Origin of the sequence: Pantoea endophytica (assembly GCF_002858935.1) — a bacterium.
Lineage (GTDB): Bacteria > Pseudomonadota > Gammaproteobacteria > Enterobacterales > Enterobacteriaceae > Pantoea > Pantoea leporis.
The window spans coordinates 1-115,343 of the sequence record NZ_PJRT01000027.1; the positions used below are offsets into that span (position 1 = coordinate 1).

At 52.9% G+C, this 115,343-nt stretch carries 97 protein-coding genes, 1 tRNA gene, 1 riboswitch and 1 other annotated feature (1 of these 100 running past the window's edge); of the genes, 43 read left to right on the forward strand and 55 right to left on the reverse strand.

Annotation, left to right across the window (positions count from 1 at the left end; all coding sequences use genetic code 11):
- Window positions 1-181: 181 nt before the first annotated feature.
- The 6 genes from sanA to metG form a co-directional block, all read right to left on the reverse strand.
- Window positions 182-901, reverse strand: coding sequence for an outer membrane permeability protein SanA (gene sanA / locus PZBJ_RS16180; protein WP_008104952.1), 720 nt, complete (start codon window positions 899-901; stop codon window positions 182-184).
- A gap of 134 nt (window positions 902-1,035) precedes the next feature.
- On the reverse strand, window positions 1,036-2,733 hold the full coding sequence (locus tag PZBJ_RS16185) for an NAD-dependent malic enzyme (RefSeq protein WP_101763321.1): 1,698 nt from the start codon (window positions 2,731-2,733) through the stop codon (window positions 1,036-1,038).
- Between the two features lie 160 nt (window positions 2,734-2,893).
- Window positions 2,894-3,790 carry a cytidine deaminase gene (gene cdd / locus PZBJ_RS16190; protein WP_101763322.1) on the reverse strand — a complete coding sequence of 299 codons (897 nt, stop codon included), beginning with the start codon at window positions 3,788-3,790 and terminating at the stop codon, window positions 2,894-2,896.
- 124 nt (window positions 3,791-3,914) lie between these two features.
- The gene (locus PZBJ_RS16195) at window positions 3,915-4,607 is read right to left on the reverse strand and encodes a CidB/LrgB family autolysis modulator (RefSeq protein ID WP_101763323.1); all 693 of its coding nucleotides are present in this window, start codon (window positions 4,605-4,607) and stop codon (window positions 3,915-3,917) included.
- A complete protein-coding gene (locus PZBJ_RS16200; protein ID WP_101763324.1) occupies window positions 4,600-4,983 on the reverse strand; it encodes a CidA/LrgA family protein in 384 nt (127 codons plus the stop codon). The genes PZBJ_RS16195 and PZBJ_RS16200 overlap by 8 nt, the downstream gene beginning before the upstream one ends.
- 170 nt (window positions 4,984-5,153) lie before the next feature.
- Window positions 5,154-7,187 carry a methionine--tRNA ligase gene (gene metG, locus PZBJ_RS16205; protein WP_101763325.1) on the reverse strand — a complete coding sequence of 678 codons (2,034 nt, stop codon included), beginning with the start codon at window positions 7,185-7,187 and terminating at the stop codon, window positions 5,154-5,156.
- Window positions 7,188-7,348: 161 nt separating this feature from the next.
- On the opposite strand from metG, the gene apbC reads away from it, so the two are divergent.
- On the forward strand, window positions 7,349-8,461 hold the full coding sequence (gene apbC / locus PZBJ_RS16210) for an iron-sulfur cluster carrier protein ApbC (protein ID WP_101763326.1): 1,113 nt from the start codon (window positions 7,349-7,351) through the stop codon (window positions 8,459-8,461).
- Here apbC and PZBJ_RS16215 read toward each other — a convergent pair.
- Window positions 8,458-8,910 (reverse strand): GNAT family N-acetyltransferase, encoded by a 453-nt coding sequence (locus PZBJ_RS16215; protein WP_101763327.1) that lies wholly within the window; start codon window positions 8,908-8,910, stop codon window positions 8,458-8,460. The two genes, apbC and PZBJ_RS16215, sit on opposite strands and share 4 nt — an antisense overlap.
- 226 nt (window positions 8,911-9,136) lie before the next feature.
- Here PZBJ_RS16215 and ahpC point away from each other — a divergent pair, with 226 nt between their 5' ends.
- On the forward strand, window positions 9,137-9,700 hold the full coding sequence (gene ahpC, locus PZBJ_RS16220) for an alkyl hydroperoxide reductase subunit C (RefSeq protein ID WP_101763328.1): 564 nt from the start codon (window positions 9,137-9,139) through the stop codon (window positions 9,698-9,700).
- Window positions 9,701-9,767: 67 nt separating this feature from the next.
- Window positions 9,768-11,336 (forward strand): alkyl hydroperoxide reductase subunit F, encoded by a 1,569-nt coding sequence (gene ahpF, locus PZBJ_RS16225; RefSeq protein WP_101763329.1) that lies wholly within the window; start codon window positions 9,768-9,770, stop codon window positions 11,334-11,336.
- Between the two features lie 70 nt (window positions 11,337-11,406).
- Here the strand turns inward: ahpF and PZBJ_RS16230 are convergent, their stop codons facing one another.
- The 6 genes from PZBJ_RS16230 to chiP all read right to left on the reverse strand — a co-directional run bounded on the left by PZBJ_RS16230 (window position 11,407) and on the right by chiP (window position 20,039).
- Entirely contained in the window at window positions 11,407-11,610 is a 204-nt protein-coding gene (locus tag PZBJ_RS16230) for a hypothetical protein (protein WP_101763330.1), read from the reverse strand.
- Between the two features lie 185 nt (window positions 11,611-11,795).
- Window positions 11,796-13,661: a GNAT family N-acetyltransferase gene (locus PZBJ_RS16235; RefSeq protein WP_101763331.1), complete on the reverse strand. Its 1,866-nt coding sequence runs from the start codon at window positions 13,659-13,661 to the stop codon at window positions 11,796-11,798.
- Window positions 13,661-14,692 carry a UDP-glucose 4-epimerase GalE gene (gene galE / locus PZBJ_RS16240; protein ID WP_101763332.1) on the reverse strand — a complete coding sequence of 344 codons (1,032 nt, stop codon included), beginning with the start codon at window positions 14,690-14,692 and terminating at the stop codon, window positions 13,661-13,663. Before galE (PZBJ_RS16240) ends, PZBJ_RS16235 begins: the two co-directional genes overlap by 1 nt.
- Window positions 14,693-14,748: 56 nt before the next feature.
- Entirely contained in the window at window positions 14,749-15,873 is a 1,125-nt protein-coding gene (locus PZBJ_RS16245; protein ID WP_101763333.1) for a sugar efflux transporter, read from the reverse strand.
- A gap of 53 nt (window positions 15,874-15,926) precedes the next feature.
- Window positions 15,927-18,590 carry a beta-N-acetylhexosaminidase gene (locus tag PZBJ_RS16250; RefSeq protein ID WP_101763334.1) on the reverse strand — a complete coding sequence of 888 codons (2,664 nt, stop codon included), beginning with the start codon at window positions 18,588-18,590 and terminating at the stop codon, window positions 15,927-15,929.
- Between the two features lie 51 nt (window positions 18,591-18,641).
- A complete protein-coding gene (gene chiP / locus PZBJ_RS16255) occupies window positions 18,642-20,039 on the reverse strand; it encodes a chitoporin ChiP (RefSeq protein WP_101763335.1) in 1,398 nt (465 codons plus the stop codon).
- 266 nt (window positions 20,040-20,305) lie between these two features.
- Window positions 20,306-20,401, forward strand: a riboswitch (TPP riboswitch).
- Window positions 20,402-20,434: 33 nt separating this feature from the next.
- Here chiP and thiM point away from each other — a divergent pair.
- From thiM to fbaB, 3 genes are all read left to right on the forward strand, one after another.
- A complete protein-coding gene (thiM, locus tag PZBJ_RS16260; protein ID WP_101763336.1) occupies window positions 20,435-21,220 on the forward strand; it encodes a hydroxyethylthiazole kinase in 786 nt (261 codons plus the stop codon).
- Entirely contained in the window at window positions 21,217-22,017 is an 801-nt protein-coding gene (gene thiD / locus PZBJ_RS16265) for a bifunctional hydroxymethylpyrimidine kinase/phosphomethylpyrimidine kinase (protein ID WP_101763337.1), read from the forward strand. Before thiM ends, thiD begins: the two co-directional genes overlap by 4 nt.
- 147 nt (window positions 22,018-22,164) lie before the next feature.
- On the forward strand, window positions 22,165-23,217 hold the full coding sequence (gene fbaB, locus PZBJ_RS16270) for a class I fructose-bisphosphate aldolase (protein WP_101763338.1): 1,053 nt from the start codon (window positions 22,165-22,167) through the stop codon (window positions 23,215-23,217).
- Between the two features lie 191 nt (window positions 23,218-23,408).
- Here the strand turns inward: fbaB and PZBJ_RS16280 are convergent, their stop codons facing one another.
- From PZBJ_RS16280 to PZBJ_RS16300, 5 genes are all read right to left on the reverse strand, one after another.
- Window positions 23,409-24,095 (reverse strand): GntR family transcriptional regulator, encoded by a 687-nt coding sequence (locus PZBJ_RS16280; protein WP_101763339.1) that lies wholly within the window; start codon window positions 24,093-24,095, stop codon window positions 23,409-23,411.
- Window positions 24,096-24,193: 98 nt separating this feature from the next.
- A complete protein-coding gene (locus PZBJ_RS16285; RefSeq protein ID WP_101763340.1) occupies window positions 24,194-25,654 on the reverse strand; it encodes a mannitol dehydrogenase family protein in 1,461 nt (486 codons plus the stop codon).
- 44 nt (window positions 25,655-25,698) lie between these two features.
- Entirely contained in the window at window positions 25,699-26,982 is a 1,284-nt protein-coding gene (locus PZBJ_RS16290; protein ID WP_101763341.1) for an MFS transporter, read from the reverse strand.
- Between the two features lie 84 nt (window positions 26,983-27,066).
- Window positions 27,067-28,077 (reverse strand): Zn-dependent oxidoreductase, encoded by a 1,011-nt coding sequence (locus PZBJ_RS16295; protein WP_101763342.1) that lies wholly within the window; start codon window positions 28,075-28,077, stop codon window positions 27,067-27,069.
- 208 nt (window positions 28,078-28,285) lie between these two features.
- Window positions 28,286-28,361 (reverse strand) — tRNA-Asn (locus PZBJ_RS16300).
- 306 nt (window positions 28,362-28,667) lie between these two features.
- Here PZBJ_RS16300 and PZBJ_RS16305 point away from each other — a divergent pair.
- Window positions 28,668-29,789 (forward strand): Gfo/Idh/MocA family protein, encoded by a 1,122-nt coding sequence (locus PZBJ_RS16305; RefSeq protein ID WP_101763343.1) that lies wholly within the window; start codon window positions 28,668-28,670, stop codon window positions 29,787-29,789.
- 77 nt (window positions 29,790-29,866) lie between these two features.
- On the opposite strand, the gene yegS is transcribed toward PZBJ_RS16305, so the two are convergent.
- From yegS to PZBJ_RS16355, 10 genes are all read right to left on the reverse strand, one after another.
- Window positions 29,867-30,766, reverse strand: a complete 900-nt coding sequence (yegS, locus tag PZBJ_RS16310) for a lipid kinase YegS (RefSeq protein WP_101763344.1) — start codon at window positions 30,764-30,766, stop codon at window positions 29,867-29,869.
- Between the two features lie 249 nt (window positions 30,767-31,015).
- Window positions 31,016-32,383 (reverse strand): prephenate-dependent tRNA uridine(34) hydroxylase TrhP, encoded by a 1,368-nt coding sequence (trhP, locus tag PZBJ_RS16315; RefSeq protein WP_101763345.1) that lies wholly within the window; start codon window positions 32,381-32,383, stop codon window positions 31,016-31,018.
- Window positions 32,384-32,528: 145 nt separating this feature from the next.
- On the reverse strand, window positions 32,529-33,236 hold the full coding sequence (gene baeR, locus PZBJ_RS16320; RefSeq protein ID WP_101763346.1) for an envelope stress response regulator BaeR: 708 nt from the start codon (window positions 33,234-33,236) through the stop codon (window positions 32,529-32,531).
- A gap of 9 nt (window positions 33,237-33,245) precedes the next feature.
- Window positions 33,246-34,631 (reverse strand): envelope stress sensor histidine kinase BaeS, encoded by a 1,386-nt coding sequence (baeS, locus tag PZBJ_RS16325; protein WP_101763347.1) that lies wholly within the window; start codon window positions 34,629-34,631, stop codon window positions 33,246-33,248.
- A complete protein-coding gene (gene mdtD, locus PZBJ_RS16330; protein WP_101763348.1) occupies window positions 34,628-36,034 on the reverse strand; it encodes a multidrug transporter subunit MdtD in 1,407 nt (468 codons plus the stop codon). The genes baeS and mdtD overlap by 4 nt, the downstream gene beginning before the upstream one ends.
- A 16-nt stretch (window positions 36,035-36,050) precedes the next feature.
- A complete protein-coding gene (vapC, locus tag PZBJ_RS16335; protein ID WP_101763349.1) occupies window positions 36,051-36,449 on the reverse strand; it encodes a type II toxin-antitoxin system tRNA(fMet)-specific endonuclease VapC in 399 nt (132 codons plus the stop codon).
- Window positions 36,449-36,682, reverse strand: a complete 234-nt coding sequence (gene vapB / locus PZBJ_RS16340; RefSeq protein WP_101763423.1) for a type II toxin-antitoxin system VapB family antitoxin — start codon at window positions 36,680-36,682, stop codon at window positions 36,449-36,451. Before vapB ends, vapC begins: the two co-directional genes overlap by 1 nt.
- Before the next feature lie 71 nt (window positions 36,683-36,753).
- Window positions 36,754-39,825, reverse strand: coding sequence for a multidrug efflux RND transporter permease subunit MdtC (gene mdtC / locus PZBJ_RS16345; RefSeq protein WP_101763350.1), 3,072 nt, complete (start codon window positions 39,823-39,825; stop codon window positions 36,754-36,756).
- Complete coding sequence (locus PZBJ_RS16350) at window positions 39,822-42,944, reverse strand: MdtB/MuxB family multidrug efflux RND transporter permease subunit (protein ID WP_101763351.1); 3,123 nt, start codon at window positions 42,942-42,944, stop codon at window positions 39,822-39,824. Before PZBJ_RS16350 ends, mdtC begins: the two co-directional genes overlap by 4 nt.
- Window positions 42,944-44,164 (reverse strand): MdtA/MuxA family multidrug efflux RND transporter periplasmic adaptor subunit, encoded by a 1,221-nt coding sequence (locus tag PZBJ_RS16355; RefSeq protein ID WP_101763352.1) that lies wholly within the window; start codon window positions 44,162-44,164, stop codon window positions 42,944-42,946. The genes PZBJ_RS16350 and PZBJ_RS16355 overlap by 1 nt, the downstream gene beginning before the upstream one ends.
- A 240-nt stretch (window positions 44,165-44,404) precedes the next feature.
- Between PZBJ_RS16355 and PZBJ_RS16360 the strand changes: the two genes are divergently transcribed.
- Window positions 44,405-45,367: an aldo/keto reductase gene (locus tag PZBJ_RS16360; RefSeq protein WP_101763353.1), complete on the forward strand. Its 963-nt coding sequence runs from the start codon at window positions 44,405-44,407 to the stop codon at window positions 45,365-45,367.
- Between the two features lie 218 nt (window positions 45,368-45,585).
- On the forward strand, window positions 45,586-46,920 hold the full coding sequence (locus PZBJ_RS16365; RefSeq protein ID WP_167391199.1) for a carbohydrate porin: 1,335 nt from the start codon (window positions 45,586-45,588) through the stop codon (window positions 46,918-46,920).
- 56 nt (window positions 46,921-46,976) lie between these two features.
- Here the strand turns inward: PZBJ_RS16365 and yegD are convergent, their stop codons facing one another.
- From yegD to PZBJ_RS16380, 3 genes are all read right to left on the reverse strand, one after another.
- Entirely contained in the window at window positions 46,977-48,329 is a 1,353-nt protein-coding gene (yegD, locus tag PZBJ_RS16370) for a molecular chaperone (protein ID WP_101763355.1), read from the reverse strand.
- 77 nt (window positions 48,330-48,406) lie between these two features.
- Window positions 48,407-50,971: a diguanylate cyclase gene (locus PZBJ_RS16375; protein ID WP_101763356.1), complete on the reverse strand. Its 2,565-nt coding sequence runs from the start codon at window positions 50,969-50,971 to the stop codon at window positions 48,407-48,409.
- A 161-nt stretch (window positions 50,972-51,132) separates the two neighbouring features.
- Window positions 51,133-51,744 carry a phosphatase PAP2 family protein gene (locus tag PZBJ_RS16380; RefSeq protein ID WP_101763357.1) on the reverse strand — a complete coding sequence of 204 codons (612 nt, stop codon included), beginning with the start codon at window positions 51,742-51,744 and terminating at the stop codon, window positions 51,133-51,135.
- Between the two features lie 230 nt (window positions 51,745-51,974).
- On the opposite strand from PZBJ_RS16380, the gene udk reads away from it, so the two are divergent.
- From udk to asmA, 3 genes are all read left to right on the forward strand, one after another.
- On the forward strand, window positions 51,975-52,613 hold the full coding sequence (gene udk / locus PZBJ_RS16385; RefSeq protein ID WP_008104883.1) for a uridine kinase: 639 nt from the start codon (window positions 51,975-51,977) through the stop codon (window positions 52,611-52,613).
- Window positions 52,614-52,685: 72 nt separating this feature from the next.
- Window positions 52,686-53,267, forward strand: coding sequence for a dCTP deaminase (gene dcd / locus PZBJ_RS16390; RefSeq protein WP_007888946.1), 582 nt, complete (start codon window positions 52,686-52,688; stop codon window positions 53,265-53,267).
- A gap of 76 nt (window positions 53,268-53,343) precedes the next feature.
- Complete coding sequence (gene asmA / locus PZBJ_RS16395; RefSeq protein ID WP_101763358.1) at window positions 53,344-55,143, forward strand: outer membrane assembly protein AsmA; 1,800 nt, start codon at window positions 53,344-53,346, stop codon at window positions 55,141-55,143.
- A 103-nt stretch (window positions 55,144-55,246) separates the two neighbouring features.
- Here the strand turns inward: asmA and PZBJ_RS16400 are convergent, their stop codons facing one another.
- Complete coding sequence (locus PZBJ_RS16400; RefSeq protein ID WP_101763359.1) at window positions 55,247-56,803, reverse strand: TerC family protein; 1,557 nt, start codon at window positions 56,801-56,803, stop codon at window positions 55,247-55,249.
- A 786-nt stretch (window positions 56,804-57,589) separates the two neighbouring features.
- Between PZBJ_RS16400 and wbaP the strand changes: the two genes are divergently transcribed.
- The 25 genes from wbaP (at window position 57,590) to gndA (ending at window position 87,109) form a co-directional block, all read left to right on the forward strand.
- Window positions 57,590-59,023, forward strand: a complete 1,434-nt coding sequence (gene wbaP, locus PZBJ_RS16405; RefSeq protein ID WP_101763360.1) for an undecaprenyl-phosphate galactose phosphotransferase WbaP — start codon at window positions 57,590-57,592, stop codon at window positions 59,021-59,023.
- 273 nt (window positions 59,024-59,296) lie between these two features.
- The gene (locus PZBJ_RS16410; RefSeq protein WP_101763361.1) at window positions 59,297-60,427 is read left to right on the forward strand and encodes a polysaccharide export protein; all 1,131 of its coding nucleotides are present in this window, start codon (window positions 59,297-59,299) and stop codon (window positions 60,425-60,427) included.
- Window positions 60,428-60,436: 9 nt separating this feature from the next.
- Entirely contained in the window at window positions 60,437-60,871 is a 435-nt protein-coding gene (locus PZBJ_RS16415; RefSeq protein ID WP_101763362.1) for an arsenate reductase/protein-tyrosine-phosphatase family protein, read from the forward strand.
- Window positions 60,872-60,883: 12 nt separating this feature from the next.
- A complete protein-coding gene (gene wzc / locus PZBJ_RS16420; protein WP_101763363.1) occupies window positions 60,884-63,061 on the forward strand; it encodes a tyrosine-protein kinase Wzc in 2,178 nt (725 codons plus the stop codon).
- Window positions 63,062-63,242: 181 nt separating this feature from the next.
- Window positions 63,243-64,379 (forward strand): EpsG family protein, encoded by a 1,137-nt coding sequence (locus tag PZBJ_RS16425; RefSeq protein WP_101763364.1) that lies wholly within the window; start codon window positions 63,243-63,245, stop codon window positions 64,377-64,379.
- Window positions 64,380-64,394: 15 nt separating this feature from the next.
- Entirely contained in the window at window positions 64,395-65,117 is a 723-nt protein-coding gene (locus PZBJ_RS16430) for an SGNH/GDSL hydrolase family protein (protein WP_101763365.1), read from the forward strand.
- A 24-nt stretch (window positions 65,118-65,141) separates the two neighbouring features.
- Window positions 65,142-66,320, forward strand: coding sequence for an acyltransferase family protein (locus PZBJ_RS16435; protein WP_101763366.1), 1,179 nt, complete (start codon window positions 65,142-65,144; stop codon window positions 66,318-66,320).
- 74 nt (window positions 66,321-66,394) lie between these two features.
- A complete protein-coding gene (locus PZBJ_RS16440; protein ID WP_101763367.1) occupies window positions 66,395-67,312 on the forward strand; it encodes a glycosyltransferase family 2 protein in 918 nt (305 codons plus the stop codon).
- Window positions 67,313-67,385: 73 nt separating this feature from the next.
- Window positions 67,386-68,138 (forward strand): glycosyltransferase family 2 protein, encoded by a 753-nt coding sequence (locus PZBJ_RS16445; protein ID WP_101763368.1) that lies wholly within the window; start codon window positions 67,386-67,388, stop codon window positions 68,136-68,138.
- A 50-nt stretch (window positions 68,139-68,188) separates the two neighbouring features.
- Window positions 68,189-69,223: a glycosyltransferase gene (locus PZBJ_RS16450; RefSeq protein ID WP_101763369.1), complete on the forward strand. Its 1,035-nt coding sequence runs from the start codon at window positions 68,189-68,191 to the stop codon at window positions 69,221-69,223.
- A gap of 57 nt (window positions 69,224-69,280) precedes the next feature.
- The gene (locus PZBJ_RS16455) at window positions 69,281-71,491 is read left to right on the forward strand and encodes a phage tailspike protein (protein WP_101763370.1); all 2,211 of its coding nucleotides are present in this window, start codon (window positions 69,281-69,283) and stop codon (window positions 71,489-71,491) included.
- Window positions 71,492-71,723: 232 nt separating this feature from the next.
- Complete coding sequence (gene wcaK, locus PZBJ_RS16460; protein ID WP_101763371.1) at window positions 71,724-72,986, forward strand: colanic acid biosynthesis pyruvyl transferase WcaK; 1,263 nt, start codon at window positions 71,724-71,726, stop codon at window positions 72,984-72,986.
- 4 nt (window positions 72,987-72,990) lie between these two features.
- The gene (locus PZBJ_RS16465) at window positions 72,991-74,214 is read left to right on the forward strand and encodes a glycosyltransferase (RefSeq protein WP_101763424.1); all 1,224 of its coding nucleotides are present in this window, start codon (window positions 72,991-72,993) and stop codon (window positions 74,212-74,214) included.
- Window positions 74,211-75,551 (forward strand): MOP flippase family protein, encoded by a 1,341-nt coding sequence (locus PZBJ_RS16470; RefSeq protein WP_008104858.1) that lies wholly within the window; start codon window positions 74,211-74,213, stop codon window positions 75,549-75,551. Before PZBJ_RS16465 ends, PZBJ_RS16470 begins: the two co-directional genes overlap by 4 nt.
- Window positions 75,552-75,877: 326 nt before the next feature.
- A complete protein-coding gene (galF, locus tag PZBJ_RS16475) occupies window positions 75,878-76,771 on the forward strand; it encodes a UTP--glucose-1-phosphate uridylyltransferase GalF (protein WP_101763372.1) in 894 nt (297 codons plus the stop codon).
- Window positions 76,772-76,819: 48 nt separating this feature from the next.
- Window positions 76,820-77,833 (forward strand): UDP-glucose 4-epimerase GalE, encoded by a 1,014-nt coding sequence (galE, locus tag PZBJ_RS16480; RefSeq protein ID WP_101763373.1) that lies wholly within the window; start codon window positions 76,820-76,822, stop codon window positions 77,831-77,833.
- A 418-nt stretch (window positions 77,834-78,251) separates the two neighbouring features.
- Window positions 78,252-79,331, forward strand: a complete 1,080-nt coding sequence (gene rfbB / locus PZBJ_RS16485) for a dTDP-glucose 4,6-dehydratase (protein WP_101763374.1) — start codon at window positions 78,252-78,254, stop codon at window positions 79,329-79,331.
- Window positions 79,331-80,218: a dTDP-4-dehydrorhamnose reductase gene (rfbD, locus tag PZBJ_RS16490; protein ID WP_101763375.1), complete on the forward strand. Its 888-nt coding sequence runs from the start codon at window positions 79,331-79,333 to the stop codon at window positions 80,216-80,218. The genes rfbB and rfbD overlap by 1 nt, the downstream gene beginning before the upstream one ends.
- 39 nt (window positions 80,219-80,257) lie before the next feature.
- Window positions 80,258-81,139: a glucose-1-phosphate thymidylyltransferase RfbA gene (gene rfbA / locus PZBJ_RS16495; RefSeq protein WP_101763425.1), complete on the forward strand. Its 882-nt coding sequence runs from the start codon at window positions 80,258-80,260 to the stop codon at window positions 81,137-81,139.
- Entirely contained in the window at window positions 81,139-81,687 is a 549-nt protein-coding gene (rfbC, locus tag PZBJ_RS16500; RefSeq protein WP_101763376.1) for a dTDP-4-dehydrorhamnose 3,5-epimerase, read from the forward strand. The genes rfbA and rfbC overlap by 1 nt, the downstream gene beginning before the upstream one ends.
- Before the next feature lie 85 nt (window positions 81,688-81,772).
- Complete coding sequence (locus tag PZBJ_RS16505; RefSeq protein ID WP_158238611.1) at window positions 81,773-82,678, forward strand: glycosyltransferase family 2 protein; 906 nt, start codon at window positions 81,773-81,775, stop codon at window positions 82,676-82,678.
- A 17-nt stretch (window positions 82,679-82,695) separates the two neighbouring features.
- Window positions 82,696-83,991 carry a rhamnan synthesis F family protein gene (locus PZBJ_RS16510; protein ID WP_101763378.1) on the forward strand — a complete coding sequence of 432 codons (1,296 nt, stop codon included), beginning with the start codon at window positions 82,696-82,698 and terminating at the stop codon, window positions 83,989-83,991.
- On the forward strand, window positions 83,991-84,791 hold the full coding sequence (locus PZBJ_RS16515) for an ABC transporter permease (RefSeq protein WP_101763379.1): 801 nt from the start codon (window positions 83,991-83,993) through the stop codon (window positions 84,789-84,791). The genes PZBJ_RS16510 and PZBJ_RS16515 overlap by 1 nt, the downstream gene beginning before the upstream one ends.
- A 4-nt stretch (window positions 84,792-84,795) precedes the next feature.
- On the forward strand, window positions 84,796-85,569 hold the full coding sequence (locus PZBJ_RS16520; RefSeq protein WP_101763380.1) for an ABC transporter ATP-binding protein: 774 nt from the start codon (window positions 84,796-84,798) through the stop codon (window positions 85,567-85,569).
- Window positions 85,570-85,699: 130 nt separating this feature from the next.
- Window positions 85,700-87,109, forward strand: coding sequence for an NADP-dependent phosphogluconate dehydrogenase (gene gndA, locus PZBJ_RS16525; protein ID WP_101763381.1), 1,410 nt, complete (start codon window positions 85,700-85,702; stop codon window positions 87,107-87,109).
- A gap of 36 nt (window positions 87,110-87,145) precedes the next feature.
- On the opposite strand, the gene PZBJ_RS24045 is transcribed toward gndA, so the two are convergent.
- Window positions 87,146-88,255 carry a hypothetical protein gene (locus PZBJ_RS24045; RefSeq protein ID WP_146001300.1) on the reverse strand — a complete coding sequence of 370 codons (1,110 nt, stop codon included), beginning with the start codon at window positions 88,253-88,255 and terminating at the stop codon, window positions 87,146-87,148.
- Window positions 88,252-89,490, reverse strand: coding sequence for a glycosyltransferase (locus PZBJ_RS16530; RefSeq protein ID WP_158238612.1), 1,239 nt, complete (start codon window positions 89,488-89,490; stop codon window positions 88,252-88,254). The genes PZBJ_RS24045 and PZBJ_RS16530 overlap by 4 nt, the downstream gene beginning before the upstream one ends.
- A 280-nt stretch (window positions 89,491-89,770) precedes the next feature.
- On the opposite strand from PZBJ_RS16530, the gene PZBJ_RS16535 reads away from it, so the two are divergent.
- Window positions 89,771-90,916, forward strand: a complete 1,146-nt coding sequence (locus PZBJ_RS16535) for a class I SAM-dependent methyltransferase (protein ID WP_146001301.1) — start codon at window positions 89,771-89,773, stop codon at window positions 90,914-90,916.
- Window positions 90,917-91,001: 85 nt separating this feature from the next.
- Here the strand turns inward: PZBJ_RS16535 and PZBJ_RS16540 are convergent, their stop codons facing one another.
- The 12 genes from PZBJ_RS16540 to hisL form a co-directional block, all read right to left on the reverse strand.
- Window positions 91,002-92,117, reverse strand: coding sequence for a succinylglutamate desuccinylase/aspartoacylase family protein (locus PZBJ_RS16540; RefSeq protein ID WP_101763384.1), 1,116 nt, complete (start codon window positions 92,115-92,117; stop codon window positions 91,002-91,004).
- 112 nt (window positions 92,118-92,229) lie between these two features.
- A complete protein-coding gene (locus PZBJ_RS16545) occupies window positions 92,230-93,027 on the reverse strand; it encodes an ABC transporter substrate-binding protein (RefSeq protein ID WP_101763385.1) in 798 nt (265 codons plus the stop codon).
- Window positions 93,028-93,093: 66 nt separating this feature from the next.
- Window positions 93,094-93,570 carry a YbaK/prolyl-tRNA synthetase associated domain-containing protein gene (locus PZBJ_RS16550; RefSeq protein WP_101763426.1) on the reverse strand — a complete coding sequence of 159 codons (477 nt, stop codon included), beginning with the start codon at window positions 93,568-93,570 and terminating at the stop codon, window positions 93,094-93,096.
- An 88-nt stretch (window positions 93,571-93,658) separates the two neighbouring features.
- Window positions 93,659-94,270 (reverse strand): bifunctional phosphoribosyl-AMP cyclohydrolase/phosphoribosyl-ATP diphosphatase HisIE, encoded by a 612-nt coding sequence (hisIE, locus tag PZBJ_RS16555; protein WP_101763386.1) that lies wholly within the window; start codon window positions 94,268-94,270, stop codon window positions 93,659-93,661.
- Window positions 94,264-95,040, reverse strand: a complete 777-nt coding sequence (hisF, locus tag PZBJ_RS16560; protein WP_101763387.1) for an imidazole glycerol phosphate synthase subunit HisF — start codon at window positions 95,038-95,040, stop codon at window positions 94,264-94,266. Before hisF ends, hisIE begins: the two co-directional genes overlap by 7 nt.
- On the reverse strand, window positions 95,022-95,759 hold the full coding sequence (gene hisA / locus PZBJ_RS16565) for a 1-(5-phosphoribosyl)-5-[(5-phosphoribosylamino)methylideneamino]imidazole-4-carboxamide isomerase (RefSeq protein ID WP_101763388.1): 738 nt from the start codon (window positions 95,757-95,759) through the stop codon (window positions 95,022-95,024). The genes hisF and hisA overlap by 19 nt, the downstream gene beginning before the upstream one ends.
- A complete protein-coding gene (gene hisH / locus PZBJ_RS16570; protein ID WP_101763389.1) occupies window positions 95,759-96,349 on the reverse strand; it encodes an imidazole glycerol phosphate synthase subunit HisH in 591 nt (196 codons plus the stop codon). Before hisH ends, hisA begins: the two co-directional genes overlap by 1 nt.
- Window positions 96,349-97,416: a bifunctional histidinol-phosphatase/imidazoleglycerol-phosphate dehydratase HisB gene (hisB, locus tag PZBJ_RS16575; protein WP_101763390.1), complete on the reverse strand. Its 1,068-nt coding sequence runs from the start codon at window positions 97,414-97,416 to the stop codon at window positions 96,349-96,351. The genes hisH and hisB overlap by 1 nt, the downstream gene beginning before the upstream one ends.
- Window positions 97,413-98,489 (reverse strand): histidinol-phosphate transaminase, encoded by a 1,077-nt coding sequence (gene hisC, locus PZBJ_RS16580; RefSeq protein ID WP_061717707.1) that lies wholly within the window; start codon window positions 98,487-98,489, stop codon window positions 97,413-97,415. Before hisC ends, hisB begins: the two co-directional genes overlap by 4 nt.
- Window positions 98,486-99,793 (reverse strand): histidinol dehydrogenase, encoded by a 1,308-nt coding sequence (hisD, locus tag PZBJ_RS16585; protein ID WP_101763391.1) that lies wholly within the window; start codon window positions 99,791-99,793, stop codon window positions 98,486-98,488. The genes hisC and hisD overlap by 4 nt, the downstream gene beginning before the upstream one ends.
- Window positions 99,794-99,797: 4 nt before the next feature.
- The gene (gene hisG, locus PZBJ_RS16590; protein WP_008104821.1) at window positions 99,798-100,697 is read right to left on the reverse strand and encodes an ATP phosphoribosyltransferase; all 900 of its coding nucleotides are present in this window, start codon (window positions 100,695-100,697) and stop codon (window positions 99,798-99,800) included.
- Window positions 100,698-100,750: 53 nt separating this feature from the next.
- Window positions 100,751-100,872 (reverse strand) — a sequence feature (His leader region).
- Entirely contained in the window at window positions 100,848-100,895 is a 48-nt protein-coding gene (hisL, locus tag PZBJ_RS16595) for a his operon leader peptide (RefSeq protein WP_100396937.1), read from the reverse strand. It overlaps the preceding feature by 25 nt.
- A gap of 176 nt (window positions 100,896-101,071) precedes the next feature.
- On the opposite strand from hisL, the gene PZBJ_RS16600 reads away from it, so the two are divergent.
- Window positions 101,072-101,899, forward strand: a complete 828-nt coding sequence (locus PZBJ_RS16600; protein ID WP_101763392.1) for an SDR family oxidoreductase — start codon at window positions 101,072-101,074, stop codon at window positions 101,897-101,899.
- Between the two features lie 46 nt (window positions 101,900-101,945).
- On the opposite strand, the gene PZBJ_RS16605 is transcribed toward PZBJ_RS16600, so the two are convergent.
- From PZBJ_RS16605 to puuD, 8 genes are all read right to left on the reverse strand, one after another.
- Entirely contained in the window at window positions 101,946-103,106 is a 1,161-nt protein-coding gene (locus tag PZBJ_RS16605) for a glucosyltransferase domain-containing protein (RefSeq protein ID WP_101763393.1), read from the reverse strand.
- The gene (locus tag PZBJ_RS24050; protein ID WP_146001302.1) at window positions 103,093-103,401 is read right to left on the reverse strand and encodes a hypothetical protein; all 309 of its coding nucleotides are present in this window, start codon (window positions 103,399-103,401) and stop codon (window positions 103,093-103,095) included. Before PZBJ_RS24050 ends, PZBJ_RS16605 begins: the two co-directional genes overlap by 14 nt.
- 283 nt (window positions 103,402-103,684) lie before the next feature.
- Complete coding sequence (locus tag PZBJ_RS16610; RefSeq protein ID WP_101763394.1) at window positions 103,685-105,151, reverse strand: glucosyltransferase domain-containing protein; 1,467 nt, start codon at window positions 105,149-105,151, stop codon at window positions 103,685-103,687.
- 46 nt (window positions 105,152-105,197) lie between these two features.
- Window positions 105,198-106,160 (reverse strand): glycosyltransferase family 2 protein, encoded by a 963-nt coding sequence (locus PZBJ_RS16615; RefSeq protein ID WP_101763395.1) that lies wholly within the window; start codon window positions 106,158-106,160, stop codon window positions 105,198-105,200.
- Complete coding sequence (locus PZBJ_RS16620) at window positions 106,157-106,516, reverse strand: GtrA family protein (protein WP_101763396.1); 360 nt, start codon at window positions 106,514-106,516, stop codon at window positions 106,157-106,159. The genes PZBJ_RS16615 and PZBJ_RS16620 overlap by 4 nt, the downstream gene beginning before the upstream one ends.
- A gap of 95 nt (window positions 106,517-106,611) precedes the next feature.
- Window positions 106,612-107,889 (reverse strand): NAD(P)/FAD-dependent oxidoreductase, encoded by a 1,278-nt coding sequence (locus PZBJ_RS16625; RefSeq protein WP_101763397.1) that lies wholly within the window; start codon window positions 107,887-107,889, stop codon window positions 106,612-106,614.
- 24 nt (window positions 107,890-107,913) lie between these two features.
- Window positions 107,914-108,471 carry an HTH-type transcriptional regulator PuuR gene (gene puuR / locus PZBJ_RS16630; protein WP_008104818.1) on the reverse strand — a complete coding sequence of 186 codons (558 nt, stop codon included), beginning with the start codon at window positions 108,469-108,471 and terminating at the stop codon, window positions 107,914-107,916.
- Window positions 108,468-109,232: a gamma-glutamyl-gamma-aminobutyrate hydrolase gene (puuD, locus tag PZBJ_RS16635; RefSeq protein WP_101763398.1), complete on the reverse strand. Its 765-nt coding sequence runs from the start codon at window positions 109,230-109,232 to the stop codon at window positions 108,468-108,470. The genes puuR and puuD overlap by 4 nt, the downstream gene beginning before the upstream one ends.
- Window positions 109,233-109,445: 213 nt before the next feature.
- Here puuD and PZBJ_RS16640 point away from each other — a divergent pair, with 213 nt between their 5' ends.
- Complete coding sequence (locus tag PZBJ_RS16640; protein ID WP_101763399.1) at window positions 109,446-110,861, forward strand: glutamine synthetase family protein; 1,416 nt, start codon at window positions 109,446-109,448, stop codon at window positions 110,859-110,861.
- 371 nt (window positions 110,862-111,232) lie between these two features.
- Window positions 111,233-112,591: an APC family permease gene (locus PZBJ_RS16645; protein ID WP_101763400.1), complete on the forward strand. Its 1,359-nt coding sequence runs from the start codon at window positions 111,233-111,235 to the stop codon at window positions 112,589-112,591.
- Between the two features lie 194 nt (window positions 112,592-112,785).
- On the opposite strand, the gene ygbI is transcribed toward PZBJ_RS16645, so the two are convergent.
- Window positions 112,786-113,547, reverse strand: coding sequence for a DNA-binding transcriptional repressor YgbI (gene ygbI / locus PZBJ_RS16650; RefSeq protein WP_101763401.1), 762 nt, complete (start codon window positions 113,545-113,547; stop codon window positions 112,786-112,788).
- A gap of 259 nt (window positions 113,548-113,806) precedes the next feature.
- On the opposite strand from ygbI, the gene ltnD reads away from it, so the two are divergent.
- Complete coding sequence (ltnD, locus tag PZBJ_RS16655; RefSeq protein WP_101763402.1) at window positions 113,807-114,715, forward strand: L-threonate dehydrogenase; 909 nt, start codon at window positions 113,807-113,809, stop codon at window positions 114,713-114,715.
- Window positions 114,716-114,717: 2 nt separating this feature from the next.
- Window positions 114,718-115,343, forward strand: partial view of a 3-oxo-tetronate kinase gene (gene otnK, locus PZBJ_RS16660; RefSeq protein WP_101763403.1) — the beginning only. 634 nt of this gene lie beyond the right edge of the window; 626 of the gene's 1,260 nt are visible here — the first part of the coding sequence; the start codon lies at window positions 114,718-114,720; the stop codon falls past the right edge of the window.

A 115,343-nucleotide genomic window follows, 5' to 3' on the forward strand; every position in this document is an offset into this window, starting at 1 on the left:
AGACGGGTGCTACGAGGTATGGTGGTACAGCACAAAAGTGGGGGTGATCGACCTGAAGAAAAAGTCGATCACCATGGGTAAAGGATGTTAAAAAGTGTTCACCATGTCCCCGAACACCTGTCTACCATGTCCCCGGACTGTACACCCGCTCGCGGGAGAGGCCAAAGTGAGGGAGCAAACGTCACTTCTGCAGTTTCTCTTCTAACTCCAAAAGCTGCTCCGGCGTCACCGCCGGATAACTCTGCGCATCTTCCGGCACTTCATGCACCGCAGGAATCGGCACTAATGGGCCAAGGAAGCGCGGCTCGCGCTTCATCAAATACAAATCCGCCAGCGCACCCAAACGCGCACCCACTTCGCGGAAACGCACCGACAACATATTCTTCGGCGACGGCACCGCATAGCACTGCGCCTGAATGCCCAAATGCTGCGCGATATACAGCGCTCGCTCGCAGTGGAAGCGCTGAGTAATGATGATGAAATCGTTGGTATCGAACACTTTACGCGTGCGCACAATCGAATCCAGCGTGCGGAAGCCAGCGTAATCCAGCACGATGTCCGACGGCGCGACGCCCGCTTTGATCAAATCGCGGCGCATAGTCATCGGTTCGTTATAGCTTTGCTGCGCATTATCACCGCTCAGCAGCAGGTAATTGACCTTGCCGCTGTTATAGGCGTTCAACGCGCCCTGGATGCGATAGAGGTAATACTGATTGATCACGCCGGTGCGGTAGTACTTCGCCGTGCCCAAGACCACGCCGACCTGACGATGTGGCAACGAGGTGACATCTTCGTATATAAAGGGCGCGGTTTTCCAGCTGATCCAGCGATCCAGGCCGAGCGCGGTCGCCACCATCAGTAAGATGATGAAAAACAGACCAAAGAAAACGCGTTTAATCATGCGCGCGGGCACTCGGTTGGCAGAATTCAGAATGGATAAAGGCTACTTGAGGCGGGCGGGGGAAGCAAGTAAACGCCCGTTGGCTGACGTTTTTTTAAACGTTGCCGGATCTAAATGATCCGGCAACGAATTTATCAGATCGAAGTACGGCGATAGTTACGATACTGCGGCAGCCAGAAGTTGTTGCTGACGGCTTTCGACAATACATCTTCCGACGTCACCACCGCCACGCCCGCCAGCTGCGCGGCTTTACCCACCTCAATGGCAATCAGCTTGGAAACGCCCTGAATGTCTTTGATCTCCGGCAGAACCGGACCTTCGCCATCGTTAACCAGCGGCGAGCAGTCGGCCAATGCGCGACTGGCGGTCATCAGCATCGAATCCGTCACGCGACTGGCGCCCGCGGCGATAACCCCCAAACCGATGCCAGGGAAGATATAGGAGTTATTGCACTGGGCGATGGGATAGGTTTTCCCCTTCCAGGTGACCGGCGAGAACGGGCTGCCGGTGGCAACCAGCGCGGCGCCGTCAGTCCAGGCGATGATGTCGGCTGGCGTCGCTTCAACGCGTGAAGTCGGGTTCGACAGCGGCATAACAATCGGACGCTTGGTGTGCTTGTGCATCTCGCGAATGATCTCTTCGGTGAACAGGCCTGGTTGGCCAGACACGCCGATCAGAATATCCGGCTTGGCGTTGCGTACCACGTCGAGCAGAGAAATGGAGTCGCTGCTGGTGTCCCAATCTTTCAGGCTGTCACTCTTCTGCACCAGCTTGCTCTGGAAATTGAGCAGGTTCGGCAGCTTGTCGGTGAGCAAACCGAAGCGATCGACCATCATCACGCGGCCACGCGCTTCATCATCGCTCAATCCTTCCGACTTCATCTGCGCGATGATCTGCTCGGCAATACCGCAACCGGCAGAACCGGCACCGAGGAACACCACTTTCTGCTCGCACAGGCGGCTGCCCGCAGCGCGGCTGGCGGCGATCAGGGTGCCGACGGTAACTGCGGCGGTGCCCTGAATATCGTCGTTGAAGCAGCAGATCTCATCGCGATAGCGCTCCAGCAGCGGCATGGCGTTTTTCTGCGCGAAGTCTTCGAACTGCAACAGCACGTTCGGCCAGCGACGATTCACCGCCTGAATAAACTCATTGACGAACTCTTCGTACTCTTCGCCGGTAATACGCGGATGACGCCAGCCCATATAGAGCGGATCGTTCAGCAGCTGCTGGTTGTTGGTTCCGACATCCAGCACCACCGGCAAGGTATAAGCCGGACTGATGCCGCCACACGCGGTATACAGCGACAGTTTACCGATTGGGATGCCCATGCCGCCGATACCCAAATCGCCGAGGCCGAGAATACGTTCGCCATCAGTCACCACGATCACTTTGACATTCTGCTTGGTGGCGTTCTGCAGCATGTCTTCAATGCGGTCGCGATTGTTATAAGAGATGAATACGCCACGCGCGCGACGGTAGATTTCAGAGAAGTGTTCACAGGCGGCGCCGACCGTTGGGGTGTAGATAATCGGCATCATCTCTTCGAGATGATTGTCGAGCAGGCGGTAGAACAGGGTTTCGTTGGTGTCCTGGATATTGCGCAGATAGACATGCTTGTCGTTGTTGTTTTTAAAATCCAGGAACTGGCGCCAGGCACGTTCCGCCTGCTCTTCGATGGTTTCTACCGCTTCGGGTAGCAGACCGTTGAGGTTAAATTCGTTACGTTCTTCGAGGGTGAAGGCGCTGCCTTTATTCAACAGCGGAAATTCCAGCAGGATCGGACCCGCATAAGGAATATACAGCGGGCGTTTACTTTCGTAGTCGAGTTCCATGCAGTGCTTGCTCCGGTTGCAGTGTTTTCTGACGTATCGCCGGGAAAAGGTAACGCCAGTCCATCTTGAAGTGAAGAGGTTCTGGCGCCCGATCCTATGAAAATTCCTGCAGATGTACAGCTTTTGTTAACAGGAGGTCACAAAAGCGGTAAAAGGATCACTAAACTGATGTTTTCGAAACTAAAGTAAGTGAGAAATCCTCACATCCTAACGCCTTAAGCGTCGCGCGGGTCGCATCAAGCTGACTCAGCGTGCTGTCCTGACATTCCGCCAAAACCGCTTGCTGAATTGTCTCCAGCGCTTCGTTGCTCATGTTCATCAAAATCAGTGCAGCCTGCAGCGGCGGCAAGCTGGGGTTGAAGGCGGCGTTTTCCGCATAGCGACCGGTAAAGACCTTGCCGCTCTGGCTGCGCAGCGCCACGCCGCTGTAGCTTTTGCTATAAGGCGCGTGACTGTGATTGGCGGCGGTAATGGCAGCCTGTTGCAATGCATCGCCTGCAACCGCAAAACCATGATCGACCGGCGTTAGAAGACGTTCGGTGATATTCAGATCGGCAGGGCCAAACGCATCCGGCAGATAGTCGCCCAGCGTGCTAACCGCGCGTCCCGGCAGGCTGATGCGAATCGCCGTGCCGCTGTTCAGCTCGTTCATAAACTGACGGCAATGTCCGCACGGCGTGTAGTTGACGGTAATCGCCGCCAGCTTCTCTTCACCGCGCAGCCAGGCGTGCGTAATCGCGCTCTGCTCGGCGTGCACCGTCTGCTGCAGCGGGGTATGCAGGAACTCCATGTTGGCGCCGAAGTACCAATGGCCGCTGACGCCGCGGGAAATCGCGCCGACATTAAAATGAGACACAGTTGCCACGGCGCAGCTCGCCGCCAGCGGCAGCAGTTCCAGCGCCAGCGCATCATCATCCAGACCGGTAAGCTGTTTCAGTTGCGCGACATCCTGCGGACGTAATACGCCATGGAAATCCGGCGCACCCAGCAGCGGCTGAATCGCAGCTTGCAGCGCAGTGGGCAGGGCAGAAAAAGCAGTTAGGAATCGTGAATGCATGATGGGATGACCTCAGTTACGCGTTAGCGGCGATGCGCCGCCTGACGTTTTATATGTGATCCAAGTCGCTCTGACAATGCAAGCTGATTGGGTTGTTTCAACTTTGCGAGATCTCTCGCAAGTTTTAGCCCCACCAATGCATTAATAGCGGAAAAAGCAGCGGCGCCAGTAACGAAGTGATGATGCCGCAAATCACCAGCGCAAGGGAGCTGAACGCGCCTTCCTGATAATCGATCTCGGCTGCGCGCGCGGTACCTAACGCGTGCGATGCGTTACCAATTGCTAACCCGCGCGAGGATTTGTTTTTCACCTTAAACAGATTGAGCAGCATATGGCCAAACACCGCACCCAGCACGCCGGCGATAAGCACGCAGATGGCGCTGATGGCAGGAATACCGTGCAGCGATGCGGAGACCGCCATCGCAATTGGCGTGGTGACAGATTTCGGCATGATGGTGGCGGCGATTTCCGGCGTTGCGCCCATCCACAGCGCAATCGCGGTGCCCGATACCATTGCCGTGATGCTGCCGATGAAGCAGACGCTGATGATGGTTTTCCAGCGCGCGCGAATCTGATGCATCTGCTCATACAGCGGCAACGCCAGCGCTACGACTGCCGGTTGCAGCAACTGATTGAGCAGGCTGCTGCCGGCAAAATAGCGCGTGTATGGCAGGTGAGTCAGCAGCAGAATCGGGATGACAATCGCCATCGCCACTAACAATGGATTGACGATGGAGATATTGATTTTCGCCGCCAGTTTACGCGCCAGGAAATAGGCGATCACCGTCAGCGGCAGCGACCACCATGCATCACTCATTCGGCTTCTCCTGCGGGCGCTGCAGGCGCTCTGCGCTGAGCCCGACAATCAGCAGCACTATAAAAGTACTGACAATGCATGACACCACAATCGGCCCAAACTGCGCGGTGAGGATATCGGTATAGCCCATTACACCAACGCTAATCGGCACAAACAGCAGTGCCATATAGCGAATCAGTAAATGGCATCCGGGTTTCACCCACTCAACCGGCATGATTTGCAGACCCAGCAGCAGGAATAGCAGCAGCATGCCGATGATGCTGCCGGGAATGGTTATTGGGAGCAGGGCAGAAATCCCCATTCCAGCGTAAAGCGCCGCATAGATGATGACGAAGGCGCGCACATAGCGCCAACAAGCAGTGAGAACGGCAGGCATGTCAGGCTCCTGTTTTCGTAGCGCTTTATCATACGCATTAAGCGATTAGCGTGCTAGCGATCACAGTACTGTCTGACCTGGTCGCCATAAATGGCGACCCTACAAAAAACGCGTCAATCCTTTGTAGGATCAACAGGTACAAAAAAGCCGCCCTGAGGCGGCTTGTTAGCTTACTTAACCGGCATGCCCGGTACTGCGCCGCTATCAACCGACAGCACAAACAGGTCTTTGCCGCCTGGACCCGCTGACAGCACCATACCTTCGGAAATACCGAAGCGCATTTTACGCGGCGCGAGGTTGGCGACGATGATGGTCATCTTGCCGACCAGCACCGACGGATCCGGATACGCAGCGCGAATGCCAGAGAAAATCTGACGCTTCTCGCCCCCCAAATCCAGCTCCAGACGCAGCAGCTTGTCAGAACCCTCAACCAGCTCCGCTTTCTCTATCAGCGCCACGCGCATATCGACCTTGGCAAAATCATCAATGGTGATGGTGTCGCCAATCGGCGCATCAGCCAGCGGACCGGTTGCTGCAGGCTTATTCGCCGCCGCCGCATCTTCTTTCGAGGCCTCAATCAGCGCGTCGACTTTGGTCATTTCGATACGGCCATACAGCGCTTTGAACGGCGCCACTTCATGATCCAGCAACGGTTGGGCAATTGCATCCCAGCTCAGTTCGCTCTGCAGGAAGGCTTCGGCACGCTCGCTCAAAGATGGCAGCACTGGCTTCAGCCAGGTCATCAAGACGCGGAACAGGTTTATGCCCATGGAGCAAATCGCCTGCAGGTCGGCATCGCGGCCTTCTTGCTTTGCTACCACCCAAGGTGCCTGCTCATCGACATAGCGGTTGGCCAGATCGGCCAGCGCCATGATTTCACGGATCGCGCGGTTATATTCGCGGCTGGCCCAGGCTTCGCCAATCTTCTCTGAGGCCGCCACAAAGGTCTGATACAGCGCGGGATCGGCCAGTTCACTCGCCAGCTTGCCGCCAAAGCGTTTGGTCAGGAAGCCGGCATTACGTGACGCCAGGTTCACCACTTTGTTCACCACGTCTGCGTTCACGCGCTGCACGAAATCTTCCAAATTCAGGTCGATGTCGTCGATGCGTGAAGAGAGCTTGGCTGCGTAGTAATAGCGCAGGCTATCGGCATCCAGATGCTGCAACCAGGTGCTGGCTTTAATAAAGGTGCCGCGCGATTTAGACATCTTCGCGCCGTTCACCGTCACATAACCGTGTACGAACAGGTTGGTTGGCTTGCGGAAGTTGCTGCCTTCCAGCATCGCTGGCCAGAACAGGCTGTGGAAATAGACGATGTCTTTACCGATGAAGTGATACAGCTCAGTAGCGGAATCTTTCTTCCAGAACTCGTCGAAATCGATATCGCCGCGTTTGTCGCACAGGTTTTTGAATGAACCCATGTAACCGATTGGCGCATCCAGCCAGACGTAGAAGTATTTGCCCGGCGCGCCAGGGATTTCGAAGCCGAAGTAAGGTGCATCGCGGGAGATATCCCACTGCTGCAAGCCAGACTCGAACCACTCTTGCATCTTGTTAGCCACCTGCTCTTGCAGTGCGCCTGAACGCGTCCACGCCTGCAGCATCGCGCTGAAAGAGGGCAGATCAAAGAAGAAGTGCTCGGAATCGCGCAGCACCGGCGTCGCGCCAGAGACCACTGATTTCGGGTCGATCAGCTCGGTTGGGCTGTAGGTCGCGCTACACACTTCGCAGTTGTCGCCATATTGATCCGGTGACTTACATTTCGGGCAGGTGCCTTTGACGAAACGGTCCGGCAGGAACATGCCTTTCTCAGGATCGTACAGCTGCGAAATGGTGCGGTTCTTGATGAAGCCGTTCTCTTTCAGACGACCATAAATCAGCTCGGACAGCTGACGGTTTTCGTCACCGTGCGTCGAGTGATAGTTGTCGTAGCTAATATTGAAGCCAGCAAAATCCGTTTCGTGCTCCTGCTTCATCTCCGCGATCATCTGCTCCGGCGCGATGCCAAGCTGCTGAGCTTTCAGCATGATCGGCGTGCCGTGAGCGTCGTCTGCACAGATGAAGTGAACCTGGTTGCCACGCATTCGCTGGTAACGGACCCAAATGTCAGCCTGAATGTGTTCAAGCATGTGACCGAGATGGATTGAACCGTTTGCGTACGGCAGTGCGCACGTTACCAGAATTTTTTTAGCGACTTGAGTCATGTTTGCGTAGCGTTCCGTTGAAGAAAAATCGGTGTTAGATGTTAACCGAAGCACCCTCTGGCGTAAACACAGCTGGACATCCACGTCACTTTTAGCGCCTATCTGATATTATTGAACAGACACCGCCGCAATCTGGCGTGATGAATAAACAAGGAGAGGGGATGACTTCACAATCCCAGCAACATCATTCACCTGAGGCGCTGCGAGCATTGGTTATCGGCGTGCTAAGTGACTTTGAACATCCGACGCTGCAACATAACCTGACCACGCTGAAAGCCCTGCGCCATGTCGCGCTGCTGGATGACAAGCTGCATATCGAGCTGGTGATGCCGTTCGCGTGGGCCAGCGCTTTTGAAGAGCTGAAAGCGCAAACCAGCGCCGAACTGCTGCGCCTGACGGACGCCAGCGCCATTGACTGGCGACTGCGCCACGACATCGCTACGCTGAAGCGGGTGAAAAACCATCCGGGCGCAACCGGTGTGAAGAACATCATCGCCGTGAGTTCTGGCAAAGGTGGCGTGGGCAAATCCAGCACCGCTGTGAACATGGCGCTGGCGCTGATCGCTGAAGGGGCGCGCGTGGGGATTCTCGATGCGGATATTTACGGTCCGTCGATCCCTAACATGCTCGGCACCGAAAATCAGCGTCCCACCTCGCCGGATGGCACGCACATGGCACCGATTATGGCGCACGGCCTGGCAACCAATTCGATTGGTTATCTGGTCACCGACGACAACGCCATGGTGTGGCGCGGTCCAATGGCCAGCAAAGCCCTGATGCAGTTGCTCAACGAAACCCTGTGGCCGGATCTCGATTATCTGATCCTCGATATGCCGCCAGGTACCGGCGATATTCAGCTGACGCTGGCGCAAAACGTGCCGGTGACCGGCGCGCTGGTGGTCACCACGCCGCAGGACATCGCCTTGATTGACGCGCGTAAAGGGATGGTGATGTTTGAGAAAGTCAGCGTGCCGGTGTTGGGCGTGATCGAGAATATGAGTATGCACATCTGTAGCCAATGCGGACATCACGAGCCGATTTTCGGCACCGGCGGTGCGCAGAAGCTGGTGGAAGATTACAGCACCCGTTTGCTGGCCCAGTTGCCGCTGCACATTACGCTGCGTGAAGATCTGGATGATGGCGAACCGACCGTGGTGCGCCGTCCGGAAAGTGATTTCACCGCGCTCTACCGCCAGCTGGCGGGTCGCGTTGCGGCGCAGCTCTATTGGCAGGGAGAAATTATCCCTGGCGATATCGCGTTCCGCGCCGTTTAACGGCGTCCATTTCCGCTGGTGCGCGTCGCCAGCGGAAAATGCATCAGCACATATTTTCCCTGCTCGCTCTCGCCAACCGCTTCGCGCCGCCAGCCGTGTTTGAGATAGAAATCCATCGCCGCCTGATTCTGTTGCAGGCATTTCAAGGCGCCCGTCGAGCTAAATCGCGATTGCACTTTTTCTAACAGCGCGCTGCCCACGCCTTTTCCCTGCGCATCGGGGTCGACATACAGGCTATGCAGGAAGTTGTCATTATCCAGCACCGCCGCAAACCCTACGCGATGCCCATTCAGTTCAGCGACCAGCACGGTTTCGCCCAAAATCACCGCATCGAAATCTTCTAACTGCCAATCATCGCCATCCAGCCACGTCCAGTTATGGCGTCGCGCGGCAAGATACAGCGTGCGCAGAAAAGGCCGATCGGCTTCGTCAAAAAAACGTATATGCACCCATTTGCTCCGTCAGTTAGGTATTTGAATAAAAGTAGCAGTTTCACCGCAAAAAGATAAAGCCTGACAGAACCGCGCCCTTTTTGTGTAGAATGCCTCCGCGAGCCGCATGAAATCAGGTGTCGGCGCTTTGATAGCTTTTGGTTATCTGATTGATAACGTCTGCATATTAGAAGTTGGCCCGAAAATTCTGTAGCCTGCATCACATCTTTTAACGGAGGTCACCATGTCCATCATTAATACCAAGATCAAACCATTTAAAAATGCAGCGTTCAAAAACGGCGAATTCATCGAAGTCACCGAGAAAGACGTTGAAGGTAAATGGAGTGTTTTCTTCTTCTACCCGGCTGACTTCACCTTCGTATGCCCAACCGAACTGGGTGACGTTGCAGACCATCACGAAGAGTTCCAGAAACTGGGTGTAGATATCTACTCTGTTTCTACTGACACGCACTTTACTCACAAAGCCTGGCACGGTTCTTCTGACACCATCGCGAAAATCAAATACGCAATGATCGGTGACCCAACTGGCGCGCTGACCCGTAACTTCGAAATCATGCGCGAAGACGAAGGTCTGGCAGACCGCGGTACCTTCATCGTTGACCCGCAAGGCATCATCCAGGCGATCGAAATCACTGCAGAAGGCATTGGCCGTGACGCATCTGACCTGATTCGTAAAGTGAAAGCCGCTCAGTACGTTGCTTCTCACCCAGGTGAAGTTTGCCCGGCAAAATGGAAAGAAGGCGAAGCAACTCTGGCTCCATCACTGGACCTGGTTGGCAAAATCTAAGTTAGCTGCCATTCGATCTTTCTCTATCGGGTGCTACGGCACCCGATTTTCATGACAGGAACTCACTATGCTCGACACCAATTTAAAATCCCAACTCAAGGCTTACCTTGAGAAACTAACGAAACCGGTTGAGTTAATTGCCACATTGGATGATGGCGCCAAATCGGCAGAGATTCGCTCTCTGTTGGCCGATATCGCGGGCTTGTCAGACAAAGTCAGCTTCCGCGAAGAGAACGATCGTCCGGTGCGTAAACCCTCTTTCCTGATCACTAACCCAGGCAGCCAGAGCGGTCCGCGTTTTGCCGGTTCGCCAATGGGTCACGAATTTACTTCACTGGTTTTAGCCCTGCTGCAAACCGGTGGACACCCTTCGAAAGAAGCGCAGAGCCTGCTGGATCAGGTTGTGGCTTTAGAAGGCGACTTCCACTTCGAAACTTATTATTCCCTGTCGTGCCACAACTGTCCTGACGTGGTACAGGCGCTGAACCTGATGGCGGTGCTGAACCCGCGTATCAGCCATACCGCGATTGACGGCGGTATGTTCCAGAACGAAATCACCGAGCGCAACGTGATGGGCGTGCCAGCGGTATTCCTCAACGGCAAAGAGTTCGGTCAGGGCCGTCTGAGCCTGGCGGAAATCGTCGGTAAAGTGGACACCAACGCCGACAAGCGCGCGGCGGAAGAGCTGAACAAACGTGATGCCTACGAAGTATTGATCGTCGGCAGCGGCCCGGCGGGCGCAGCAGCGGCCATCTACTCGGCACGTAAAGGCATCCGTACTGGCCTGATGGGCGAGCGTTTCGGTGGTCAGGTGCTGGACACCGTAGACATTGAAAACTACATCTCCGTACCGAAAACCGAAGGCGCGAAGCTGGCCGGTTCTCTGCGTGCCCACGTTGATGATTACGATGTTGATGTGATTGATACCCAGAGCGCCATCAAGCTGATTCCTGCGGCGAAAGAGGGCGGTCTGCACGCAATTGAAACCGCATCTGGCGCAGTACTGAAATCCCGCAGCATCATCATTGCTACCGGCGCACGCTGGCGCAACATGGGCGTACCGGGCGAAGAGCAGTATCGCACCAAGGGCGTAACTTATTGTCCGCACTGCGACGGCCCGCTGTTTAAAGGCAAACGCACCGCGGTGATCGGCGGCGGTAACTCAGGCGTTGAAGCGGCAATCGATTTGGCCGGTATTGTTGAGCACGTGACGCTGCTGGAATTTGCCAGCGAAATGCGCGCCGACAAAGTGCTGCAGGACAAACTGCGCAGCCTGAAAAACGTCGATGTGATTCTGAACGCACAGACCACCGAAGTGAAAGGCGACGGCAGCAAAGTCACCAGCCTGACCTACATTGACCGTAACAACCAGAGCAGCCACGAAATCGCGCTGAGCGGCATCTTCGTGCAGATTGGTTTGCTGCCGAACACCACCTTCCTGGAAGGTGCGGTTGAGCGCAACAAGATGGGCGAAATCATCATTGATGCCAAGTGCGAAACCAGCCTGAAAGGCGTGTTTGCCGCAGGCGACTGCACCACGGTGCCGTACAAGCAAATCATCATCGCCAGCGGTGAAGGCGCGAAAGCCTCACTCAGCGCCTTTGATTATCTGATTCGCACCAAACCGGCTGAATAAGTTTTGCGATAGCCACGCAATAGCCCTGCAACGCATGTTGCGGGGCTTTTTTTATTTGAAAAAACAATGATTAGCCTAACCAGCGTATGGCTTGCGCATCGCTAATATCGCGGTAATAGATTTTATGCAGCCGTTCGCCACAGCCTTTACATTGTGCTTCAACATGAGTTGAGAAGTAGGCTCGCCCGGTGGGAGAAATAGCGCCTTTGCGGGAAATACGGATGTTATGCCATTTGTGTGCATGCGGAATAAAGCTGAAGAATTTTAATTTCATTATCGCTACCGGAATGGAGTGGGCGGTGTTTATCTTCAAATCCGGAGCGCAATTAGGCCCGTTTTCTGGCGTAATAAATTTGATAAGTATCAAGGTGATTAAAACTTTGCTTATTTCACCGCGCTTCTGTTGCTTCCGGTGCGAATAAAAATAGATTCGCACCGGATTATTTGATCGCGGAAGGATTACAGCATTAGCGCCATAAACACGATTTCATCACTAAACCGTGCAACCTCCTGTTTCATTCTGCTCACCACCTTAAAACCTTTCTTGCGATAGATCATAGCTGCCGGGTTCGATTGCCAGACGCATAAGGTGATGCGGCGCATTTTTTGCTGTTTGGCTTGATCCTTAAGCTTTGACAAAATTTGATTGAAATAGCCTTTTCCCTGTTCCTCTGGCTGCAGCGCCACGCTGCAAATGAAGAAATCGTCCGGCTGGCGATGCTGATTCACGAAACTGTCGTAAGCCACATCCAGTGGAAAAACCTCCTGACGATAGCCATATTGCACCTTGATGTGATCGTAATCCTGAATCGGCGCAGCGTTAACGAAACCCACCATTTTTCCCTGCGGATTATAAATCACGGCAATCTGTTGCAGGAAAGGCTGGATATTTTGCCGCAGCTGTAGGGTGGTTATATCAGTGGCATAAATATTATCGACCGAGCAGTATTCCAGATAGCTGGTGGTGAAAATTAATTTCGCCATCGCGAGCTGTTCTTGCTTGTCTGTAATACTTCCCGGTTTGAAGATCAGTGGCGACGCTTTCTGACCATCAATCGGCTGCCAGAAATCACCTGCTTTAATATTCTTTGCGGTAAGCGCAATTAAAAAATCGCTGAATAATGCATTCACTTTATCCAGTTGCGGATCCTGAGAGAGCACGCCGTAATAGTGATAATAGGGAATTTCAGCGCGCAGCTGCGGCGCATAAGCAATTTGCAGGATATCGCATTCAGAAAGCAAAGGTACCAGTTCACCCAACTGCAGAGGATCGCTTAATTGCCAGTCGCGTTGTGCTAGCTGAGTAATCGTATGCTGATAATGCTGCTGCTCTTCACCACTCAGCGGGCGACGTTCACCGCTGAGAATATCCTCCGTCAGGCGCATGCCTTTAATCCCGCTCACGCGATGCTGCTGAACATCAAAACCCCATACGGCAAACCGGCTGAAATCCTGATGGCTGAGCTGCGTGACCTGCAATTGCTCGCACCATAACTGGTAAAAAGGTTCGAAGATGGCGCGTTCGCTTTCCGGCGTTTTTGCTGGAATTGGCTGAGGCCAGCCGCGATACACCGCACAGAGCCGCCGTTGTAAGTTCTGCAACACCGGATTGTTTTGATGACTGATGATCATGCCGGTTTCATCGGTGAAGAGATTCAGCCAATTTATTTGCTGCTGTTCTGCCGTAAAATCAGGCAGTTCAGGATGACAGAGAAACAGCGTCGCAGGCTGAGCGGGAAGTGTATCGGCATCCATATAAACGCCGCCGCACCGATTGAGAATCGCCAGGCGGAAGAAGTCAGAGAGCGTAGCGTAATAGCGCTTATCATGCAGTTGCTGCAGCACATCGATCAGGGCGCCATCAAATGACTGCATCAGTGCGCTCAGGCTGTTGACCTGCACCAGCGCATCAGGCAGAAACAGCGTGCCAGCATGAAAGGGGCTGTTTCCCTGCTGAGCGACGAAGCGATCCTCTGCCGCCAGCTGCTGTGCATTCCACACCCATAGCGTTTGCCGGAAATCACTGCGACTGGCTTCTATCGCGCGTTGCCATTGGGCAATGGTGCGGTTGACGTTGAGTGGTGATGCTCCGCCGAGCCAGACGCGATGGAGCGTGCATTCATTACCTGTCAGTCGGCTGGTGGGCACCGCGAACATCGAAGAGAGTTCCGCAACGCACACCTCGTGCGGCTGATGTTCCACTTGCCACTGTTTAAACTGCCGTAACGCTTGTTGCCAGTCTGCTGTCGCGGGATAGGTAAAGCGCTTTTTAAGCGCGGCGAGTTGGCGTTCGTAGTGAGGTAAAAACGTTTCGCGCGTCATCATCAGATTTCGCTCCCGGCTGGTTGAGCAACATAGCCTTGCGGATTCTGCGTATGCCAGCGCCATGCGTCGCGCAGCATGTCTTCGAGGCCGCGAGTTGCTTGCCAGCCCAGTTCTTTTTTTGCCTGACCGGGATCGGATAAGCAGATGGCGACATCGCCGGGACGACGCGGGCGCATATCGAGCGGCACGCTTCGGCCGCTCACCTGTTCAAACATCTGCACGATTTCCAGCACCGAGTAGCCTTGTCCGGTACCCAGGTTGTAATGGCGATAGCCCGGTTTGAGATGATTTAGCGCCTGAATATGACCTTCGGCTAAATCCATCACGTGGATGTAGTCGCGCACGCCGGTGCCGTCGGGCGTTGCATAGTCATCACCAAATACCGGCAGATGGCTTCTTAGTCCATTGGCAACCTGAAACAGATAGGGCAGCAAATTGTTGGGAATCCCTTCAGGATGTTCACCAATCTGGCCGGAGGGATGCGCGCCGGCGGGATTGAAATAACGCAGTGCGGTAATGGCTAACTCTGGTTGTGCATCAACCACTTCACCCATGATCTTCTCCACCATATATTTGGAGGCGCCATAAGGGTTGGTGGTATTGCCGGTATCACAGTTCTCACACAGCGGAATCTTTACCGGAATGCCATAAACCGTGGCGGATGAGCTGAAAATAAGTTTTTTCACCTGATGCTGCTTCATGGTTTCCAGCAGCATTAGCGTTCCGGCAATATTGTTTTGATAATACTTCACCGGTTTATGCAGCGATTCATTTACCGATTTCAGCCCAGCCATATGAATAACCGCATCAATCGGTTGATGGCTAAATACCAGATTTAGATCGGCGCGGCGGCGAATATCGCCCTGATGAAACGTCATTTTCTTTCCGCTTAACGCTTCGACACGCGTTAAGGCCAGCGGTGAGCTATTACACAAATTATCCAGCACGATCACACGATGGTTTTTCTGCAGCAGGCTAAGGGCAATGTGTGAGCCAATATAGCCCGCACCGCCAGTAATTAAGACATTCATTTACGTACACTCCATGTGTTTTGTTGCGCGCAGCGGTGCGCGACGAATGAGGGTGTTTAAACATTGTCGACCTTTGTTATCAGTAGTAATGACATCACCAACAGCACACAGGCTGCCGGCCAGATGGCCAGCGGTGAGACGGTGGTGATAATTCCCTGTAAAACGCCAGCCAGCAGCACGCCGATGGACATCGAATTGGTATACAGCGTGGCCGCCATTCCCTGACGATGTTGCAGTAAATCCTGAAACCAGAACATGCCAACGGTAGCGATGATAGCGATGAAAATGGCATTGAAAATTTGCAGTAACATCAGTGGGATAAAACTTTGACTGAAGTAAATTCCCACATAAAACATCATGCCGCACAGCATGGCTGCCTGCATTTGCGTTTTCTTACCCCAGCGTTTGAGCATGCTGGCGCTGAGCAGCATGATCGGTATTTCCAGCGCCGCAGCGAGGCCAAAAAGCACGCCACTCCAGTCGGCAGACAAGGTTGGCTGCTCTGCCAGATGCAAAGGAAACGCAATCAGATAGAGTGCGCTGCAGCTCCATACCAGCAAGGTGGCAAACATCAGGAAGCAAAGGTTTTGCCCCAGCAGCTGCCGGTCCGGTTGCTTTGCAGGAGTAGCGTTTGCCAGCCGCTCGCCAGGCGGCAAGGTGACAGCCAGCAGCGTCACGCTCAGTAACAGCACGAACATGACGGCATACAGCCAGGTGAAGCCGGCCAACTGAACAATCCAGAATGCCAGCGGTGGGCCGAATACCCACGCCAGCGAAAATTGCGCGCGTAAAATGGCGCTGAAAGCATTGTCACTGCGGGTTTGACGTGCCAGCGCGAACAGTTGCGGTATCGCCGCACTGCCGCAAGCATTGAGCAGCGAGCCGAGCGAAATTAACAGCAGATAATCGCGGCAGAAGATAAACAGCAGCGCATTGAGCGCCTGTGCGAATAAGCACAAGAGCAGTAGCGGGCGACGCTGCGTGACACGATCTGAATAGCGGGCAATCAGCAAGCTCATCGCAATACTGCTGAGCGCATTAACGCTGTAGAAGGCGCCGATTTTCCAGGCTGCCACGTTAAGTTCACTGGCTAGAAATAAGCTGAGCGTCGGAATGAACAGGGCGCCGCTTAAACCGGCACCCAGCGCAACAACATAAAAAGAGAAGGTTGAGTGTTTCATCGACATCCTTGTCAGTGTTCGCCCCAGGCACTCCAGCGAGGGGCAGAAAGTTTTTAAAGTGCTTCAGCGCGGCTGAAGCGTTTGCCATCCGGACTCACGCTACGCACCCAGACTTTATCGCTAGCAGTAATTGCCGGTTTAGCATGTGGTTGATAACGCTGCCAGCGCTTACCCTTATCCAGGCTGTACTCCAGCGGCAGACCCGGCAGCACAATGTTCATGGTCAGTATGCCATTCTCGACGCGCGCCCCCGGCACCGGTAAACGGTAGTGAATACCGGCTTTATCCATCTTGCCCAACTCACGCTGGCCTAACAGATTGGCGAAACGCTGCCAGTCCTGATTGCGCTGCTGCTGGTTAACGAAGTGGGTTTCACCGCCTTTAAAGGTGCGGCCTTGCTGATAATCCAGCTCCCACTCCGCGCGATGCCAACCGCGTTCGGCCACCGACAGCAGGCGCGGGAATACCATGTAATCCATCTGCTGATCGGTACGCGTGGTTTCACTCCACAGCTGTACTGAAATGCCGTATGCGCCTGACCACGGCTTATTCGAGGTGGCATCAAAGGTCTTCCCGTCGCGATCCACCGAGGTTTCAGCGTTCTGCGGCAGGTTGTCCGGCGCGAAGCCAAACATCTTGCGCTCATCGCTGAAGCGTGTGCCCCAGTAATAGCCGCGCTCGTTAGGATTCACCTCATACGGGAAGTCCATGTAGACGTAATCCGGATTGGAGATCACCACTTCATAATCTTTCAGCGTCCAGTCGTTGGCGGTGTCAAAGCCGCCCCAATAGAGCGTGTCCCAGAAGTTAACGCGTACGCGCGAAGTGGCGAAGGCGTGCGCGTCAGTGGCATCTTTCAATCCATCCTGCCAGGCCTGCATCACCGGAATGCCGTGCGCTTTCACCATCTTGCTCACTTCCAGCGCGAAGTGACTTGGCAAGTGCTCCAGATCTTCCACCTTGCCGGATTTCACCACCGCCTGGCAGACCTGAGATTTTGCCCAAGGTTTGTCCTCTTTGCTTTGGTCTAAAATGCCCGTTCCCGCTTTCGGGTTCTTAACATCGCTGTAGCCGCTACCGAGGCGAATGTTTTTCGCTTCATCACCGCCAAAGTGCCAGGTGGTCAACGGTTGGCCGGCTTCGCGATGCATCGCCTGCACTTCATCCATCACTTTATCGACAAATCGCTTCGAGGAATCGAGGCAAGGATTGAGATAGCTGGTGCGGTCGTACAGCTGCACGGAACGGGTATTCGAGGTATCCGTGGGATCCACCAATCGATATTCACTGGCCTGCTGCGGTTTACCCGCTTTCATCAGTTGCTGATATCGCGCCTCCATAGAGATCACCGCCGCGCGTGCATGCGCGGGCATATCGATTTCCGGGATCACTTCGATGTTGCGCGCCTGCGCATATTTGACGATCTCGATATAATCGGCGCGGCTGAAATGTCCGGTTCCGTTGTTATTCGTGAGCGGGCCGGAGCCCAATTGCGGCAGAAGACATTGCTGCTCAGTCAGATCGTGACAACGCTTACTGCCGACGTCGGTCAACTCTGGCAGACCGGGGATTTCGATACGCCAGGCTTCGTCATCGGTCAGGTGGAAGTGGAATTTATTCATCTTCCACGCCGCCATTTGATCGAGCATGCGCAGCACCGCTTGCTTGCTGTGGAAATTACGCGCCACATCGAGGAAGGCACCGCGATAGGCAAAGCGCGGTGCGTCTTTCGCTTCAAGCGTGGCGATAATCGGTGTACCTTCAGCCGGCACCAGCGACAGTAACGACATTAAGCCGTAGTAAACGCCAGCTTGATCGTAACCAATGATATCGGTGCCGCGCGGTGTGATGCGCAGTTCATAAGCACCGGAAACCGCCTCTGCGCCGTGGAAATGATTGACGGCGATACGGGTATGAATGTCATAACCCGCTGACTGCGGTTTGAGCCCCATCAAATCGAAACGCTGTTTAACTGCATCGGCCTGGTTGTCCGCCAATACCTCAAGATGCAAGGCAACGCCACGGCTCAGATCGACATCCGCCGCATGAACTTTCACCGAACGCGGCGTTGGGGTGATTTGTCCGCGCAGCGCGCTGGCAGGCAGTTGCGCCACATCGGCATTCTTTGAGAAGCGACTTTGCGGCAGCATTAGCACGTTTTTATCGTCGGCAATGCGCTTCCATTGGCCGCCAAACGGCTTAACAAAGTCGCTGAGGTTTTCGGTATCGGTGCTGGTGATAATTTTTGGCGTGGCATTGGCGGCGGTGACATACCAGCGCGGCATCACGTCGGTGATAAACAGCTGCCAGTATTCATTGACGATAGGGATCTCAATCGACTCACCCGCCGCGATACCTTTGAATTTCTCCGTCGGTTCCAGACGGGTTAAATCGCCGACGATATGGGTCATTTTGAACTGATCGTTATCCACCCGCAGCGTTTCGTGCACGTTGCTCATGTAGATTGCCCAGTTTTTACTGGTGAGCGCCGGACCGTTGTTGGTCAGCGTGATGGTAGCGGTGTTGCAGGATGCCCAATCGGCACCGAGTTTCGCGCAGTTCACGCCGTGATCGGCCGCCTGGTTGTCAGTGACCTGATACTGCACGCCGAACTGACTGATTTGATCGACGACCTGCTGATTACTGCGCGGGGATGAACTGCAGGCGGCAAGGCTCATCACGCTCAGCGCCAGTAAACTGATTTTTAACTTTTTCATGTTGTTATCCTTCTCCACGGAGGTAAGTCTCTGGCTCCTGCCAGATCGGGGTCAAAACAGGGTGAATGGCGCGACGACCATAAATTTGATGTCTTTCTCGTCCTGGAAGATGTTGCCGTAGCCGCCGCTATAGCTGGGAAGATCGCTGTGATTGTCGTAGCGGGTGTAGTGCAGTTTGAATTGGGTGTCTTTGGCGCGGCCTTGCTGGATGGTGTAAACCAGGTCGAGGCTCCACGCTGATTCTTTCAGGCGCTGATTTTGGTCGTAGAGGGGATTGGTGGAAGGCTTCGCGTCCCAACCGTAGGCGTACGATGTACCGACTTGCCAGCCAGGTAATTGCCAGTGTCCCAGATCCACTATCACACCGGCGAAGAGCGCTTTCTCACCGTTGGCGTTCCAGTCTGAGCGAGAATCCCACCACACGTCCATGCGGCCATTCGAGCTGGCGTAAGACGGCGTCATACGTTGCAGGAAGAAGCCCTGATTACCCTCGGCTTTTACCCATGTGCCTTCGAGGCGGAAATCGAACGCGCCGAGCGTGTAGCCGAACGTCAGCGCCTGCAGCCACGCGAGGCCATCGTAAACATCGTTCACCTGGCCAACGCCGCTGTTGTCACGATCCTTCGCGCCATAAAATTGATAACTGGTGCGCAGCGGTGCATCGGCCAGCGGCAGCTGATAAGAGGCTTTGGCAAAATACTGATCCATGTAATTTGCCGCCTGGCCGTAGGCGCCTTCCAGCACCAGCGCGTTTTTAAAATCGTATTTGGCACCAAAGGATTGCAGCCACGGAATCTCCGTCACGCCATCGGCTTTACGGAAGTTGTACATGTCGCGATACCACGGCGCTTTGTATTCGTCAGTCCACATCCAGGAGACGGAAAGGGCGCCGGCGTCGCTAAAATCAAAGGTGGTGCCGGCCTCAACGCCGCGATAGGTGCCGGGCAGGAAGCTCCAGTGCGGTGCCAGCAGCGTCTGTCCGGTGGGCTGCAGATAGCCTGCGCGCAGCCAGTTATCCTGCCATTTTGCCTTGATGGCGGCTTTATAAAGACTTAAGCCGCTCTTATCTCCGCTCCAGTCCTCATCCCAGCGCGTGCGGGCATTACTGAAACCAATTTCATTCGGTGCCGCCGGGCCGCCGTTGCTTAACTCCAGCGCGCCAAACGCTGCCAGATCGAGGCCGATCACCTCGCCGGCGTAACCGGATGAGAAGTCGAGATTGGCATTCGCAGAGGCGTGATGCAGATTGGCATCATACTGACCGTACGAGCCTTTTTGCGGATCCATCTCTTTGCGATCGCGCTGGCGTTGCCAGTAAAACAGATTGCCAGAGAGAGTGGCGTCTTCGACAAAACCCACGGCGTGGGCGGAGGGAACCGGCACAAAAGTGCCGGCAAACAGGGCAGAGACAATGGCCGCAGAGAGCGGCGCGCGTGGAATCCGACGCATAGCAAATCCTCCGTGATGCTTCCATAAACAATTAACAAATCCGTATTGTTTCGTCATGAAACAAGTTGCCGGGGATGCTATTTTTCGCGACGCGAATTATCAATGGGATTTATTACAAAGTATGACGCAGCACGCAAAAAAGCGTCGTTTTAAGGCGTTTTATCAATAAGTTACATGAATGTGTAATTTGTTACTTTGTGAGCCAGATTCCAGGAAAGCGGCGTTTACTTGCTTTACCCCAACTTGTTCCCTATGCTCGCCAACGTAGTTTTGACTCGGGGTGCCCCTTTAATACAGGGCTGAGATACACCCGCCGACCTGATCTGGATAATGCCAGCGTAGGGAAGTCAGATGCCTGACCGCATTCGCCTTCTTGATCGCCGGTTGGGAGCCTTATGAAACAGCCTGACCTTCTTTCCCCCGCGCAACTCGCGCACTCTCTGCAACTGCTGCGTCAGCAAGCGCCGCTGGTGCACTGCATGACCAATGACGTGGTGCAAACCTTTACTGCCAACGTGCTGCTGGCACTGCAAGCTTCGCCCGCGATGGTGATCGATCCTGAAGAAGCGGCGCAGTTTGCCGGTTTTGCCGATGCGTTGTTGATAAACGTAGGTACGCTGACGCGCGACCGTCGTGATGCGATGTGGGCGGCGGTGCAAGCGGCGCAAACCGCAGGCACGCCGTGGACGCTGGATCCGGTGGCGGTCGGCGCACTAACGCTGCGCACCGCATTCGGCCAACAGTTACTGAGCCTGCAACCGGCGGCGATTCGCGGTAACGCTTCAGAAATTCTCGCCTTGGCGCAACAGGCTAGCGGCGGACGCGGTGTCGATAGTCTGCATCAGGCCGATGCCGCGTTAAGCGCTGCCCAGCAGCTGGCGCGTGATTACCACACCGTTGTGGCGGTGACCGGTGAAGTGGATTATGTCACTGACGGCGTGCAGACATTCGCCATCCCCGGCGGCAGCCCGCTGATGACGCGCGTGGTTGGCACCGGCTGCGCGTTGACGGCGGTGGTTGCCGCCTGCACCAGCTTGCCGGGCGATCGCCTGCAGCATGTCGCTGCGGCCTGCCGCGTGATGTCGCTGGCGGGTGAGCAGACAGCGCGCCAGGTCGCTGGGCCAGGCAGCTTTGCCGCAGCTTTCCTCGATACGCTGTGGACGCTGGAGGTCGAAGCATGAAACGCATCAATGCATTGACCATTGCTGGCACCGATCCGAGCGGCGGCGCAGGTATTCAGGCCGACCTCAAAGCTTTCTCCGCGCTGGGCGCGTATGGCACCAGCGTCATCACCGCGCTGGTGGCGCAGAACACCTGCGGCGTGCAGTCGGTGTATCGCATCGAACCTGATTTTGTTGGCGCACAGCTCGATTCGGTGCTGAATGATGTGCGCATTGATGCTGCGAAGATTGGCATGCTGTCAGAAACCGCGATTGTCGAGGTGGTCGCCGAGCGGCTGAAACGGGCCAGCCTGCCGTTTGTGGTGCTGGATACGGTGATGATTGCCAAAAGCGGCGATGCGCTGCTGTCGCCGGATGCGGTGGCGAGCGTGCGCGAATTGCTGCTGCCGCAGGTATCGCTGATCACACCAAACCTGCCGGAAGCCGCCGCGCTGCTGGGACGCTCGATGGCGCAGGATGAGAAAACCATGTTGCAGCAGGGCGATGCGCTGCTCGATCTTGGCTGCGAAGCGGTGCTGATGAAGGGCGGACACCTTAGCGATGCCGAAAGCCCGGACTGGCTGATTACCCGCGACGGACGTCAGCGCTTTACCGCGCCGCGCGTCAATACGCGCCACACGCACGGCACCGGATGCTCGCTTTCAGCCGCGCTGGCGGCGTTGCGTCCGCGCCATGATAGCTGGGCAGCGACGGTCGCTGAAGCCAAGGCGTGGCTGCAACAGGCGTTGCTGCATGCCGATTCGCTGGAGGTCGGCAAAGGCATTGGGCCGGTGCACCATTTCCATCAATGGTGGTAGGGCGTAACGCCAGATTGCCGCTTTTTCACTGCGCATCCGTCTGAAAAATGGAGTCAGCAATTTGCCAGCCTGGCGCTTTCCGGTCCAGGCTGTTGGGGGCGAATCGGCAACGGCCGGTTCCAATCCAGCCATTTATCAGGAGCGAACATGACGGACATCGTACAGTTATTGGGCAAAGAGGCGGATAGCCTTCTTCAACATCGCTGCATGACCATTCCAGCGGATAGCCTCTATTTACCCGGCGCGGATTATGTTGATCGCGTGATGATCGACAACAATCGTTCTCCTGCCGTACTGCGCAACATGCAAACGCTGTACAACACCGGACGTTTAGCCGGCACCGGCTATTTGTCGATCTTGCCGGTCGATCAGGGCGTTGAGCACTCGGCGGGCGCATCCTTTGCGGCCAATCCAGCTTATTTCGATCCGAAAAACATCGTTGAGCTGGCGATCGAAGCCGGCTGTAACTGCGTCGCCTCTACCTACGGCGTGCTGGCTTCGGTTTCTCGTCGTTACGCGCACCGCATTCCGTTTATGGTGAAGCTGAACCACAACGAAACGCTGAGCTATCCGACGCAATACGATCAGACGTTGTACGCCAGCGTGGAACAGGCCTTCAATCTGGGCGCGGTGGCGGTTGGCGCCACCATCTACTTTGGTTCTGAACAATCACGTCGCCAGATTGAAGAGATCTCGGCGGCCTTTGAACGTGCGCACGAGCTGGGCATGGTGACGGTGCTGTGGGCCTATCTGCGTAATGATGCGTTCAAGAAAGAGGGCGTCGATTATCACGCCAGCGCCGATTTAACTGGCCAGGCCAACCATCTGGCGGCGACCATCGGTGCGGATATCGTCAAGCAGAAGATGGCGGAGAATAACGGCGGCTATAACGCGGTGAAGTTTGGTCACACCGATGAGCGCGTCTATAGCAAGTTGACTTCGGAAAACCCGATAGATTTGGTGCGTTACCAGCTGGCGAACTGCTATATGGGACGCGCAGGTTTGATCAACTCCGGCGGCGCTTCTGCGGGCGAAACGGATATCGCGGAGTCAGTGCGTACGGCGGTGATCAATAAGCGTGCCGGCGGCATGGGGCTGATTCTGGGGCGCAAGGCGTTTAAGAAGACGTTGAAAGAGGGCGTGCAGTTGATTAATGCGGTGCAGGATGTGTATTTGTCGAAGGATGTGACGATTGCTTGATTGAGTGGGGTTGTGCTGATTTTCCCCCTCCTCGGTCCTCCTCAATAAGTGCGTGCTGTCCCCCTCCTCGGTCCTCCCCCATTAATGGGGGAGGAAGATGCTGCCATATGTCAGTGTTAAAGCTGCATGTGGCAGCATCTCCTTCCCCCGCTCGCGGGGGAAGGCCGGGATGGGGGACAGCGAGCACTAAATCAAGGCGCCTCAAACCACTCACTATTACGCTCGGCAATCGGCGTAATGGTCAAAATCATCTCCTGCAGATGACGGCGCATTGCGCTTTCAGCTGCGTCAACATCATGCGCTTTCAAGGCGTTATAGATATCTTCATGCTGCTGAATCAAACGCTCCGGCGGTGACACTTCGCTCAGGGTCAGAAAGCGCACGCGGTCCATGGTAGCTTTGATGTTCTCCACCGTTTCCCACGCCAGCAGGCAATTAATCCCTTCAGCAATCAAGCGGTGAAACTCATCATCCAGCCCCAGAAAAGCCTGGCTGTCATGACGTTCAGCGGCGAGACGCTGCAGCTGCAGGTTATGCTCCAGCGCCATCAATCCGGTCGCACCCATCTCCTGCGCGGCGCGGCGAACCACGGCGATCTCTACCGCTTCACGGATAAAGCGACCGTCGGCCACGCGCTGAGCGGAGATTTTGCGCACGAAGGTGCCGCGCTGCGGTAGCACCTGCACCAGTCCGGCTTCCGCCAGCTTGATAAAGGCTTCACGTACCGGCTGACGTGACACGTTAAAACGCGCCGACACTTCCTTCTCCGACAGCAGCGAGCCCGGATGAATAACGCAGGTCACAATATCTTTGCGCAGATAACGATAGATCTGCTGATTTACCGGTTCGCTGGTGGTTATGGTATAGGCAGTCGACATGCAGCAATATCCGTATTACGGCTGGCATCTGCCAGCCCGTTAAGAAAGGTTCAGTCTAATCAGCACGCTGCGTCTGCGCTACACATTTATGCAGGCGCTTAGCCTTGTGTGACGAGGCTTTGAACGGTGGCGCGCGCGCCCTGTTTAACCAGTTGCTGATAGAGTTCAGTCACGCGTGAGACAAAGGCGGGCTGCTGCTGCAGATCGTCACCAAACACGGCGTTGAGGCCGAGCAACGCCTTAACGCGTGGCGCACCGTCCTCACTGTTTGCCACAATGTCCGCCAGCTGATCTTTCAGCGGATCGCGAATCTCAATGGCCTGACCTTGCTCATCCACGCCGCTGACGTAGCGCATCCAGCCCGCCACGCCCAGCAACACGAAATCGCACGAGGTGCCATTGCGCAGATGCCAGCGCGCGCTATCCAGCAGGCGCTGCGGCAGTTTTTGCGTGCCATCGGTGGCGATTTGATAGGTACGATGTTTGATGGCGCGATTCTCGTAACGCGCAATCAGGGAATCAGCGTAGGCTTCGAGATCGACGCCTTGCGTGCGCAGCGTCGGCGCCTGATCCTGCAACATCAACGCGCGCGCCGCCGCACGATAGCTGGCATCCGCCATGCAATCGCTGATGTGTTCATAACCGGCGAGAAAACCGAGATACGCGAGGAACGAGTGGCTGCCGTTGAGCATCCGCAGCTTCATCTCTTCGAACGGCAGCACATCGCTGACCAGCTCCGCACCCGCGTTTTCCCACGCCGGACGTCCGTTAACGAAGTTATCTTCGATGACCCACTGGAAAAACGGTTCGGCTTCAACCGCCACCGGATCGCGGCTGCCCAAACGTTCCGCCAGCGTGTCGAACGCTGCATCGGTCATGGCCGGGACGATGCGATCAACCATGGTCGAAGGGAAAGTAATATGCGCCTGGATATACTCCGCCAGCGCAGGGTTGTGGCGCGCGGCCAACTGGGTGATCACGTTGCGCGTGACATGACCGTTCTCTGGCATATTGTCGCAGGACATCACGCTAAACGGCGGCAAATTGCGTTCGCGGCGGCGGATAATGGCCGCCAGAATCAAGCCGGGCAGCGAACGTGGCTCACCAGGATGAGCGAGGTCGTGCACAATATCGGGATGATCGGGATTGAGCTTGCCGCTCGACGGCATGTAGCAATAACCTTTCTCGGTTACGGTCATCGAGACAATCGCCACGTCCGGCTGGCTCATCGCCTCGATCACCGCCTCAATGCCGTCGCCTTTGCCATGCAGCGCTTGCGTCACCACGCCAATCACCCGCGTGTGTAAACTCTCATCCGCCTTTTCGGTTAGCGTGTAGAGCAGATCCTGCTGACGCAGCGCCTGAATCAGCGTGCCGCTGTTGAGATTCACTTCGCAATAGCCCCAGTCGCTGCCCTGAGCGGCCAGCTTATCGGTCGCCAGCGCCTGATGCGCGCGGTGGAAGGCGCCAAAGCCGATGTGCACCATGCGGGTCTTGAGTTGGCTACGATCGTAAGCGGGGCGTTGGACATCAGCGGGGAGGCGTTCAAGCTCTAACATAGTCATTCCTTTTAGCAAATGGGGCGCTCAGCGCCCCATGAGAATTACACTGAAACCGGTTTATTGGTGGCTTTAGGTTCACGAATCACCAGCAGTACCAGCAGCGCGCCGACGCCAGCCACCGCACCTGCGAGGATAAAGGCGCTGTCAAACTTACCGGAGTGCTGCACGATGAAGCCAGTCACCACCGGGCCGATCACACCGGACAAGCTACCAATCAGATGGATAAAGCCACTGATGCTGCCGACACGGCTTTTGTGCACCACGTCCTGCACAATCGCCCAGTAAATTGCGCCGGTGATGTAGAGGAAGAAGATCGAGATCGACATCATGATCACCGCCGAGTTGACCTCTTTTATCGTACCTGCCAGCGCCACGCAAATCGCCGCGGCGGTAAGTGAAACCACCAGCACAATTTTTCGTGAAAGCAGCAGCTTGCCGGTGATGTTGAAAATCTTATCGGAGATCCAGCCACCCAGCGCCAGGCCCACGAAGCCAACAATCCACGGGATCATGGTGGTGATGCTCATCGCTTTGATATCGAGGCCGTGCGCCTGCACCAGATACGCCGGGAACCAGCTCAGGAAGAAGAACAGAATGTAGTTGTAGCAGAAGAAGGCAAAGGCGGTGACCAGAATGATCGGCTGGCGCAGATAAAAGCCTAAACCATGCGCGGCGCCGCTTGAGTCGATCACGTCGGCCGGTTCTTCGGCTTTCAGTTTTTCTACTAAGGCACGCTCTTCTGCCGAGACGCGCTTACTTTTCGCCGGATTATCTGACGCGAAGAAGAACCACAGCGCCAGCCAGACGAAGCCAATCGCGGCGATCACTACAAATGCCGGACGCCAGCCGAACGACAGCGCCAGATAGCCAACAATCGGACCGGCAACCGCGCCACCCAGCGGTGAACCCGAGCTGAGTAAGCCCATTGCGGTGGCGGCCTGTTTTTTCGGGAACCAGCCGTTGATGGCTTTGTTCGCTGAGGCAGAGATGGGGCCTTCCGCCATGCCAAACAGCACGCGCAGAATCATCATCGACCAGAAGCCAGTCGCCATCGCGGTTAGGCCGCAGAACAGCGACCACATACCAACAGCGGTGCCGAGCACGATGGTCGGGCCAAATTTATCCGTCGCCAGGCCACCGATGAAGTTAAACAGGGCATAACCGAAGAAGAAGCTGCCGAAAATCATGCCGAACTGCTCGGCGTTGATCATCAGGTCTTTTTCCACCAGCGGTACCGTCAGAGAGAGGGCGATACGATCAAGGTAGTTGATCATAAACACCAGGAACAACAGCAGTACGAGGGTCCAGCGCAGGTTCTTAAACATAGAAACTCCGTCATCGTCATTTTTTATAGTAATAATGCCGGCGGGTAAGGGACCGGCATGGGGACACCTGGTGTGCGGGTTAACTTAACCCATTTGTAGGATCACTTTGCAGCAGGTGCGGGGATCTTTTTCGAACAGCGTCATGGCTTGCTCAACGTCTGCTAGCGGGAAATAGTGCGTCACCAGTTTCTCCGGCTGGATCTGGCCTTGCTCAATCCACTCAATCACCTGCGGGAAGCGATTGCTGTTGAGACGCGAGGTGAACAGCGACAGCTCTTTGCTGGTGAGACTTTGCTGCGTGATGCTGCACGGCTCGCCAGAAAAACCCAGCAGGCCGATACGCGCCGCCGGTGAGGCGAGGGCGGCGGCTTCTGCCAGGATCGAAGGGTGACAGGCGGCGTCGATAATCAGCGTTGGTTGCAATCCTTCCAGCTGCGCGGCGAGCGGAATTTCGCTGTTGTTGAACACCTGATCGGCACCGTTTTCCTGCGCCAGCGCCAGCCGTTCTGGCAGACGATCAACCACCAATACCTGTTCAACGCCATACACGCCTTTCAGCACCTGAATGGCGGTAAGGCCCATTGGTCCGGCACCGTAAATCAGCGCCACATCGTTTGGCTGTGGTTTGAGGAAGGCGGTGATATTGGCCGCGATGGTGAAAGGTTCGACCATGCTGGCGAGTTTGTCGGGAACGCTATCCGGCAGGCGGAAGGCGTTTTTTGCTGGCGCCACGGCATATTCGCTAAAGCCACCGTCGCGGTGCACGCCAATCACCTGCAACGTTGTGCAGACGTTCGGGCGACCAATCGAGCAGGGATAGCAGTGACCGCAGCTGACCACCGGATCGACCGCCACACGTTCGCCAATGCGGCTGGCGGCAACGTCATCGCCGACCGCATCAATCAGGCCGAAGAATTCGTGACCAATCACGCGCGGATATTTTGCGAAAGGATTGTGACCGTGCCAGATATGCACGTCGGAACCGCAGATGCTGGCAAATTGCACCTTCACGCGTACTTCACCTGCAGCGGGTTGCGGCAGCGGACGTTCTGCCAATACCAGTTCACCCGGTTGCTCAATCACTACACTTTTCATCATCTACTCCAACGGGAATGCAATGATGAAAAAATACGCGCGCTAATACTACCATACAAGTCGGCGTTAAAGAGTTGTGAAGAGAATCACAGAGGAACAGTTACGTAGGGGCGCCATTCATGGCGACCAGGGAATCACGGCCAGCCTAAATGGCGATGCTGAAATGACAAAAACCCGCTCAGGTTTCCCTGAGCGGGTTTTTTAAATTTGGCTCCTCTGACTGGACTCGAACCAGTGACATACGGATTAACAGTCCGCCGTTCTACCGACTGAACTACAGAGGAATCGTTTGAACGGGGCGCATATTATCGAGCGGCCCTCGCCTTGTCAAAACTCTTTTTCACAATTCGTTCTGACTGCTGAATAAAGCGTCAATTGCGCGCCATGAGCGGACTCAGCGCGGCAAAATCACGACTGATACAACCTCTTTTGTGACGATGATCACCATCTCTATGCAAAATTACATTCTGATTTGTCGATTTTGTCAGATACCTCGCATGCATGATCACAGATATTTCATTTCGCCGTTGTCGGGGCCAAAAGCGAAACATATATTCCAGATCAACTCTTAAGCGAATGCGGGAATAGTCATGAACAAAGTCAGAATTGGAATGATTGGCAGTGGTTACATCGGTCGTTGTCACGCGATTGCTTACGCTCAGGCACCTACGGTTTTTGCCCTGAAAGGTGAGATCGTGCGTGAGATGTTGGCGGAAGTGAACCCAGAGCTGGCAGCAAAACAGGCGGCAACTTTTGGCTTTGCCCGTTCTACTGGCGACTGGCACGAGCTGGTGCGCGATCCGAACATCGATGTGGTTGATATCTGCGCGCCAAACTTCCTGCATAAAGAGATGGCGCTGGAAGCGATTCGCAACGGCAAGCACGTTTACTCCGAGAAACCTTTATCGCTATCAGTGGCCGATGCGGAAGAGATGGTACAAGCGGCGCAGCAGGCCGGCGTTAAAACGCTGGTCGGCTTTAACTACATGAAAAACCCCACCAGCCAACTGGCGCGCGAGATTATCGCGCGTGGTGAAATCGGCGATGTGGTGCACTTCTACGGCACGCACAATGAAGATTATCTGGCACGGCCGGAAACGCCGCTCGATTGGCACTGCCAGAAAGCGTTGGCCGGGTTAGGCGCGCTTGGCGACCTCGCTGCACATATTGTGAATATGGCGCACTATCTGGTCGGTGATATTGAAGAAGTCAGCGGCGATATGATGACGGTGATTAAAGAGCGTCCGGATCCGAAGGATGCTTCACGCCTGCTGCCGGTGGAAAACGAAGATCAGGCCAGCGCCTTGCTGCGCTTTAAAAACGGTGCGCACGGCGTGTTTGAAACCTCGCGAATCGCCTGCGGCAGCAAAATGGGCCTGACCTATGTGGTTACCGGCAGCAAAGGCACGCTGCGTTACACCCAGGAACGTATGGCCGAGCTGGAACTGTACATCCACGATGAACCGGCAGGGCGTCAGGGATTCAAAACCATTTTGACCGGTCCGGCGCATCCGGATTATGCCAATTTCTGCGTTTCAGCCGGGCACGGCATCGGTTTCAACGATCAGAAAACCGTCGAGATTCGCGATTTAATCAATGGCATTGCCGCTGGCGATCGCATGTGGCCAGATTTCGCCGAAGGATTGCAGGTGCAAAAGGTGCTGGAAGCGGTTGCGGTTTCCGCGCTGGAACGCCGCTGGATGAAGGTGTAATCACAGTTAACTGAACAACATCGTAGCGGCGCAATGTATTGCGCGCCGTTGAAAGCGCGCCGCTACGGTAATGTGCGTTAAGCAAGTAACGGGCATTGAGGCGGTAAACGGCAGCTCAGTGCGCCCGCCATCACTTCAATCTCAAACTCACTTCCCGTCAGCGGTTCGCCATCCAGATTAAACGTCATCTCATGGGGTGAACGGATGGTGAGCGACTGCAGCTGCGCCGTGACGATATTCGGATTTTCATCATCACGCGTCAGCGAATGCAGCAACGTTGGCAGCAGCTCTTGCGAGGTGACGATGCTGAGGTTGAGCTGTCCGTCATTGATTAAGGCATCCGGGCAGAGCTTTTGTCCGCCGCCAGCCTGACGTCCATTGCCGATGCCAATCACCAGCGCATCGCCTTGCCAGTTAAAGCCGGGGCCGCTGATTTCGCAGCGATCCGGTTTCAGCGCATCGACGCGCATCAAACCATGAATAAAGTACGACACGCCGCCGAGCGCCGATTTCAGCTTTTCAGGCGTTTCGGTGGTGATGCGTGTACCAAATCCGCCGGTCGCCATATTGATAAAGTAGCGATCGCCGTTCACGCGCGCCAAATCGATAGCCGTGGCTTTTCCCACCAGCGCGAGACGTAAAGCCGGTTCCATCCCTTCGGGAATACCGACGCTGGTGGCGAAATCATTGGCGGTGCCGAGCGGTAAAATGCCCAGCGCCGGACGCTGCTGCTCGGGTAATCCCGCCAGCGCGGTGGCGATCTCATTGATGGTGCCATCACCGCCGCCAGCCACCACGGTTTCTGCCTGCAAAGCGACCGCTTCTTGCACATAACGATCGCCATCACCTTTTTCCCAGGTGACGCGTACCGCCAGATTAAAGCCTTCATCACGCAGCGTATTCACCGCAGCGCGCAAATCTTCATTACCTGCGCCTTTCCCGTTGAGGATCAGCAGCGTCAGCGGTTTGTTTTGCATTATCAGTTCCTTGATGCGAGAGACAGAGCACTGGTTATAGCATAGCTGGGGAGAGAACTTTATCGGCGGGCGACGAAAAAATCGGTGGGCGATCAAAAAAGAAAACCCGCACGGGGGAGCCGGGCGGGTGAATGAGGTGGTTCCTGGTACTACCTGCTTTTATTCTTACTCGTTAGCAGCAGGCGAGATTCTAAAGCGAGGCGAAGAAAGGGTCTGTGATCCTACTCTAACTTCGCCATTTTCTTTTCTTTATGTGCGATTTTTCCCGTGTGGATCGTAGGTGCTGTGGCCATCGGTGAAATTACGCAACAGCAGGGCGAAGGCGAGGTTGACCGATTCCGGGACCGGGATCCACACGCGGTGTCCATCGCCTGGCGCCACGTCCACTGCCGATCCTTTATCGTTCTGCATGGTTTCCAACGTGCAATTGAGGTTGCCTTCGGGCGTCATGATCTCGACAGAATCCCCGAGCATAAACTTATTCTTTACCGCAATCTGCGCCCAGTCACCGCGACGTTCGCCGGTGAATTCGCCGACAAACTGCTGGCGCTCGGAGATGGAGAAACCTTGCTGGTAGTTCTGATAGCTGTCATGGGTATGACGACGCAGAAAGCCTTCGGTGTAACCGCGGTGCGCCAAACCTTCCAGCGTCTCCAGCAGCGCTGGATCGAAGGGTTTACCCGCAGCGGCATCGTCAATGGCACGGCGATAAACCTGCGCGGTGCGCGCGCAGTAGTAGAAGGATTTGGTGCGGCCTTCGATTTTCAGCGAGTGCACACCCATTTGGCTAAGACGTTCAACGTGCGCCACCGCACGCAAATCTTTTGAGTTCATGATGTAGGTGCCGTGTTCATCTTCGAAGGCGCTCATCACCTCACCCGGCTTCATCTTCTCTTCCAGCAGGAACACGCGGTCGGTGGTCGCGCCGACGCCCAAAGTCGGCTCCTGCACCTTAACCGGCTCATGGAAACCGACGATATTGCCCATCTCATCCTGCTTGCCTTCTTCCACTTTGTATTCCCAGCGGCAGGCATTGGTGCAGGTCCCTTGATTAGGATCGCGTTTGTTGAGGTAGCCCGAGAGCAGGCAGCGGCCGGAGTAAGCCATGCACAGCGCGCCGTGCACGAAGATCTCAATCTCCATTTCCGGCACCTGCTGACGGATTTCTGCAATCTCATCCAGCGATAGCTCGCGTGAAAGAATCACGCGCGTCAGCCCCATCTGCTGCCAGAATTTCACCGTGGCCCAGTTGACCGCGTTGGCCTGCACCGACAGATGAATCGGCATCTGCGGAAAGGCTTCACGCACCAGCATAATCAAGCCGGGATCGGACATGATCAGCGCGTCCGGCTGCATGGCAATGACCGGCGTCAGATCGCGGATAAAGGTTTTCAGTTTGGCGTTGTGCGGGGCGATGTTGACCACCACGTAGAATTTCTTACCGAGCGCATGGGCTTCATTGATGCCCTGCGCCAGAATCTCGTGGGTGAATTCGTTGTTGCGCACGCGCAGGCTGTAGCGCGGTTGGCCAGCGTAGACGGCATCAGCGCCGTAGGCAAAGGCATAGCGCATATTCTTCAGCGATCCCGCTGGAGAAAGCAGTTCAGGTTTTAACATGGATTTTCTCACTGATGTCAGGTCAGCATGCCATCGTGGATGGCAGGTGCAGCGGCCGCATTATACGGCCCTGCAAAAGGTGGGGAATTGTAGGCAGGCCCGCACCCGATGTAAATTGACCTGGATCAATGTAAGCCGTTGCAGGCTACAGCAAGCGGCAGACGTCCGCTTCCCAGCGATACCCCATGCCGTACACCGCGCGGATAAACGGCTGTTCCGCATCGAGGCTTTCCAGCTTGCGGCGCAGGTTTTTGATGTGACTGTCGATAGTGCGATCGGTGACTACGCGGTAATCGTCGTAGAGATGATTGAGCAACTGCTCGCGCGAGAACACTTTTCCCGGCTCCAGCGCCAGCGTTTTCAGCAGACGAAATTCGGCGGGCGTCAGCTCCAGTTGTTGTTCACGCCAGCTGGCCTGAAAGCGGCTCTCATCAATATGCAGAGGCGATTCCTGCTGCGCCTCTTCCGGCGAACGTTTGACGCGGCGCAAAATGGTTTTGACGCGCGCCACCACTTCACGCGGGCTGAACGGCTTGCAGATATAGTCATCCGCGCCGATTTCCAGCCCCAGCAGGCGATCAATCTCCTCGGTGCGCGCGGTCACCATGATGATCGGCAGCTCCGAGAAACGGCGAATTTCGCGGCACAGCGTTAAGCCGTCGCGGCCGGGCAGCATCAAATCCAGCAGCATCAGGTCCGGCGGCGTGTGCTGAACATAGCTCAACACCGCGTTACCGTCGGCAATGTGGTGCGTGCGATAGTTGGACGCCTGCAGATAATCAATCATCAGCTGCGCCAGTTTGGGTTCATCTTCTACAACAAGGATCAGAGGGTCGCTATTTTCCGGGCTCATAAGTGGCGTCTAGTGAGGAACATACGGCAAGTTTAGCGTGATTTGCAGTCCACCTAAATCAGAGTGATCCGCACTGATGCTGCCGTCATGCGCTTCCACGATATTTTTACAGATCGCCAGGCCAAGCCCAGAGCCGCCGCTGGCGCGATTGCGTGAACTTTCTGCGCGGAAAAATCGTTCAAATAATTGTGCCTGATGGGCCGGATCTACGCCCGGCGCGCTGTCCGCAAACCGCAGCTGCCAGTTTTCGCCCGCCAGCTGCATCGAGAGCTGCACCGCGCCACCGCTGTCGGTGTAACGCAGGCTGTTTTCCAGCAAATTGGTGAACAGCTGCATCAGGCGATCGGGATCGCCAAAGCTCTCCGCCTGCGCGGGTAACGCCAGATTAAGAGCTAAGCCGCGGCTGCGATAGCGTTCGCCGAAGCTGCCGGCCACCACTTCCAGCAGAGTGACCAGATCAACCGGCTGCTTGCGATAGGCGAGGGCGCCCGCGTCAGATAATGACAGCTGATGCAGATCCTCCACCAGTTTCGTCAGCACCACCACTTCACTTTGCAATGAACTAATGGCTTCCGGCGTCAGCTTGCGCACGCCATCCTGCATCGCTTCCAGCTCACCGCGCAGAATCGCCAGCGGCGTGCGCAGTTCATGGGAGATGTCGGCCATAAAGGCGCGGCGGTTGCTTTCGTTCTTTTCCAGCGAACTGGCAAGCTGGTTGAAGTCGCGGCCCAGTTGGCCGAGTTCATCGCTGCTGCCGACTTCCACGCGGGTAGCGAAATTGCCCGCCGCCAAATGGTGCGTGCCATCCACCAGCCGTTTTACCGGTGCCAGTAAACCGCGCGCCAGCAGCCAGGTGACCAGCGCGGCGAGTAACCCAGTCAGCGCCACAATCATCCAACTGGTGCGTCGCTGCTGCTGATCAAAGTTGATGTCGGTGCTGCGCGTCAGACGTTCAGCCGGTGAGGCAATCACCCAGCCAACAATTTTGCCGTTGCTGGTGGTGATATTGCGCCGGGTACCTTCCGGCGGCACCGGCTGGCGCGGCCCTGACAGCACTTTGTATTGCTGATCGATAATCCAGAACTGCGTGCGCCAGCCGTGCGGCGGTAACTGATTCACGCTGCCCGGATTCTGCTCCAGCGAGCGCAAAATAGAAAAAATCAGCTTGTCATTGCTGCGCAGAAAATCCCAGCTACCGTGCTGTTCATACTGATCGGCCAGCGCATCGCTCAGCAGGGTTAAGCGCTGCTCGTTGCCTTTTTTGATGTAATCCACAAAGCCGTGCTCAAAGCTGAGCCGCACGCCCCAATGCATGGTGATGATCACCAGCATGCAGGTGGAAAAAATCGCCGCAAACAGCTTGGCACCAATGCCCCATTTTACCGGCCGCTTCATCCTTTGCTCCTGCCTCTAAGGTCAACGTTTTTACTGACATCCTTCGGTACGCGCCAGAACACCAGCGCCGGCAGCGCAATCACCAGCGCCATGCACAGATAGGTGTAAATGAAGGTTTGATGCGCCGCCGGGCTGTCGGCTACCACGCCGTGGCCAAATGAGCCCAACAGCAAACCGGCCACGGTGACGCCAATACTCATCGACAGCTGCATGATCATCGACAACAACGAGTTGCCGCTGGAAGCCAGATCGTCCGGCAGTTCCTTTAGCGTCAAGGTATTCATCGAAGAGAAGCGGATGGCGTTGACCATGCCCTGCAGCAATAACACCACCGGCAGCAGCCAAATCCATCCCAGCAGCGCCACCAGCGGGAACAGCAGCACCACCAACGCCAGCGCCAGGGTCGCGCCGACCAGCGCATTGCGATAGCCGAACAGGTTGACGATGCGCACCACCACGCGCTTAGTCCCCATATTGCCGAGCACCATTGGAATCATCATCAATCCGGCGTGGAATGGGCTGTAGCCGAGGCCGACCTGCAGGAAAATGGGCGTCATAAACGGCAGCATGCCGCTACCGATGCGGCCGGTAAAACTGCCGATCAGGCCAATTGAATAGATGCGGTTATCAAACAGTTTCAGGCTGAACAGCGCGTTATCGTTGTTGCGGCCGTGCATCAGGTAGAACAGCAGCGAAAACACCCCAACCAGAATCAGTAAGCCGAGCAACAGCGGCGATCCGCCGGCGCTGCGCTGACCATCCAGCGCCAGCGTTAAGGTCGCCATGCCGACGGCCAGCAGCACAAAACCGAGGAAATCAAAGCGCCGCGTCTGCATGGTGTAATTCGGCATCAGCGTCAGCGTGGCAATCGCACCAATGATGCCAACCGGAATGTTGATCAGGAAAATCCAGTGCCAGCTGGCGTACTCCACCAGAACCCCGCCCAGCGCCGGGCCAAGCAGCGGACCAATTTGTCCCGGCGTGGTGACGAAGGTCATTGCCGACATATATTGCTCGCGCGGCACAATTTTCATCACCGTTAAGCGGCCAACCGGCACCATCATCGCGCCACCAATGCCTTGCACCACGCGCGCCATAATCAGCTCATCGAGCGTGGCGGAGAAGGCGCACAGCAGCGAGCCGATGCTGAACAGCACAATCGCGCAGAAGAAGATATTGCGCACGCCAAAACGGTCCGCCAGCCAGCCGCTGATCGGCAACGTAATCGCCACGGTCAGCACATAAGAAACGATCACCGAGTGCATATTCAGCGGGCTGACGTTGAGATCGCGCGCCATCGACGGGATCGCGGTATTGACGATGGTGGTATCCAGCGCCTGCATAAAGAAGCCAAACGCGACGATCCACAGCTGCCAGCGCACGGTGGCGTTTTGAGGTGACATGCAGGTACCCGTTATGTCAGATCCAGTTTTCGCAGATCAGCCCATTCACGCGTGAAAATTCACGCAAATTGTTCGATACCAACGTCAGGGCGGCACTGCGTGCATGAGCGGCGATGTGAAGATCGTTCAGGCCGATAGGCGTGCCATTTTTCTCCAGTTCTGCGCGGATAGCGCCATAGTGGAAAGCGGCTTTGGCATCGTAATTCAGCACATCAAGGCGTGAGACAAAATCTTCAACGGTACGTAGGCTCCGCTCAGGAAAGGCGCTCTTTTCTGAGCCATGAAACAGCTCCGCCAGGGTGATCGTCGAGATAACCATCCGGCCGACATTGGCGTTGAAACGTTCGAGCACCTCAATCGGCCGCCGCTTGATGACGTAGACAACAATATTGGTATCCAGCATGTAGCGATGCATTAAAACGCTTCCCGCTCAGATTGTTCCTGCGAAGCACGCTCATCCATAAAATCATCGCTCACCGTCGGACCGTCGAGGAAAAAACTGTCCCAGGCGTTCTCTATGGGCGTGAGGATGCGCTCCTTGCCAATCGCTCTGACGGTGACGTTTTTTACATCATCAGGAAAACGAACGTCTGCTGGAATGCGAACGTTTTGTGTCCTGTTGCTGGTGAACACGGTACCTTGTGACATATAAACCTCCACAGTAATGAACGGGTTAAAGTTTACGCTCTTCATGCTACATAGCAAGCGTATGTAGCAGGTCATTCAGCGGCTAACTGAACCTTTTTCTTACGCCGCCGCAACTTATCCATCATCAAATAGACCACCGGCGTGGTGTAGAGCGTCAGCAGCTGGCTCATCACTAAACCCCCGGCGATGGTGATGCCGAGCGGCTGACGCAGCTCCGCGCCGTCACCGCTGGTCAGCACCAGCGGCAGTGCGCCAAACAGTGCGGCGAGCGTGGTCATCAGAATCGGGCGGAAACGCAGCTGGCACGCCTTGAAAATCGCGTCGCGCGGCGACAGATTGCCGTTGCGCTCGGCATCCAGTGCAAAGTCGACCATCATGATGGCGTTCTTCTTCACGATACCGATCAGCAGCAGAATGCCGATCAGCGCAATCAGGCTGAACGGCGTGTTGAATAGCTCCAGCGCCAGCAGCGCGCCGACGCCCGCCGACGGCAGCGTGGAGAGAATGGTCAGCGGATGCACGTAGCTCTCATACAGAATGCCCAGCACGATATACACCGCCGCAATCGCCGCCAGCATCAGGTAGAGCTGATTGGATTGCGACTGCTGGAACACCTGCGCGGTGCCGGCAAAGCTGCCGCGCACGCTGGAAGGCACGCCAAGCGCGGTGATGGTGCGGTCAATAGCTTCAGACGCCTGCGACAGCGATACGCCCTCCGGCAGGTTGAAGGAAACGGTGGATGCCGCCGACAAGCCTTCGTGGTTCACCGACAGCGGCGCGTTGGCCGGTTGCCATTTGGCAAACCAGCTCAGCGGAATCGCTTTGCCGTCGCTGTTAATCACAAACATCTGATCGAGTGAACTGATGTCCTGGGTGTAGCGCGGATCAACTTCCATCACCACTTTGTACTGATTAAGCGGCTGATAAATGGTGGAGATCTGGCGCTGACCAAAGGCGTTATTCAGCAGGGCATTAGCGGCAGAGACATCAATGCCGAGCCGCGCCATGCTTTCACGGTCGTAAGTCAGGTTCATTTCACTGCCGTTGTCCTGCTGATCCGAGTTGACGTCCGCCAGCTCGGGCAGGGCGGCGAACGCCTGACGGATTTTCGGCTCCCATTCGCGCAAATCATTCAGGTTATCCGACAGCAAACTGTACTGATAGCTGGCGTTGGACTCACGTCCGCCAATGCGAATGTCCTGCACCGCGTTGAGATAGAGATTGGCACCGGGCTCTTTCGCCAGCTTGATACGCAGTCGGGCAATCACTTCCTGCGCGCTTTCGCTGCGCTCGGAGAGCGGCTTGAGCGAGACGAACATCGAACCGCTGTTGGTACGTGAACCGCCGGTAAAGCCGGTGACGTTATCCACTGCCGGATCGGCTTTGATGATGTTCATGAAATCCTGCAGCTTGCCGCGCATCGCCTGGAATGAAATGCTCTGATCCGCCGAGATAAATCCTTGTAAGCGGCCGGTATCCTGTTCCGGCATAAAGGTTTTCGGGATCGAGATGAACAGCCAAACGGTGAGCGCCACGGTGCCGAGCAGCAACATCAGCACCCAAATGGCGTGATTCAGCACCCAACTCAATGAGCGCGCGTAGCCGTTTTGCACCTTCATCAGCAGCTTGCCGAAACCGCGGATGCGTGGCTGGCTGCGTTTGACCTGCGGCTTGAGCAGATAGGCGCACATCATTGGCGTCAGCGTGACCGAGATAAACAGCGAGATCAGAATCGCCACCGACAGCGTAATAGCGAACTCTGAGAAGAAGCGGCCAATAATACCGCCAATCATCAGCAGCGGCAGGAACACGGCAATCAGCGACAGGCTCATCGACAGCACGGTAAAACCGACCTCGCGCACGCCGGTCAGCGCCGCCTGCAGCGGTTTCATGCCCGCTTCGACGTGGCGCGCAATGTTCTCCAGCACCACAATGGCGTCATCGACAACAAAACCGGTGGCGATGGTCAACGCCATCAGCGACAGGTTATTCAGGCTGAAGCCACACAGATACATGGCGGCGAAGGTGCCAATCAATGAAACCGGCACCGCAGCGGCGGGGATCAGCGTGGCGCGCCAGTCACGCAGGAAGGCAAACACCACCAGAATCACCAGCGCGACGGCGATGATCAGCGACTGCTCCACTTCATGCAGCGAGGCGCGAATCGTTGGCGAACGGTCCTGCGCAATTTGCAGATCGATGGCAGCGGGGATCACGTCATGCAGTTCCGGCAATTCGCCACGAATGCGATCGACGGTATCGATGATGTTGGCTTCCGGCGATTTACGCACCACCAGCAGCACCGCCGCTTTACCGTTGGTCATCCCGGCGTTGCGTACATCCTGCACCGAATCCTGCACGTTAGCGACATCGCTGAGGCGCACCGCCGCACCGTTGTTGTAGTGCACCACCAGCGGCTGATATTCGCTGGCGGTTTGCAATTCTCCATTAGTACGTAACTGCCAGCGCTGCTGCACGTCATCAATCGCGCCCTGCGGACGGCGCTGGTTGGCGTTGCTGATGGCGGTGCGCACCGCATCCAGTGATACGCCCTGGTTGAACAGCGCCTGCGGATTGAGTTCAACGCGCACCGCCGGCAGTGAACTGCCGCCGACCGTCACATCGCCCACGCCTTCAATCTGCGACAGTTTCTGCGCCAGTTGCGTTGAGGCGTAATCATACAGCTGACCGGGATTATAAATGTCTGAGGTCAGCGTCAGGATCATGATTGGCGCATCGGAAGGGTTGGCTTTGCGATAGCTGGGACGACTCGGCATGCCGGTTGGCAGCAGACTTTGTGCGGCGTTGATCGCCGCCTGCACATCGCGCGCCGCACCGTTGATGTCGCGATCAAAATCGAACACCAGAATGATGCGCGTGCTGCCCAGCGAGCTGGTGGAGGTCATTTCGCTGACGCCCGCGATGCGCCCCAGCGAGCGCTCCAGCGGCGTTGCCACCGATGCCGCCATGGTTTCCGGCGACGCACCGGGCAGCGAAGCCGAAATCAAAATCACCGGGAAATCCAGCTGTGGCAGCGGCGCCACCGGCAGCAGACGGAAGCCTAGAATACCGGCCAGCGCAATCGCCAGCGTCAGCAAGGTGGTGGCGACCGGACGATGGATAAACAGCGCGAAAAACTTCACGACTGCGCCTCCGGGCGCTTAAAGCGACGGCGCGTAGCGTGCGACAGGCGATCAAACAGCAGATAGATCACCGGCGTGGTGAACAGCGTCAGCACCTGGCTCACCACCAAACCGCCCACCATGGCGATGCCCAGCGGACGACGCAACTCCGCGCCAACGCCGGTGCTCAGCATCAGCGGCAGTGCACCGAGCAGTGCCGCCAATGTGGTCATCAGAATTGGGCGGAAACGCAGCAAGCACGCCTGATAAATCGCCTCGCGCGGCGGCATGCCTTGCTCACGTTCCGCTGCCAGCGCGAAGTCGATCATCATGATGGCGTTTTTCTTCACGATACCGATCAGCAAAATAATGCCGATAATGGCGATGATATCCAGCTCATTACCGCTCAGCATCAGCGCCAGCAGCGCGCCGACACCGGCGGTGGGCAGCGTCGAGAGAATGGTGATGGGATGGATAAAGCTCTCATACAGCACGCCGAGCACGATATACATCGCCACCACCGCCGCCACAATCAGCCACACGGTGCTGGACAGCGCCGCTTCAAAGGCCAGCGTGCTGCCCTGGAACTGCGTCATCATTTCGGCGGGCATGCCCACCTGATCTTCCGCTGCGCTCACCGCTTTCACCGCATCGCCCAACGAATACCCTTCCGCGACATCAAACGAGAAGGTCGCCGACGGGAACTGGTCGAGATGGTTAATGCTGAGCGCGGCGTGGCGCTGCTCAATCTGCGCGATGGCGCTAAGCGGCACGCTGCCGCCGTCGCTGCTGGTCAGGCGAATGCCGTCGAGGCTCGCCAGTCCTGGCGTGGCATCGCTGTTCTGCTCCAGCACCACGCGATATTGGTTGGCCTGAGTGTAAATGGTGGAGATCAGGCGCTGGCCAAAGGCGTTATACAGCGCGTTATCCACGTCGGCCATGCTGATGCCGAGGCGGCTGGCGCTGTCACGATCGACTCTTACAAAGGCTTCCAGACCTTGATCCTGCCAGTCGCTGCTGACGTCGCGCAGTTGTGGCAGCGTGTTAAGTTGCTCCAGCAGTTTCGGCACCCACAAACTCAGCGACTCCAGCGAACCCGATTGCAGCGTGAACTGGTACGGCGTACGGCTCGCCTGGGTATCAATGGTCAAATCCTGCACCGGCTGCAGCCACAGCGAAATGCCGGGCACTTTGGCTAACGCCTGTTGCAGACGCTGCTGCACAGCCGGAATGCGATCGTCACGCTCCTCCAGCGGCTTCAGGTTTATTTGCAGGCGCGCGCTGTTGAGCGCGGCGTTGGTGCCATCGACGCCGACAAACGAGGTCATGCTCTGCACCGCCGGATCTTTCATGATGATCGAGGCGACATCGCGCGTGCGCTCTGCCATGTTGGCGTAAGAGACCGACTGTGGCGCCTGCAAGGTGCCCTGAATAATGCTGTTATCCTGCTGCGGGAAGAAGCCTTTGGGGATCACGATCCACAGCAACACGGTGATCAGCAAGGTGCCGAGCGCTACCGATAAGGTGATCCACGGATGCAGCAGCACGCGCGTTAAGCCGCGTCCGTAACGGGCAATAATGCGGTCAAACATCGCTTCGCTGGCCCGCGAGAAGCGGTTCTGCTTGCGCAGCGATTCAGCGCTTAACATGCGGGCGCACATCATCGGCGTCAGCGTCAGCGACACCACGGCGGAGATCAAAATCGCCACCGCCAGCGTCACGGCGAATTCGCGGAACAGGCGGCCAATCACATCGCCCATAAACAGCAGCGGAATGAGCACCGCAATCAGCGAGAAGGTGAGGGAGATAATGGTAAAGCCAATCTCGCCCGCGCCTTTCAGCGCCGCCGTCAGCGGCTTTTCGCCCTTTTCGATATAGCGCGAGATGTTCTCGATCACCACGATGGCGTCATCAACCACAAAACCGGTGGCGATGGTCAGCGCCATCAGCGTCAGGTTGTTGATCGAGAAGCCCAGGAAATACATCGCGGCAAAGGTGCCGACCAGCGACAACGGCACGGCGACGGCGGGAATGAGGGTCGCCGGAACGTTACGCAGGAACAGGTAGATGATCATCACCACCAAACCCATCGCCAGCATCAGTTCGTGCTGGGTATCGCTGACCGACGCGCGGATGTTGGTGGTGCGGTCGGTAAGCAGTTTCACCTCCACCGATTTCGGCAGCGTGGCGGTTAATCCGGGCAGCATGGCGCGAATATTATCGGCGGTGGCGATGATGTTAGCGCCGGGCTGGCGCTGCACGTTGAGCACAATCGCCTGCTGACGGTTCGCCCAGGCGCCCAGCCAGCTGTTTTCGGCACCTTGTTCGATGGTCGCCACATCGCCCAGTCGCACCGGCGCGCCGTTGTTATAGCTGATGATCAGCTTGCGATAGTCTTCCGCCGAGGTCATCTGATCGTTAGCCGACAGGGTAATTGAGCGCGTTGGGCCGTCGAGGCTGCCTTTCGCCGAATTGACGTTAGCGTTAGTAATGGCGGTGCGCACCGATTCGCTGGTCAGGCCGAGCGCAGCCAGCGCCTGGGTGTTCATCTTCACACGCACCGCAGGACGTTGCCCGCCCGACAGCGTGACTAAACCCACGCCCGAAACCTGAGAAATCTTCTGCGCCACGCGCGTTTCCACCATGTCCTGCACCTGCGTGAGCGGCATGCTGGTGGTGGTGACGGCGAGCGTCATGATCGGCGGGTCGGCCGGATTTACTTTGCTGTAGACCGGTGGATTTGGCAGATCGCTCGGCAGCAGATTGGTGGCGGAGTTGATCGCCGCCTGTACTTCCTGCTCGGCAACATCCAGTGGCAGCGTCAGCTGAAACTGCAATGTGACAACCGACGCGCCGCCCGAACTCTGCGACGCCATCTGCTTCAGGCCGGACATCTGGCCAAACTGGCGTTCCAGCGGCGCGGTAATGGAAGAGGTCACCACATCGGGAGAAGCGCCGGGATAGAGCGTAACCACTTGAATGGTCGGATAATCGACTTCAGGTAACGCGGAGACCGGCAGAAAACGGTAGCCGAGCACGCCGGCTAACAGAATGGCGATCATCAGCAGCGTGGTGGCGACCGGGCGCAGAATAAACAGGCGCGAAGGTCCACCGCTGCTGTCAGGAGGCATCACCTGCATTATTGACGCTCTCCGCGTGCGGGCTGCGCAGCGCGCGTGCTGTGGGTCGCGACGCTTTGCGGTGCCACCACTTCAACGGTGGCACCTTCCGTCAGGCGATCGAGCCCGTCGGTCACCACGCGTTCGCCTGCTTCGAGGCCCGCGCTGATCACCACTTTCTGGCTATCCTGCAAACCGGCGGTGACGCGTTTTTTGCTCACTTTGTTGTCGCTGTTGACCACCCAGACAAAGTGACCGTCGTTGCTCATCTGCAATGCGGCGGTGGGGATCACCACCGCATCCTGCAAGGTGTCCACTTTCAGACGCGCATTGACAAACTGATTCGGGAACAGCGTGTCATCTTCGTTGCTGAAGCGTGCTTTGAGTTTGATGGTGCCGGTGGTGGCATCGATCTGGTTATCGAGGCTCAACAGCGTGCCGCTGGTCAGCAGCGTTTTGTTGCTGCGATCCCAGGCTTCGACGATCAGCGGCTGTCCGCTTTTCTGCGCCTTGAGGATTTGGCTGATGTTGTTCTCGGCGACGCTGAACACCACGTCAATGGGGTGCGTTTCGGTGATCACCACCAATCCGGTGGTATCGCCGGAGGTGATGTAGTTGCCGACATCCACCTGCTTCAAGCCGACCCGTCCACCAATCGGCGCAGTAATGCGGCTGTAGGTGAGATTAAGCTGGGCGCTGGCGACGTTGCCTTCATCAGCTTTAAGGGTGCCGAGCGTTTCGCTCACCAGCGAACGTTGCGTATCGAGTTCCTGCTGCGACACCAGCGAGGTTTTCGCCAGTTTTTCATAGCGACTGAGATCGCGGCGCGCGTTGGCGAGCGTAGCCTGGTCTTTTGCCAGTTGGCCCTGCGCCTGAGTTAATGCCACCTGATAAGGGCGCGGATCGATTTCCGCCAGCAGCGCGCCAGCGGCCACTTGCTCTCCTTCCTGGAAGTGCAGCGCCATCAATTGGCCGTCAACGCGGCTGCGCACCGTAACGGTGTTGGCGGCGGTCACGGTGCCAAGGCCACTGAGGAAATACGGCACGCTTTGGGTGGTGGCAGCGGCGGCTTGCACTGGCGCTAAGGGGCGTTTGCCACCTGCGCCGCGACCACGCTGCTGCTGACCTTCGACCTGCGGCTGTTTATTCGGTTCCGCTGGATGCTGCCACCAATAATAGCCGCCCGCCAGCACGGCAATCACGGCTACGGCCAGTAAGCTTGTTTTAATTCGACGGTTCATCAAGGCGTGTGCTCTCCAGCATTTTTCGTTTTCCCCAATGCGAAATATAAAAATAGCCATTTCGCAAACGAATGATTGTAGTCGCCCGGACCGGGCAAAAATTGAAGGAAATAAGAATATCGCCCCATTGAAGGTAAGTATTCATATTCTGTAAATATTCTGCCCGCAATAGGCATAAGCGCGGCAATTTCCTTTGCTAAGCTCAATACAGACCTGTCTCGTTTGAATAAGGAGAACAAAATGAGTCAACAGAAACTCCGCCAGCTCGGCGACAGCGGTATTGAAGTTCCCCGTCTCACCTTTGGCGGCAATGTGTTTGGCTGGACGGTGGATGAGAAAACCTCATTTTCCCTGCTTGATGCGCTGGTGGAGAAGGGCTTGTTCTTCATCGATACCGCCGACGTTTATTCGCGCTGGGCGCCTGGTAACGAAGGTGGCGAATCGGAAACCATCATCGGCAAATGGCTGAAGAAAAGCGGCAAGCGCGACAGCATCGTGCTGGCCACCAAAGTCGGCATGGAGCTGTCGCCGGAGAAAACCGGCCTCAAACCGGCTTACATTCGTCAGGCGGTAGAAGATTCGCTGCGCCGCCTGCAAACCGACGTCATCGATCTTTATCAGGCGCACCGCGATGATGACGCGACGCCGCTGCTGGAGACGCTGAAAGCCTTTGATTCGCTGATCAAAGAGGGCAAAGTGCGTGCCATTGGCGCGTCTAACTACAACGCTAAACGTCTGCAGGAAGCGCTGGACGTGAGCAAGCAACATGGCCTGGCGCGCTATGAAACCCTGCAGCCGGAATACAATCTCTACGATCGTCAGGAGTATGAAAGCGGTTTGGAGCAGGTTGCGGTGAAAAATGGCCTCGGCGTGATTAACTACTATTCGCTGGCCAGCGGCTTCCTCAGCGGTAAGTACAAAAAGCCAGAGGATGCCAGCAAAAGTCAGCGCGGGCAGGGCATCGTCGACAAGTACTTGAATGAACGCGGTAAGCGCATTGTTGAAGCGCTGGAAGATGTCGCCGCCTCGCACGATGTGTCGGCAACGCAGGTGGCGCTGGCGTGGCAGATTGCCCGTCCGAGCATTACCGCCCCGATTGTCAGCGCCACGTCGCTGGAGCAGTTGGATGAGTTGGTGAAAGCCACCCAGCTCGAGCTCAGCAAGCAAGAGATCGAAGAGCTGGCGAGCGCCAGCAAACTGTAAGGTTTTCAGGGACGCTGCGGCGTCCCGCTATTTTCCCGTTCTGCCTCACAAAAAATGCCATTTCCCGCAAAAGATTTTCAATCATCGACAGACGTCACAATTGCGCTAACGCACTATCATCCTGCGGTAAACTGCGCACATATTTGCAAAAACTGACAAATCCTCAGCACTATCCTCTGTTCGATCCATTCCAGTAACTTCATACAAGAATAACCATCATGAACAGAAAAGAAGCAGTGCAGCATTTACCCCGCCTGGCAGCGGGAACTCTGATGTTTGCGATGCTGAGTGCATCTGCGCTGGCCGCTGATGCTTTCAGTTACGACTCTCCCTATATGTTTGGTGATTGGGGCGGTTACCGAACGCAGCTGGAAAATGACGGCATAAAATTCGACGTTAACTACACCATGGAAAGCGGCTCCAATCTGGCGGGCGGCGCCGATACCAACACCTCAATGCGCTACAGCGATCAGTGGGCGTTTGGCGCTAACTTCGACCTGGAAAAACTGCTCAACTGGCAGGATGCGCAATTCCAGATGACGATTACCGATCGTAATGGTCAGAACATTTCCGACCAGGTCGCCGATCGTCGCACCGGCATGTTGTCCTCCACTCAGGAAGTGTACGGACGCGGCCAAACCTGGCGTTTAACCCAGTTCTGGTTAAGCAAAGGTCTGTTCGATAACACCGTGAACCTGAAAGCCGGTCGCGTTACCGTCGGTGAAGATTTCGATAACTTTGACAGTAAGTTCCAGAACCTGGCGTTCGGTAGCGGCCAGGCCGGTAACTGGCGTGGCGATCGCTGGTTCAACTGGCCGGTGTCCCAATGGGGCGGCCGCGTGAAGGTGAATATCACACCTGAAGTGTTCTTCCAGGTGGGCTTCTATAACCAGAACCGCGCCAACTACGATCGCGGCGACGGATTCCGTCTTGATACCAGCAACTCCGAAGGCAATCTGGTGCCGGTAGAGTTGGGCTGGAAACCAACGTTAGGTGCCGACAAGCTGCCGGGTAATTACCGTATCGGCTATTACTACTCTTCGGCTAACGGCGACAACTACGGCAGCTGGCGCGATGGGGCTTATCAAAGCCAGGATCACGCATACGGTGGCTACGTGCTGTTGCAACAGCAGCTGACCGCGCAGGGCGGCGATGCCAGCCGTGGTTTGGGCGTCACCGTTCAAGCGGTGATGAACGACCATAAAACCTCGAAAACGGATAACTATCAGTCGGTGAGCTTCACCTGGAAAGGGCCGTTTGATGCGCGTCCGCAGGATGAGATTGGTGTGGGTGCGGCACGTATTCACGTTAACAGCGCTTACACGCGTTCGCAGCGTGAGCAGAACAACGCGAACGGTGAGACCGACTTCAATAGCCCAACCTATCTGCCGATTCAGGATGGATCAGAGTATAACTATGAGATCTACTACAACGCGCAGCTGACCAAATGGCTGCAATTGCGTCCGAACCTGCAATATGTGGTGGCGCCGGGGGCGGTAAGTGAAGTGAAAGATGCGTTTGTGGGTGGGATCAGTGCGAACGTGAATTTCTAATCTGGCAGAATCTGTGACTTTGCCCTCTCCCTTTGGGAGAGGGCAGGGAGAGGGGATTATCTGAACATCACTTCAGCCCAGCGGGCGAGGCCGGCGGTCACCGAGGCGAAGTCATCGCCGCTGGCGATAGGCGTATCGGGCAGCGCCTGCTGTAACGCCGCACGCAACACCGGAGAACGTGCGCTACCGCCGGTGAGATAAATCACTTCCGGCTTGGTTTCGCAGGTGGCGAGCGCCAGATGCACTTGCTCCAGAATGCGTTCCAGCGGTTGATTAATCGCTTCTTCCAGCTGCGCAGCACTAATTTGCGCCTGCAATTGCGCCGCGATAAACGCCAGCGAGGCATCGGTCTCTTTCACCTCCGACAGCGCAATCTTGCTCTCTTCCGCCGCACGCACCAGACGATAGCTCAGCTTCTGCTGCCACACTTTCAGCAGGTGCGCCACTTTGTCGCTGTGTTCAGCATCGCGAATCAAATCGCGCAGCAGTTTGCCGCTGGCCGCGGAATAGAAGTCGCTTTGTGCCGGAACGTCGTTGATAGCCACCGCATTCCACCACGTCAGCGCGGGCAGCGCGGTGCCTTTTTGCGTATTGCCACCGAGCCCCAGCAGCGGCATCAGGGTTTTAAACGCCAGCATAATGTCGAGATCGTTTCCGCCCACGCGGCATCCGCTGTGGCCAAGTAAACTTTCACGCCGATCGGTTTTATGACGCCATTCCGGCCCCATCAGCAGCATCGAGCAGTCGGTGGTACCACCGCCGATATCGACGACTAATACGCGCGTCTCTTTCTGCAGCGTGGCTTCGAAATCGAGGCCCGCCGCCACCGGCTCAAACTGGAACTCGACATCACGGAAACCGGCGCGCTGTGCCGCACGCAGCAGAATGCCTTGCGCCTGCTGGTTAGCCTCTTCGCCGCCTAAACCCTGGAAGTTAATCGGGCGGCCAATCACCGCTTGCTCAATCGGGCGATCGAGCTGGGTTTCGCCTTGCTGACGAATGTGCAGCATCATCGCGCACACCAAATCTTCAAAGAAGGCGATCTGCTGTGGCTTCAGGCCGTTAGCGCCGAGGAAGGATTTCGGTGACTTCACGAACCACACTTCTTCGGGATCGACCATATATTGCTGCAGCGCGGTCAAACCGAACTGCACGCTGCCTGGCGTGACGTCGATATCTTCTTCGCGGTTATAGCGCAGCGCACGCTGCAATAAGGCGGTGCCTTCGCTGTCCGGCGTTGGGACTTGATGATGGCGATGCAGCCATTCGCTGATCGCTTCACGCGTTGGCGCGCAAATCATGGAGGGAAGCAGGCGCTGACCATTCTCCAGTGTCAGCAGGCGCGGCGTGCCATTATCGCTGACCGCAATTGAGCAGTTTGCTGTGCCGTAATCGAATCCGATAAACATATTTATCCCCCATGCCGGAAAAAAGGGGGCGACTTTAGCGCAGCCAGCGCGGGCTGGCAATGGGCAGACGTGGCAGATTACATCTGCACTTCCTGATAAACGTGATACTGACCACGGCCCGCGTGTTTTGCGCTGTAACAGGCGACATCGGCCTGTGACATCACCACATTGCTGATGCAGTTGCGTTGATCAATTTGCGTGATGCCGGCACTTGCGCCGACATGATAAGTCTGCTCCTGCCACATAAAGCGATATTCGCTCACGGCGGTGACGATACGCTGCACCACGTCGCGCACCTGATCCACTTCGCAATTCGGCATTAGCACGCCAAATTCGTCGCCGCCCAAACGCGCCAGCATATCGCTGCTGCGCAGATGATGCGGCATCAGCTCTGCCAGTTCGCGCAGCAGCGCATCCCCGGCGGCATGCCCGGCGGTATCGTTCACCGCCTTGAATTTATCCAGATCGATAAATACCAAGACGTGATGGGTATTGTTGGCCGCCGCATCATTCACCAACTGCTTCAAACGCTGCTCGAAGCTGTGACGATTTGGCAGGCGCGTCAGCATATCGTGTGAAGCGCTGTAGCTCAGGCGCTTCATCACCTTGCGCGATTCACTGACGTCCTGAATAACCATCACCGCGCCGATGCTGGCGCCGGTCAGGGTTTTCAGCGGCGTGATGCTGTAGTGGATCTCCACGCGCGTGCCGTCTGGTGTATGCAGCACCAGCTCTTCATCGAGTTCGGGAGAGATTTTTTCGTCCGGCAGCTGGCACAACAGCAAATTATCGACGCGCGGGCCGCTCGCGCCGCGCGTGATGTTAAGCAGTTCGGTAATGGGTACGCCTGCGGCTTTTTCCTGTGGCCAGCCGCTCAGCGTTTCGGCCACCGGATTCATAAAGGTGACGCGCATTTCATCATCGGTACTGATCACCGCTTCACCGATGGAATCGAGGGTGATCGCCATGCGCTCTTTTTCCTGGAACAGCGCTTCATTCAGCGCGCGCAGCGGCGTGATGTCCTGACAGATGCCGAGCATACGTTCAATCTGCCCATCCTGACTCAGAATGCGGTTGGCCTCAGAGCGCACGTAGCGCGGGCCTTCCGGTAAATTAATCCGGTATTCCAGCTGGAAAGCGCTGCGGCGTTCGATGGCCTGCTGCACCGCAAGCGTGGCGGTTTCCCGCTCGGCCGGATCAAGCAGATGCACCCACAGATCGTAGGTGGGCGTCTGGTGCGGACTTAAGCCAAATAGCTCATACATGCGCTTGTCCCACAACATCTCGCCGGTCAGCAGATTCCACTCCCAGACGCCAATGCCGCCAGCTTCATTGGCCAGCGTGATGCGCTCCATCAAGCGTCGATTAATCTGCTCACTCTGCTTCAATTCGGAGATATCGATAATCTGCGCGATGAAGTAGTGCGGCTGTTGCGCGGCGTCGCGCACCATCGATACCGTCAGGCGCGCCCAGACGATTTCGCCATCCTTGCGGAAATAGCGCTTCTCCATGGTGTAGGTCATGATTTCACCCGCCACCAATCGCTCCAGCTGCTGTAAATCGTTGTTGAGATCGTCGGGATGGGTGATTTGCTGGAAGGTGAGCTTTTTCAGCTCATCGGCCGGGAAACCCAGCGTCTGGCACAGCGAATGATTGACCTGCTGCCAACCGCCATTCGGCGAAACCAGCGCCATGCCAATCGCGGAGTATTCCATAGCGTTACGGAAGCGGGTTTCACTCTCGCTGATATGATGCTTCTCGCGCTGGAAGGCATCCATCACCAGCGCCATCACGTGGCTCGGCAGCAGCACCAACAGAAATGGCAGCCATGTGCTGACCTGGCCGAGCAGCATGCCGTTTTGCGCCAGGTTGACCCAGTTAAAGGCCAGCAGAATCGAGATGAAACTGGCGTTGAGGAAGAACAGCAGAAACGCTTCGAACTTGGGTAGCCGCACCGAGCACCAAAAAAGAATCACCACAATAAAAGTGAAGGGCCACGGCAGAAAACGCAGCGACAAATAGCTGGCGAGCAGCGTGACAAGCAGCGTCAGGCCGGTTTCCAACTGACGGCCTGGCGTCAAAATCTGGCGCAGCGGTTTATTTGGCCACAGCAATAACACCGGGCCAAACGCCAGCACGCCGATCACCTCAGAAATCACCCACGTCGAGAAGAAGGGCAGTGACGCATTGCTGCCCACATGCAGCATCCACAATGCCACGACGCCACCTAACAGCGGCGCAATCAGGCCGGCGCACAGGGCAAAGCGCACCCAGTCGAGTAACGAATTGAGCGGGGCGCGGCGATCGAGCAGCGCGCGCAGCATCACGCCGCCCAGAATCGCCTGCACCATATTTAAGATGGCGAACTTAATGTTGCTGAGCGCGGGGCCAATAATGATCAGATTGGCTAACGCGGTACCCAGTACGCAGGCAAGCAGCAGCAAGGGAACGTGTTTGGAGTGGGCGCGAAACACGATCACCGTCATCAGCGCGGTGGAGTACCAAAGCGGCGAAATACGGCCACTGACAACAATCAGTTCCAGGCAAAATAGCGTCAGTAGAAAAGTGAGCCCGCCAATGAGCAAGGCATTGAGCCAGGTTCGCTGTGGCCTTTCCTGTGAAGTTAGTATCTCGAGGGTCATGCAAGAATCCAGCAGCGCGCACCTGATTCACGATGGAAAATGCGCCAATCAATCACTATTTTGCATGCTAGCACATCTGTTTGAGATGTCTGCGGGGAATTCGACTTTAGTCGTTATTCACTGAATTGATTGGCCCTTTGCGCGCAAAGGGCCAAACGGGATTAGCGAAAAAGATCGGCGCGGGTAAACGGCTTTTCTAAGCCGGCAAGATTGGCAGAGAAGCGTTCGAGGAACTGTTGCGTGGTGGCGACGCGGCCGTGGCTCAGCAGCAACAGCGGCACCAGCAGCGCGACGCCAATCTGCGGCAGGCTAAAGCCCTTCAGTGAAGTGCGGCGCTGCGTCAGCAGGAATGCGGTGCTAAGCGTAAAGCCAAGCATCAGGCCCGCCAGCACTTCGCTTTTGGAGTGCGCGTGGATGACCAGGCGCGACAGGCCAACCATCAACGGGATCAGATAGCCGATGCCAATGGTAAACAGGCGCCAGCGCGGCGACCAGCGGCCGGAGATCAGCCACATCATCACCGGCCAGAGCGTGGCCGACATCGCGCTGTGGCCGCTGAAGCCGGTAAAGTTGAATCGGGCGCTACCAATGCCAAAGCCGAGAAACAGGATTTTCGAGACGCTCACCACCAGGCCAGCCAGACCAAACGCCAGCACCCAATACCAGACGGTTTGGCGGTTGTCGCTTTTCCATGGCAAGACCAGCGCGATGATCACCGCGGTCGGGATCAGCAACATGCTGTCGCCAAAATAGGTCAGGGTTTTCCAGCTCATACTTTTCCTTGCGGCTATATTCGGAGTGCCAACGCCGGCTGCAGTGTTGGCAGATGAACAGTGTATCGATTAAGCGTCTGGCTGCAAAAGGGGATATTCTGAAAAGCCGTTGGCCCATTTCTCTGGCATCAACCCGGTGAAATACCTATAATTGCCGCCAACTAACCCTCTCATTCGGCCCGTTGCAGCTTCGGCTTAGGCAGGCTCCAGTTATCAGGTCTTAAAAAAGTATGACTGACAAGTCTCATCAGTGCGTGATCGTTGGCATCGCAGGTGCATCCGCATCCGGAAAAAGTCTTATCGCCAGCACGCTCTATCGTGAAATCCGTGACCAGGTCGGTGACGAGCATATCGGTGTGATCCCCGAAGATGCCTACTATAAAGATCAGAGCCACCTCACCATGGAAGAGAGGGTGAAAACCAACTATGACCATCCGAGTGCGATGGATCATGATCTGTTGTTGCAGCACCTGCGCGCGCTTAAAGCTGGTCAGGAAATTGAGTTGCCGGTTTACAGCTATGTTGAGCACACCCGCACCAGCGACTGTATTCATCTCAAATCGAAAAAAGTCATCATTCTCGAAGGCATCTTGCTGTTAACCGATGCGCGCCTGCGTCAGGAGATGAATTTCTCTATCTTCGTCGATACGCCGCTGGATATCTGTTTGATGCGCCGCATGAAGCGCGATGTGAATGAGCGCGGTCGCTCTATGGATTCGGTGATGAGCCAGTATCAGAAGACCGTGCGTCCGATGTTCCTGCAATTTATTGAACCTTCCAAGCAGTACGCTGACATCATTGTGCCGCGCGGCGGAAAAAACCGTATCGCCATTGATATCCTCAAGGCCAAGATTAATCAGTATCTTTGACGACATGGCGTCCGCCCCGGCGTGACGCGCTGTCGTAGCCATTCGCTACACTTAATTCATGGAGTACCTGCGATGAGATTATGCGATCGCGATATTGAAGCCTGGCTGGACAACGGAAAGTTGGCGATTGAGCCGCGCCCGCCAGTGGAACGCATCAACGGCGCCACGGTGGATGTGCGCCTCGGCAATCAGTTCCGCACTTTTAGCGGTCATACGGCGGCGTTTATTGATTTGAGTGGTCCAAAGCATGAAGTCAGTGCCGCGCTGGACCGTGTGATGAGCGACGAGATTGTGCTGCCGGAAGGCGAAGCCTTTTTCCTGCATCCTGGCGAGCTGGCGCTGGCGGTAACGCTGGAATCGGTCACCATTCCTGACGATCTGGTCGGCTGGCTGGATGGCCGCTCTTCGCTGGCACGCCTGGGTTTAATGGTGCACGTCACGGCGCACCGTATCGATCCGGGCTGGCAAGGCCGCATCGTGCTGGAGTTCTATAATTCAGGCAAACTGCCGCTGGCGCTGCGTCCAGGCATGTTGATTGGTGCATTGAGCTTTGAGCCGCTGTCGGGCCCAGCTGCGCGACCGTATAACCGTCGCGAAGATGCCAAATATCGTGGTCAGCAGGGCGCGGATGCCAGCCGCATCGACAAAGACTGACTATCAGTAAGTGACCGGGGTGAGCGAGCGCAGCCAACGCTGCTGCAACGTGAAGTATTAAGGCAATGAGGATGTGATGAGAAGAGTGATAACAACGCTGGCCATCCTGTTAGTGGTGGTGGTGGCGGGCATGACGGCATTGGTGTTGCTGGTCAATCCCAACGACTTTCGTACCTACATGGTAAAGCAGGTAGAACAGCGCAGTGGTTATCAGCTTCAGGTAGGCGGCGATCTGCGCTGGCACGTCTGGCCGCAGCTTAGCATTCTCGCCGGACGCATGAGTCTGACCGCGCCGGGTGCGACGCAGCCGATGGTCACCGCCGATAATATGCGCCTGGATGTCCATCTCTGGCCGCTGTTATCGCATCAACTGAGCGTCAGCCAGGTGATGCTGAAAAACGCCATCATCCGCGTCACGCCAGACAGCGCTGCACAAAAGCCGAGCGGCGCGCCAGTGGGCCCGAGTGATGCCGAGCCGGTGAGCAGCAGCGATAACGGCTGGTCATTCACGATTGGCAAACTGCGTCTCGCCGACAGCCTGCTGATTTGGCAGCAGCCCGGCGGCGACGAATATAATTTCCGCGACCTCAATCTCAACCTCGATCAGGATGCCAGCAAGCAGGCCAGCATCAATCTGGCTACCCGGATTTCGCGTAATCAGCGCAATGTTAGCGTCAATCTCAAAGGGCAGATGAATGTGGCGCAATACCCACATCGTCTTGTCGGACAGCTGGATGAGTTGAATTACGCCATCGACGGCGCCAATCTGCCGACGCAGGGCATCAAAGGCACCTTGAGCGGGCAGGGCGAATGGAACGGTGACAATCAACGTTTCTCCCTACAGAAGATGCAGCTCACCGCCAATGACAGCGCACTGGATGGCAGCGCCGAGGGGCGTCTGGCGCTGCCGCAGCAGCTTAATCTGGCACTACACGCCACCCGTTTAGATATCGACGCGTTGATGGCGAATGCACCGGTGACGGATAGCAGCGCGCCGCAGCGAGCCAATGTGGTGAGCACGCCAGTGATTGCTGAACCGCGAATGCGTGACAACAGCGACTCGCCGCTGAATCAGCTGGATTTGACGCTCAATCTCACCGCCGATAGCAGCGTGTGGCGCGGCCTGACGCTGACCAACTTGCAGATCGATGCCAGCAATCAGCAAGGTTTGATGACGCTGAGTAAGCTGCAAGGCAAATTTGGCGAAGGCCGTTTCTCCGTTCCCGGTTCGGTGGATATCCGCAAACCGGTGACGCAAGTGGCGTTCCAGCCTGAGCTTGATAACATCGCCATTGCGCCGCTGCTGAAAGCATTAGAACTACCAGAAACGCTGCAAGGCACGGTTTCACTGCAAGGCGATGTGAGCGGCGCTGGATTGAGCATTGAAGAGGCAAAACGTAACTGGCAGGGCAGTGCGGATCTGGAAGCCACTAATTTGCAGCTTTCGCAGCTGAATCTGCAGCAGATGGTGCGCCGTGCGGTGGCGCGCGTCAGTAATCGTGTCACCAACGATCAACCCGACGACCAGGGCATTCAGCAGTTGAGTGGGCGCGTGAGTCTCAAGCAAGGCATCTTCAGCCTGCCGGATCTGCAGGGCGGCAACAGTCGTCTGGCGGTGCAGACCAAAGGCAATGTCGATATGGTTAAACAGCAGCTCGACGTCACCATTAATATGATGCTGCGCGGCTGGCAGGGCGACGATAAATTAGCCTCGCTGCTGAACCAGCAAACTATTCCGCTGCGCATGTACGGCGGCTGGAATAATCTGCAGTATTCGTTGCCGGTGGATGACGTGGTGCGTCAGCAACTGCAAAGCGAAGCTAAGTCGCGGCTCAATCAGTGGCTGGATCGCCAACAACCGGCGAAACAGCCGTAGGGTCGCCATCCAGGGCGTAATGCCGAACAGTTAAGCGCAAGAGCGACTTTCGTTCGCCTTGCGCTAAGGCAGTTGCAGCATGTTCGTGCGGCGACCAGGTTAATTACGGTGCTATTGGCACTATCTCCACTTTCTGCACGCGGTGATTTTCTACCTGCAACGTTCGCAGCAGATAATCACCGATCTGTAACTCTTCGCCTTCCTGCGGCACATGTTGCAGGCTGTCCATCAGTAATCCCGCCAGCGTGTGGTAATTGCGCTTTTCATCAAGTGGCAGCTGCACGTAGACGGCTAAATCCTCTAACGGCATATGACCATTCGCCACCCAACCGCCGTCGGGCAGCACTTGAATATCATAGCGCGCATCGATTTTTTCCCCTTCATTCGGCAGATTGCCGGCGATGGTTTCCATCAGGTCGCTCAGCGTGACCACGCCTTCCACCGAACCAAACTCATCCACCACAAAGGCGAAGTGGGTGCGCGCGTTGCGGAACTGTTCCAGCGCCTGTAATAAGGTGACGCGCTCAGGAAAGATTAACGGCTGGCGAATCAGCGAGCGTAAATCCAGTGATTTGCTGTGCAACGATTGATGCAGGAGATCAATCACGTGCACCACACCGAGCGGGTCGCGGCCCTGTTCGGTCACCAGAATACGCGTGTGTTGATTGCGATCGAGCTTCGCCATAATCTCCGCCGGATCTTCGGTGAGGTCGATATGCTCGACGTCGTGGCGCGACGTCATGATGCTATTAATCTGGCGCTGACCCAGCCCCAGCACGCGCGCAATCATGCGCCGTTCCTGACGGTTAAACAGCGCGCCTTCTTCGCTGTCGCTGACCAGTGACGCGGTATCGGCGTCCAGTTCCGCCCGCTGCGCCTCGCCGCGCAGAATGCGCAAAACGGCTTCTGACGTACGCTGACGCAGTGGACGGCCGGCAGTGAGAAAGCGGCGACGATTGAACATCGCCAACTGATTGAGTATCTCAATGACGATAGAGAAACCAATCGCCGCGTAGAGGTACCCTTTTGGAATAATGAAGCCTAACCCCTCGGCCACAAGGCTGAAGCCGATCATTAGCAGGAAGCTCAGACAGAGAATCACGATGGTCGGATGGCCGTTAACGAAACGCGTCAGCGGCTTACTCGCCAGCAGCATCAGCAGAATCGCCACCGTTACTGCCGCCATCATCACCGGCAGCTCGTTGACCATGCCAACGGCGGTAATCACCGAGTCCAGCGAGAAGATGGCGTCCAGCACCACTATTTGCGCCACCACCGGCCAGAATTTAGCACCGTTCTTATTTTGACCGGTTTCCTCGTCAGCGCCTTCCAGGCGACTGTTTAACTCGGTGGTGGCCTTATAAAGAAGAAAGAAACCACCGCACAGCAGCAGCAGATCGCGGGCGCTGAAGTCGTGGTGCAACAGAGTAAACAGCGGTTGTGTCAGGGTTACCAGCCAGGAAAGTGAGGCGAGCAGCGCTAAACGCGACACCAGCGCGAGAAGCAGGCCGATAATGCGCGCACGGTCGCGTTCCTTCGGCGGCAGCTTTTCGACGAGGATGGCAATGAAAACCAGGTTATCAATGCCCAACACCAGCTCCAGAACGATTAGCGTTACTAATCCTGCCCAGAGCGACGGATCAATGATCCACTCCAACATGTGTTAATCACCTTAATGTCTGTGTTATGCGCTTAATCTGATGATAGTGAAACGGCGTTAAGCCTGTAAATAGCCGCTGACTCGGTCAATTGGCGGGTCAGCCACGAGAGAAGAATATCGCTGATTGCCGATTTGCACCGATAAGATGAAAGTATGGATAAAGATTGCACCTGAATGAAAGAGACAATTATTTTTTTTCAGCAGATAACCGCGTGCATTTTTAATGCAGTCTATTGCGTGGTTGAGTATCGAATTAATCTGAATTTTGCAGGGGAATGGCCTGAAAGGGCTGGCATCAATACTTATCGCTGGTAGTCTTTTTCCTAAAATAGTGCAGGGAACACGGGGCCTACTTGTAAACAAGCCAGTAATAACTAGTATAGCAACGTGTTAGTAAATGTCTGCGCCAAAGTTGTTTATAGCGTGCTCCTTAGCCTCTTAATGTTGCGAACTGTGATCGCACGCGGACCACGGCCAGTAATTAGCGCAAAAATGCCGCATAAAACAAGTTGTAATTAGGATGAAAGCGGTATTGGCAGCGACAGCCAAGGGCGGTAGCGTGCCTGAAGCGCCTTTCTCTTGGTTTAATGGTCTGCCACTGTGGTAAGGGAAGTCGGACTAATCTGTTGGTATTAATCACAATTCTCTTGCTTACTATTGTGAGAATTGATTTGGCCTCAGAGAATTTACCGCAGATTGCCTCAACAAATGCAGTGAATATTTCGCTCATTTATCAAACAGCGTTGAGGCATTAGGGATTAAAGAAATAATATAAAAGAGTTAACTATGCGCGATAACGAAATTACATATAAAAGTCTTCTGACAAAAATTTTACTGGCGTGCTCGGATTTAATTTGTTTCAACGCAGCATTATTTATTGCGATGGCATTGATTAATTCGTTTACCCATTCTCCACTGGCAGATATATCTGAAAAATACCTGCATTTAAAAATTGCTACGCACATTGCGCTTTCCGTTATTTGCGTGGGCTGGTTCTGGGTTCGCCTGCGTCATTATACCTATCGCAAGCCATTCTGGTTCGAGCTCAAAGAGATCTTTCGTACCATTCTTATTTTCTCTGTCATCGATTTGTCAATTTCAGCCCTTTCACAGTGGCAAATGTCGCGCTTTGTCTGGGTAGCGACCTGGGTTCTGGCGTTGATTATGATTCCTTTAGCGCGCGCCATCTCTAAGCGTGTGCTGAATCATTATGGCATGTGGAAGAAGCAAACCATCATCATCGGCAGCAGCCGCAATGCCCAGGAAGCCTGGCAGGCGCTGCAGAGCGAAGAAGTAATGGGCTTCGATGTTATCGCCTTCTTCGATGTCGATAAGAGCAGCCCACAGGCCAGCATCTCAGGCGTACCTGTGCTGCACAACGAACAAGAGTTGTGGCAGCTGACCAACAGCGAAACCCAGTTCATCGTGGCGGTGGAGTTCGAACAGAGCCAACACCGCGATCACTGGCTGAAAACCCTGGCGATGCACAATTGCCGTTCGGTTTCTGTTATTCCAACACTGCGCGGTGTACCGCTGTACGGCACCGACATGGCTTACATCTTCAGCCATGAAGTGATGATTCTGCGTGTGAATAACAATCTGGCGAAGCGCACGTCACGTTTCCTTAAGCGTGCATTCGATATTGTCGGCGCGCTGAGCATTATCCTCGCGCTGTCCCCGGCGTTGCTGGTCCTTGGATTTATGGTTGGCCGCGATGGCGGACCACCGATTTACGGTCATGAACGTGTGGGTTTAGGCGGCCGTAAGTTCAAATGCCTGAAATTCCGCTCAATGGTGATTAACTCGAAAGAGGTGCTGGAAGAGGTACTGCGTACCGATCCTGTTGCCCGCGCCGAGTGGGATAAAGATTTCAAACTGAAGAACGATCCGCGCATTACCAAAGTCGGCCATTTCATCCGTAAAACCAGTCTGGATGAGCTGCCGCAGCTGTGGAACGTGGTACGTGGCGATATGAGCCTGGTGGGGCCGCGCCCGGTGATTGAAGATGAGCTCTGCCGTTATGCCGGTGATGTCGATTATTACCTGATGGCGAAACCAGGCATGACGGGATTGTGGCAGGTTAGCGGTCGTAACGACGTTGACTATGAAACACGCGTCTATTTCGACTCGTGGTATGTCAAGAACTGGTCGCTGTGGAATGACATCGCGATTCTGTTTAAGACGGTTGGCGTAGTGCTGAAACGCGACGGCGCCTATTGATAGACAGCGAAGCCGGGGAGGGCATGAAGCTTCCCGGTTGAAAACTGCGGGTGCTGGGTGTGTCGTTATTAGACAGCTGCACTGATTGAGTCTGTATAACCATTTTAATTGATGTCGTCTTTAGACTCGGTGACAACATAAAACCAAGGGAGCGCATAATAATGACCCACAGTTTCAGTGTTTAACCCGTCACATTCCATTTTTGTAAGACGCTACACAGCGGGCGATTTCGCCTCTATCAATCAATAACTGATAGCGAAGAATCAGATGATAATGAAAATTAAATTGATACCTTTACTGGTATCCGCGACTTTTCTCTCCGGATGCACCATTGAGCCGGGTTCTCACCTTTCCACCAGTGGAAAAGATGTCATAGAGCAACAGGATAGCAACTATGACATCGACAAATATGTCAACGTCTTCCCGCTGACGCCGCGTCTGGTTGAACAGATGCGTCCGAAGCCGTTAGTCGCGCAGGCTAACCCGATGCTGCAAAATGAAATTCAGAGCTACGAATACCGTATCGGTGTCGGCGACGTGCTGAACGTCACCGTCTGGGATCACCCAGAGTTGACCACACCTGCCGGTCAGTACCGTAGCGCCAGCGACACCGGTAACTGGGTACAGGCAGATGGCACCATTTTCTACCCGTACATCGGTAAAGTGCGCGTAGCAGGCCGAACGGTTACCGAGATCCGCAGCGAAGTGGCGCGTCGTCTGGCGCAATACATCGAAAGTCCGCAGGTTGACGTTAACGTCGCCTCGTTCCGTTCGCAGAAAGCGTACGTCACCGGTTCGGTCACCACCTCCGGACAGCAGGCGATCACTAACGTGCCGCTGACCGTGCTGGATGCCGTCAACGCCGCCGGCGGTTTAGCGGCTGACGCTGACTGGCGCAACGTGGTGCTGACGCACAACGGCAAAGAACAACGTCTTTCGTTGCAGGCGCTGATGCAAAACGGCGACCTGAGCCAAAACCATCTGCTCTATCCGGGCGACATCCTTTACGTGCCACGTAACGACGATCTCAAAGTCTTCGTGATGGGTGAAGTGAAGCAGCAGTCAACGCTGAAGATGGACCGCAGCGGCATGACGCTGGCTGAAGCACTGGGCAATTCGCAGGGTATGGATCAGACCACCTCTGATGCCACCGGCGTGTTCGTGATTCGTCCGATTCGCGGCGCCAACCGCACCAAGATCGCCAACATCTATCAGTTGAATACCAAAGATGCGGCATCGATGGTGATGGGCACCGAATTCCAACTGGAGCCGTACGACATCGTCTATGTCACCGCGACACCAATCACCCGTTGGAACCGTGTGATTTCGGGCCTGCTGCCGACCATCGTAGGTATTGACGATGCCAGCTCCTCGGCCCTTCGTTTCCGCAACTGGTCGAACTAAGGGTTCGCCATGATTAAGTCCGTGTTAGTCGTCTGCGTCGGCAATATCTGCCGCTCCCCCACCGGGGAGCGTCTGTTCAAACGCGCGCTACCAAACATCCGGATTGCCTCCGCAGGGCTCAGCGCGCTGCAAGGCTATCCGGCGGACCAGAAAGCCCTGGCTGTGGCCGCCGAACACGGCGTGTCGCTGGAAGGGCATCAGGCTCAGCAGTTAACGGCCAGCATGTGCCGTGACTATGACCTGATTCTGGTAATGGAAAAGCGCCACATTGAACAGGTGAATCGCATCGATCCAGCCGCACGCGGAAAGACCATGCTGCTTGGCCACTGGCTCAATCAGCAGGAAATTGCGGATCCGTACAAAAAAAGTCGCGAGGCCTTTGAAGAGGTCTACGGGTTACTGGAAAACGCTACCCAGAAATGGGTCAACGTATTAAGCCGATAGTTGGGAATATCCATGAATATCAAAAACAAGGTTATGACCGCGCCAAAGGAAGATTCGAATGGATGGGATCTGGCGCATCTTGTGGGACAGCTGATTGATCATCGCTGGATCATTGTTGCCGTTACCGCCTTCTTCATGCTGGTAGCCACGCTCTACACACTGTTTGCTACACCAATCTTCAGCGCGGATGCGTTAGTCCAGGTTGAACAGAAGAATGCCAGCTCAGTACTGAATGAGTTAGACAGCATTCTGCCGCCAACGCCGGCGTCCGATACCGAGATTCAGATTCTGGAATCGCGCATGGTTATCGGTAAAACCGTTGACGATCTGGGTCTGGACACCGTTGTCACCCAGAACTATTTCCCGGTGATTGGTAAAGGTCTGTCGCGTTTGATGGGTAACAAGCCATCAACCGTCGCCATCTCACGCCTGGAAATTCCACGCACCATCGATAAGCGTACTGTTGAACTGGAAGTGACCGGTCCTGACTCGTATACCGTGTCAGCGGACGGTGATGAACTGTTCAAAGGTAAAGTCGGTCAGCTGGAAACGCACGGTGATGTGACCATGCTGGTAAGCGGCATCAATGCCGATGAAGGCACCAGCTTCAGCGTTACCAAACTGAACGAGCTGCAGGCGATTAACTCCGTACTGGCCAACCTGACCGTTGCGGATAAAGGCAAAGACACGGGCGTGCTGGGTCTGGAGTATCTGGGTGAAGATCCAGAGCAGATCAGCAAAGTGCTGAACCAAATCGTCAATAACTACCTGCTGCAGAACGTTGAACGTAAATCTGAGCAAGCGGAAAAGAGCCTGGAATTCCTGCGCAACCAGCTGCCGCAAGTGCGTGGCAAACTGGATGATGCCGAAGACAAGCTGAATACCTTCCGTCGCCAGAACGAGTCGGTTGACCTGTCGCTGGAAGCGAAATCGGCGCTGGATTCTTCTGTCAGCGTGCAGAGCCAGTTGAACGAACTGACCTTCCGTGAAGCCGAAGTGTCTCAGCTGTTTACTAAAGATCACCCAACCTACCGCGCGTTGCTGGAAAAACGCAAAACGCTGGAAGGTGAGCAGGCGCAGCTGAATAAAAAGATTTCTCAGATGCCACAAACGCAGCAAGAGATCTTGCGTTTAACGCGTGATGTGCAGTCTGGCCAGGAAATCTACATGCAGTTGCTGAACCGTCAGCAAGAGCTGGGTATCAGTAAAGCCAGCACCGTGGGTGATGTTCGCATCATCGATGGCGCAGCAACCGGCAACAGCCCGGTGGCACCGAAGAAACTGCTGATCATCGCGGCGAGCGTGATTCTGGGTCTGATGGTTTCTGTTGGTCTGGTGCTGCTGAAAGCGCTGCTGCATCACGGCATCGAAAATCCAGAGCAGCTGGAAGAGCTGGGCATGAACGTCTATGCCAGCGTACCGCTGTCAGAATGGCAACGTAAGAAAGATACCGAAGCACTGGCGCGTCGTGGCAACAAGGTGAAAACCGATCCCCACGAAACGCTGCTGGCGCTGGGCAATCCAACTGATCTGTCAATTGAAGCGATTCGTAGCCTGCGTACCAGCCTGCACTTCGCGATGATGGAAGCGAAAAACAACATCCTGATGATCACCGGCGCCAGCCCAGGTATTGGTAAAACCTTTATCTGTGCCAACCTGGCAACGCTGGTCGCCAAAGCGGGCCAACGTGTGCTGTTCATCGATGGTGATATGCGTCGCGGTTACACCCACGAACTGCTGTCAGCCGATAACAAATCCGGTCTGTCTAACGTGTTGTCAGGCAAAACCGAGTTCAGCCCGGCGCTGATTCAGAAAGGCCCGTACGGTTTTGACTTCCTGCCACGCGGTCAGGTGCCACCAAACCCATCTGAGCTGCTGATGCATCGTCGCATGGGTGAGCTGCTGGATTGGGCGAGCAAGAACTATGACCTGGTGTTGATTGATACGCCTCCGATTCTGGCGGTCACCGATGCGTCTATCATCGGTAAGCTGGCCGGTACGTCGCTGATGGTGGCGCGTTTCGAAACCAACACGCCGAAAGAACTGGATGTCAGCTTCAAGCGCTTTGCCCAGAACGGTATTGAGATTAAAGGTGTGATCCTCAACGCCGTGGTGCGTAAAGCCGCCAACTCTTATGGTTACGGTTACGACTATTACGACTACGAGTATGGCAAACCGACCAAAAGTTAATTTGCCCGTCATTCACAGTTAATGATGAGGGTAATCCGGTGAAGAAAGGGGCGGGTTGACCGCCCCTTTTGATCGCACCGTTTGAATGACGACACGCAACGATTTACACAGGTGATTCTCTCTATAACGCCATTAAAAGCCACCGCTGGCACGAGAACTTGTGGAATTAAGGAATCACACCATGGCTCCATATTGGTATTTATCAGGGTTTTTGCTGTTGCTTGCGCTGGTCGAAATCCTGTTGAAGAAAGACGAACGCACCACCCATATTCTGACTTACCTGCTGTGCATCGCCACGGTCACGCTGATTATTTTCGCCGGTATTCGCGGTCTCGGTACCGGGATGGACGACTATCAATATCGCAGCTTCTTTGCCGACTTCGTCCGCCGTATTGAGGTCAACGGTTTTGCCAACACCGTCGCCTTCTTCCGTTATGAACCGCTAATTTTTGCTATCGCGTGGATCACCAGCCTGTTTTCACACAATGCCAGCGTGTTCCTGTTTGTGTTCAGTATTCTGGCAGTTTCAACCAATGCCATCTTCTTCAAAAAGATGTCACCGTATCCGGTGTTGGCATTGGCGCTTTACTCGGCGCATATCTTTATCAACAAAGACGTAAACCAGATTCGTTTTGGCCTGAGCTCGGCGCTGTTCCTTGGCGTGATCTGGACTATTTACCTCAAGCAATACTGGTGGGCGTTTGCCTTCTTTATTCTGTCCTTCCTCAGCCACAACACCGCAGTAATGGTGGTGACCATCATTCCGTTCCTGTTTATTCGGGAATCGCGCTGGTGGCCGGTGGCCATCATTATATTCAGTGTGCCACTTTCGGTGGTGGGCGGGACCGGCTTTATTGCCTTGATCGCCGGACATCTGGGATCGATGGGCGAGAGGGCCGCAGGCTACAGTAACGAAGCCTCGAATGCCGGTGACGGCAGCGTGGTGTCAGTGTCCAACCTGAAAAACATCATGCTGGTGTTTATCTTTGTCTACTTCATGCTGAGCAACCAGCTCAAGCGTGAACAGTACAACGTGTGGAAGCTGAACTATCTGTTGATTCTCACTTTTGCCATCGGCGGCGGTATCAGGATCTTCTTCTACAACTACTCATCGGGTGCGCGCCTGTCGAACTACCTGCTACAGGTCGAACCGATTATTTTGACATCGCTAATCTTCCAGTCAAAACGCGTACTGAAACCCGCGATGTTTGCGATGTTCGCTTTCTTCCTTGTTTATTACCTCTACTACAACACGATCTCACTGAAGCAGGCCGTTGTGGGCTATGAAGTTGCTCGTGAATTCAAATTGTTTCATTAACCGATGAGAGGAAATATGCGGAAGACTTTACTGGCAGTTCTGATCACCTCTGCGCCGCTACTGGCGCAGGCAGAGGATCATCCCGGCACCTTCATCATCGCCGCCTACGGTGACTCCACCACCGCTGGCGTTACCGCGTCGGGCAATCGCAATATCCTCAGTAAAAATAATGAAGTGAGTTTTTTGCAGCAGATGTTGCGTGAGAAATACGGCAACAACATTGAGGTGAAGAACCACGGCATGCCGGGCGCACAGGTTTCGGTGCTGGTGTACAACAAAGACAATACGCCGATGGATTGGTCAGAACGCATGGCGAAATCCGATGCCAACATGATTCTGATTAACTATGCCATCAACGATGCGCGCATCAACTTCTTCAAAGACAAAGGCGAGCGCATTGAAACGCCGCAAGAGTATAAGCGCATTATCACCGAGCTGGTCAAAGGCGCGAAGGCGAATAACAAGCTGGTGGTGTTACAGGAACCGAATCCCATTTGTGGCAAAGCCGAGCGCTGGAACGTCTGGCCGTATGTTTATCAGTTAAATGAAGTGGCTAAAGAGCAGCAGGTGCCAATCGTGAAGCAGTACAGCGTCATCAAGCAGAACCGTGACTGGCAATCTGAGATGTCGCCTGATTGCATTCACCCGAACGAGATGCTTTATAAGCAGAAAGCAGAAAGAACCTTCAACGTTTTAAGCAGCACTTTCGATAGCGTTTTGTCGCGGCACAGCAGCTAACCCAACTCAGATTCAGGAGCTGACATGTATGTATTAATCATGGTGCTGTCATTTTGTCTGGCGCTAATCATTCTGCGAGTATTCTCCTTCCACAAAGGCGTGTACAACAGTAGCGGTATTAAAAGTATCTCTGGTATGCGCGCGCTGCTGGCCAGCATCGTGGCGTTCTCACACTTCGCGCACTATATCTATTCGCTGGATGGTCAGTGGGTGTTCGATAAAGACTATTTTGCCTGGTTCTCCGAAGGCAACTTCTTCGTTAACTCCGGTAAATTCGGTGTACTGCTGTTCTTCATGATCTCCGCCTTCCTGTTCTATCGCTGGCTGGATAATGAAACCCTGACGCCAGGGCAGCTGACGCACAAGCTGCTGAAGTCGCGTATCCGCCGTATCGTCCCGATGTTCTGGTTCTCCGGTTTTGTCATCATCGCGGTAGGCGTGGTGCAGGGTGATCTCACTTATAGCCTCACGGCAGTGAAAGATGCCGTGCTGTGGTTGCTGTTTATTGGCAGCTATCGCATGGGTGATTTCCTGACGGCGGATGTCAACGCCGGTGTGGAATGGACGCTTCGCCTCGAATGGTTGCTGTACCTGTCGATTCCGCTGATTTACGTGCTCAACCGCGCCACCAAAGGTAAATACAAAACGCTGCTGATTCTCGGCTCGATCGGCGTGATTTTCTGCGTGGCGGTTGGCCTGCGTCTATGGGGCAAAACCTATACCGATCCGCGTCCGGTGCTGGGCTTCGCCATGGGTTATCTGGCGTATAAGTATCGCGACATGTTTGCGCACTACAGAACCTCTAGCCTGGCCGGCTTTGCGGTGATTGTGCTGTCGCTGTTCTCGCTGTCGTTCACCAGCAATACCTTCTGGTATCTGATTTTCCTCTGCTGCCTGACGGTAATCTTCTTTATTGTCAGCAGCGGCAACGCCGTGTTTGGCATTCTGGAAAACAAAACCCTGATGTCGATTGGTGAGGTGAGCTACAGCCTGTATCTGATTCACGGTGTGGTGCTCTATTTCATCAAGCAGATTCCGGAAACGCTCTATCCGCATTCGTTCCTGTTCTACACCTTGCTTTCAACGCTGTTCTTTGTCGCCTCCTTCTATGTGGCGAAATTGACTTACCTGTTTGTCGAGAAACCGTTTATCGGCAGTAGCAACAAGAAGAAAGTGGCGATGAAGACCTCGCCGACAAATTAGGACATCACCCATTATTCTTTTGAGCCCACAAGTTATATCATTGATTTTGTAACTTTTTTAATGAGGTGCTGGCAATGCAGGAGATTCGCTTCTCAATTGTTATTCCCGCGTATAACGCGTCGAAATCGATTGTCACGACGCTAGATTGCGTCAAAGCGCAAACCTATCGCAATTTTGAAGTCATTATTGTTGATGACAAATCGGCCGATGCGGCTGAACTGGCGCAGGTGGTACGCAGCGAACGTTATCAGGATTTGGCTATCAAACTGGAGCTGTCTGAGGTCAAACTCAACGGCGCTGGCGCCCGTAATAAAGGTATTGAGCTGGCAACCGGCGACTTTATCAGCTTCCTCGATGCCGACGATGAGTGGCATCCGGACAAGTTATTGGTGGCGAGTGAAACCATCGCCAAACTGGAAGCGCAGGGCAAATCGCGCTACGTCATCTTTAGTCAGGTGAACATCCATCAGGATGGCAGCTTCCTCAAGGTGATGCCGATGCAACCGCCCGGCAAAAACGAAACCGTGGCCGAGTATCTGTTTGGCTGTTACGGCTTTATTCAAACCAGCACCATTGTGCTGAAGCGTGAAGATGCGGCGCAGATCCAGTTTGATGCGCGCTATATTCGCCATCAGGATTATGACTTCTGCATCCGCGCTGACCGCATGGGTTATGCCTTCGTGATGATCGATAAGCCGCTGGCAACCTACCATCTGGTGACCAAATTTGGTTCCAAGCACAAAGGCGAATCGGTCAAATACTCCTTCTTCTGGCTCGATACCATGAAGCCGCATCTGACCACGCGTGACATCCATACTTACAAGGCGTTCAAGCTGCCGCTGCGCTACAAGATGGATGGTAAATCGCTGCAGGCCAGCCTCAGCTTTGCACGCTACTTCTTCCTCACCAACCGTGACAATCGCGCCTACTTCATGAATCGCCTGCTCGATAAGGTGAAGTCGCGCTTCTCGGGCAGAAGAGCCGTCTCCTGATTCACTTTTAAACACTTTCACTTGCTCCCTACACGGGGGCAATTTTTTGGTTCCTGAAACTCCGGGTAGACAAATGACAAATCATGTTGGCACCGTCGGTATTGTGATGCCGATGTATAACGCGCGAAATACCGTTCTGCGCGCGGTTGAGTCGATCATCAACCAGACCTACAGCGACTGGCATCTTTACCTGATCAACGACAAATCCACCGATGATTCACTCGCCTTGGTGCGTGAACATTGTCAGGACGCGCGTATCACCATTCTCGACAACGAGGTCAATCAGGGCGCAGCCGAAACCCGTAATGTGGGGCTGCGCGCGGCGAAAGAAGCGATCATCGCGTTTCTTGACAGCGATGACGAATGGCACCGCGAAAAACTGGCCGAACAGACGGCCGCGATCGCCGCCGGCGACGATTTCGTGATCACGCATTATCACTACAAAACCAAAACCGGCGACCACGATATCAACTACAGCAAACCCTACCTGCAGCAGGAAAACTTCGTGAAGAAGCAATATCGTGTTTGCTTCTCCTCGGTGTGTTTCCGCCGTCCTCCACAGGGCATCTTCTTCCAGCGCAAAGGCCACGAAGACTTCCTGTTCCTCTACGAATTGTTCCTCCGCTACAAACAAGCCCGCGTGATCCAGAAAACCCTGGTCAACTATTACGAGTTGGGCGATTCACTGTCGCGCAACAAAAATAAAGCGGCGAAGTGGCACCTCGAATTATTAAGAATTATCTATAAAAACAATCCGTTAAAAGTATATTACTATTATACATGGTACATGGTGAACGGGGTTCTTTTTGCCTTAAAACACCGCTAAGCGCAACGGTGATTTAGCTGCTTACATATTTTTGAGGTGGAAAGGATTGTATGAAAAAGATCGTTTTGGTGATTAAAGATGCCTACTCCTATGCGGGCACGGAAAACATCTGCAACTTTATGTCTGAATGCCTCGGCGAGCAGCATGAAGTCACCATTTACTCGCTGGAAGGCCATGGCAAAACCTTTTATCCGTTCGAGCGGGTGAAAAAAATTGTCAGCTTTGAAGGCCACAGCAACCCAATTAAAAGCGCCGTTAGCAGCATTCATCAGGAAGGCTTCGACAGCGTATTCCTGATCAGCATGGGCCGCCTGAGCGTGATGTTCGCCTTCTGGAATCTGATGGCGCTGAAGAAGAAGCGCTTCAAGGCGTATGCCTGCGAACACATCGCGATTAACTCGTTCAGCAAGCCGATTAAGCTGCTGAAGTGGCTGATGCTGCGCTATTACGACCAGGTGATCGTCCTGACCGACAAAGATCATCAGGTGTTTAACCGCTGGAATATTGCCAGCCAGCAAATCCCCAATCCGGTGGTGTACAAAGCGTTTCAACGTCAAACGCGCAGCCGTCAGGCGCTGGCGGTGGGACGTCTTGATAACCAGAAAGGCTTCGACCTGCTGCTGGATATCTGGGCCGACTTCAGCAAGAAACATCCCGAGTGGAAACTGGTGATTGCCGGTGACGGCGAACTGCGTCAGCAGCTGCACGATCAGGCTGCGGCGTTAGGTATCACCAATAGTGTTAACTTCGTCGGCAAAGTCAGCAACATCAACGATTACTACCGCGAAAGCGACATGGCGCTGATGACTTCGCGCTATGAAGGCTTGCCGCTGGTGCTGCTGGAAGCCAAATCCTGGTCGCTGCCGGTGGTGGCGTACGATTGCCCAACCGGGCCGCAGGAGATCATCAACCACGGTGAAGATGGCTTCCTGGTGCCGATGAATGACAAAACCACCTTTATCAAGCGGATGGAGCAGCTCGCCAGTGATGATGGCCTGTTCTACGCCATGAGTGAAAAAACCAAAGAAACCGCGCTCAAGTTTGACGGTAATCAGATCAAGCAGAGCTGGCTCGCCCTTGTTTAGCGACAATTATCGTGCCTCGGGAATCCTTTTTGGCCGCACAACCACGGGAATTGAAGCATGAAAAGAAGAGAAGTCTTGCAGGCCGCAGCCTCCTCGATTGTTACTGCGCTCTCAGTGAGTGCGTTTTCCAGCTACGCCGCAAAAAGTGGTCAGCTAACGTTAAAATCCGTCGATCCCGCCAGCGTACCGGCAGGCGATGTGCCGATTCTGACGCCAGAAAACGTCTATACCATGCCGCCGCAGTTCTGGCAGAACTTCGAGGGCAAACTGTGGATCGGTAAAGCGGGCAGCGATGCCAGCCAGGCCGGCAACCAGATCCCGGTGTTTCTGCGCGATGCCAATGGCAAAGTGTCACAAATCAGCCAGCCGATTGCGTTGAACAAGGGCAACTTCGCCCAGTTCATTCACGACAATGCGGCGCTGATCGCCAATCCCGCGCACTCAATGGTGGTGGAGGACGATCAGGGCCACACGCTGTTCTCCATTAGCGATGTCTCGCGCCCCAATCAAAGCAACTTCAGCCAGCGTCTGGCGCAGCCGAATGGTTACCAACTGATTGGTGAAATCCCATCTGTTGAAGAGCTGCGCAAAACCCGTCCGCTGTTTGCCGGTGCCAAAATCAAGCTGAAAAGCTGGCACGAAGGGCTGGAAGTGGGCGGCGGCGAGTTCGTCGGCACCTTCGGTGATGGCAAAGATGACGGCGGCGTGAACTTCAGCGGCAACGGTTTTACCTGGCGTCGCGTGGTGGAAGATTTTAATCGCCTGACGCTGTTTGATTTCGGTGCTATTGCCGACGGCAAAACCGACACAGCACCGGCTATCAAAGCCATGTATCAATGGTCGATTGATGCCAGCCAGCAGATTTGCGTGCAATTCCCGGCTGGCACCTTCTTTGTCTCTGAATGTGATTTCGGTGACGAAGGACGTCGCTTCTTCCGCATTTCCGGCGCGATGGTCAACTTCGGTTACTTCCCGGCGACCACGCTGGTTTCCGACGGTCGCTCCGAATTCCTGTTCCAGGTAAATGCGCGCTGGACGGAAATCTCCAACCTGAATTTCAACGGCAACACCGACAAGCGTCCAAACAAGCAGGGTTTGTTCCGCAATACCTGTCCGGGCGGCCAGTTCTTCCGTGGTGCCTGCTTGCGCTTCAATCAGGTGGGCGGCGTTTCGCTCAGCCTGCTGGATACGCTGGATTGCAAAATCGACCAGTGGTACGCCAACGCCTGTACCGGCGATGTGATTAAGGCCAGCTGGTCGGGGCAAAAGGCCGGTGCCTGGGACCACAGCACCGCGATTGAGCTCTCCAACTTCAACGCCCAGCACTGTAAAGGCGGCATGGTGTTGAATCTGCCGCGCTGCAGCCAATCCATCATCCACAACGGCTGGATTGAGCACAGCGATTTCCCTGGCGACATCTCGAACGGCCAGTGGATTGTCGATGCGCTAAGCATTGAGGATTGTAAGAACCCGCTTAACGCGCGTAACTCGCGCCTTAATATGCGCCAGACCAATCTGCAGTCGGGCAGCTGGATTGATAACTCGCTGGAAGGCGAGCGCTGGCTGAACATCTGGGAAATGGGCTCAACGCGCGTTGAATCTTACGGCGTCGCCATTGATGGCAGTCTGAAATACAACTACATCACCTCGCGCTTCCGCCTGACCAACAACAGCGATCAGCAAACCTGGTTTGAACTCGGCAACTTCTACTCGCCAACGGTGGGCGATAGCTGGGAGATCGAGGTATTTGGTCAGTCGCAGTTCAATAACGGTACTGCCAATCAGCCGCTGATGGATGTCATCGACGGTAAAGGCACCGGCGGACGCGCGGTGATTCATCTGCAGCGCAAGAAAAACAAAGCGGAAGCCAGCTGGTCAGCGGAAGGTAGCTCGCCGGTGGTGGAGGTACGTTTCGAACCGCGCACCGATACCGACACCAAAGTGTTCGTGAAGTTAGCGGGCTGGACGCCGACCACCGCTGTGCTGATCAAAAGCACCGCCAAGGATCGCTTCCTGACCGGTCGCTGCGCGCGCGTTGACGCCGTGATGGACAAAGGCGCGCCGGGCAGCGCAGCGCAACAGGCCCCGCAGCGTTTTAGCCTGCACAACGGTAAAGCCGGCATCGGCGGTAACGAGCAGGGCGATCTGCTGCTGGCCTCGCGCGCGCTGAAGCCGGAACAGGTGGATACGCGCGAACCTAAAGGTTTCATCTCGGTGGTGATCAATGGCGAGCAGGTGGCTATGCCGTATTTCGCCGTTAAATCGTAACGCACACTAATTGTAGCGGCGCAATGTATTGCGCAATGCCAATTTCAGGTACGCGCGATGCATCGCGCCGCTACGGAATGTGCATAGTTTGTAAGCAGTACTGAATAGAAATGCAATTAGCACCACTTTTTTGGGGTTTACTCCCATTGCAGTCCTTTGAATCAGAGTTCACTTTGCCAGTGCAGCTATTGGCGGCTTGTAAAAATTACAAAAATTTTTCCGGAGTTTTTTTATGAAGATTTTATTGGTAGGAAACCATACCTGTGGAAATCGTGGGGATGGCGCGATTTTACGTGGGCTGATTGATTCACTCAAATCCGCGCGTGCGGATTTGGATATCGATGTGATCAGCCGTTATCCAACAAGCTCTGGCTATTTACTGCAGCAGGATATCCAGCAGGATTCCCTGTTCCTGCACAACAGCAAGTCGGGCAAAGGATTAGTGGGCAGCCTGAAACGCAAGGTGGCGAACCGCTTGATGCCGGACATCATGATGGCGCACCTTGGCAAAGGCGGCGTGTACAAATCCTTCTCGGTGCCACCGCATCTGGCGGCGTTCACCCAAAGCCTTGCGCAGTACGACGCGATTATTCAGGTTGGCGGCTCGTTCTTCGTCGATCTCTACGGCGTGACCCAATTCGACCACGCGCTCTGTGCGCTGATGGCGAAAAAGCCGCTGCATATGGTCGGTCACTCGGTGGGTCCGTTCGAGAACCCGCGCGTTAATGCGCTGGCGAACTTTGTCTTTGATCGCGTTGACAGCCTGGTGCTGCGCGAAGAGGTGAGCTACGACCGCCTGAAGCAAGATGGCGTGACCACCAGCAAAGTGAAGAAGGGCGTTGATACCGCGTTCCTGGTTGAAGCGCGTGAAGTGGCTAATCCAAGCCATAACCTGCTGCACTGGCAGGCGATTATTAGCGCACGCAAAACCATTGCGATTACCGTGCGTGAACTGGCGCCGTTCGACAAACGTCTTGGCGTAACACAGAAAGAGTATGAAGCTGCCTTTGGCCGCGTGATTAACGCGATGATTGCCGAAGGTTATCAGGTGGTTGCCTTCTCTACCTGTACCGGTATTGATAGCTACGCCAAAGACGACCGCATGGTGGCGCTGACGTTGCGCGATCATGTCGAGCATCCCGAGCATTACCATGTCATCATGGACGAGTTCAACGACCTCGAACTCGGCATCCTCCTCAGCCATTGTCATCTGACCATTGGTACCCGCCTGCACTCCGCCATCATCTCCATGAATTTTGGTACGCCAGCCGTGGCCATCAACTACGAGCACAAGTCGCTCGGCGTGATGAAACAGCTTGGCCTGCCGCAGATGGCCACCGATGTGCAGAGCCTGATGGACGGTTCGCTCATCGATAAAGTGCAGACGGTGCTGGCCGACTACGACAACGTGAAACACAAAGTTGATACCGCGGTGGCGCAGGAGCGTGAGATTGGTAACCGCATTACAGCAGAAATTCTCAACGTCCTGGGGTGAAGTGATGAAGCTGACCTTTTTCACCATGCGTTTTCCTGTTGCCTCTGAGACCTTTGTGCTCAATCAGGTGACGCATTTCATCGATGCAGGCTACGACGTGGAGATTATCTCCGTGTTTCCGGGCGATATGATTAATCGCCACGCCGCGTTCGATGACTACAATTTGGCAGCGAAAACCCACTATTTACTGCCGGAAGAGAAAGTATCCAACCTTGATAAGCTGACGCAGCGTATCGGGTTAATACTGCCGAAAATCACCAAAGGCGCGCTGCTCAAGTCGCTGAATGTGCGTCGCTACGGCGCACAGGCCAGCAAACTGCTGCTGCCGGCGATTGTCGCCAACACCAGGCAGCCTTACACCGCCGATGTGTTTCTGGTGCACTTCGGCTATGCCGGCGCACTGGCTAACAAGCTGCGCGAACTCGGCGTGCTGAAAGGCAAGCAGGCGACGGTGTTCCACGGCGCGGATATTTCGCGTCGTCACATCCTCGAAGAGCACAAGCTCGACTACGTCAACCTGTTCAAACAGAGCGAACTGATGCTGCCTATCAGCCACTTGTGGGAGAACAAGCTGATTGAGATGGGTTGTCCGCGCGCCAAGGTGCATGTCACGCGTATGGGCATCGAGCCGGAGAAGTTTAACTTCCGTCCGCGCGAGGCGTTCCATCAACCGTTGCGCATCGTCTCAGTCGCGCGTCTGACCGAGAAGAAAGGGTTGGATGTGGCGGTGAAAGCCAGCGAAATCCTGCGCAATAATGGCGGCCAGTTCCAGTTCACCATCATCGGTAACGGCGAGCAGGATGGCATGATGCGCGAGCACATCGCGCGCGCTGGATTGCAGGATTACGTCACCATGCCGGGCTTCAAGCCGCAGGATGAAATTCGTCAGGCGCTGAACGAGGCGGACATCTTCCTGCTGCCGTCTAAAACCGCCGCAGATGGCGATATGGAAGGCATTCCGGTGGCGCTGATGGAAGCGATGGCAGTTGGCTTGCCGGTGGTGTCGACCTATCACAGCGGCATTCCTGAACTGATTGAGAATGACGTCAGCGGATGGCTGGTGGCCGAAAACGATCCTGACGAGCTGGCAGCGACGTTGCTGCGCCTTTCGCGTGGCGACGTGGATGTGGCACCGGTGGTCGCCGCTGCGCGGCAGAAAGTCGAAACTGAGTTCAATCAGCACATCGCTTACGGTGAGCTGGCGAAAATTCTGGAGCGCATGGTGTGAGCGGATTAAAAAAACAGGCCGTTTGGCTGTTTGGTAGTACCTGTTTTGCCGCATTGCTTCAGGTGTTACAGCTCGCCGTGCTGGCGCGCAAACTGGAAACGCACGAGCTGGGTTTACTGGCGATCATCAATGCGATTCTGGCGGTGGCGACCGTGCTGCAGGACATGGGCATGAGCAGCTATATCGTGCATCGCCAGGATATTAATCGCCGTGAGCAGAGCACCATTTATTGGGTGAACGTGTCGCTCAGTTTCTGCACCGGCTTGATTATGCTGGCGATTGCCTATCCGGTGGCGTGGTTCTATCACTTGCCGGAGTTGGTGGGCTTGATCATGCTCACCAGCCTCAACTTCCTGGTATTGGGACATCTGTCGCAGTATCAGGCGCACTATGTGAAAACCAAACGCATGGTGACGCTGGCGAAGATTGAGATGGCCACCAAGCTGTTCGCGTTCCTGTGTACCGTGGCGATGCTGTATTACACCTCGCTTACCGTGGCGGCGGCGATTCTTGGTCTGTTCATCAACGCCTTCACGCGCATTCTCTGCATGATCTACTTCGGCGAGAAATCGTGGCGTCCGACCTGGGAGTTCGACGGCAAAACCTTCGTCAGCGCCGTACGTTATGGCGTGTATCAGCTTGGATCGCAGACCATCAACCAGCTGCGTACCCAGGCCGATGCGCTGATCGTCGGTAAAGTGATGGGTGCGGAGATGCTGGGGATTTACTCGCTGGCAAAAGAGCTGATTCTGCAACCGCTGAAGCTGGTTTCGCCGGTGATTAACCGCCTGGCATTGCCGCGCTTCGCTGAGAAGCAGCACGATCCAGAGCAGCTGAAAAAGCTGTTCCTGAAAGGCACCTTCGTCATCATGCTGTTCAGTAGCGCGATGTATCTGGCGATTGGCATTCTTTCCCCGGTCATTGTGCGCGTGCTGTACGGCGCTTCGCATGAGCAGGTTTACCATCTGATCCCGCTGATGCTGCTGTTTGGCATGCTGCGTCCGATGGGCGGCTTAACCGGCGCGATTTCCCAAGCCAACGGCCGCACCAATGTTGAGTTCTACTGGAACATTGTGGCGAGCCTGGTGGTGGTTGCGGTGCTGGCGACGACCTACATCTGGCCGAACGTGTTGTATGTGGCGCTGACGCTCTCGATCTCGCAGGTGCTGATTTCGGCCTTTGCCCATCCGTTCTTCATCAAGCCGGTGATTGGCATCCGCTTTATGCCGTATGCACGTCAGTGGGTTTCGGTGTCGGTGGTGTTTGTTGCGCTGATGATGCTGGTAAACCACTTCAACCTGTTCGTGATGCCGGAATGGTTTGAGGGCTGGCTGTAGACATCAACATCCAACCCGCGTGATGAATCGCGCCGCTACAGATGACTCAATGTTTACACGGTCCGTAGCGGCGCCATTTATGGCGCATTATCAACTCAGCTTTCAGTCAATCTCTGGTCTCGTCATCTCAAATCCTTTCACGATTTTTCAGCGGTTTAGCGCATCGGTTCCTCATTGGCATTTCGGCGTTTTTACCGGCCAAATTGGCGATTTTTGATGGTGTGACAGAGAGTTAGTGCCGGTTTTTCAGATAAAGATTATACTTGCTCGACCGGCCGATCCTGCATAATCGACCCCACGTATTCACTTCATGAAATGGAATAAATATGACCAAGCTTAAAGCAGTAATCCCCGTTGCGGGTCTCGGTATGCATATGCTTCCTGCGACGAAAGCCATTCCGAAAGAGATGCTGCCAATTGTCGACAAACCAATGATTCAATACATTGTTGACGAATGCGTCGCGGCTGGCATCAAGGAGATTGTGCTGGTCACCCATGCTTCCAAAAATGCAGTGGAAAACCACTTCGATACCACTTATGAGCTGGAAGCGCTGCTTGAAGCGCGCGTTAAACGTCAGCTGCTGAGCGAAGTGCAGTCAATCTGTCCGCCGGGCGTGACCATCATGAACGTGCGTCAGGCCAACCCGTTGGGCCTGGGCCACTCCGTGCTGTGCGCGCGTCCAATGATTGGCGACAACCCATTTGTGGTGGTGCTGCCAGACGTGCTGCTGGATGACTCCACCGCTGACCACCTGCGTTATAACCTTGCCTCAATGGTTGCGCGTTTCGAAGACACCGGCCACAGCCAGGTGCTGGCGAAACACATGCCGGGCGAAGATCTTACTGAATATGGCGTGCTGACTACCGAAGAGCCGATTGATAACCCAGGCGATATCAGCACCATCACCAGCTTTGTTGAGAAGCCAGAAGCGGGTTCTACCGACTCTGACCTGACCGCAGTTGGCCGTTATGTGCTCTCTGCGGATATCTGGGAAGAGCTGGAGCGCACTGAGCCGGGCGCATGGGGCCGCATTCAGCTGACCGATGCTATCGCCTCTCTGAGCAAGAAGAAGCCAGTTGATGTGCAGCTGCTGACCGGTACCAGCTACGACTGCGGTCGTAAACTCGGTTATATGCAGGCATTCGTCTCTTACGGCTTGCGTAACAACGATCAGGGCCGCGATTTCCGCGAATCTATTCAGAAAATCCTGGCGAAATAAGCTTTCTCATTCTCTACCGCGCCTTTAGCGCGGTTTAAAGGAGTACACATGGCTATTTTGGTAACGGGCGGAGCGGGATACATCGGCTCCCATACGGTGCTGGCGCTGTTAGAGCGCGGCGACGACGTTGTGGTCCTGGATAACCTTTGCAATGCTTCCCGCGAAGCCATCAACCGCGTGGAAAAGCTCTCAGGCAAAAAAGCGGTGTTCGTTGAAGGCGACATCCGCGATCGCGCCTGCCTGCGTGACCTGTTTGCTACTAATGATATCAGCGCTGTGATTCACTTCGCCGCACTGAAAGCCGTTGGTGAGTCCACGCGCATGCCGCTGGAATATTACGAAAACAACGTGGCTGGCACTGTGGTGCTGCTGGAAGAGATGCGCGCGGCAGGCGTGTGGAACTTTATCTTCAGCTCATCTGCGACTGTTTATGGCGCCGATGCACCGGTTCCTTACGTGGAAACCACGCCAATTGGCGGCACCACCAGCCCGTACGGTACCTCGAAGCTGATGATCGAATTCGTGATGCGCGACTTCGCTAAAGCCGATCCGAATTTCAAAGCCATCGCGCTGCGCTACTTCAACCCGGTTGGCGCGCATGAGTCTGGTGAAATCGGTGAAGACCCAACCGGCATTCCTAATAACCTGCTGCCGTACATCGCGCAGGTGGCGATTGGCCGTCTTGAGAAGCTGGGCGTGTTTGGCGATGATTACGACACGCCGGATGGCACCGCACAGCGCGACTACATTCACGTTGTCGACCTGGCAGAAGGGCACCTAAAAGCGCTGGACCACTTAGCCAAAGTTGAAGGCTACAAAGCTTACAACCTCGGTGGCGGCGTGGGCTTCTCCGTGCTGGAGATGATCAAGGCGTTTGAGAAAGCGTCCGGTAAGCCGATTCCGTTCGAGTTTAAGCCACGCCGTGACGGCGATCTGCCAGCGTTCTGGGCAGATGCAAGTCTCGCAAATACTGAGTTGGACTGGCGTGTGACGCGCGGGATCGATGCCATGATGCGTGATACGTGGAACTGGCAGTCGAAGAATCCGAATGGATTTGAGTAACATTACTGCGGGCCCAGCGCCCGCATTTTTAACACCTCGTCTGAAAATCACTTCTAAGCTTTCATCAAAATCTGATTGAGTTGAATTATTGACTCAGCAAACATCACCTCCGACCCAAAGCGGTCAATACTTAAACTAACACCCCGGTAAAATCTGTAATTTGTTCGTCATTGAACTTTACGAGTGGTAGAATTCTTAGCTGCTTACCGTTAAACCCTATTTATTGGTTTCGGTAATAAAGAATAGAGTTAACAGCAAGATAGCAGCATTAAAGCCGGTGCGCTTTTAATTAAATTTTGCCTTAAACATCAGCTATGTGGGAGCTGCAACCCAAGGGCGGTAGCGTGGCTGAATGACACAGTAGAATAATTCCAATTGGTATAAGCCTCACTGAGCGAGTCAGGAAAAACGGGACGTTATGAAAATCTTAATTACAGGTGGTGCAGGATTTATCGGTTCGGCAGTAGTTCGTCATATTATCAACCATACCAATGATGAAGTGATTAACGTCGATAAATTGACCTATGCTGGCAACCTTGAATCACTGAAAGCTGAAAGCCAAAACGCGCGTTATAACTTCAGAAAAGTTGATATTTGCGATGGTGTAGCTTTACTGAACGTATTCAACGAATTTCAGCCTGATGCGGTAATGCATCTGGCAGCAGAGAGCCATGTTGATCGCTCTATTACTGGACCTTCAGAATTCGTTCAGACGAATGTCGTCGGAACCTATGCGTTACTGGAAGCAAGCCGCCAATATTGGGCTGCATTGGACGCTGATAAAAAACAGGCTTTTCGTTTCCACCATATCTCTACAGATGAAGTGTATGGCGACTTACCTCATCCTGATGAAACATCAGGTGAGCTTCCATTGTTCACTGAAGAAACCCCATACGCACCAAGCAGCCCATACTCTTCTACCAAAGCCGCAAGCGACCATCTGGTTCGCGCATGGGGCCGCACCTACGGCTTGCCGATCGTTGTGACCAACTGTTCCAACAACTACGGCCCTTATCATTTCCCGGAAAAACTCATCCCGCTTATCATCAGCAATGCGCTGGAAGGAAAACCGCTGCCAATTTATGGTAAGGGTGACCAAATCCGCGATTGGCTGTATGTCGAAGATCATGCTCGTGCGCTTTATACCGTAGTGACGCAGGCGAAAACCGGCACCACTTACAACATCGGCGGCCATAACGAGAAGCAAAATCTCGAGGTGGTGCACAAGGTATGTGAACTGCTGGATGAGCTGCGTCCGAAAGAGACTTCATATGCTCAGCAAATTACCTATGTTGCAGATCGTCCGGGCCACGATCGTCGCTACGCGATTGACGCTTCGAAAATTGAACGCGATCTCGGATGGAAACCGCAGGAAAGCTTTGAATCCGGCTTACGTAAAACCGTGCAGTGGTATCTCGACAACCAGCAGTGGGTTGAGCATGTGAAAAGCGGGGCGTATCAAAACTGGATTGAGCAAAACTACGAGAAGCGTAGCTAATGAAAATTTTGCTATTAGGTAAAAATGGGCAGGTTGGTTGGGAACTGCAGCGTGCTTTGGCACCGTTGGGTGAGATCATTGCTTTAGATCGTCATTCAACAGATTACTGCGGCGATTTAACTGATCCTACCGGCATCGAAAAAACGGTATGGGATATTAAGCCTGACGTGATTGTGAATGCCGCGGCTTATACGGCTGTCGATAAAGCTGAAAGCGATTTGCACAATGCTGAGTTGATCAACGCAACCAGTGTAAAAGCATTGGCTTGCGCGGCGCGTGATGTTGGGGCGTTACTGGTTCACTACTCAACGGATTATGTGTTTGATGGCAGCGGCGAGCGTCCGTGGAACGAGGACGATGCGACTGCACCACTAAATGCTTATGGCAAGACTAAGCGTCAGGGTGAAGAGGCGATCATCGCCGATGCACCTCACTATTTAATTTTGCGCACCAGTTGGGTCTATGCCGCCAAAGGCAATAACTTCGCTAAAACGATGATTCGTTTGGCGCAGGAACGAGAAGCCCTATCTGTCATCAACGATCAATTTGGTGCGCCAACCGGCGCAGAATTGATTGCGGACAGTACTGCGCATGCAATCAAAGCGACTCTGGCTAATCCTGAAAAATCGGGCATTTATAATCTTATCGCTTCAGGCGTGACAACCTGGCACGCCTATGCCGAGTTCGTGCTTAATTGTGTCCGTGAAAAAGGTCTAGAGCTGAAAGTAAAAGCGGTGAATACTGTTGAAACTGCAGCTTTCCCTACGCCAGCTAAACGCCCATCTAATTCAAGGCTCAATACCAGCAAATTCACCAGCGTTTTTGAATTAACGCTTCCGGAATGGAAGGTTGGTGTAAAACGTATGCTGGATGAACTTTATAATTAAGCAGTATTGAATCAGATTAATAAATTAAAGGATAACGTTGTGAATAGTAAAAAAGGAATCATCCTTGCTGGCGGTTCAGGAACACGCCTTTATCCAGTGACGATGGCCGTCAGTAAGCAGCTATTGCCAATCTACGATAAGCCAATGATTTACTATCCGCTCAGCACTCTGATGTTAGCGGGTATTCGTGACATTTTAATTATCAGCACGCCGCAGGATACGCCGCGTTTTGAAAGCCTGCTTGGCGACGGTTCCCAATGGGGCTTAAACATTCAGTACAAAGTGCAGGAAAGCCCAGACGGTTTGGCGCAAGCTTTCATTTTGGGTGAAGAGTTCATCGGCAACGATAACTGCGCGTTGATTCTGGGCGATAACATTTTTTATGGTCACGATTTACACAAGCAGCTCGAAGAAGCCTCTAGTAAAAAAAGTGGTGCGACAGTATTCGCTTATCATGTTCACGATCCAGAACGTTATGGTGTTGTTGAGTTTGATGAAACTGGGAAAGCTGTTTCATTAGTAGAAAAGCCAACTGAACCTAAAAGTAGCTATGCGGTAACGGGCTTGTATTTCTATGACAATAGCGTTGTTGAATTGGCTAAAAATCTTAAGCCTTCACCGCGTGGTGAGTTAGAGATTACTGATATTAATAACTTGTATTTAGAAAAGGGTGAATTGTCAGTGTCCATTATGGGGCGCGGTCACGCCTGGTTAGATACAGGGACTCACCAGAGCCTGATTGAAGCGAATAACTTTATACAAACCATCGAAACCCGTCAGGGCCTTAAAGTTGCATGCCCGGAAGAAATTGCGTTCCGTATGGGCTTTATTGATGCTGAAAAATTGAAAGAGCTGGCACAGCCACTGCTCAAAAATGATTACGGCAAATACCTGATGGCGCTCTATAACGGAAAGCTCTAATGAAGATTATTGATACTGATATTCCTGATGTGAAAATCATTGAGCCAGCCGTTTTTGGTGATGAAAGAGGTTTCTTTATGGAAACCTGGCAACAGAAGAAGTTTGAAGAACTAGTTTGTCCACGTAGCTTCGTACAGGATAACCATTCGAAATCTTCTAAAGGTATTTTACGTGGCTTACATTATCAAACCACAAATACACAAGGTAAACTCGTCAGGGTTGTCTCTGGTGAAGTGTATGATGTGGCAGTTGATATGAGAAAGTCCTCACCAACTTTTGGAAAATGGGTTGGTGTATACCTGTCAGCTGATAATAAGCGTCAGCTGTGGGTTCCAGAAGGCTTTGCTCATGGTTTTTATGTGACATCTGAAAGTGCTGAATTTGTTTATAAATGTACTGATTATTATAATCCTAAAAATGAACATTCATTACTTTGGAACGATTCAGACCTCAATATTACCTGGCCAATCGGTGCAAATGAACTCCCCGCGCTTTCTGCTAAAGATAAAGACGGAACGCCATTTGCACAAGCAGTGACATTTGATTGATTCCCGAAACTAAGGATGAGGATTAGCTCATCCTTTTTTTATATAGCTGATGATGATGAGCGATAAAGGAAAAATAAGTATCCTGATGGGTACTTATAATGGTGAAAAATATTTAGAAAAGCAACTGCGTTCCATTGCTTCTCAAACTTATACTAATTGGACGCTCATTGTTTCTGATGATGGTTCAACAGATAGCACCTGTGAAATCATTACCCGCTTTGCCAAAGAATTTTCTGAAGGCAGAGTTATCCTGTTTCAGGGGCCAGGTAAAGGATTTGCTGCGAATTTCTACAACCTGCTTAATAGAAAAGATATTGATTCGCCGTTCTATGCCTTTTGTGATCAGGATGACATTTGGTGTAACAATAAGCTGGAAGAGGCTATTAATCAGTTAACAACAAATGATTTCTCTACTGACAACTATGCTTTATATGGCTCCCGCACAAAGCTAATTGATTCTGACGAAGTTAATATTGGTTATTCACCCTGTTTTCTCAAAGAATTTACTTTTAGTAATGCACTTTTGCAAAGTTATGCGGGCGGCAACACGATGGTTTTTAGTCGTGGACTAAAAACGGTGTTTGAGACATTCCCTGCCAACCTTCCGATTGTTTCTCATGACTGGATTTTGTATATCATATGCAGTGCAATGAATGGAACAGTAATCTACGATCGGGAACCAAAGATTCTCTACCGCCAGCATGGGCAGAATTTAGTGGGCAGCAACACGGGTATTTTGTCTAAGCTCACAAGATTTAATCGTTTGTTTGCAGGTGAATTTAAATGCTGGAGCGAGAAAAATTGTATGGCGCTTGAGTGTTTGAAAGACAGAATGCCGGCTGACAACAGACGTGATTACGAAAGATTTAGTGCTTTGAATGGAAGTCTTTTGAAACGAATTACTAACTTTATTAAGGGTGGATTTTATAGACAAAGCTTCATTGAAACATGTGCTTTCTTTATCATGAATCTCTTTAGGAAATTAGTTTAACCATCGACGGTGTTAATATGAAAAGAATTATTTTTATGATTATCAGGTTTTTCCTGAAAATTGTAATTTATCTATATTATGGCGTACTATCAATTCGCGATGATATTAAGACAAAAAAATATACGAATATTAAAGTCAAGAATGACTTCACGGGTGGCAAGGTTATGCTGCTTGCGCTCTATGAGAAATCATCGCTTAGAAATGATACACTTGAGCTGTTAAAAGAAGCGAAGCGCAATAATGTATTTGTTATTGCCGTTAATACCTTAAGGTTAGAAGAACAAAATTACCCTTCTGAGTTAACCGATGTTTATATAGAGCGTGATAATTACGGGCGTGATTTCGGCAGCTATAAAGCAGGGATGAAATATTTCTACGATGCAGGTTTTGAAGAAAAATGTGAACGGTTACTTATCATCAATGACAGTGTGTTTTTCTCAAAGAATGGCTTGCCTGAATTTGTTAAAAATTTATTTGATACTAACGTTGAAGTAATCGGTGCTACAGAAAACAGTCAGCACTCTCATCACCTTGGCTCATTCTGTATTTCAGTAGCAGGCAAAATAGCTAAGAATGAAAAGTTCAAAAGTTTTTGGTTAAACTATAAGTCATCGAACGTTAGACCTTTAGTAATAAAAAGAGGTGAGTTCGGTTTAAGTAAGCTTCTTAAGTCACTGGTTAGTTCAGAGCAAAATTTCAAGTCTCTTTTCAATGTCTCGTTCATGGAGAAAAAGCTGAGCAGTGATGAGGTTTTCTATGAGAATTACTATTACTATCGTCGTGAAGGTGTCAGTGCCTGGACAAATAAATCCATTACCGGCTTAATCGCAAGTGATGAAGTCTTATCATCTTATTATAATAAATACATTCTCTCTAATAAGAGAACTGAAAAGTTGGCATTTGCAAGTGACAATGTTGTGGAATACAACTCTGTTGATAAAGAATATTCAACACTAAGCTCAAGCAAGGTTGATTACTTAGAAGCAGTGAATTTCTTCAGAAATTACTCGCACAAAGAAGCATTGCTAAACAGCCAGTTCAAACAAAGATTGATATCTTTGTATCTGGATGAATTTACGATGGGGTCGCAAATCCACGTTAATTGCCTCGCATTACATAATTGTGGTTTACCTATAATTAAGCTTGATTTGATGTTCCGCTGCGTTTGTAGCATGAATGATATTATCAAGTTAAGAGATCAGCTTGATGAATCTCAAAGGGAAGAGTTTATGACACTTATCTTGGCTCGTCTGTGCGGTGATAAGTTCCTTGTCGGATTAAATCGTCTGGCGTACCAATTTGGAATTTTGTAATGTCGAATAAGCAAAAATCAGTAGGGTGGGATGACTTCACCTCTGCGTTAAGAAACTTTCACGTTGTAAAAGTGATGGGTGGTCAGGACATTAAGATGCGATACAAACGGTCCAAGATGGGGCCGTTTTGGATCACAATTAGTATGGCAGTTATGATCACGACCATGGGATTAGTTTTTGGTAATCTTTTCAAAACCAATGTCAAAGAGTTTTTGCCCTATCTAACTCTTGGTTTGATAACATGGAGTTTTATCCAAAGCTCCATCTCAGAAGGTTGTGATGCCCTGATATCTTCAGAAGGGATTATTAAGCAGTTACCTGTTCCATTACACGTTCACGTGATGCGTGTAATTTGGAAAAACTTCATCATCTTCCTGCACAATATCGTTATATTCCCTCTGGTTCTGATTGCAGTGCAGAAAAGTGTAGACTGGACTGTTTTCCTGGTGATACCTGGTTTTATCCTGCTGATTTTGAATTTAACCTGGGCATTAATGATTCTTTCGATGATTTGTGCGCGCTTCCGTGATATGACACAAATTGTGTTAAGTATTATGCAGGTTATTTTCTATCTGACCCCAGTAATTTGGATGCCGAAACTTCTCTCACACAGTGCTGCCGCAGCATTACTCACCTTTAACCCTCTTTATCATTTGATTGACTTGGTAAGAGGTCCATTATTAGGTGAGATCCCAATGATGAGCAGTTACATCATTGCTGGCGTTATGGCAGTAGTCGGTTTGGCTCTATCGATTGCGATGACGAGCAAATATAAATACCGCGTTCCTTATTGGGTGTAATGTAATGGCTATTATTAAATTTGAAAACGTGGGTATTGATTTCCCAATATTCAACGCCCAGGCAAGATCGATTAAAAAGAACTTTATCAATTTTGCTACCGGTGGAAAGGTTGGTCAGCACGATGGTAAAGTTGTGGTTTCGGCCCTTAATAATCTTAACTTCGAAATCAAAGATGGCGAGCGAGTCGGGCTAATTGGCCATAATGGTGCGGGTAAAACAACGCTGCTAAGGATGTTTAGTAAAGTCTATCATCCAACCAGCGGCAGCGCTAAGATTGAAGGCGACATTGGTTCGTTAATTTCTATTTCATTAGGGATCAATCAGGAATTTACGGGAAGAGAAAATATCTATATTCGCGGTGCCTTATTAGGATTGCGGAAAAAAGAAATCGATACGCGAATTGAAGAGATCATTGAATTCACCGATCTGGGTGACTTCATTGACATGCCTGTTCGTACTTACTCGTCTGGTATGCAGATGCGTTTAGGGTTTAGTGTTAGTACTATTTTTACTCCCGAAATCCTCCTTATGGATGAATGGCTATCTGTAGGCGACGAAGGCTTTAAAGAAAAAGCTGAAACTCGATTAACCAATATTATTAATGCAACGAAGATATTGATTCTTGCAAGCCATAGTAACGAATTGTTAAGAAAAACCTGTACAAGAATTCTTTGGCTCGAGCACGGCACGGTAAAAATGGACGGTACTCCAGAGGAAGTGTTGCCGTTATATTTCAAGTCAAATATCAAAAAAGGTGATTTGTTAACCAATACATAATCATCCACATTTCTTGTGTGTTTTATCATCGCACCATTCACTACCTTTATTGGTGATAGATGAGTTAACATATTTGCCACTTCAATCACAAACTTGTGTTTGTGACGGTAACTTCAGACAGGAGTAGATAATGTCCAAGCAACAAATCGGTGTTGTCGGTATGGCAGTTATGGGCCGTAACTTGGCTCTTAACATTGAGAGCCGCGGCTACACAGTCTCTATTTTCAACCGTTCACGCGAAAAGACGGATGAAGTCATCGCTGAGAACCAAGGCAAGAAACTGGCACCTTTTTACACCGTTGAAGAGTTTGTTGAATCGCTGGAAAAACCACGTCGTATCCTTTTGATGGTACAGGCTGGTGAAGCTACAGATAAAACGATTGCTTCTTTGACCCCGCATTTGGACAAGGGCGACATCTTGATTGATGGTGGTAACACCTTCTATAAAGATACTGTCCGCCGTAACAAAGAACTTTCTGATCAGGGCTTCAATTTCATTGGTACCGGTGTTTCCGGTGGTGAAGAGGGCGCACTGAAAGGGCCTTCCATCATGCCTGGCGGCCAGAAAGAAGCATATGAATTGGTTGCACCAATTTTAGATAAGATTGCTGCTCGTGCGGAAGATGGCGAAGCTTGTGTTGCTTACATCGGTCCAAACGGTGCTGGTCACTATGTAAAAATGGTGCATAACGGCATCGAATACGGTGATATGCAGCTGATTGCTGAAGCTTATGCACTGTTGAAAGGCGCGTTAGGCCTCGACAATGAAGAGCTGGCAAAAACCTTTACTGACTGGAACAACGGTGAGTTAAGCAGCTACTTAATCGACATCACCAAAGATATCTTCACTAAGAAAGATGAAGACGGTAAATACCTGGTTGATGTGATTCTGGATGAAGCCGCTAACAAAGGCACCGGTAAGTGGACTAGCCAGAGCTCACTGGATCTCGGCGAGCCGCTCTCACTGATCACTGAGTCAGTATTTGCACGCTATCTTTCTTCTCTGAAGACCCAACGTGTTGCAGCTTCTAAAGTGCTGAGCGGCCCTCAGGTTAAAGAATTTACTGGCGATAAGGCTGAGTTCGTCGAGAAAGTCCGTCGCGCTCTTTATCTGGGCAAGATCGTTTCCTATGCTCAGGGCTTCTCACAGTTGCGCGCTGCGTCGGAAGAGAATAACTGGGATCTGCAATACGGTGAAATTGCGAAGATTTTCCGTGCCGGATGCATTATTCGTGCGCAATTCCTGCAGAAGATTACTGATGCATACGCACAGGACGCTAACATTGCTAACCTGCTGCTGGATCCTTATTTCAAGAACATTGCAGATGAGTACCAGCAGGCGCTGCGTGATGTAGTGTCTTACGCCATTCAGAACGGTATTCCAACGCCGACCTTCTCAGCTGCTATTGCTTACTACGATAGCTATCGTTCAGAAGTTCTGCCGGCAAATCTGATTCAGGCTCAGCGTGATTATTTCGGTGCGCATACTTATAAGCGCATTGATAAAGATGGCGTATTCCACACTGAGTGGTTGGATTAAACTATAGAAAAAAAAGCCTCTTTAAGAGGCTTTTTTTTAAACTGACAATGGCTGTATCAAAAATGATGACAGATAATTATGTTTCGAGTTGTCTGCAATAATAATTTCTTCTGAAAGGAGATGATCATAGATTTCAGGGTTAAATTCCTTGAGGAAGCCCGTTCTGAAAAAACAAGCGTTAGGTGTTATTTCTGATGATACTGAAAATGTATGTTTTTCAGCAATGACTTTAATTAGTTCATTTACACCATCACATCTAAATAGATTAACTCTTTTGTTATGTATTTCGTAATCTAATAAACACGTTGTGACTGTAGAAATACCATACTCACAGTATGGTATTAAATCATCAGAACCTTCTATTCCACCGAAATAAATATCTTTATCCATTCCATATAAATATATATTTTTAGGTCTGTAATCTAACGCATTTGAACTGAATGCATGTTCAGATAGTTCTGCAGGGTGAACACACCAAATAAAAACTTCCGCAGGGTTATTTTTAGCATAATTAAATATTTCAGCATAAAAAGCCCTTTTATCTGAAGGTGAATATAGATACCAATTAGTATTAGACGTGATTAAAGTGAATTTTGGTAACTGCCTTGTTTTGTAAGATCCTTTTTTTATTGTTCTTGGATATCCAAATCCCTGATCGCCAAACCACTGTAGCTTTTTATCAGAAATTGATGGCAACATACCACCAAAACCAAAGTAATGTGAACGTGTACTTATTAGTTTTGAGTCATCAGCTAAGTTTATTCCTGTCTGGAACATGCCATGTGGGATTTCGTATATAGGTAATTTCACCTTCAAACAAGCAGAGACAATTTCATTAATTGTAATAGGAATGAATGGAACTACATAGCCCAAGAAAACCACTGCCTTATCCATATTTGGTAAAAGTCCAGCAACAGAATCTTTGTCAAGTATGAATTTTATTTTACTTTCTGGGTTTAATGTTAAATACTCTCTTGCAATTAATTCAAAGTTTTCGGAATATATGTAACTTTCATAACGACTTTGCTCTGCAACAATTAAGGCAAGTTCAAAGTGAGACCTATTAAATGGCAAGTAGATAATGTGACTATCATTCCTATTATTTCCAGCAGAAGTAAAGATACCTTTGATAGTGAAATTATTCATAAACTGTAACCTGCAATTGCTGAGTCAAATGCTTTAAGCGAAGCGTTAGTAATAGCTTCCGGATTATCAAATAAATAAGAAAGAGTTGCATACCATTCATCCTCAGTGGAGCATATCCAACCATTTTCGTTATTTTTAATACAATCAACGTATTCTGCAACGGAAGATGCAATAACAGCAACACCCTGAGATGCGGCTTCTATAAACTTGATATTTGATTTAGCATCATTAAAAACTGTTTTTTCTAACGGGACTAAAACGATGTCATGTTTATTAATTTCAGAAAGCATTTCATTAAAATTAACTAATGGTAAAAAATTACACTCTACACCGAGATGTGAAAATATAGACGTTTGGTCGCTAACCATACCTAAGAAACTCAAACAAAACTTATTAGGATAATCTTGCGCCAGTTTCATCAGGGGGCCACTGATTGTACTATAGTCCTTTAAGTGAGTTTTTGATCCTGATAAATACAACACCCGGACTTTTCTACTAATAATTTTTTTGCCTAAACTCTCTCTGGGAAGAAAATACTCTCGAGGTAATTTGTTTTTAGAGATTGTGATGTTCTCAATCAAATCAGAATGTAAATTGGCGATGGTTTTAGTTGAACATACCATCTGGTCTGCGCCTAATAAAATAGATGAGTCTCTGGTCATATCCTTAAGTATTTGATGGTAATCAGAAATACCTGAGCGAACAGCCCCTTTGTACTCCGAGTAATCTGGAAGTAAAAGATCATCCACATCAATTATGATTTTTACATTCAAAGTACGGCAAAGATGCATAAAGTATTTTGTTTTTCGGCTACCATTACTGGGGCGGATGAATACCATCTCTTTTGCTGTAAAAATCTCTTTAACGGAGTCCAGAAAACTCGTGTCCTGATGGATGATTACCGAAGAATTTTTTCGCACTTCTGGGAAGTATCCGCGATAAAGAAAAGAAGCATTTGTCTTAACAGTGTCAAAGAAAATTATTGATTGTCCAGATTCAAAGCGTTCTGATTTTTTTATAGCACGAAAATTAGGTTCAAAAAATTCGCGCCCTTCTTTGTATCCATATGTATAGTAATGATAAGTCCCCGACAATCCGGAGTTTTTTATATCTTGATAGAATGAAAGATATTGTTTTTCATCTAATAAAAGACTTTTGATATACGCATCTGATAAGTCCGGACGCGACCTTGCAAGATTGGATAAAAAATCCGCGAACTGGTCTTGTGAGGGCACATGCGTACTATTCTGTGATTGTGAGTTCGAAGCCGGGTCACTCCGAAGTAGTTTAAAAACAGACGAATATTTCATATGAGTTCAATCTATCAATGGGTTGAAAAAAGAGGATAAAGTCGCCATCCGTTATCATCACGCTTGGGATTTTTCAAATTCGAATGTTATGCTAATGTCCTGGTAAGTGTAAAATTATATTTCTTCGGAGCGTTCATATCAAGGTTTATGATGTGTTGAACAAGCGATATTAAAATGTGTATATGATAAATTAGTAAAAGAGTTAGTGTTAATAAACAATCATAGTTTTAATGTTACTTTGCGAGTTGATAAAATGAACTATTTGAAGCAACTGTACCAGCAGCATGAAGGTAAATCTTCGGATAAATGGGATATTTATCTCGATGTATATGATGAACTTTTTTTTGAACGGCGCTCTAATGTGTCAAGTTTTTTAGAAATTGGCGTACAAAACGGAGGTTCGCTTGAAATTTGGAGTAAATACTTTTCTTCGGCTCAACATCTGGTTGGCTGTGATATAAATCCTGATTGTGCCAAATTAAATTATGACAACCCTTCAATCGAAGTGGTAATAGGAAACTCATCAACAGTTGAAATAAAAGAAAAAATTTTATCAATTTCCTCTGCATTTGATGTGATCATTGATGATGGCTCACATGTTTCTTCGGATATAATAAAATCTTTCTTGCTTTACTTTCCATTAATTGCTGATGATGGGATATATATCATTGAAGATCTTCATGCAAGTTATTGGGAAAGCTTTGAAGGTGGGTTGTATTATCCCTATTCTTCAATGTCATTCTTAAAAAAACTTGCAGATGTTCCAAATCAGGAGCATTGGGGTGTTAAGCGTGATGCGAAAGATTATTTATCTCCATTTTATCGTTTTTATAATTGTGAATCCATTGATAGCGTAGACTACTCAACTATTCATTCAGTTACTTTTGTGAATTCATTATGTGTAATAAAAAAGAAAAAATCAGAAAGTAACATTCTTGGTTCTCGTCATATCGCAGGAACTGAGTGGGATGTTTTTTCAAGAAATAAAAACTCGCAGGGTTTAAAAATAAATTGTATACCACAAGAGAAAAACATCTGGAGCCAACTTGATACATTCCCTGAAATGGAATGGACAAAGTTAGTTACGAATGGAGTTGATAACGAAAATATTAATATTTCTTTGCAACAACAAATTGAACTTTCTCAACATGAATTAAATGTTAAGATTAAAACTTTGCTCAATGAGATTAGTCAAAAAGAGTTGTCTTACGAAAACTTATTAGAAGAAAATGCTCGTATTTCTGTGAAGCTAAAAAATATTACTACAGAAAATCATGCAATACTAACCTCTAATAGCTGGAGGATTACCCAGCCTCTAAGAGCTTTAATGAGAAAGTTTAAACGTAACTGAGTACTGGTTTTTATTGAAATTGAACAAAATTTGTTGGCCCACTTATCTTGTTGGGCCAAATATTCAACCCTATTTAGTTCTAGAATTACACCACCAACAACTCCCCCCGCCTCCCAGCATTCTCCCCAGCCAACCGCACCACCAACATCCCCGCCGTCACAAACTTGGTCAAATTCCTCGCATACAACACGCCACCAAACTCCGCCACCAGCGGCATCACCTGGTCAGTAATCGGATCAACAACCTCAGCCACCACTTCCCCCGCCTTAATCCACTCACCCAAATTACGTCGGTAAAACACCAATCCAGATTGCGCCGCATGGATATACTCACATCCCGCCAGCGCCGTCGCTGGATGAATCAGGGCAGGGGACTCACCCACTTCACCGGCAATATAACCACCTTCAATCAGCGCATTGATAATCGCGTCAGCATCTTTCTCCGCCATCTCAGGCGATACATCCGCGACACCGCGTAGTTCCAGCGTCACCGGCAGCAAGCCGCGCGGCATCGGATACTCATCACCAAAACGCTCTGCCAATGTTAGCCACGGTTCACAGCAAGCCTCATCAAACGGTTCACCGCCAGATATCTGCGCCAACAACTGCACTTCACTGCCTAACCAACGCGCCAAAGGTTCAATGTCCGGCCACGCGTGCGGCGTGGTGTAGAGGTGCGGCAGCGCATCCCAGTCACAATGTAGATCAATCATCAAATCGGCCTGGCTCGCCATACGCATCAGCGTAAAGCGCTGGGCATCCAGTTCGGTGCGGGCAATGCGGTCACGATAATGGCGATCAATCGCTTCCCTGATCAGGCGTTTATTTTCGTATTCACTTTGTGTCAGGGAATCAGCAAGTTCTTCAGCCAGCGCTTCACCCAATGCCGGGAAGCGGCGGTTAAAGTCTTGTCCTGATAACGTATGGAAACGCCCGAGATGGCTACCGTGCCAGTGTTGTCCCATGGCTAAAGGATTCGCCACCGGCACCAATGTGATTTTGGCTTTGAGTTGTCCGGCAGATTCCAGCGCCAGCAGTTTCTGTTTCAAGTACCATGCCACCGCCATGCCCGGCAGTTCATCGCCGTGCAGCGCAGCCTGAATATAGACGCGTTGCTGCGAATCGGTGCCGAAGTGGAAGCTGACAATTTCGCGTTGCGTGCCCAGCGAGGCGCTTAATAGAGGATGATGTTGTTGTTGCATAACGCTATCGATGTCCTTTATTCATGGCACGCTTTCAGCGACGCCAGATGCATTTTCTGATGGAATTATAGTGCTGAGTGCAAAAAGGGCGGCAAAAAAGCCGCCCAAAAGATTACTGCTGGATGGAGATGTCAGTTGCGAAGTACTTTTTCTGAATTTTTTCGAAAGTGCCGTTCTTCTTCAGTTCGGCAAACGCGTTATCCAGTGCGGTTTTCAGTTCGGTGTCGCCTTTACGCAGACCTATCGCGGTGCCCGGACCGATAATTGGGTCCTGCACAATCGGGCCAGCCAGCTCGAAATCTTTGCCCTGCGGATGTTTCAGGAAGCCATTGGCGGCTTGAGCGGCATCTGTAAACACCACGTCAAGTCGACCCGAAATCAGGTCGCTTTCTACCTGCGCCTGATCGCCATAAGGCACAACCTGCACGCCATGCGGCTGCCATTTGGCCAACGCATATCGCTCCTGCACGGTGCCTTGCTCAACGCCCACGGTTTTGCCTTTCAGCGATTCAGCAGTTGGCAGCAAGCCAGAACCTTTACGCGCAATCAGCTGCGTATGGGTGTCGTACAGCGGCACGGTGAAATCAATCTGCTTCAGACGTTCTTCGGTGATGCCCATATCCGACAAGATGGCGTCGAACTTGCGCGCTTTCAGCGCCGGGATCATGCCATCGAACTGGCTCTCCACCCACACGCATTTGGCCTGCATCTGCTCGCATAGCGCATTGCCGAGATCGATATCAAAACCAACCAGTTTGCCCTGTGGCGTTTTGGATTCGAAAGGAGGATAGGTGGGATCCACTGCGAAACGCACCTGATCAATTTTTGCCTGTGCGCCAAACGCGCAACCTGCCAGCACAGCCAGCGCCAGCGTGTGACGCAGGCAGGTGGTTAAACGAGAACTTGCCATAATATCGGTCTTCTTTTGATGTGATGTTGAGTCAGAAAGAGTACCGCTCAGGGCCTGGCAAGGCAATTAGAGGATTATTTTCATCACGTTACCATTATGCAGCACCTGATAATCCGCTACATTCAGCACCACCGATTGCTCCAGCATTCCGGCATTGAAGGCGATTTCGTCATAGCGTTCAAACAGCAGCGGATCGACCACCAGCTGTAAATCAGGATGGAAGCTAAACGGCGGAATAGCCCCGAATACGCAGCCGGTCAGCGTATTCACTTCCGCAGGCGAGGCCAGCGAAGCACGGCGACCGCCAACCGCTGCAGCAACCTTGCTGAGATCCGCTTGCTGATCGGCAGGCAGCACCGCCAGCACATGCTGTTTGATACCGTTGCCTTTCACATGACACACCAGCGCCTTCGCGCCTTGCCCTACTTCCGTGCCACGAATTGCCGCCACCGCTTCGCACTTGCCGGTCGCTTCATGCTCCATCACGCGATAGCGCGCCTGATGTTGGTCGAGCAGGGCGATCAGTTTTTCATGGGTGGTCATGGTGTTTTCCATGCTGATGAATAGCGTAGGGTGCGCATTTATGCGCGCCTGGGACATTGGTCGCCATGAATGGCGACCCTACGAAACGTTATTTATGACGCGCCCGCAGATTATTGATGATGGTGCTCAAATCCAGCTCCTGATCCTGCAGCAGCACCATCAGGTGATAAAGCAGATCCGAAGCTTCATTGGTCAGCTCGTGACGATCGTTAACCGTTGCAGCCAACGCCGTTTCCACGCCTTCTTCACCCACCTTCTGCGCGATACGCTTGGTGCCGCTGGCATAAAGCTTCGCGGTGTACGAACTCTCTGGATCGGCGCTTTTGCGCGAAGCCAGCAGCTGCTCCAGCTGATAGAGGAACGTCCAGTCTGGCGCAGCCGGTGAGAAGCAGCTGGAAGTGCCGAGATGGCAGGTTGGGCCAATCGGATTGGCCAGCACCAGCAGCGTGTCGTTGTCGCAGTCCGGCGTAATGCTCGCCACTTGCAGGAAGTGGCCCGAGGTTTCGCCTTTGGTCCATAAACGGTTTTTGGTGCGTGAGAAGAAGGTGACGTTGCCCTCGCTGAGGGTTTTTTGCAGCGCTTCTTCGTTCATATAACCGTGCATCAGCACTTCGCCGGAAACGTTGTGCTGGACGATAACGGGCATCATGCCCGCGGTTTTGACCCAATCCAGCCTGGCCAGTTGTTCTGCAGTTAACACGCGCGAATCTCCACACCGTTGTCGATCAGGAAGTTTTTCAACTCGCCGATATTGATAATTTGTTTGTGAAACACCGAAGCCGCCAGCGCGCCATCGACGTTCGCCTGCACAAAGGCGTCAAGGAAGTGCGGCATCGTGCCTGCGCCGCCGGAGGCGATCAGCGGCACTTTGCACACATCGCGCACTTTCTTCAGCTGCACCAGATCGTAGCCGTTACGCACGCCATCCTGGTTCATCATGTTGAGTACGATTTCACCCGCGCCCAGCTTCTGCACTTCCTGTACCCAATCCAGAGTTTCCCACGTGGTCACTTTGGTGCGCGCTTCGTCGCCGGTGTACTGATTGACGTGATATTTGCCGCTCACTTCGTCAAACCAGGTATCGATGCCCACTACGATGCACTGCACGCCAAAGCGATCGGCCAGGCGCGTAATCAGCGTCGGATCGGCTAATGCTGGCGAGTTGATGGAAATCTTGTCGGCACCAAACTGCAGAATGCGCGCCGCGTCTTCTTCGCTCTTAATGCCGCCCGCCACGCAGAAAGGAATATCGATCACTTCCGCCACGCGCGACACCCAGCTTTTGTCCACGACGCGGCCATCTGATGAGGCGGTGATATCGTAGAATACCAGCTCGTCCGCACCTTCCTGCGCATAACGCTGCGCCAGCGGCACAATGTCACCGATGATTTCGTGGTTGCGGAACTGAACGCCTTTCACCACTTGCCCGTCACGCACATCGAGACAAGGAATTATCCGTTTTGCCAGCATGCGATTGCCTCCGCCACCGTGAATTTATCTTCCAGTAACGCGCGACCAACGATCACGCCCTGTGCGCCGCTGCCGCGTAACGCCGCGATGTCATCCAGCGAACCGATGCCGCCTGAAGACTGAAAAGCGATGTCCGGGAAGGCCGCAGACACTTCTTTATACAGCGCGACGTTGGATCCGCTCAGCGTGCCGTCGCGCGAAATGTCAGTGCACAACACATGCCTGAGGCCAACCGGCTGATACCAGCCAATCACCTCTTCCAGCGTCACGCCCGCCGCTTCCTGCCAGCCGCTGATCGCCACCTCTTTGCGGTTGTTGGCATCAATGCGCACATCTAATGCCAGCACAATGGCGTCGGCGCCAAACTCGTTAAACCAGCTTTTGACTTCTTCCGGTTGCTTCACCGCGGTGGAACCGACCACCACGCGCGTGGCACCAGCTGCCAGCAGCGCCGCCACATCATCGCGATGGCGGATGCCGCCGCCGACCTGCACCGGCACGGTCACGCCGCGCAGTAAGGTGGTGAGCAGGGGAATCTGACGTTTGGCCGGATCTTTCGCGCCGGTCAAATCCACCAGATGCAGCACTTCTGCACCCTGGCGTTGGTAATCCTGTAAACGCGGCAGCGGATCGCTGCCGTAATCGCGCTGCTGGCCGTAATCGCCCTGATGCAGGCGCACCACTTTGCCGTCGATTAAATCTAATGCGGGGATAATCATCACATCTCCAGGAAATTTTTCAGCAGCTGCGCGCCGGCTTTGCCCGAACGCTCCGGGTGGAACTGCACGCCGAAGAAGTTATCTTTCTGCAGGGCAGCGGTGAACGGATAGCCGTAATCGCACTGGGCGATAGTGGCGGCATTCACCGGCATGGCGTAGCTGTGCACGAAGTAGAAGTAGCTGCCATCGGGAATGTCGCGGAACAGATGATGGCCGGCTTTAGCGGTGATCTGGTTCCAGCCCATGTGCGGCAGCGGTAAATCCTGCGTATCCATCAGCGTGACGGGCTCATCAACCAGGCCGAGCGTGGTGACGCCGCCATTCTCATCGCTACCGCGACCGAGCAGCTGCATGCCGAGGCAAATACCGAGCACCGGCTGAGTACAGGCTTTGATTAAGTCGATGAGATCGCGCTCCTGCAGCTGATTCATCGCCGCCTGCGCGGTGCCCACGCCGGGCAGCAGCAGCTTGTCGGCATGCAGCACCACATCCGGGTCGCGGCTCACCTGCGGCGTGTAGCCGAGGCGCTCAATGGCCCACTTCACCGAAGACAGGTTGGCGCAGCCGGTATCGAGGATCACCACGTTCATCACAGCACTCCTTTCGAGCTCGGCAAGGTGTTGCCTTCCACGCGAATCGCCTGGCGCAGCGTGCGGCCAAAGGCTTTGAACAGGCTTTCCACACGATGGTGATCGTTGCGGCCTTTGGTTTTCAGGTGCAGCGTGCTCATCATCGCGTAGGATAGCGAGCTGAAGAAGTGCTCGACCATCTCGGTGCTGAGATCGCCCACGCGCTGGTAGCTGAACTCGGCTTTGAATTCGATGTGCGGACGGCCGGAGATATCCAGCGCGCAGCGCGCCAGGCACTCATCCATTGGCAGCACAAAGCCGAAACGGCCGATGCCACGTTTGTCGCCCAGCGCTTTCAGCAGCGCTTCGCCGAGCGCCAGACCGGTATCTTCCACGGTGTGGTGATCGTCGATGTAGAGATCGCCTTTCACATCAATGTTCATGCGGAAGCCGCCGTGCACCGCAATCTGGTCCAGCATGTGATCGAAGAAGCCGACGCCGGTGTTAATTTTGCTGCCGCCTTCACGATCCAGCCACACTTCGACTTTAATCTGCGTCTCTTTGGTGTTGCGTTGCACCAGCGCGTAACGATCGCGTTTGGTCAGGCGCGCCTGAATCGCATCCCAATCTTCGCCTTCCGCGCCGTAACGCAGGCCCTGAATGCCCATGTTCTGCGCCAGCTGAATATCGGTCAGACGATCGCCAATCACGTAGCTGTTGGCGGTATCGAGCGCACCGGCGGCCAGCCAGGCTTCCACCATTTTGGTCTTCGGCTTGCGGCAATCGCAGTTATCTTCCGGCATATGCGGGCAGATCAGGATGTCGCTGAAATTCACGCCTTGTGAGCGGAGAATCTGCATCATCAGGTTGTGCGGGCCGTCAAAATCGGCCTGCGGGAAGCTGTTGGTGCCGAGGCCATCCTGATTGGTGATCATCACCAGCTGATAGCCCGCTGCCTGCAACGCCAGCAGCGCCGGAATGGCATTCTTCTCAAACGCCAGCTTCTCCATGCGATCCACCTGATAATCGGTGGGTGGCTCAGAAATGATGGTGCCGTCGCGGTCGATAAAAAGGATCTTCTGACTCATGCTTGCTCCACTGATAAGGCTTGCAGCGCGGCGATCAGGCGCTCGCACTCTTCACGGGTGCCGATGGAGATGCGCAGGCATCCCGCAAGGCCGGGGTTTTTGTTTTGGTCGCGCAGAATAATGCCTTGATCCCACAGCGTTTTAAACACTTTTGGCGAATCAGTGAAGCGCGCCAGAATATAGTTGGTTTCACTCGGGAACACCTGCTGCACCACGCTTATCTGCGGCAACTGCTCAAACAGCCAGGCACGATTGGCGTTCAACTCGGCAACGTGTTGACGCATGAGCGCAATGCCTTGCTCGCTCAGCGCTTGTCCAGCCACATCCGCTACCGGCGTCGCCAGCGGATAGGGCGCAATCACCTTCATCAGCAGATCGATCACCGGCTTGTTCGCGAGGGTGAAGCCGCAGCGCAAACCGGCCAGCGCGAAGGCTTTGGACAGCGTGCGCAGAATCACTAAGTGCGGATATTCCTGCAGCCAGCCCGCCAGCGTCGCGTCCGGGCAGAACTCGATATAGGCTTCATCGGCCACCACCAGCGCTTTACCGGCGGTCATCGCCAGCAGCGCGCGGATGTCATCCTGATTGATCAGGTTGCCGGTCGGATTGTTCGGGCTGCACATATAGACGACTTTCACGCCGTCGAGCTGGTCAGCAATTGCCGGCAGATTCAGCTGCCAGTCATCGAGTGCCGCCACGGTGCGGTATTCAATGCCGATGGTTTCGGCGCTGACGCTGTACATGCCGTAGGTTGGCGGGCAGAACAGAATCGCATCTTTGCCCGGCTCACAAAACGCGCGCATCAGCAGTTCGATACCTTCATCCGCACCGCGGCTGACCAGAACCTGCTCCGGCGTCAAACCGGCGTAAGCGGCATAGCGCTCAATGACAATCTTTGGCTGGCATTCCGGATAGCGGTTCAGCGTCTGTTGCGACAGCTCAAACGGTACCGGCAGCGGGAATTCGTTGGCATTCAGCCACACATCACCGTTGCCACCCAGACGACGCGCCGATTGATACGGCGTCAGCGCTCGCACATTGGCGCGCGCTAACTCTTCAATATTCAGGCTCATGCTTGCTCCTTCAGCGCGGCAACACGCAGGGTAACGGCATTTTTATGGGCTTCCAGCTGCTCGGCGGCGGCCAGCGTTTCAATCGTCGCGGCAAGATTGAGGAAGCCTTGCGGCGTCAGCTCTTGCACCGTCATACGTTTCTGGAAATCGGCCAGGCCAAGGCTGGAACAGGTCGCGGTGTAGCCGTAGGTCGGCAGCACGTGGTTAGTGCCGGACGCATAATCGCCCGCGGATTCCGGGGACCAGTCGCCAAGGAATACCGAACCGGCGCTGGTGATGCTTTCGACCAGATCGCGCGGCTGACGCGTCTGAATGATCAGGTGCTCCGGGCCGTACAGGTTGGAGATCTCGATGCACTGCTCTAAATCGCGCAGCACAATCAGGCGGCTGCTCGCTAACGCCTGACGCGCGGTAGCCGCACGCGGCAGCTGCGCCAGTTGCTCTTCAACCGCTTGCGCCACGTCTTCGGCCAGTTGCAGCGACGGCGTCAGCAAAACCACCTGCGAATCCGGGCCGTGTTCCGCCTGCGACAGCAAATCAGATGCCACGAACGCGGGCGTGGCGCCTTCATCGGCAATCACCAGCACTTCCGATGGACCGGCTGGCATATCAATTGCCGCGCCATCTAAACGCTGGCTGACCTGACGTTTGGCTTCGGTGACATAGGCGTTGCCAGGGCCAAAAATCTTGTCCACTTTCGGCACGGTTTCGGTGCCGAAGGCGAGGGCGGCGATGGCTTGTGAACCGCCCACCTGAAACACCTCTTTCACGCCACACAGCTGTGCCGCGTAAAGAATTTCATCGGCAATTGGCGGCGGCGAGCACAGCACCACGCGACCGCAACCGGCGATGCGTGCCGGTGTCGCCAGCATCAATACGGTTGAGAACAGCGGGGCGGAACCGCCAGGAATGTACAAACCCACCGATTTGACCGGACGGGTAATCTGCTGGCAGCGCACGCCAGGCTGAGTTTCCACATCCACTTCCGCCAGAATCTGCGCGTTGTGGAATGTCTCGATATTGCCCACAGCCACGGCCATCGCCTGCTTCAACGTGTCGCTCAAACGATCGCTGGCCGCTTGCATCTCTTCAGCGCTGACGCGCAGGTTATCCACCTGCGCTTTATCGAAGCGCGCGCTAAATTCACGCAGCGCCGTATCGCCGCTCTCTTTCACATTAACTAACACGTCGCGCACGATCTGGCTGATAGTTTCTGAAGCCGAAATCGCCGGACGCATCAGCAGCGCTTGCTGCTGCTCTGCGCTGCATTGCTGCCAATCAATGGGTGTCATCAGCGTGCTCATGGTATTACTCCAACATTTTTTCAATTGGCAGCACGAGGATCGAGCTGGCACCCAGCGACTTCAGCTTTTCCATGGTTTCCCAGAACAGCGTTTCGCTGCTCACCATGTGCATCGCCACGCGGCTCACATCGCCGGCCAGCGGCAGCACGGTTGGACGCTCAGCACCCGGCAGCAACGCAATCACCTCATCCAGGCGCTCGCTTGGCGCGTGCAGCATGATGTACTTGGATTCACGCGCTTTAATTACGCCCTGAATACGCGTCATCATTTTGTCGACCAGCTCTTGCTTGGCGGCCGGCAGTTCGCCATCGCGCTGAATCAGCACCGCTTTAGAGCGGTAGATCACTTCCACTTCGCGCAGGCCGTTGGCTTCCAGCGTGGCACCGGTTGAAACCAGGTCACAAATCGCATCGGCCAGGCCAGCGCGAGGAGCAACTTCGACAGAACCGTTCAGCAGGCAGGATTTGAAGGCGACGCCTTGTTTATCGAGGTATTTCTTCAGCAGGTGTGGATAAGAGGTGGCGATGCGGGCGTTATTCAGGCATTGCGGGCCGGTGTACTCTTCATCAACCGGCATCGCCAGCGACAGGCGACAACCGCCGAAATCCAGACGACGCAGCGTGAAGTAACGCGGATCTTCGCCCTGAGCACGGCGATTCAGCAGCTCCTCTTCCAGCACGTTTTCACCGACGATACCGAGATCGACCACGCCATCCATTACCAGGCCAGGGATATCGTCATCGCGCACACGCAGGATGTCGATCGGCATGTTCTCCGCAAACGCAATCAGACGCTGCTGCTGAAGGTTAATTTTGATACCGCAGCGTGCCAGCAGTTCGCGTGATTCATCACTTAAACGGCCAGATTTCTGCATAGCTATGCGAATACGGGTGTTATCTAACATGGTTCCTGTCCTCTTATTCAATTCTGTCTGAACGTGTTGGTTGGCGTTCGCCCATAAAAAAACCCCCGGAAGATGATCTTCCGGGGGCTCTCTTTGCGTTCGCACCACTGGAAGATCCTAATCGTCTCCCAGCACACATCGCCTGAAAGACTAGTCAGGGTGATGGTGATGATGGTGGTTGAACTGAACGCGTGTCATAGTAAATTCCGTTGCTGAATGAGTATTCATTTGCGTGCTGAATAACCTAACGAAGATGGTGACAATTGGCAACCCTTTTTTAACCGTCAATTTCCGGAATCTCCCGAAACAGTTTGCGCTGGTTTGGCACATCTACCCGCACTAAGATGAAGTGTGAGCCCATAGCAGGAGTCGATATGAAAAAGGTCGCGATTGTAGGTCTGGGATGGCTGGGTATGCCGCTGGCGATGGCGCTAACGGCACGCGGCTGGCAGGTCACCGGCAGTAAAACCTCGCCGGATGGCGTGGACGCCGCTCGCCGCTGTGGCATCGAAGCCTGCCAGCTGGTGCTAACCCCCGAACTGGAGTGTGAAGCCGAAGAGTTAGATACGCTGATGGCAGTCGATGCGCTGGTGGTGACATTACCTGCCAGCCGCACGGTGAAAGGCGGTGAAGATTACATGCAGGCGGTGCAGAACGTGGTGGATACCGCGCTGGCGAAGAAAGTGCCGCGCATTATTTTCACCAGCTCAACCTCAGTGTACGGCAGCGGTGAGGGCGTAATGAAAGAGAGCAGTCCGCTGCAGCCGGAAACCGTCGCCGGCAAGACGTTAGTGGAGCTGGAGAACTGGCTGCACGATCTGCCCGGCACCAGCGTAGACATTGTGCGTCTCGCGGGATTAGTGGGGCCAAATCGTCATCCGGGGCGTTTTCTGGCGGGCAAAACCGGGCTGGAAAACGGGGGGCATGCGGTCAATCTGGTGCATCTCGATGATGTGGTGGATGCGATTGTGCTGTTGCTGCAAACCCCGAAAGGCGGCCATGTTTACAATTTATGTGCCTCGAAACACCCGTCGCGGGATAGCTTTTATCCCAGCGTGTCGAAGCAGCTAGGGCTTGAGCCACCGACGTTTGTCGTTGAGCCAGAGCGTTCAAACGGCAAGGTGATTGATGGCTCGAAGATCGCGAGTGAGCTGGGTTTTGAGTATACGTATGATGACCCGATGAAAATGCCGTTAGAATAATTTTACAGTTTAATGACAGGCAGCAAAATTGCTGCCTCATTTAACTTTAAAATGATGTTGTACAATATTTTATAATGTAATCAGATTCTCGCTTTATTATTGATTTTTTGTCAGGCCAGCAAGGAACCGCCTTTATGTCATTCTCCATCATTTTTATCGTAGTATCGTTAACACGCTTGAGATCCATAAAACCCGTCATATTCATATAGTTTACGATTCTGCTATCGCCATATTGAAAGAATGACATACCAAAATTTTCTGAATTTGAAGGCCTCCATTTGTTATTTAATGGTGAATTGCCGTAAAAATATATTTTATCAGACTTTGCATTAAATTCAGGGTAATCCATAATCAAATGGCTCAGCATCATCTGACTTAGAAAGTTATCCTGTTGATTTGATATAAAGTCTGCGTAAAACAATCTGTTGGAATTAGAGGCTCCAATCAACAATAGTGAAAAAGATACAAAGTATATGTAATTAGCTCTCAAGTTAAAAAATGACAGTGATATTAAAGCTGCAAAGCAAATAGGGATTTGCGTTAAAGTTCTTGCTGGCAACCATGTACCGGTAAGTACATCCAGTGAGAATGGAAATAAGTAAATGCATATTGCAAGGAATGTTGAATAATAATTCTTGCATCTAATTGATTTAATCACTATTATAATTAATGGAATGGCTGTAATCCAGTATATTTTAAGGCCGAAGTGAGATTTATTACCTAATCGCCATTTTAGATGTTTTAAAACATCCTGGAAAACTTCATTGCTTGGTTGTTTACCCCATGTAAGCATTGCTTTGAAATATTCTGCCGCGGGTATGTTTAAATATAATTGTACATAATGAGTGGCTAATGAATAAAAAATGTAGATAATTAAAACCAAACATAACAATAATAATAGCTTTGATGAACCTGCCTTATAATCTATTTTGTTGTTGAGCGAGTCAACTAACTGCTTAATCAATACTAAAGCAATTGGAAAAAGGATTATACTTTGGTATATAGACATGCAAAAAATGCCTAATAATACGAATGTAATATATTTTATAGGGCTGGGATATTTATAATCAAACACAACTGCCATTAAGGTCGCCAATAGTATTGATATTGATAATGTGTCAGCTTGATTTTGAAATTGAAATTGATATGCAAGTAAAGGCATTGATGCAGATAATATGCAAAATGCTATGGATTTATTTTTTTTCATTAAAGAGATAAATAGCCGCAAGAGATGTAGCAATACTAACTATTATCAATGAAATAGCCATTGTAAAGAAGGCGACGTATGGTTCAGGAAGTAAAAATTCACGTAAAAATGCATGGCCCCATCTACCTAACTCTATAGTATGATAAAAGTTATCATAAAAATCTTCATCAACAGAAAATGTAAAATGAGTTAATTCAAACCCATACATTATCACATATGATGTTAAAGATACCAATAAAGCCAATGCGAGAGAGTTTTGTTTTTCCATATCTACTTCAACTTTTAAAAAATTCATTTGATACCTGCTAATTACATTCTAAACTATTAGCACTTATAACGGCATTGTGCTGATACTGAGAAATGGACTGGTAGTGCATTATGAAATTATTAATGAGAAATGATAGATAATAAATCTATAGGCTTTCCAGATATGTATGCTGAATTGATATTTATTCTTGTGCTTAAAAGTATTATCATTTTCTTGATAACAACCATAATTAATATTTCATCATGTATAAAAACTATTATTTAAAAGTGTAGAACTCCTAAGGGATTCTACACTTAAGTCATAAAAAAATTTAATCAGAAAGTTTAATGACCACATTCCGGCCTAACATTTTGATACCATCAGGGCTTGGCCAAGGCTGCATTAATGATAAAGCATCTTTGTTAGAAATAAAAAAATCTTCATTTGAAGCATTGGTTAAATTATTGGCTATGCCTGAAATGTTTATGTAATTAACAATGCGTGCACTATCACCTCTTTCAAAAAATGACACGCCAAAATCATCTGAATTAAATTTTTTCCATTGATTGTTAACTTTTGATTTTCCAATAAATGCAATTTTATTTATAGATTCATTGAATTCTGGATGTGCCATATAAATGTCATGCATAACATTTCTAGCAAGCATTTCATTTTGTTTGGCAGAAATATAATCAGAATAAAAAAGTTGACTAACAGTAGTAGAAGCCGTGATTAAAAAGCCAAAAGTAATTAGTGATTTCAAAACTTCACTTCTAAGATATGATAAACAGATTACGATAAGTGAAGCAAATACTAGTGACAACTGGCTAAGCGTTCGTCCTGGCGTCCCACCGCCGATAGCAATATTGAGCACAAAAGGCATCAATAAAGTTATGGCGACAATAAGGATAATCAAAAATAAATTATTGTTTTTCTTGCCAGCATTTATACCGATTATCAATAGGGCAGCTAAATATGTAAAACTATATGTTGCAAGACCATATAAAGGATATGGGCCTGATCTTTCATAAATGAAAGATAAGGAGTTTTTTATTCCGCCAATTAGTCCCAGTGATCCCCAAGTAATGAGGCCTGAAAAGTATGATGCTGAAGAAACACCATAATATGATTTTATTTTTGAAGTAAGTATAAGATAGATTACTACAGATATGCATAAGCAAATGGCAACTTTAGCTGATGAATATACCCATTTCTTAAATGAGCAATCATTATTACATGCGTCAACTAAAAGTTTTATTGTTACTAATGTTGCACTAAAAAATATCAATGATTGATAAATTGATAAAACAATAACGTTGATTATTATAAAAGCAAAGAAGAACACTAAACGATCTTTGAGTGCCAATACGCCACTAACTGCTGCAAGAAAAATTGCTAAACCAAAGGTTTCATCTTGGTTTGAAAACTGTAATTGATACGCAAACTGAGGTAACGCTATAAATAATATTGAAAAGTAGATTGATTTTTTAACATCAAAGTTCAGTGCGTAGCAACATGTGGCACTAGATAAAGATATACCAATTAGTGCAACCAGCATAGAAGAGAATGGAGACCAAGGCTCTGGAAAAATATACTCCTTTAGCCAGGCATGTGACCAACGTCCAAGATCTATCATGTGAATAAAATTATTTTTCGTATCTTCATCAATTGATAGAGTAAAGTGGGTCAATTCAAAACCATACACTATTAGGCATGATATAAATGAAGCAATAAAGCCATAAAGTAATGCAGGATTTGTTTTTAAAAAATGATCTATCTTAGAGTTTAAATTCATCATTTCCTCTTTCACTAAGTTGGATGCTATTAAATCAATAAATGAGGTTTTACTGTTCGTTTTTTTGAATAGAGTTAGATGAATTGCCTGCCCCACTATTCTTTGGGGAGATAATATAGCGAGGTCGACCTTTGCTCTCAATATAAATCCTACCAATATATTCCCCAAGCACACCAATCCCAATGAGCTGTACGCCACCTAAAAACAGCATTGAAACCATAATTGAAGGATAGCCTTTAACAGGGTTGCCCCAAAATATAGTATCAATTAACATCCATGCGCCATAGACGAACGAAAGGGCAGCGACGACAAGTCCAAGATAAGTCCAGATCCGAAGTGGGAAGGTTGAAAACGAGGTTATCCCTTCAAGGGCAAGGTTCCACAACTTCCAGCCATTAAATTTGGTTGTGCCAGCAACACGGTCTGCCCGAATATATTCAACGACTTCAGTTTTTCCGCCGACCCAGCTGAGAACACCTTTCATAAACAGGTTACGTTCCTGCAGCAATTTGATATTTTCCACTACGTCGCGTGACATTAAGCGAAAATCACCCACGTTTTCTTCGATCTTCGGCGAACTGATCTTGTTGTGCAGTTTGTAAAACCACTCAGCAGTCTTACGCTTTAAATGAGAGTCAGTGCTACGATCAACACGTTTAGCCAGAACAATATCAGCGCCCAAATGCCATTTATCAACCATCAAAGGAATGACATCTATAGGATCTTGTAAATCGACATCAATAGGGATAATAGCATCGCCAGTTGCTGCTTCGAGGCCAGCAAAAAGGGCTGGCTCTTTACCGAAATTGCGTGTAAACGAAATATGTTTAACTAAACAATCGTCTGTCTCAATTTCAGTTAGTACAGCTTCTGTCTTGTCTGTGCTGCCATCATTTACAAAAACCAATTCAACATCATATTTTTTAAAGGGTTCAAATTCGCGTACTGCTTTATAGAAAAGGGGAATGGCCTCCTCTTCATTCAGCACTGGAACGATAAGAGATAATTTCATTTACTCGTCCTAAACACGAAAAACTTAGAGTAGGCGAAGCCGCAAACCAAGCTGAGTGCAGAGAAGAAAACCAATGTAATAATTGGATTAATGTGCAGATAGTCAGCTGTCCAGCCCACGGCTGTTGCCATTGCGCCCATAAAGCAGATATAGAGAAGATATCGAGTGGTGGTCGCTTCTGCGTTAAACGTCCATTTTGCGTTAGCAAAGAAGGAAAAGGTTACCGCAACACAAAACGCCACGAGGTTAGACAGGGATTGGCTACCAACGATGGCATAAAGTGCGGCAAATACGCCCCAATGAATGAGCGTATTAATTACACCAACAGAAGTGTATCTGGCGAACAACCTCAACATTTTGCAGCCCAAAAATTAAAGAGCCCGATCCTGACATTACTGCTGTTTTATAGCAAGTTTTGGTAAAGGAATGTCGAGAAATTGTAATCAGTGATTCACACCCCAAACCGATCCCTTAACGCATACCACGCCGCTCCCATCGCGGTAAGCGGCACCTTAAACCGTCTCCCACCTGGAAACGGCAGATGCGGTAATTTTGCGAACGCATCAAATCTCTCGGCGTGCCCACGTAGCACTTCAGCAATCAACTTTCCTGAAAGATGGGTACAGGTCACGCCGTGTCCGCTGTCGCCCTGCATAAAGAACGCATTCTTCTCCACCTGCCCAAACTGCGGCATGCGCGATAGCGTGAGCAGGAAGTTGCCGCTCCAGCGGTGGCTGATTTTGATGTCACGCAGCTGCGGAAAGGTGCGCAGCAGCTTAGGGCGAATCAGCGCTTCGATATCATCCGGTTCGCGTGCGCCATACACTACGCCGCCGCCGTAGAGCAGGCGGTTATCGGCGGTGAGGCGGAAGTAGTCGAGCAGATAGTTACAATCTTCAACGCAGTAATTGTTCGGCAGCAAACCCAGCGCCTGATCGCGCGTTAGAGGTTCGGTGGTGACGATCTGCGAGCCGCACGGCATGCTTTTGCCCGTCAGGCGCGGTTCAAGCTGTGACGGCAAGTAAGCGTTACCGGCAAAAATCACGAAAGTGGCGCTGACTTCGCCCTTAGCGGTTTTTATGCGATGCGGTGCACCATATTTCACTTCAATCGCCGCCGACTGCTCATAAATGCGCCCGCCGTGACGGCGAATCGCTTCGGCTTCGCCCAATGCGAGATTGAGCGGATGCAGATGCCCGCCGCGCTTATCGAGTAAGCCGCCGACGTAGCGATCGGTCGCCACTTCGCGCCGAATACCGCGTTCGTCGAGAAGCTCCAAATCGTGATTGCCGTAGCGTGCCCAAAGGGCTTTTTGGCTGCGCAGATGGCCCATTTGCCGCTGATTCAGTGCGGCGAAAATGCCGCCGGGACGATAGTCGCAGGCGATAGCGTAACGGTCGATGCGGTCGCGAATAATCTCCGCGCCTTCAAACATCATGCTGCCAAGCATTTGTGCGGTCTGTTTGCCGTAGCGCTGCTCAATCACATCCACGTCGCGGCTGTAGGAGTTGACGACCTGGCCGCCATTGCGGCCGCTGGCGCCAAAGCCGATTTTCGCCGCTTCAAGCAGCACCACGTCGTAACCGGCTTCGGTGAGAAACAGCGCGGATGAAAGTCCGGTAAAGCCGCCGCCAATGATGCAGACATCGCACTGCACTGACTCTTGCAGCGCCGGCCACGGCTCATGGGCGTTGGCGGTAGCGGCGTAATAACTTCCCACATGTTGCATGACATCCTCCTTAAGCGCGAAACCTTAGAAATTGGCGGGCGTATGCGCGCTAACAATGCGACACGGCTGATCTGAGGTATTGGTAAAACTGTGCGGCAAGCCGGTATCAATCACATAGCTTTCACCGCGATAGAGATGGTAACTCTGGCCGTTGACCACCAGCGTGATTTCTCCTTCCAGCACGGTGCCGGTCTCCTCGCCGGGATGGCGTAACTTCTCGCCGGTGCTGGCGCCGGGTTCATAGCGCTCCAGCAGCATCGCCAGCGCGCGCCGTGCAGCACCGTTATCGATCAGCATCAGCGATACGCCCAGGCTGCCGATCTCCACGCACTCTTCCGGGCGCACAATCACCCGCGGCGTGGCATTGATTTTGGGTTCGGAGAAAAACTCTGAGAGCGAAAGCCCATAAACCTTCAGCAGCTTCTGTAAGGTGCTGACGGCCGGGCTCACTTTGTCCTGTTCGATAGTGCTAATGGCGCTGTGCGTTAAACCTGATAACTCAGCGACGCGACGCTGAGACAATCCCAACTCCTGCCGGATCTGCGATAAGCGACGTCCGGGTGCCAGAGTGGCATCATTCATGGCTGTTTTTCCTTGTGATAACAGACAGCGGCCTGGATAAAAGCCTCAAATAAACGGCGCGAGACCGAATCGCGATCGGATTGCCATTCCGGATGCCATTGCACCGCAAGGGCGAAAGGGTGCTTTGGCAGGCTTACGGCTTCAATCAGCCCGTCGGGCGCGCGCGCTTCGATACGCAGCTGTGGACCGGTTTCGCGAATGCCTTGCCCGTGCAACGAGTTGACGGCAAAAGGTTCGGCGCTGCCCAGCAGCTGGCTCAGCATGCCATCCACTTCTGGCTGCACGGTATGCACCGGCGCGTATTGCTCATCCAGCGGCAGCGCGTCGTTTTCGCGGTGCTCCTGAAACAGATGTGTCATATGCAGCTGGCGATACAATGCGCCGCCATTAGCGACCACCAGCTCCTGCAAACCGCGGCAGATGCCGAACATCGGCATCTTTTTACCGATCGCATGGGTGATGAGCCCGAAGGCGAGGCGATCGCGCGCCGGATCGGCATGCGCCTCTTTACCGTCTGCGCCGTAATGCCAGGGTTCAATATTGCTGGGACTGCCGGTCAGCAAAATGCCATCCAGCACGGTCATACTGTTTTCTAATAGATGAGGTGCCTGCATCAGTTGATGCGGCAAGGGCAGCGGCACGCCACCGGCAAGCACGATAGCGTCGAGATATTTGTTGTGAACGGTTTGCCCTGCGTGGCTGCCAATAAAGTTCTGGCACATCACTACGCCAATCAAGGGCTTGTCAAAAATAATGCCCATAACGTCTCCGCGTTGCTGTTCAATATTTTCGCCGGAAATGCGCGGCTGGCCTTAAAAGTGTGCGATATTTTGTCAATCTAGCAACCGATCGTTCATTCCTCAAACAGAATTGTTACATTTGCACACTTTTTGCGTTAGCGCTATGTTAGTGGAGTGGCTGTTATTTTGAGCATTGCGCGCACCAATATTAAACGGTAAAGGGCGGGTGGGATCATGACGAACCTCGTAGAAGTAGAAGACTTCACGCGACACAGTGAAGAGAAGCGAACAAGCGCGTTCCAGCTGGAGGTCAAAACCTGGCTGGAACGCCATCCTGAAACGCAATATGTCGATATTCTTCTTAATGATTTAAATGGGGTATTTCGCGGTAAACGCATTCCCATCTCCGCATTGGCAAAACTGGAAAAAGGGTGTTACTTCCCGGCCTCGGTTTTCGCTATGGATATCCTCGGTAACACCGTCGAAGACGCCGGACTGGGTCAGTCCCTGGGCGAACCCGACCACCTCTGCATGCCGGTGCCCGGCACCTTAATTCCTTCTGCCGCCGATCCCACGCACATCGCTCAGCTGTTGCTGACCATGTGTAACCAAGATGGCACTCCCTTTGACGTTGAACCCCGTAATGTCCTTAATCGGCTGTGGCAACAGCTGCGCAATCGAGGATTGTTCCCGGTGGTAGCGGTAGAGCTGGAGTTCTATCTGGTGGATAAAAAGCGTGATGCGGAGGGCTTCATTCAGCCGCCGTGCTCGCCGGGCAGTGACGAACGCAATATGCAGAGCCAGGTGTATTCGGTGGATAATCTCGATCACTTCGCCGACGTACTGCGTGACATCGACCATCTGGCCAAGCTGCAAGGCATTCCCGCCGATGGCGCGCTGGCGGAAGCCTCGCCCGGCCAGTTCGAAATCAACCTGCATCACACGCGCGACGTGCTGAAAGCCTGCGATCACGCTATTCAGCTGAAACGGCTGGTGCGTCAGGTGGCGGAAAATCATGGCATGACCGCTACTTTCATGGCCAAGCCTTACGAAGAGTACGCGGGCAGCGGCATGCATGTGCACATCAGCATGCTGGATGCCGCCGATCACAACGCCTTTGCGCTCGATGACGGCAGCGATTCACCGCTGATGAAACGCGCGCTGGCGGGCATGATCGATTTAATGCCGGCTTCAATGGCGTTGCTGGCGCCGAACGTGAACGCCTATCGCCGCTTCCTGCCGGAAGCCTATGTACCGCTACAGGCGTCATGGGGACACAACAACCGCACGGTTGCGCTGCGTGTGCCTTGTGGCGATGCGGATAACCATCGCATCGAGTATCGCGTGGCCGGTGCGGATGCAAATCCCTATCTGGTGGTGTCAACAATTCTTGCCGGTATTTTGCACGGTCTGGATAATCAGCTACCTTTACCGCATGCGGTGCAGGGCAATGGACATGAAGCAGAAGGGCTGGCATTACCGATTCGGCAGAGTGATGCGCTGTATGAATTTGAGAATAGCTATCCGCTGCAAAAGCTGCTGGGCGAGCGTTTCAGCGGGGTGTGGCACAGCTGCAAACAGTACGAACTGATGCAGTTTGAGCGCTTAATCACCTCGACGGAAATCGACTGGATGCTCAAGAATGCCTGAGTGCCGGAAGAATTGATCTAACGTCTTGTGCCGATGGCATAAGTTGGGGCAAAATACGCGCCCTGCAAAATGAGAACTAACCGACGTTAACCGCGTCGGTTATTTTTTTGCATGATGTACTCACTGACATTCACACGAGGCCGGACACGCATCCGGATAGATAGATACTGACAAACACGCTTGTGCGTGAGATTTGAGGAAAACAAAGATGGGACTGTTTAACATTGCACCAGCGCAGGCTGGTTCTCGCTTCCGTGATGACTACGGCGCCGCGACAATCGTAAACACTAATATCACTTCTCACTGCAGCAAATTGCGCAGTAGCCCTGTAGCCCAACCGATCGCGGTTGTCGTCTGCGGGGGCCTGAACAATGTCGCTTAACACCTCTGCCGCACCTCAGCGTGCACACCTGAAAAAATCTCTGACCCTGATCCCGGTTGTCATGATGGGCCTGGCGTATATGCAGCCAATGACCCTGTTTGATACTTTCGGTATCGTGTCTGGATTGACCGACGGCCACGTCGCCACCGCTTATGCTTTCGCCCTGATCGCGATTCTGTTTACTGCCGTGAGCTACGGCAAGCTGGTACGCCGCTTCCCATCTGCGGGCTCCGCTTACACCTATGCTCAGAAGGCAATCAGTCCGCACGTCGGCTTTATGGTTGGCTGGTCATCACTGCTGGACTACTTGTTCATGCCGATGATCAACATCCTGCTGGCGAAAAGCTACTTTGAGACGCTGGTGCCGGGCATTCCGTCGTGGATTTTCGTGGTGCTGCTGGTGGCCTTTATGACCATCTCCAACCTGCGTGGAATCAAAACCGTTGCCAACTTCAACAGCGTGATCGTGGTGCTGCAGGTGGTAGTGATGGTAGTGATTACCGGCATGGTGGTTTACGGTGTGGCACACGGTGTTGGCGAGGGAACATTGACCAGCAGCAGACCGTTCTGGTCTGAGAATGCGCACGTAGTCCCGATGATTACCGGTGCGACTATTCTCTGCTTCTCGTTCCTTGGCTTTGACGGTATCAGTTCGCTGTCAGAAGAGACCAAAGATGCTGAACGCACGATCCCGCGCGCGATTTTCCTCACCGCGCTGATTGGTGGTGTGATCTTTATCGGTGTTTCTTACTTCCTGCAGCTGTACTTCCCGGACATCTCGCGTTTCCAGAATCCGGACTCTTCACAGCCAGAGATCATGCTGTTCGTGGCGGGTAAAGCGCTGCAAATTGGCATCCTGATCTTCTCGGTGGTGACGGTGCTGGCATCCGGTATGGCCGCGCACGCAGGCGTTTCACGTCTGATGTACGTGATGGGCCGCGATGGCGTGTTCCCGCAGCGTTTCTTTGGCTTCGTGCACCCGAAATACCGCACGCCGTCACTGAACGTGCTGCTGGTGGGTGCGGTCGCGCTGATGGCGATCAACTTCGACCTGGTAACCGCAACTGCGCTGATTAACTTCGGTGCGCTGGTGGCGTTCACCTTTGTGAACCTGTCGGTGATTGCGCAGTTCTGGATCCGTGAGAAGCGTAACAAGACGCTGAAAGATCACATCAACTATCTGGTGCTGCCGGTAATGGGTGCCCTGACGGTGGGGGCGTTGTGGATTAATCTGGAAGAGACCTCCATGGTGCTCGGCCTGGTGTGGGCAGCGATTGGTATTATTTACCTCGCCTTTGTGACCCGCACCTTCCGCAACCCGGTTCCGCAGTTCAGCGAAGAAGTGTGATTTGATCGACGTCGCTGTCCCCCATCCCGGCCTTCCCCCGCAAGCGGGGGAAGGAGACGCTGCCACATGCACCTCCTCACTCGCATAGAGCACCATCTTCCTCCCCCATTTATGGGGGAGGACCGAGGAGGGGGACAGCAAGCACGGACCAGGGATGGGGGACAGCGAGCACCGACCGAAAGGGACAGCACGCACTATCCCGCCAACACCAACTCCCAACTCCCCGCACTCAACGCCTCGCGTCCCGCTTTACTCAACCCCGCATCGGTAATCAAGGTATCAAACCGCTCCAGCGGTAACGCCAGATGCGTCGCAATCTTGTTGTACTTCGAACTGTCGCTTAACAACACGCGCTTACTACTCACATCGCTCGCCGCCAGCTTCACCGGCACCTTATCCTCATCCGGCGTAAACAGCCCGCGCGGGCCCCAGCAGGACGCGGAGATAAACGCGATATCGATCGCCAGCTGGCGCAAACTTCTGGCGGCCGCTTCACCGACGCTGGAACGGTTCTCACGACATACCGTGCCGCCGGTGTGAATCAACTTGCAGCCGCTGCTCTCCATCAGCAGGCGCGCAATCACGAAATCGTTGGTCACCACCAGCAAGTCATCACGCTCAAGCAACTCGCGCGCCAGCGCCAGTGTGGTGGTGCCGGCATCGAGATAGATGCAGCTATTACGCGGAATATGACGCGCGGCATACTGCCCAATCGCCATCTTCTCGCCGCTGTACATATTGGTTTTCGCCAGATGCGATGGCTCCGCCGCCAGGCGATCTGCTGAGCGCACGCCGCCCGAAACAGACAATACCGCACCTTGCTCTTCCAGCTTCTGCACATCGCGACGTATCGTCATATGCGACACACCCAAGCGCTCAGTGAGCTCGGCAATGCTAACCACGCCGCGTTCGCCCACCAGCGCTAAAATTTGTTGATGACGTTCAACCGGAATCACCTTGGTCTCCCTGAATTATCATTTTTTCACATTGTAGATCATCGATTCACAGCCCGCAGCACAATTTATCTTGCCGTAATCTAAGCAGAAATCCCATCTGGACTGACTTCGAAGCGCTCACCTCCGGCTGTGAATCCATGTTAATCATTGAGCGGCTAAGTTAATTTTTGTGATATCACGCACGTTTATTCGCCACTGACTGCGGCAGACTTAACACCAATGAACAAATTATCACTTAAATTAACAATGGAGGTTTGCTATGTCAGCAACCGTGAATAACATCGGCGTGATTGGTTTAGGTTCCATGGGCATGGGTGCCGCGCAGTCTTGCATCCGTGCAGGATTAAATACCTGGGGTGTTGATCTCAATCCGCAGGCGCTGGAAACCCTGCGTCAGGCCGGTGCACGTGATGCGCAAACCTCCGCTGCCCGCTTTGCCGCTGAACTGGATGCGGTGCTGCTGCTTGTGGTGAATGCCGCGCAGGTTAAAGCAATCCTGTTCGGTGAAAACGGCGTGGCGGCGCAGCTCAAGCCCGGCACCGTGGTCATGGTCTCTTCTACCATCTCTTCACAGGATGCGCAGGCGATTGAACAACAGCTGGCGCAGCATCAGTTGCTGATGCTGGATGCACCGGTTTCCGGCGGCGCAGCCAAAGCCGCAGTTGGCGAGATGACGGTAATGGCGTCCGGCAGCGATGAAGCTTTTGCCCTGCTCAAGCCTGTGCTGGATGCGGTGGCGGCGAAAGTCTATCGCGTGGGCAGCGAAATCGGTCTCGGCTCAACCGTAAAAATCATTCACCAGTTGCTGGCGGGCGTGCACATTGCTGTGGGCGCTGAAGCGATGGCGCTGGCCGCGCGCGCTGGAATCCCGCTCGACACCATGTATGACGTGGTGACCAACGCCGCCGGTAACTCATGGATGTTCGAGAACCGCATGCGTCACGTGGTGGATGGCGATTACTCGCCGAAATCAGCGGTCGATATCTTCGTTAAAGATCTCAATCTGGTGGCGGATACCGCCAAGTCGCTGCACTTCCCGCTGCCGCTGGCTTCTACTGCGCTCAATATGTTTACCGAAGCCAGCAACGCCGGCCACGGTCGTGAAGATGACAGCGCAGTGATCAAGATCTTCAGCGGCATCACGCTGCCGCAGGCGAAGGAGCAATAATCATGCGTTTAGGCGTTATTGCAGACGATTTTACCGGCGCAACCGACATCGCCAGTTTTCTGGTGCAGAACGGTTTGCCGACCATCCAGTTCAACGGCGTGCCGGAAAGTCATGACGCGCTGAGCGCGCAGGCGATTGTTATCAGCCTGAAGTCGCGCTCATGCCCGGCGCAGCAGGCGATCGATCAGTCGCTGGCGGCGCTGCAGTGGCTGCAACAGCAGGGCTGCGATCGTTTCTACTTCAAATATTGTTCCACCTTTGACAGCACCGAGCAGGGCAATATCGGCCCGGTGACTGATGCGCTGCTGGCAGCGTTGGGCGAAACGCAAACGGTGATCTCGCCGTCGCTGCCGGTTAACGGTCGTACGGTGTATCAAGGCTATCTTTTTGTCGCCGATCAGCTGCTGTCCCAATCGGGCATGCGCCATCATCCGGTAACGCCAATGACCGACAGCAATCTGGTGCGTTTGATGACGCGCCAGGCCAAAGGCCAGGCCGCGGTGATCAACGCCGCGCAGCTCGATCAAGGTGCTGATGCGGTGCGTGCGCAGCTGGATACCCTGAAAGCGCAGGGCATCAACTATGTGGTGCTAGACGCGCTGCACGAACAGCACTTGCTGACGCAGGG

Bases quoted from the DNA above. Each gene is read 5' to 3' on its own strand.
- sanA (WP_008104952.1), bottom strand. From the start codon at position 901: ATGATTAAACGCGTTTTCTTTGGTCTGTTTTTCATCATCTTACTGATG.
- PZBJ_RS16185 (WP_101763321.1), bottom strand. From the start codon at position 2,733: ATGGAACTCGACTACGAAAGTAAACGCCCGCTGTATATTCCTTATGCG.
- cdd (WP_101763322.1), bottom strand. From the start codon at position 3,790: ATGCATTCACGATTCCTAACTGCTTTTTCTGCCCTGCCCACTGCGCTG.
- PZBJ_RS16195 (WP_101763323.1), bottom strand. From the start codon at position 4,607: ATGAGTGATGCATGGTGGTCGCTGCCGCTGACGGTGATCGCCTATTTC.
- PZBJ_RS16200 (WP_101763324.1), bottom strand. From the start codon at position 4,983: ATGCCTGCCGTTCTCACTGCTTGTTGGCGCTATGTGCGCGCCTTCGTC.
- metG (WP_101763325.1), bottom strand. From the start codon at position 7,187: ATGACTCAAGTCGCTAAAAAAATTCTGGTAACGTGCGCACTGCCGTAC.
- apbC (WP_101763326.1), top strand. From the start codon at position 7,349: ATGACTTCACAATCCCAGCAACATCATTCACCTGAGGCGCTGCGAGCA.
- ahpC (WP_101763328.1), top strand. From the start codon at position 9,137: ATGTCCATCATTAATACCAAGATCAAACCATTTAAAAATGCAGCGTTC.
- ahpF (WP_101763329.1), top strand. From the start codon at position 9,768: ATGCTCGACACCAATTTAAAATCCCAACTCAAGGCTTACCTTGAGAAA.
- PZBJ_RS16230 (WP_101763330.1), bottom strand. From the start codon at position 11,610: ATGAAATTAAAATTCTTCAGCTTTATTCCGCATGCACACAAATGGCAT.
- PZBJ_RS16235 (WP_101763331.1), bottom strand. From the start codon at position 13,661: ATGATGACGCGCGAAACGTTTTTACCTCACTACGAACGCCAACTCGCC.
- galE (WP_101763332.1), bottom strand. From the start codon at position 14,692: ATGAATGTCTTAATTACTGGCGGTGCGGGCTATATTGGCTCACACATT.
- PZBJ_RS16245 (WP_101763333.1), bottom strand. From the start codon at position 15,873: ATGAAACACTCAACCTTCTCTTTTTATGTTGTTGCGCTGGGTGCCGGT.
- PZBJ_RS16250 (WP_101763334.1), bottom strand. From the start codon at position 18,590: ATGAAAAAGTTAAAAATCAGTTTACTGGCGCTGAGCGTGATGAGCCTT.
- chiP (WP_101763335.1), bottom strand. From the start codon at position 20,039: ATGCGTCGGATTCCACGCGCGCCGCTCTCTGCGGCCATTGTCTCTGCC.
- thiM (WP_101763336.1), top strand. From the start codon at position 20,435: ATGAAACAGCCTGACCTTCTTTCCCCCGCGCAACTCGCGCACTCTCTG.
- thiD (WP_101763337.1), top strand. From the start codon at position 21,217: ATGAAACGCATCAATGCATTGACCATTGCTGGCACCGATCCGAGCGGC.
- fbaB (WP_101763338.1), top strand. From the start codon at position 22,165: ATGACGGACATCGTACAGTTATTGGGCAAAGAGGCGGATAGCCTTCTT.
- PZBJ_RS16280 (WP_101763339.1), bottom strand. From the start codon at position 24,095: ATGTCGACTGCCTATACCATAACCACCAGCGAACCGGTAAATCAGCAG.
- PZBJ_RS16285 (WP_101763340.1), bottom strand. From the start codon at position 25,654: ATGTTAGAGCTTGAACGCCTCCCCGCTGATGTCCAACGCCCCGCTTAC.
- PZBJ_RS16290 (WP_101763341.1), bottom strand. From the start codon at position 26,982: ATGTTTAAGAACCTGCGCTGGACCCTCGTACTGCTGTTGTTCCTGGTG.
- PZBJ_RS16295 (WP_101763342.1), bottom strand. From the start codon at position 28,077: ATGAAAAGTGTAGTGATTGAGCAACCGGGTGAACTGGTATTGGCAGAA.
- PZBJ_RS16305 (WP_101763343.1), top strand. From the start codon at position 28,668: ATGAACAAAGTCAGAATTGGAATGATTGGCAGTGGTTACATCGGTCGT.
- yegS (WP_101763344.1), bottom strand. From the start codon at position 30,766: ATGCAAAACAAACCGCTGACGCTGCTGATCCTCAACGGGAAAGGCGCA.
- trhP (WP_101763345.1), bottom strand. From the start codon at position 32,383: ATGTTAAAACCTGAACTGCTTTCTCCAGCGGGATCGCTGAAGAATATG.
- baeR (WP_101763346.1), bottom strand. From the start codon at position 33,236: ATGAGCCCGGAAAATAGCGACCCTCTGATCCTTGTTGTAGAAGATGAA.
- baeS (WP_101763347.1), bottom strand. From the start codon at position 34,631: ATGAAGCGGCCGGTAAAATGGGGCATTGGTGCCAAGCTGTTTGCGGCG.
- mdtD (WP_101763348.1), bottom strand. From the start codon at position 36,034: ATGTCACCTCAAAACGCCACCGTGCGCTGGCAGCTGTGGATCGTCGCG.
- vapC (WP_101763349.1), bottom strand. From the start codon at position 36,449: ATGCATCGCTACATGCTGGATACCAATATTGTTGTCTACGTCATCAAG.
- vapB (WP_101763423.1), bottom strand. From the start codon at position 36,682: ATGTCACAAGGTACCGTGTTCACCAGCAACAGGACACAAAACGTTCGC.
- PZBJ_RS16350 (WP_101763351.1), bottom strand. From the start codon at position 42,944: ATGCAGGTGATGCCTCCTGACAGCAGCGGTGGACCTTCGCGCCTGTTT.
- PZBJ_RS16355 (WP_101763352.1), bottom strand. From the start codon at position 44,164: ATGAACCGTCGAATTAAAACAAGCTTACTGGCCGTAGCCGTGATTGCC.
- PZBJ_RS16360 (WP_101763353.1), top strand. From the start codon at position 44,405: ATGAGTCAACAGAAACTCCGCCAGCTCGGCGACAGCGGTATTGAAGTT.
- PZBJ_RS16365 (WP_167391199.1), top strand. From the start codon at position 45,586: ATGAACAGAAAAGAAGCAGTGCAGCATTTACCCCGCCTGGCAGCGGGA.
- yegD (WP_101763355.1), bottom strand. From the start codon at position 48,329: ATGTTTATCGGATTCGATTACGGCACAGCAAACTGCTCAATTGCGGTC.
- PZBJ_RS16375 (WP_101763356.1), bottom strand. From the start codon at position 50,971: ATGACCCTCGAGATACTAACTTCACAGGAAAGGCCACAGCGAACCTGG.
- PZBJ_RS16380 (WP_101763357.1), bottom strand. From the start codon at position 51,744: ATGAGCTGGAAAACCCTGACCTATTTTGGCGACAGCATGTTGCTGATC.
- udk (WP_008104883.1), top strand. From the start codon at position 51,975: ATGACTGACAAGTCTCATCAGTGCGTGATCGTTGGCATCGCAGGTGCA.
- dcd (WP_007888946.1), top strand. From the start codon at position 52,686: ATGAGATTATGCGATCGCGATATTGAAGCCTGGCTGGACAACGGAAAG.
- asmA (WP_101763358.1), top strand. From the start codon at position 53,344: ATGAGAAGAGTGATAACAACGCTGGCCATCCTGTTAGTGGTGGTGGTG.
- PZBJ_RS16400 (WP_101763359.1), bottom strand. From the start codon at position 56,803: ATGTTGGAGTGGATCATTGATCCGTCGCTCTGGGCAGGATTAGTAACG.
- wbaP (WP_101763360.1), top strand. From the start codon at position 57,590: ATGCGCGATAACGAAATTACATATAAAAGTCTTCTGACAAAAATTTTA.
- PZBJ_RS16410 (WP_101763361.1), top strand. From the start codon at position 59,297: ATGAAAATTAAATTGATACCTTTACTGGTATCCGCGACTTTTCTCTCC.
- PZBJ_RS16415 (WP_101763362.1), top strand. From the start codon at position 60,437: ATGATTAAGTCCGTGTTAGTCGTCTGCGTCGGCAATATCTGCCGCTCC.
- wzc (WP_101763363.1), top strand. From the start codon at position 60,884: ATGAATATCAAAAACAAGGTTATGACCGCGCCAAAGGAAGATTCGAAT.
- PZBJ_RS16425 (WP_101763364.1), top strand. From the start codon at position 63,243: ATGGCTCCATATTGGTATTTATCAGGGTTTTTGCTGTTGCTTGCGCTG.
- PZBJ_RS16430 (WP_101763365.1), top strand. From the start codon at position 64,395: ATGCGGAAGACTTTACTGGCAGTTCTGATCACCTCTGCGCCGCTACTG.
- PZBJ_RS16435 (WP_101763366.1), top strand. From the start codon at position 65,142: ATGTATGTATTAATCATGGTGCTGTCATTTTGTCTGGCGCTAATCATT.
- PZBJ_RS16440 (WP_101763367.1), top strand. From the start codon at position 66,395: ATGCAGGAGATTCGCTTCTCAATTGTTATTCCCGCGTATAACGCGTCG.
- PZBJ_RS16445 (WP_101763368.1), top strand. From the start codon at position 67,386: ATGACAAATCATGTTGGCACCGTCGGTATTGTGATGCCGATGTATAAC.
- PZBJ_RS16450 (WP_101763369.1), top strand. From the start codon at position 68,189: ATGAAAAAGATCGTTTTGGTGATTAAAGATGCCTACTCCTATGCGGGC.
- PZBJ_RS16455 (WP_101763370.1), top strand. From the start codon at position 69,281: ATGAAAAGAAGAGAAGTCTTGCAGGCCGCAGCCTCCTCGATTGTTACT.
- wcaK (WP_101763371.1), top strand. From the start codon at position 71,724: ATGAAGATTTTATTGGTAGGAAACCATACCTGTGGAAATCGTGGGGAT.
- PZBJ_RS16465 (WP_101763424.1), top strand. From the start codon at position 72,991: ATGAAGCTGACCTTTTTCACCATGCGTTTTCCTGTTGCCTCTGAGACC.
- galF (WP_101763372.1), top strand. From the start codon at position 75,878: ATGACCAAGCTTAAAGCAGTAATCCCCGTTGCGGGTCTCGGTATGCAT.
- galE (WP_101763373.1), top strand. From the start codon at position 76,820: ATGGCTATTTTGGTAACGGGCGGAGCGGGATACATCGGCTCCCATACG.
- rfbB (WP_101763374.1), top strand. From the start codon at position 78,252: ATGAAAATCTTAATTACAGGTGGTGCAGGATTTATCGGTTCGGCAGTA.
- rfbD (WP_101763375.1), top strand. From the start codon at position 79,331: ATGAAAATTTTGCTATTAGGTAAAAATGGGCAGGTTGGTTGGGAACTG.
- rfbC (WP_101763376.1), top strand. From the start codon at position 81,139: ATGAAGATTATTGATACTGATATTCCTGATGTGAAAATCATTGAGCCA.
- PZBJ_RS16505 (WP_158238611.1), top strand. From the start codon at position 81,773: ATGGGTACTTATAATGGTGAAAAATATTTAGAAAAGCAACTGCGTTCC.
- PZBJ_RS16510 (WP_101763378.1), top strand. From the start codon at position 82,696: ATGAAAAGAATTATTTTTATGATTATCAGGTTTTTCCTGAAAATTGTA.
- PZBJ_RS16515 (WP_101763379.1), top strand. From the start codon at position 83,991: ATGTCGAATAAGCAAAAATCAGTAGGGTGGGATGACTTCACCTCTGCG.
- PZBJ_RS16520 (WP_101763380.1), top strand. From the start codon at position 84,796: ATGGCTATTATTAAATTTGAAAACGTGGGTATTGATTTCCCAATATTC.
- gndA (WP_101763381.1), top strand. From the start codon at position 85,700: ATGTCCAAGCAACAAATCGGTGTTGTCGGTATGGCAGTTATGGGCCGT.
- PZBJ_RS24045 (WP_146001300.1), bottom strand. From the start codon at position 88,255: ATGAATAATTTCACTATCAAAGGTATCTTTACTTCTGCTGGAAATAAT.
- PZBJ_RS16540 (WP_101763384.1), bottom strand. From the start codon at position 92,117: ATGCAACAACAACATCATCCTCTATTAAGCGCCTCGCTGGGCACGCAA.
- PZBJ_RS16545 (WP_101763385.1), bottom strand. From the start codon at position 93,027: ATGGCAAGTTCTCGTTTAACCACCTGCCTGCGTCACACGCTGGCGCTG.
- PZBJ_RS16550 (WP_101763426.1), bottom strand. From the start codon at position 93,570: ATGACCACCCATGAAAAACTGATCGCCCTGCTCGACCAACATCAGGCG.
- hisF (WP_101763387.1), bottom strand. From the start codon at position 95,040: ATGCTGGCAAAACGGATAATTCCTTGTCTCGATGTGCGTGACGGGCAA.
- hisA (WP_101763388.1), bottom strand. From the start codon at position 95,759: ATGATTATCCCCGCATTAGATTTAATCGACGGCAAAGTGGTGCGCCTG.
- hisH (WP_101763389.1), bottom strand. From the start codon at position 96,349: ATGAACGTGGTGATCCTCGATACCGGCTGCGCCAACCTGTCTTCGGTG.
- hisB (WP_101763390.1), bottom strand. From the start codon at position 97,416: ATGAGTCAGAAGATCCTTTTTATCGACCGCGACGGCACCATCATTTCT.
- hisC (WP_061717707.1), bottom strand. From the start codon at position 98,489: ATGAGCCTGAATATTGAAGAGTTAGCGCGCGCCAATGTGCGAGCGCTG.
- hisD (WP_101763391.1), bottom strand. From the start codon at position 99,793: ATGAGCACGCTGATGACACCCATTGATTGGCAGCAATGCAGCGCAGAG.
- hisG (WP_008104821.1), bottom strand. From the start codon at position 100,697: ATGTTAGATAACACCCGTATTCGCATAGCTATGCAGAAATCTGGCCGT.
- PZBJ_RS16600 (WP_101763392.1), top strand. From the start codon at position 101,072: ATGAAAAAGGTCGCGATTGTAGGTCTGGGATGGCTGGGTATGCCGCTG.
- PZBJ_RS16605 (WP_101763393.1), bottom strand. From the start codon at position 103,106: ATGAAAAAAAATAAATCCATAGCATTTTGCATATTATCTGCATCAATG.
- PZBJ_RS24050 (WP_146001302.1), bottom strand. From the start codon at position 103,401: ATGAATTTTTTAAAAGTTGAAGTAGATATGGAAAAACAAAACTCTCTC.
- PZBJ_RS16610 (WP_101763394.1), bottom strand. From the start codon at position 105,151: ATGATGAATTTAAACTCTAAGATAGATCATTTTTTAAAAACAAATCCT.
- PZBJ_RS16615 (WP_101763395.1), bottom strand. From the start codon at position 106,160: ATGAAATTATCTCTTATCGTTCCAGTGCTGAATGAAGAGGAGGCCATT.
- PZBJ_RS16620 (WP_101763396.1), bottom strand. From the start codon at position 106,516: ATGTTGAGGTTGTTCGCCAGATACACTTCTGTTGGTGTAATTAATACG.
- PZBJ_RS16625 (WP_101763397.1), bottom strand. From the start codon at position 107,889: ATGCAACATGTGGGAAGTTATTACGCCGCTACCGCCAACGCCCATGAG.
- puuR (WP_008104818.1), bottom strand. From the start codon at position 108,471: ATGAATGATGCCACTCTGGCACCCGGACGTCGCTTATCGCAGATCCGG.
- puuD (WP_101763398.1), bottom strand. From the start codon at position 109,232: ATGGGCATTATTTTTGACAAGCCCTTGATTGGCGTAGTGATGTGCCAG.
- PZBJ_RS16640 (WP_101763399.1), top strand. From the start codon at position 109,446: ATGACGAACCTCGTAGAAGTAGAAGACTTCACGCGACACAGTGAAGAG.
- PZBJ_RS16645 (WP_101763400.1), top strand. From the start codon at position 111,233: ATGTCGCTTAACACCTCTGCCGCACCTCAGCGTGCACACCTGAAAAAA.
- ltnD (WP_101763402.1), top strand. From the start codon at position 113,807: ATGTCAGCAACCGTGAATAACATCGGCGTGATTGGTTTAGGTTCCATG.